The sequence below is a fragment of the Sphingobium sp. S6 genome (assembly GCF_905120495.1).
Taxonomy (GTDB): domain Bacteria; phylum Pseudomonadota; class Alphaproteobacteria; order Sphingomonadales; family Sphingomonadaceae; genus Sphingobium; species Sphingobium agri.
This window is the reverse complement of sequence record NZ_CAJHOG010000007.1, coordinates 1-114,764: the sequence shown is the minus strand read 5'-3', so window position 1 is coordinate 114,764 and position 114,764 is coordinate 1. Positions and strand designations below refer to the sequence as shown.

The following is a 114,764-nucleotide window of genomic DNA, read 5'->3' as shown; positions in this document are numbered from 1 at the left end:
GTGTCGCCGAAGACACGGAGATAGCGCGCGATTTCCGCCGCGTTGCCCGTCGCCTTCTCAGGGTTGTCGGACAGTTTGACGGCGGGCCTTCCATTTGCCTCCACCACCTTGCAGACGAGGGAGATCGGGTCGAGTCCGTCGCCTGGAAATGGCGCGCACTGCCGGAAGTCGTTGGTGAGGTTGGTGCCCCAGCCAAAGCTCATCCGCACCTGACCTTCGAAATGCCGATAGGTCTGTTCGATCGCATCGACATCCATGCCATCGGAGAAGATCAGCAGCTTGGTGCGAGGGTCGCGCCCCTTGTCGCGCCACCAGCGGATGATCTGCTCCCCGCCCTCGATCGGCGGCATGCTGTCGGGGCGGAAGCCGGTCCAGTCGGCGACCCAGTCCGGCGCGTCGCGTAGAAAGGCAGCGGTGCCGAATGCGTCGGGCAGCACGACCAGCAGGTTGCCGCCATAAAGGGCCCGCCAATCCTGAAGGACGCGATAGGGTGCCGCTGCCAATGCTTCATCGCTGTCCGCCAGGGCTCCCAGCACCATCGGCAGTTCGTGCGCGTTGGTTCCGATTGCCTCAAGGTCGGCGTCCATCGCCAGTAGCACATTGGACGAGCCGATGAAGCGATGCCCGAGGCCTTCCTTCAAGGCTTCCACGCACCAGCGCTGCCACAGGAAGCCGTGGCGCCGCCGGGTGCCGAAGTCCGATATGACGAGGTCGGGCAGACGGCTCAGCCTTTCCACCTTTTCCCACAATTTGGCCTTGGCGCGGGCATAGAGCACGTCCAGGGCAAAGCGCCCGCGATCCTTCATCGCCGCGCGGGATCGCAGCTCGTTGATGATGGTGAGCGCGGGAATTTCCCACATGGTCGCATGCGTCCATGGACCGGTGAAGCGCAGCTGATATTCGCCGTCCGCCCTGCTCAGTTCATAGTCGGGCAGGCGGAAGTCGGCGAGCCATGCGATGAAGTCCGGGCTGAACATCTGCGTCTTGCCGTAGAAGCTGTTGCCTGCGAGCCAGATCAGTTCCTTTTTCGCGAAACACAGCGATCGGGCATGGTCGAGCTGTGCGCGGAGTTCGCCTTCGTCGATGCTGTCGGCAAGCCTGACCGAGCGGCTGCGGTTGATGAGCTGGAAGGTGACTTCGACGTCCGGATAAAGACGCCAGATCATCTGGAGCATCAGCAGCTTGTAGAAGTCGGTGTCGAGCAGGCTGCGGACGATGGGATCCAGCCGCCAATTATGATTATAGGTGCGGGTCGCTATGTCCGTGAAAACCATGGGCCATCCTGTCGGGGGTCAACGGCCAAGGCGGTTCCGGGGATCCATTTTCTTGTGCCCATCGGCAATGTGCCGCATCATTGATCCGTGCTTGGAGGAGTGAAGTGGCAGGGATGACAGTTTTGGCCAAGGACATGGCGGAAAAACCCGCTGGCGGTCGTGCGGCCTATCTGGAGCGGCGGCGAGCGGCGACGCGCGACGGGATCGTCCGGGCGGCACGACAGGTGTTTGCCGAAGCGAGCTATGTCGATGCGAAGATCGACGACATATTGGGCGCGGCTGGAGTCAGCCGGGCCACTTTCTATTCGCATTTTGAATCGAAGCTGGAGCTTGCCAGCGCCATCTATGAGGAGACGGTGCCGCAGACGCGAGCCTTGTTCGAACGGCTGCCGCTGCTGGCGGGGCAGGATCTGTCAGCGGTCAGGGAGTGGTTGGCGGACTTTGTCGGTATCCATCTGGAGCATCGCTATGTGACGCCGCTGATCGCACAGTTGCAATTGTTCGAAACGGGCTTTCGAGCCCGAATATTGGCGGATACCGAGGTGCTGATCGATCTGGTGGCGGGATCAGGTGTCGATGCCTTTGCCAAGGCAGGCGCAGACGATCGGCAGCGCATCAGGGTGCGGCTGTTGTTCAATCAGATTGCCCATGTGTGCGCGGAGGTGGCCAGGGGCGAGTTTGGCGTGCAATCCGACATCTGCCTGGATTTGATGGCAGAGGAAATTGGCCGGTTCGTGAAACCGGCTGCCTGACGGGCCGCGAAAGCCGGTGGACTTGAAACCAGACTGAGAGTATGGTTTCAAAAATGACAGGAGTAGGAGAGCGCCCGTGGTGATCCGGGTCGGCATGGTGGGCGCGAGCCCCGATTATGGCTGGGGTTCTGGCGTCCATCGCCGGGTGATCGAACGATTGCCTGGCTACACGCTGCAAGGCGTATGCACGACGCGGGAGGAAAGCGCCCGGGAGGCCGCCGCCAGGTTCGGGGCGCCGCTGTGGTTCACTGATGCCGAAGTGCTGGCGCAACATCCCGACATTGATCTCGTCGCGATTTGCGTGAAGGTGCCGCATCATCATGCGATTGCCAGGGCAGCGCTGAACGCGGGCAAGCATATCTATTGCGAATGGCCGCTGGCGATCAGCGTGGAGCAAGCGGAGGAACTGGCGGCACTGGCGCGGCGGCGGGGCGTCAAGGCGATGATCGGCCTCCATCTGCGCGGATCACCGGTGATGACCCATGCGGCCAACTTGGTCGCGGAAGGCTATGTGGGCAGGCTCTACAGCGTGACGCTGCATGCGCGGATTTTCGGTCCGGTGATGCGGGCGATGGCGATGCGGGCAGGCGGCACGACGCTGCTGTCCATCTATGGCGGACATTTGATCGATGCCATGGACCATCATTTCGGCCCGATCGAGGATGTCGATGTGCGCGGGGCGATCCATTTGCCGCCGGTCGATGAAAATGGTGCGCCGATTGATCGGGATGCCGACGATCATTTGCTGTTCGAGGGCAGGCTGCGGGGTGGCGCGCTGTTCCAGATGAACCTTGCAGGCGTGTCGATGAGCGGCATGGGTTGCGCGTGGCGCATCGAGGGCAGCGAAGGGTCATTGCTGTTGTCGACACGCGACCCAAGCCTTCCCGCGATAGAATCCTTGGTGCTGCATGGCGTACGAGGGGGTGGCGCGATGGAGCCGATCACCATCCCCTCCGCCCTGGAATGCGCGGCGATACCTGCTGAACCAGACCGCTACAGCGCCTATCCGGGCAGCTTCGCGTCGCGCGAGGCGCTGTCGTCCATCGGCAATCTCTATACGCGTCTTGGCGAAGCCATAATGAACGACGCAGCGGTTGACCCCGATTTCAGTCGGGCGGCCACCATCCAGAACCTGCTTGCCCGTCTGGACGGCGCAAGCTCTCCCCGTGCATGTGCACAAGCTGCCGGAGTTACGCCATGAAAGCTGAATTGGAAATCGCCGATACCGCGCAGGCCGACAATGCCGAAGAGGTCACGTCGGGTAGCCCGATCTTTTACCTGAACGGCCGCCGCAAGGTGCGGACGGAAAGCAGTGTGCTGGTCAGCTCTTCGCGATGGCTGAACGATGCGCGGGTGCGCGAGTGGATCTCGACCGAAAATCTGCGGCGCAACGGTCATGACTATCCGCTGCTCTATGGTCTTCCGACGCTGATGCAGGCGGTCGATGAGGTGCGTGATGTCGAAGAGGCCGAAAGGCTGGTGGCGGAGGAACGCCGCCGTAACCCGGCATTCGACCAGTGGCTGAGCGAAGCTTTTGTATCGACCTACAGCAAGGATGATCTGAAGGAATATCCAGAGGGTTCGGTCGGCCGCCAATTGTTCGAATATATGGATGAGTTCGACCTTTCGCCTGAACTCAACTCTCGCATCCTGGACAACCCGGACTGGAAGCCAGCGAATACGCTCGACTATTGGAACCTGCGCATGGGGCAGACCCATGATGCCTATCATATATTGGGCGAAGTCGGATTTGGATCAGTCGCCGAATATTTCATCACGGGCGTGGTCACGGGTAATGTGTTCCGGCATCTGGGCGCGGAGCTGGCGGGCGCTCTGATGACGGTCAACACGCTGATCATGTTCCCTTGGATGACGCGGACCATGCTGCATTATCCGGGCGCATGGCCGGATTTGTGGCGGAACCTGTCCTATGGCTATGAGGTGGGGCAGCAGTCGGACGCGCTGTTCACCGCGAAGTTCGAGGAGATCATGCACCTTTCACCCGCCGAGGCGCGGGCGGTGCTGGGCTGGCGCGGGCACCGGGATGGTGTCGACAGCAAGCGTGCGTCGATGATCTTTGGCGAGGGGCGGGAGATTATTCCCTGAGCCTGTAGCGCGGGTTCTTGAAAGGAAGAATAGGACTTCGACAAGCTCAGTCTGAACGGTGCTTGTATGTTCCGGACAGAACAGAATGGGAGGAGGCGCTTAGCCCCCTCCCGATATCTCACTTCCCGTCGAGATGGGCAAAGTCGAACTGGCTCGTCGGAATGATGTCGATGCGCGAAAAGTCGATGAAGCCTGCGCAGCTGTCCGCCATATCCTTTGTATTGCGGGCGAATTTCTCATCATCGCCGACTGCGTCGAAGAAGGCGGGAGAGTTGGTCATCGCTTCTGGCGTGAAGCATTCCTCGACAAAGGCATCATAGTCGGGCGCATTGGGCGTCAGCGCGCGAACGATGATATTCTGGACATATTCGAAATTCGCCTGCGTATCGATGGCGACGCGGGTGTGATGCCGGTGCCAGTGCGCGACGGCATCGTCCCAGCTCATGTCCGAGCGGAAGGAGATGAAGCTCGCCTGCGACCATCCCCAGGTGCGTGACCCGGCCTGCGGCGCATGATTCCGATTGGGAATGATGGTGGATTCAGCAACGACCCACAGCTCGAAGCGGCTGCTATGTTCGGCCAGGATGTCGTCGATGGGTCCGCGGAAATGGGCATTGGCGGTGGGCAGCCAGAATTGCACCACCGCATCCTGCTGCGGCTGCTGCCATGTTTGCAGGAGCGGCGCGGCTGGTTCCACGGTCGCGTCGCGCAGGTTCAGGCGGATCGCAGTTGCGCCCGCTTCCTTGAGCGCAGCGGGAAGCGCGGCTTTCAACTGTTCGGCATAGTCGGCGCGCGAGACGCCCTCGGGCGCCCAAAGAGCGCAGATCAGCTTTTCCATTCAGATTTCTCCATCAATCTTTCAGGTCAGTCGAAATTGGCCTGTCCACCGTCAAGCGGGATGGTGGCGCCCGTCAGATAGGACAGGTCCGATCCGCACAGGGCGACAATGGCGCGGCCGATATCTTCCTCCAGCCGACCGATGCGGTCGAGCGGAATGGTCCGGAAGAAGGCCTTTGCCTCCTCGGGATTATTTTCGATCCACCATTTGAGGCCCGGCGATTCGGCGTGCGGAGCGATGGTGAGGACGCGGATATTCTGCCGCCCCCATTCCGCCGCGCCCGCGCGGGTAAGAACACGGGTCGCCTGCTTCACAGCGCCATAGCAGCCATAGCCGGTCATGTCCCAGCGGATGCCAGCGGAAGAGGCGAAGTTGAAGATGGTGCCGCCGCCGCGCGCCGCCATATGGGGACGCACCAGCTTCATCAGGCGGAACGAGGCGAGGGGGCCGGATTCAAACCCTGCCAGGAAAGCCTCGTCCGTCACTTCATCAAGCAGGCCAAGCGGCACTTCCTGCGCATTGTTGATCAGGATATCGACGCCGCCAAGATCGCTGACCGCACGATCGACGGCAGCGGCGAGATCGTCCGCTGCCTTTACGTTACAGGCGACGGCGATGGCGCGAACGCCATGGCCTTCGGCAAGGCGTGCGGTTTCCTCAACCTTTTCGAGCGTCCGCCCTGCCAGCAGCAGATTCACGCCTTCAGCCGCAAGGGCTGTGGCGATGCCCTGCCCGATGCCCTGTCCCGCCCCGGTGATCAGGGCAACCTTGCCTTTGAGAGCCGACATCGCTCTATCCTTTCCCTTCATTTTGTTTCTGTGGCCTGCGCGTTGCCGCGCCTTGGATGTCAGACCTGGCGCGGCCGCAAAATCGCGTCGCTGCCGCCGTCGATGAAGATCAACTGACCCAGCAGATAATTATTTTCCATGTTGAGCAGGAAGTCGAGCAGTTCGGCGATCTGTTCCGGCCCGGCATATTCGTTGACGGCGATCGGATTGCTCTGGTTGATGAGCTTTACCATGTCCGGCTGGCTGAGCAGCGGTGTCGTCATCGGCGTTTTCACCACGCCAGGCCCGATGCCATTCAGCAAAATGCCTGCGCCGCCCCATTCGGGCTGCACCGCGGCGCGGCGGACCCATTGCGATAGTGCGTTTTTCGACGTGGAGTAGGCGTTGCCCCCATCATTCGCCATGGCTTCGCGCGCGGCCTCTTCCTTGCCCGCGAGGCAGAGTTCGACCACCTGGGCGTTGGACGGCAATATGGCTGCGGTGGAGCAGATGGCGACGGCGCGCGGACGGGCGGACTTCGCGAGCAGGGGCCGCAGTCCTTCCAGCGTGGCGACCGCGCCGAAATAGTTGATGCCGATGGTCTCCCGTTCCATCCCTTGGGCCGAGATGCCGGCCCCGGCGAGGACCGCGTCGATGCCATCGGGTGCGCGGCGCGTGACCTCATCGATCATGCTGGTCCGACCTTCCGCCGTGCCGAGATCCGCATCAATGTCGGAATTGCGCAGGTCGACACCGATAACCTGGTGACCCGCGCGCTCGAGCCTGTCGCGTGTGGCGGCGCCGATTCCCGATGCTGCGCCAGTCACGACTATGGTTCTGCTCATGAAAACACTCTCCGTCTTTTGCTTTGTTGCGTTGTAGATGGCAGTTTTTTCTGCGCATAGCCAGTGCTTGTTCTCTTGCGTGCATGAGATTATCGTTGCGCATATGACGCAGCAGGTTCTGATCGGCCCCAAGGCTCCGTTGGGCAGCGCGGCTGGGCCGTGGACGGTGCTGGCCGTCGTGACGAGCAGCGCCGCGCGCGTCGAACTGCGCCGCTATGAACTGCCCCGGCCCAACGAGATGTGGGAACTGGACGAAGCGCCGATCCTGTCGATCGTCATGCCCCGCGCCGAAGGCACGCAGGGCGAGATCATGTTCGATCTGGGCGACCGGCGGCGGCACAAGGTCGGCCGGCTGATGCTGCGGCCCGGCGGCATAGCGATGCATTCGCGCGGCGATGGGGGCACGCTCGACATATTGACCTGCCGTTTCGATCCGGTGCGCTTCGCAGCGGTGACTGGCCTGTCCGATTGGGATTCGCGGCGGCTCAGCCGGTGCGCGTCGATCAGCTCACCGGTGCTGATGGCGCTGGCGGAGCGGCTGAAGCAGGAGACGGTGACGCCGGGCTTTGGCGCGGAGATGGCGGTCGAGGCGCTCGTGCAGCTGGCGATGGTGGAGTTGGCGCGGTTGTTCCGGCGGCCGCGGCAGGCTGACGCCGCGCAGGGCGGACTTGCGCCATGGCAGCTTGCCCGGATCGAGGAAGCGTTGCGGTCCAGTGATGGAGAATGGCCGACGACGCAGGCGCTTGCGAGCCTGTGTGGGATCAGCCGGTCGCACCTGTCGCGATCCTTTGCCGCGACGGCGGGCCTGGCGCTGTCCGACCATGCAGTGGCGATCCGGATGGAGCGGGCGCAGGACATGATCCGGGGCGGCGTGCTGCCGATGAACCGCATCGCCGAGGCGCTGGGCTTTGCGACCGCGAGTGCGTTCAGCGCCGCGTTCCGGCGCGCGACCGGACTGACCCCGCGTGCGTTCCGGCAGGAGTTTCACTAGGGGGTGCGCGCCCCTCGACAAGCTCAGGACGAACAGGGTTTAGTTGTTGGCGCGCAGAAAGCTGATCAGCACTTTTGCGAGTGCTGCGCCCTGGTCTTCCTGGACGAAGTGGCCGCCATTGGGGATGCGCGTGTGCGGCTGCCCTTTGGTGCCAGGGATGCGGCGTTGGAAGACCTCTTCCCAAGCAATGGTCGCGGGGTCCTGATCGCTGAAGGCGGTGAGGAAAGGCTTGTCCCAGCTTTCGAGGAAGCGCCAGGCGGCGCGGTTTGCTTCCAGCCCTTCCGCGCCTTCCGCGATCGGGATGCCGCAGGTGATCTGGAGCATGCCCTTCTTGTAGGAAGCGTCGGGGAAGGGCGCGGCGTAGGCGGCGAGCACGTCTGCCGGAACATCCGTTGCACAGGCGCGGCCGACGAGCAGGTCGAGCGGCAGGTCTTCGCTGGTGCGGCAGGTTTCGACCCAGGCGGCGATTTGCTCGCCGGGCCAGTTGGCAACGCCCAGCGGCGGCGGGTCGCAATTTTGCAGCAGCGTATTGGTGGCGAGGACGGCGTTGAAGCGCTCCGGACATTCCGAAAGGACGCGCAGGCCGATGGGGCCGCCCCAATCCTGGCAGACGAGGGTGATGCCGCGCAGATCGAGCGCCTCGACGAAGGCGCGCATCCATTGCACGAAGCGGTCGAAGCCATAGTCTGCGCGAGAGGCGGGCTTGTCGGACTTGCCGAAGCCGATCATGTCGGGCGCGATGACGCGATAGCCCGCCGCCGCCACCGGGCCGATCATGTGGCGGTAGAGATAGCTCCAGGTCGGATTGCCGTGCAGCATCAGGACGATGGGAGCATCGCGGTTCCCTTCGTCCACATAATGCATGCGGAGGGCCCCAAGCTGCTCATCCTCCACCTCCACATAATGGGGGGCGAAGTCATAGCCCGGCAGTGCGTCGAAGCAGGCTTCGGGTGTGCGCAATATGCCGGGCCGGACTTCCATGGTCAGAGGATGTAGCGTTCGCGATAGGTGGCGAATTCGCGCTTGATCGCCTCTTCGTCCAACCCGAAGCGTTCGAGCGAATAGTCGTGCATCGGCCGCTGCTCGCGCTTGTTACCCGCGAGGAATTCGGCGAGCACTTCTTCCAGCTGCGCATCGACGGCGATGCCCATGCGGGAGAGGACGCGTTCAGCCTGCGCCATCGGTTCCTTGCCTACTTCACGATAGTCGATGTCGATGAAGCGGTCTTCGCCGATCCGTTCACGCGCTGCTTCGAACAGGCGCATCCATTCGACAAGGCGCGGGAACCAGAAGGCACCGACTTCTTCGTCAGTAAGAGTGGCGCTGAGTTTGTACAGCGCCGCCTGCATGGAGACGTAGGAGGGCACGGTCTGCAACGGGTCGCGGTGCGTCATGATGAGCAGCGCGTCCGGGAAAGCCTTTGCCGCGACTTCCGCATAGGGGAGGTTGGAGGGGCTCTTCAAAATCCACTTGCGGCCCTTGCGCGAAGGGTCCTGCCACTGAAGATATTTGAGGATGGTCTTGAGGTCCTCATGCCCTTTGGACTGGTCATATGTGTTCAGCCAGCGGCTGAAGCTTGGCACATAATTCATGCCCTCTATCATGGTGCTGACGAACATCTGGCCGAGGACCAGGATTTCCTCGTCCGGCGCGTCGGGTTCGAGGGGATGGATGGAGGCGAGTTCGGGCGAAAGCTGCAGCCAGCCATCGATCATCGCCTGCGCATAGGCACGGCGTTCGACCGGATTGCCGCGTTCTTCGCCGGGGAAGGGAGCGAAATTCTGCGCCTCGTACCAGCGCAGGCCCGTCATGCCGGGCGCGCTGGCAAGCAGGCGCTGGAAGATGGTGCTGCCGGTGCGCGGCAGGCCCAGGATGATGCCAGCGACATCGACCTTTTCGTCGAGGATTTCCGGGTGGCGCTTGATGTCCTCCAACATGCGCAGGCGGCTGACCAGGCCCTTGACAATGACCTCTGTCGTCGAAGCGCGCCCGGCAGGGGTCAGGCGCCCTTCGCGGTTCGATGCTTCGATATAGCGGTCCATCGGCTCGAAGAACCATTCGTCCCCGAAATCGGAGAGCCCCGCCCGCTCGCGCGCCTGTTGCAGCAGCGCCTCCCGTTCAAGGGGCTGGGTCTGGATCTGGTCGGGCTGGGTCGCCATGGTCTTCACTCTTCTTCAAAAGCTTAAAGGTTGGGGTAGGTCAGCCTGCTGTCTGGCCGCCATCGACGGGGAAGGCCACGCCGGTGATGCGCTTGGCCTCCGCCGATGCAAGGAATGCGACGGTGTCGGCAATGTCGTCGGTGGTCGCCATCGCGCCGCTGTCGAGCCAGGAGGCCGAACGCATGACCATCTGCCAGTCGATATTGTCCGGCGGCGTCTGATGCAGCATCGGCGTATCCACTCCGCCCGGGCAGACGGCGTTGACGCGCACGCCTTCCTTCGAAAATTCGAGCGCGAGCGCACGGGTCAAGCCGACCACGCCATGCTTGGATGCGGTGTAGGCCGAATTATAGGGCACGCCGACAAGACCGGCGGCGGAAGCCATGTTGACGATATTGCCGCGCCGCGCGACCAGATGAGGCATGGCCGCACGGCACATCTGATAGACGCCCGTCAGGTTTACCGAGATAACCCGATCCCAACGGGTGCGATCGACATCTTCGAAGCGGCCGAAGTCCAGCACGCCAGCGATGTTGCAGAGGATGTCGAGCCCGCCATGAAGCGTGACAGCGCGATCGATTATGGCTTTGCAGGATACTTCATCCGCGACGTCGAGCGCCAATGCGGTGGCCGCCGGTCCAATGGCCTGCGCGGCGTCCTCGACACCCTGCGCATTGCGATCACCGATGACGACTTTTGCGCCGTCTGCTGCGAGCCGCCTTGCCACCGCCAAGCCGATCCCGGACGCCGCGCCGGTCACAACCGCGATCTTGCCATCCAGACGCATGTACCTCTCCTCATCTTTTAATTTGTTGATCGATGCTTGCGTCAATTTGCTACGCAATTCAAGGCTCATGCACGGAAAAACTTGACAAGCGCGAACCTCGCAGGCCTGATCTGGTTCATAAAATCAGAAGGAGGATGTCTGATGCTTTCGCTCCAGGAAATTTCGGACCGGCTTGAAATTCAGGATCTTCTGTCCCGCTACAGCTATGCCATCGATGAGCGGAACTGGGACGGACTGGACGAAGTCTTCACGCCTGACGCGGTGATCGATTATAGCGAGACGGGCGGGGCAAAGGGCAGCGTCGCGCAGATCAAGGCATGGTTGCCGGTTGCCATGGAGCGGTTCCCCCTCTTCCAGCATATGGTCGCGACGACGAAGCTGGAACTGGACGGCGACACAGCCCGCAGCCGGACCATGCTGTTCAACCCGATGGTCTACAAGGGTGACGATGGCAAGGAGCAGGTGTTCTTCATCGGCCTCTGGTATCGCGACAAGCTGGTGCGGACCGGCGAAGGCTGGCGGATTGCCGAGCGGTACGAGGAAATGGGCTACGCCCATAATGTGCCCGAGATGCCGCCGATCCCGCCCGTCCCAGCTTGACGGTCTCGCGCTTGCTGGCGGGCTCCGCGGCCCGCGCTGCCTCTATCTGCACCGGCCAAAATGTCCTATAGCTGGCGTCAGCTGCACGGCATTCGTGCAGCGTCATGGTGCCAGGCCAAGAGGGGGACGACGCCAGCCGATGATCAGCAGCGAGGCAGAAAAAATCGAAGAGGGGGCGAAGAGGCGGGTCGGCAGGCCCAATGCCCGTGAAGCCGAGCTGAAGCATGAGGCGATGTTGGAGGCGGCGCTGGAGGAGTTTTCCAGCCATGGATTTCATGGTGCGTCCGTGCGATCCATCGCCGAGCGGGCGGGCGTGTCGACGCGCACGGTGTATAACCGTTACACGGACAAGGTCGCGCTGTTCGAAGCCTGTCTGGAGATGTCGGCGATCCGCCATCATGTTCCGACAGATGGGAAAGGCACCCTGCGTGAACAGTTGATGCGATATGCGCTGCACGTCAGCAGCCGCGTCAATGAAGACCGACAGGTACGGTTGGCCCGCATCATTTTCCGTGAATGCATCAGCTTTCCTCAATTGGAGGAAGTGTCCCGTCGGCAATTCGAGCGGTTTCAGCTGGAACCGCTGCAGAATATCCTGACGGCGCATGGTTTTGCCAAGGCGCAGGCTACGACGCTGGCGGAATTTTATGTCGCCCTGCTGCTGCGGCGGTGGCAGAACCGCATCATCTACAATGAGAAGGCGATGACCCCGGCGCAGATCAGGGCCAATGCCGAAGCCGTGACGAACCTGTTCCTGAATGGCGCCAGCGGCATGTCCAACGAGGATCCGAGCACCCGCAAAGCATGACCGGACCTGCCGGGCCGTCAGACTGTAGCGATCGGCGTCACGGGTGAGCCCACGCTGCCGGGCAGGCGGAGCGGCGGCGCAGTGAGCAGGAAAGCATGGCGGCCCCGTTCGCCAAGCCATTGGGCCAGTTCTTCCAGATACCAGAGTTCACCCAGGAAAATGCCCTGGCGGAACAGGCAGAGGTCATGGACAGGCAGGCGGATCGGCGGCGGTTCGGGCGAGAGAATGAGGTCGAGCGCCTCGATCGCGAGATTGTCCGAGCAGATGGCGGTGATGCCGCTGTCGATGATCCATTGGAGCAGGCTTTCGTCACGCCCGTCGAGCGCGCACCCGGCCATTGCAAGCGGCACATCCTCGCCGCGCGCTTCCCGGTCGAGCAGCATGCGATCGACACCAGTGTAGAGCAGCAGGAAATCGCCTGTGCGCACCTCCACGCGCTGGGCATCCATCGCGCGCAGCAGATCGTCGCGCGTGATCGGTCGGTACTCCGTTCCATAGGCGGCCTTCAGGTTGACCAGGACGCCGCGCCCTTGCACCCCGGCTGTCGCCAAGGTCTCTATGCCGAGCGCGCGGGCGCAGGGCGCCTCAGCGGCACCTTCACCACCGCTGACATGATCGCCAGCGCGGAAGCCGTTATAATAGACCAGTTCCGCCACCCCATCTCCGTCCGCGTCGAAGGTGCGGCCCCGATGCGACAACGCGTCCCACTGCGTTGAGTGCTGCGTGTATAGCAGGACCCTGTCGTCGCAGGTGGATTCTTCGCCATTGGGGTCGAGGCGGTTGTACATGTCGCCTTCCTCATCGCAGGCCGCGCTGAGCAGCGGCGGGCGACGGAAAGGCGTGAGGGGAATGGTGGGCACGTTGAGCGGCAGGCTGAGCGTGAAGGCGATGCCTTCCCGAACCTCCGCCATCGCGGCGCGGCGGCGTTCCGGCGTGATCAGGTTCATCCGGCCGATCTGATCATCCTCACCGAAGTCGCCCCAATTCGACCCTTCGGGCCGGTTCACCCAGCGCGGCATCTCCGCTCTCCTCTCATTGTCATCCTTGGGATGCAGGCGCATCGTGGCTGCTCATGCGGCCGGGGTAAAGCTGCATCATGACCCGGCGCAAGCCTTCGCGCCAGTTGACCCGGCAAGGTCCGGTGATCGCGAGACGCCGTGCGTTGTCGACGCCGGAGCCGGGCTGCGCGCCGGGCGCGGGAGCGATCTCGACACGCGCAGGGAGGCCGAGCAGACTTCCGGCATAGGCGGCCATGTCCTGCACGCTCACCATGTCATCCCCTGCCCAATTGACGATGGTCGCGGGGACGCTCGCAGCGTCGAGTAGGGCGGGCAGTTGGGCGAGCAGATCGTCGTCATGGATCGGATTATAGGGGCAGGGATCGGACCGCGTGATCCACGGGCGGCCTTCCGCCATGGCTTGTGCGACCAGTGTCGGCAATCCGCCGCGCGGCCCGTAGGACGCGCCCATCCGGGCGAGGGTGACGGGTATGCCGAACTCGCGCGCGCAATAGCGGGCGACCGCTTCCTGCGCGATCTTCGCGACTGAATAGGCAGTCATGCCGGGCAGCATGGCGTCGCCGAGCGGGTCGGTTTCGCTATAGGCGTGGCGCGGGTCGGGGTGCGGCTTGTAGACGGCGACGGTCGACATGATCAGCGCCGCTTCGACATTGCGGCAGTGGGACAGGAGCAGGCCGGTTCCTTCAGCATTGGTGGTGATCGCCTGATCGCAATCGCTGCCTTCGACCGAAGCGGCGAGATGCAAGAGATGCGTGAAGTCACGGGGGAGGTCGGAAAAGTCAGGCTGCTGGAGATCGACGGCTAGGGTCCTGATTCCCGCATCCTCGACTTCCCGTCGCTGCGCAGGATCGCTGAAGCGGGCGATGCCCCAGACTTCATTGAAAAGCGCGAGGGAACGGGCAAGCGGAAAGGCGATCTGGCCAGCGGGGCCGGTGACCAGGATCTTGCGTCCTTGAAGCGTGGAAGATGATGCCATGATCCGAAGCGTAGGCGAGACGCGGCGCGGACCGTAGCGAGGAGTGCGGTTCTACGCATTTCCGTAACGGAGTGGCGTAAATGTGGCTCTAATTAATGGATGAAATGGTGAATTGGCCGCAGTTAGGATATTGATTTCACATCATGGCATGTTATTAGGCCGCCCGAAGTGAGTGCTTACATAACGTTCCGGTAAACGGAGGTGGCGCTGAACCAAAAAGGGGAGTCCAGATGTGCGGCCTGTATGACATCATGAAGATGACCGGCAGAGACGCGGCAGCAGCACCTATCCCGAATATCGCCAGCGCGCGCGCCTAATCTTACCCTTGCCTGCATAGGCTGATCCGGTCGGATCGGTAACAAAAATCAATTCAGTAAAAAACGTCTGGAGAGGATTGGGGCTGCGGTGGACGCCGCAGACCTCTGCACTACATGCATAGGAGAGTGTGAATGTCGTCTGTTATCCGCGCGCGGCGTCGATTGCCGTTGCTTGCTACCAGCATGATGGCTGGTTTTGCCGTCTCAATATTCGCCCCGGCCGTCCTGGCCCAAACCGAAGCACAGCCGCAGGGCGCGGGCGAGAATATCGGCCTCACCGATATCGTCGTGACCGCCAACCGGCGCGCGGAACGCAACCAGGATGTTCCGATCGCCATCACCGCGCTGTCCGCCGATCGGCTGGAGCAACAGGGCATCGCCAAGGAGCAGGACCTTCAGGCGAGCGTCCCGTCGCTGGTGGTTGGTCCCAACGGTCAGGGGTCGCGTGAATCGCAGTCCTTCACCATTCGCGGCCAAGGCGCCACCTTCCAGGCATCGCCGGGCGTCGTCGTTTACATGAACGAAGTGCCGCTGCCCGCTGGCATCACGCTCAGCCAGCAGGGCGGCCCTGGCAACTTCGTCGATCTTGAGAATCTGCAGGTACTGTCCGGCCCGCAGGGCACGCTGTTCGGTCGCAACACGACCGGTGGCGCCGTGCTGTTGGTGCCCAAGAAGCCGACGAACGAGTTTGGCGGCTGGATCAAGGGCGAGATCGGCAATTATGACCGCCGTTACGTCGAAGGCGCGGTCAATGTTCCCGTTATCGAAGACAAGCTGCTGGTTCGCGTCGTCGGCGCCTTCCATGATCGCGATGGATTTACGCGCGATGTCGTATGGAACAAGGATCGCGACGACGAACATTGGTATTCGGGCCGCATCGGCATCACCTTCAAGCCGACCGAGACCATTGAAAACTACACGATGATTTATGGTGCGAAGTCCAGCAACAATGGCGCGGGCTTCGTCCACAAGGGCTTCAACATCGAAGGGCTCAAGAGCCTTGTGAACCCTGCCGATGGCTCGCCGGCCCCCTTCTGCATCGAAGGGCCAACCATTCCGAACGCGGTCGCATCCTGCGACGTGTATCGCGCTGCATCGGCACAGGCCAATGCATTGGGCCCGCGCAAGACCGCACTCGGGGTCGATATCTTCTCGCGCACCAAGACGTGGGGCGTTTCCAACACGACCGATATCGAGTTGAGCGACGAACTGACGCTGCGCAACATTGTCAGCTTCCAGAAACTGAAGCTGGATTATGCCTATGACAGCGACGGCACGATCCTGCAGCAGCATGATGTTGATCCCAATCGCCTGCCCGCTCCAGGCCAGGTCCTGCTGCCAGGTGACAACACGCCGCTGACATATCTCAATGCGTCGGATCCGGGCTTCCCGCGTGACGATCTGAAGCAGTTCACGGAAGAACTTCAGCTGCAGGGATCCACCCTCGACAAGCATCTGACGTACACGGTCGGCGGTTTCTATTATGACCAGCGGCCGAGCGGCAAGCAGGTTGGCGCAGCGATCGTCTACTGCCCGGCTGCGTTCACCGGATCCAATATCGTGTGTCCGTCAAACTACAGCACTTACGGCACGACCCAGACGTCGAAGGCCCTCTACGCTCAGGCAACATTCGATTTCGGAGCGGTGTCGCCTGCTCTGGAGAGCTTGCGTCTGACCGGCGGCTATCGCCACACCTGGGACAAGATCCGTGGTTTTTCGACGGCATTCGTACCGGAGATCAATGGAACTGACGCGACTTGCGCATCGAGTGGTCTGACCGTGCCTCTTGCGACTGCCATCGCGGATTGCACCTACACCGCGGAACTGAACAGCAAGGCTTCGACCTGGCTGATCGGACTTGATTACAAGGTGATGCGCGACGTGCTGCTGTTCGGCAAGGTGAGCCGTGGGTACAAAGCAGGCGGGTTCAACCAGCAGGCCGTGTTCACCAACACCCGAACCTTCCAGCCGGAAAAGGTCACATCCTATGAAGCTGGCTTCAAGGCCGATTTCCGGATTGCCGATGTGCCATTCCGTCTGAATACCAGCGCCTATCTGCTGGACTACAAGGACATTCAGCGGGCTGGGGCGGACTATAATCCCGCGTCGGCTGCTGGTGGCGCGGTCGTCCGGAATGCCGACGCGCGGATCAAGGGTGTCGAAGTCGAAGCTTCCATGCAGCCGTTCAAGGGCCTGGAGATCGGTGGTAACTTCAGCCACACTGACGCGAAGTACAAGACATATGAGTTCACCACGAGCACCGGTGGCTTCGGCTGTAACGGTGGCGTGGCGCCGGGCGGCACGGTGGACCTGAGCTGTCTGCCCTTCCAATATGTTTCGCCATACATCTGGAGCATTCATGCGAATGCCACGATACCGGTTGGCGATGACATGGGTGATTTGAACTTCTTCGTGAATTATTCGCACAGTTCGCGTCAGTATACTGATCCCGGCAACGTGCCTGCGCAGCAGCCGGGCGCCTATCTGGAAGCGTTCGGCTTGCTCAACATGTCGCTCGATTGGAACGGCGTTGCGGGCAGCGGGTTCGATGTGGGGCTGTTCGTCACCAATGCAACCAACAAGCTTTATCGCATCAGCAACAGCAACGTGTACCAGCAGGGCGGGTTGCTGTATCAAACGAGCCTCTATGGCGAACCCCGCATGTACGGGCTGCGCCTGAAATATCGCTTCGGCGGCGAGTAAAAAGAGAGGGCCGGGGAAACCCGGCCCTTTTTCTTTGTGGACATGCCGGGCGACCAAGGCATCATCGGTATCGATAGAACGGACCGGGAGAGGGCGAATGGTTGCAAACGGATTGCCGGAGCGGCTCACCCGCCCGGAGATGAGCGCGCAGGAGGCCTTTGCCGCGTTCATTGGCGGGTGGCAGCTGGTCCTGTGGACGACCTTTCATCCCGATGGCTCGCGGGATCATCCCTTTGGCACGGATGCCCTCGGCCAGATCATGTACAGTGCCGATGGGCATATGAGCTGTCACCTGATGCAGGCGAACCGGCCCCTGTTCGGCAAGCCCAGCGTGTATCAGGTGAGCGACGAGGCACTCGGGGGATCGATCCGGGGCTATAGCGGCTATTTCGGGCGCTTTTCGATCGATGCGGAAGCCGGGATCATCACCCACCATGTCGATGGGGCGTGGTATCCCGACTGGATCGGATCAGACCAGCCGCGCCATTATGCATTCGAGGGTGATCGGCTGTTCCTGGAAGCCGCGATCGGTGATGATCTGGTGAGGATCGAGTGGCGGCGCGTGGTTACGGTTGCGGCGCGGGAGATGAGTGGCGCGTGATGCGATCACCGCGCATCATCTGTCTTCCCGAGAGGCAGGATCAAATTCCGGCGGATATTTGCCTGGAGCATGATCATGTCGGGGCGACGCAACGGATGCGAATGCTTTGTGTATGACGATCCCGCTCTAGAGTATCTTCGAAGCGGATGGCATCATCTACTGGCTCGGAAAATGCGGAAAATCAAAGGTAAATGGAGCATGATCCGATCCTGTTTGCCCGGATCATGCTCTAGGCCGATAGGGCGGCCATCATGCGTGCAGCCAGCGCCTTGGGCACCCGAAGGGGATTGAGATGTTCAGCGACTGACGAAATGCGGTCACCATGGAAGGTGAACAGGAAAACATAGTCGTTCGTGTAGACCTGACCGGCGTCGAACATTCCTTCAGACCGGGCTTCGGCGGCGGCGCGATCGCCCTCCGCAATGATCGCATCGATGTGGAAGGCAAGGCCATCGGGGAAGATGCTTTTCAGCATAGCAGGTACAGCGCGGTATAGGCGTGCCTCCATCTTTCCTGATGCAGTAGTCCAGCAGGCCAGATCATCCGCGAAAAGATCGGCATCGAAAGCCCCGCTGGTGAGGCCGTCGAAGAAGCGGCGCACAAGCTGCCGTTGCCGGTCAGCCATGCGCGCCATTTCTCCAGCTGGTCAGGATCACGCGTTCGCGCCGGTCATGTCGCGGGCGGCGACATAGGCGAAGGTCATTGCGGGGCCGATGGTGACGCCCGCGCCGGGATAGCTTTCCCCCATGGCTGAGGCGGCATTGTTGCCGACCGCGTAAAGGCCAGGGATGGGCGCGCCTGCATCATCCAGAACCTGGGCCTTTGCATTGGTGAGCAGGCCGCCATTGGTGCCGATGTCGCCGGGATAGATGGGCATGGCGTAGAAGGGGCCTTTGTCGAGCGGACGCAGGCAGGGGTTGGGGCCGTGGCGGAAGTCGCCATACATTTTGTCATAGGCCGCTTCGCCGCGATGGAATTCGGGGTCTTCACCCTTGGCGGCATGGGTATTGAACCGGGCGATGGTGGCGGAGAGCGCCGCCGGATCGATGCCGATCTTGCCCGCCAACTCCTCGATCGAGCGGCCCTGCTTCAGGATGCTGCGCACGCCCTTGTTATGCATGAAAGTTGGCATGAGCGGGTAGAGCGGGCCCATCGGAAATTGGTGGCGATATTTGTGGTCGAAGATCATCCAGCTGGGGCTGGCGTCGTGATGTTCCGCTTCCCGCCGCGCCATTTGCTGGCCGACGATATGGTAAGAGGCGGCTTCGTTCAGATAGCGCTTGCCGCTCTGGTTGACCATCAGGCAGCCGGGCAGCGCCCGTTCGACCGTGCATAGCCGCCCGCGATCTTCGCCGGGCACGTAGAAGACCGGCGCGGCCCAGGCCGATTGCAGGTTCAGCATGTTGGCGCCGACCGCTTCGCCCGCGCGGATCGCGTCGCCGGTATTGCTGGTGACGCCGCCCGAATAGCGGGACGTGGGATAAAGGGGCGAGTTGGCGTCGCGCATCGTCTGGTTCTTGTCGAAACCACCGGCGGCGAGCACCACGCCCTTGCGCACGCCGATGCGGTAGGGCTTGCCATCCTTTTCGACCACTGCGCCAGTGACGCGGCCGTTTTCACGGATGAGTTCGCTAAGCGGCGTGTCGAGCCAGACGGGCACGCCCGCCTTGTCGAGTGCCATGCGCAGGCCGCCGGTCAGCGCATTGCCGAGCGTCAGGCGGCGATCCTTGCGCGAGGTCAGGCGGAAGGGAAGGTCGAGCCAGTAGCGCGACATGTTGACGACGAGGTTCTTCATCCAGCCCTTCGTGCGGTAGAGCAGTTCGCTCGTTTCGCTGAAATGCCAGTTGAGATAGCCGAACAGGCTCGCCGCAGGAGACGCGAAGCGCAGGGTTCGGATTTCCTTGCCGAGCGGCTTGCCGTCGATGGGCATGGGCAGGTGGGTGCGATAGCCCTGCGCCGACCCGCCGGGATTTTCGGCATGATAATCGGGATAGGGGAAGGCCATATACTGGACCGGCGTGTTCGCCATGACCCAGCGCAGCATGGGCGCGGCATTATCGACATAGGCGCGGATATTTTCGTCCGGCACATTGTCCGCCGAAAGGCCGCGCAGATAGGTGAACGCGTCGTCGAGATTATCTTCGAAGCCCGCCGCCTTGGCTACGTCGCTGCCCGGGATCCAGATGCCGCCGCCTGACGTGGCAGACGTGCCGCCCCAAAGATCGGCCTTTTCAACGATCAGTACATCGGCGCGGTTGTGCGCTCCGACAAGGCCCGCGAGGAGGCCGCCCGCGCCCGACCCCACCACCAGAATGTCGACTTCCTTGTCCCAATTACTCATTACAGCCCCATTCCGATCCGGGTTCCCAAGCGGACGGGTGGCGCTGCCGCGAACAGGCCGCTGCGCCAATCCCCTCCCGCAATATTCACGCGAACTGTGACCTTACCGGCTATAATGTCAACTCTTGCGTAGCTGCGGCGCGATTTTAGCATGCAAGGGCGGTGGTTTGGCGGCAGATCAGCAGCGGCCCGTCACCGGGATGCAGGCGCCGGTGACAGCGGCCGCGCCATCCGACAGGAGGAAGGCAATGACGCTGGCGACCTGCGCTGGCGACACCCAGCGGCTGAAGTCGGCGTCGCTCATGTCCGCGCGGTTGGCGGGCGTGTCGATGATCGACGGCTGCACGGCGTTGACGCGGACGCCATTGTCCTTTTCTTCCTCGGCCAGCGCTTCGGTGAGCTTTGCGATGCCCGCCTTGCTGGCGGCATAGGCGCCCATGCCCGCCCCCGCCTTGATCGCGGAGGCCGCGCCGATGCTGACGATCGCGCCGCCGCCTTCACGAAGCGAGGGGAGGGCGGCGCGCACGGCGTTGACGGCGGTGCGCAGGTTGATGTCGAACAGCGTCGCCCAGGTCGCGGCATCGCCATCGGCGACGGTTTCCCAGCGGAAGGTGCCCGCGACGTTGACGAGGGCTGAGAGGGGGCCGTTGGCGTCGATCGCCTGATTGACGGCGGCCGCTGTTGCGTCAGGGTCCGCCAGATCGACGCCGCCCAAATAAGTGCCCTGCGTCCCCGTGCCCGCGCTGTCGGCGCGGTCGATGCCGGTCACCTTGTAGCCTGCCTGGACCAGCGCCTGGGTGACGGCCTGGCCCAATATGCCAGCAGCGCCGGTCACGATCGCGTGAGTTTTCATGCCATCTTCTCCTGTTCGTGGCTCTGTTGCGGCGATCAGAGCGTCGATTCCTTCATTTTCCCCTCGCCCAGCAGTGAGGGGGCCTCATCGGAGCGACCGACGCGGGTCAGGTCGTGGGGATAATGGACGGACGCCCGCCAGAAAAGCAGCCCGCCGAAAATCGTCAGCACCGAAAGCGAGAAGAGGCTGATGCGGAGGGATTCGGCACCGAACCGGTCAGCGAGCAAGTCGCTGACGATGCCGCCCAGGACGGGGCCGAAGGCGCTGCCGATGACGTTGATGATGACGACCAGCATCGCGGTCGCCTGGGCCCGTTGGTGCGGCAGGACGAGGCGGGCGGCTGCGCCGAAGGAAGGGCCCGCCCACATCGCGGCCATCATGCCGGTGAGGATGGAAAGCAGCGCGACGCCGGGGACGCGCAGGCCGCCGATCTGGACGGCGGCGCCGCCGGGCAGCGTGAACATGACGATGAAGAGCGGGAAGGCGAGCAGGAAGGCGATGGCCGGGACGCGCAGCTGCCATTCTTCGCCACGCACGCGCAGGCGGTCCACGATGACGCCGCTGAGCAAGCTGCCCGTGATGCCGCCGATCGCCGCGCCGATGCCAAGCCAGGAGCCTGCTTCGACAATGGTCATGCCATGGGACCGCATGAAGAAGGCGGGCTTCCAAATGGCGGCGGCATAGCCGAAAATGTTGAACGTCCCGACACCCAGGCCCAGCAGGCGCAGGGAAGGGATCGACCAGCAGCGCCGGATGGCTCGCCACAGGCTTTCGGATGGCTCATCGCTGGGCGTCTGCGCGGCCTTGCTGCGGCGCGGGCCGGTGAGCCAGAGCAGGAGCGCCAAGGGAAAGCCGGGGATGGCGAGCGCGAAAAAGGCCCAGCGCCAGCCCCACATCGCGGCGACGGCCGCGCCGCCGGTGAGGCCGAGCACGACGCCGATATAGGTGGAAGCGGAAAGAACGCCCATCGCGCTCGACCGGCGGCGTTCGTCATAGAGGCTGGCGAGGAGCGATTGCGCTGGCGGCAGGCCGCCCGCCTCGCCGATGCCGACCATCAGGCGGGCAATGCTCATTTGCAGCATGTTGCCAGCCGCACCGCATGCCGCCGTCGCGGCGCTCCAGAGCGTGGCCGACAGGGTGAGGACCCCGCGCCGCGACCATCGGTCGGCGAAACGGGCGAGCGGCATGCTGAACAACACATAGCTGGCGACGAAACCGGGCCCGCCGACGAGGCCAAGCAGCGAATCGGACGCGCCGAATTCCGTCTTGATTGCCGGGATGAGGACAGAGAAGACGTGGCGATCCGCGTAGCTGAGCGAATTGATCGCCAGCAGCAGCAGCAAGATATAAAGCGCATAGGCCGGGCGGGCCGGCCTCTCCTCCATGGGCGCCATCATTCTCTCCTCACATTGCGGGCACCCGGTCCGCGCAGCTGAAACTTCATGGCCGGGTGCAATTATCTGGGGAGGCATGGCGCAGGCGCATCAAATTCGCAAGCGCTGAGGTGCGTTGATCCGCAAATGTGGAGCGGCGCCGGACGAGCAGGCCCGGCCGGTCCGGTGCCGGCAAACCTCTCCTTTACCTCACCATTCCATCTCTGGCGGGACGATCAGGTCCTTCACGGCGTCAGGGGCATAGGTCCAGGGTTCGTCGAAGCCGACAGAGACGGAGCTGTAGCCGAGGATCTGGCGCAGGACCTTGGACGAGCCCTTCATCACTTCAGGGTCGATCGTCATCGGGAAGTTGATCATGGGCTTCCACCAGGGCGGGCAATAGCCGACGATCACGCCAGCGCGCTCCAGGTCCGTCGATGTGTTCGCGCCCGTGCCATGCAGCAGCAGGTCGGTGTAGATGAGCACGGACCCGGCAGGCGCTTCGGCAGGCACGGATTCATATTGGACCGCCCAGGATTGCGGTTCCGTGTCGCGATGGCTGCCGGGGACCATGCGGGTCGCGCCATTGGCTTCGACGAAATCATCGAGGCACCAGATGAAGCGGGTCTGCGCGGCACCGGCGGACAAAGGCATCGCGCCGCTGCGGTCGCGGTGAATGCCCTGCTGCGCGCTCCCGGGACGGGTGACGTTGGCGCCATAGCTGTGCACCAGATAGGATTCGTCCAGTGTCTGCGGCCCCAGCAGTTCGCGGGTGAGCTGAAGCGGCATTTCATGTTCCAGAATGTCGCGGAAGAAGCGTTCCCGGTTCATCAGATGGCAGCCCGACATGCGGCGGTTGAGATCGTCATTGTCGGTGTAGAAACGGCGCACGCGCTCTTCGTCGATCGCTTCTTCGCGGGCGATCTCGGCGGCGAGGAAGTCGCGCATCTCGCGCGCCTTGTCCCGGCTGACGACCTCTGCCGCGATCGCATAGCCCGCGCGGTCGAGATCGGCGCGGATCTGATCCATGTCCTTGGTCGGTTGCGGCAGGGGACCGTCAAATTCCAGATGTTTTACGGGGCGGGTGTCCATCGCGCCCATATTGTGCGTGACTTGGCGTTTCGCGTTTCCGGTGGCCATGGCTTATCCTCTCTCTCCTATTCGTCCGTGTTCCGGATCGTCCTTATTTTATAATCCCGATCTCACGCAATCAATTCAAACGGCCGTTGTACTTTCCTGCTTGAGGGCGCGCACCGCCATGGTCCAGTGCCAGGCGGCCCACAGGAAGAAGGCGGTGAGGCAGATCAGCGCATCCCGCAGGCCAAGCGCCGCGTCACCCCCGCGCAGATAGGCGAAAGCGTCGCTGAGCACGCCTGCGGCAAGTGGCCCCATCGATACGCCGATCAGGTTCGCCGCCACGATGTTCACGGCGCTCGCCCGCGCACGCATCGACACCGGCGCGAGGCTTTGGATGAGGGCGATGGAGGGCGCGGTCCAGAAGGAGCCGACAATGTAGCTGGGGATCAGGATGAGGAGAACGCTCTGCCCATCCGCCATGCTGAGCGCGACAATGTCCAGCGGGATGGAGAGGAGCATCCCCGCGATCGGCAGCCAGAGCGCCATGTGGAGGCCTGACTTGGCAAGGCGTGTCCCCTGCCACCCGCCGGCCCAGGTGCCGATCGCCCCGCATATGCCGGTCAACAGGCCAAGGCCGATGCCGACATGTGCCAGGCTCATGCCATGGTTGCGGATGAGGAAGGAAGGCAGCCAGGTCGAAATGCCGGTCTGGGCGAAGGCCATGATCGCCGTACCGGCGGCAATGTGGACGAAGGCCCGGCGCCGCGCCAAGACACGCAGGCTCTGGAAGAAAGTCAGCGACTCTGGCGTTTGTGCTGGTTGATCGGACGGGTCTTCGGTTCCGCCACGGATCGGCTCACGGGCGATGAGGGGAAAGAGGATCGCGATCAGGATGCCGGGGACGCCCGCCAGCAGAAGGGCTGTGCGCCAATCCGTCGCCTGCGCGACGATGCCGCCGATGGATAGGCCCGCCATGATTCCGACCGGCACGCCGATGGCGAAGAGGCCCGCCGCAGCGGGTCGCTCGCGGGGCGGGTAGAGATCGGAGATGAGGGAGTGGGCGGCGGGGGCGAAGCCTGCTTCGGCAAGTCCAACGCCCATGCGCGCGGCGAAGAAGGCGCCGAAACTGCGGGTGAGGCCGCAGAGCGCCGTCATGATGCTCCAGCTGGCGGTGAACAGCGCGATCAGCCGCACGCGATTGACGCCACGATCAATCAGCTGGGCGATGGGAATGCCCATCAGGGTATAGAAGATGCCAAAGGCCCCGCCGGTCAGCAGGCCGAGTTCCCAGTCAGCGAGCTTGAAGTCAGCCTTTATGGGTTCCTGAAGGATGACGACGATCTGGCGGTCAAGATAGTTGAGGCTGTAGATGAAGGCGAGCATCAGCAGCATTGCCGTGCGGCGTCGGCCCTGGAGCGGGGATGATGCGGCGATAGCGTCCGGTCCAACCGCCGGGAGGGCATCTGACATGGTCAGCGGTGCCGGGTTCGTCATCAGCTTGTCTCCCAGGGAGCCGCCACATGCGCAACGGCTCAGGTCATGGGAGCCAAGATCATCGGATCGCGATCAGGATCAACGCGGGTGCGCAACTTTCCGCGCATATGGAAGGCCGCAGGTCAGGCGCGGGGCAGGCCGAGGTGATGCTGCGCGATGATGGTGCGGTGAACCTCGCTGGTGCCGCCATAGATGGTCTGGCCGATCGACTGGCGGTAGGATTCCTCGATCTTCGCCAAGGCGGGCGTTCCATGGGTGAGCGTGCCGGGCGCGGCAAGGGCGGCGAGATCGGCAGCGTCAGCCATGTAGATTTCGGTGGTGAACATTTTGGCCATCGGGCCGATGGCGCGGGTCATCCGGCCTGTCTCTATCGCCCAGGTGACGCGGCGGCACATGAGGTCCGCGATCTCCAGATGGGTGCGCACGCGGGCAAGGCGGGCGCGGACCGCAGGCTTGTCGATCGCGCGCTTGCCCGCCGCGTCGCTGCTGCCTGCCCAATCCAGCGCGGCGCGCATGAGACTGTGGTGATAGATATGATAGCCTTCGCCGCCATGTTCGATTTCCATGGCGGCCGCCATGACCTTGAGCCCGCCATTGACTTCGCCGAGCCGGTAGCGATCGGGCACGCGCACTTCGTCATAGAAGGTGATGTTGGTGCGTTCATCCTGGAGCGTGTCGACCGGCTGGATCGTGATGCCTGGCAGGCTCATGGGGAAGAAGAAGATGGTGATACCTTTATGCTTGGGCGCGTCGGGATCGGTGCGGGCGAGCATCAATATATAGTCGGAGATATGGGCGCCGGTGGTGAACATCTTTTGCCCGGTGATGATCCAGTCATCCCCATCGCGCACGGCACGGGTGCGGGCGGCGTACATGTCCGATCCTGATGCCGGCTCGGTAAAGCCAAGGCAGGCGAGCGCCGATCCGTCGGCGAGGCGCGGCAGCACTTCGGCCTTCAGTTCGGGCGAGCCGAACTTCATCGTCATGCGCGCGCCCATGTTGGTGCAGCCGATCGGGATGCGTGAGATGCCGAATTCCTCGAACACGCGGCCGAGCGCGGTGACTTCCATGGGGCTGCGGTCCTGCCCGCCCCATTCACGGGGCCAATCGGGATAGGCGAGGCCCGCTGCGGCAAGCTTGCGGTGGAGGTCGGGCAGGTGGCCGTCGGTGGAGGTGGCTGCTGCGCTTTGCAGTTCGGGCGTCATGACGGTTGCGAGGAAGGTGCGTACTTCTGTCGCAAACGTCTCTTCGGCGGGGGTGAAGCCCATTTCGACGCCGGGGTCGCCAGCGTCGGGCAGGGCGGTCGTTGTGCCTGCCCATAGGCGATCGCCCGCATCGACCAGCCGGTCCTCCGGATCGCCTTCCGCCAAGGCCACGCGATCGATCGCGAGGAAATAGAGGTGGATGTCATATTCGTCGGACAGGCCATAGCCGCCGAAGGTGCGCAGCGCCCGGCGCACGGCGGCTCGGGCGGTGGTGGCGGTCCACCAGCTGGTCATGGCGGCGAGCGCGCCTGCTTCGGGCTGCTTCTGCGCGACGCCCCAGATGGTGCGCCATAGCAGCAGGCGGCCGCCCTCCATGTCGGTGATGGAGTCGGCGAGGGGGAAAGCCACGCCCTGAAACGCGCCGATCGGCTGGTCGAATTGCTTGCGGTCGGTGGCATAGGCGGCGGCCATTTCGATCGCGCGGGTGCCTGCGCCGACCAGCCAGGCCGAGCGGAGCAGGGTTCGTTCGGTGAGGCCGGCTTCGTATGACTGCCGTGCCGCATTGCCGCTGGCGATGATGCGCGCTTCGCCATTGGGCATGGCGGCGTGGATGGCGTCGGATTGCCAGCTGAGCTGGATGCAGCCGTCCTGCGCGTCGAAGCTGATGGGCGTCGAGGATGCCTGATCGAGCAGCGCGGCGGCGGCTTCGCCCTCAAGCCCGCCCAGAAGCGCGCAGGCGGCGATGCCGTCCGCGATCGGGAGAGGCGCTGCGCCCCGGCCCGCCGCTTCGCAGATCAGCGCGGCTTCCATGAGGCCCATGCCAAGGCCGCTGCGATCTTCGGGCGCGCGCATGGTGATGAAGCCCATCTCGCCCGCCTGGCTCCACAGGCTGGCGTCGACGGCGCCTTTGGACGCGCGGGCGGCCTGCACCACCTCTTCGCGGTCGAAGAAGCGCAGGGCTGCTTCCTGCATCATCGCCTGCTGTTCGCTAAGTTCGAGATTCATGCCGTTTTCACCTTGTTCGCGCCCTTCTGCTTGGCCATCCTGAAGTGCAACATGTCAATTTGGCGGCGGCGCGCTTCCGGCAGTGCGGAAGGGCGCGGGTAACGGATGTCCGCAGCGCCGATCGCGCGCAACCAGCGGTCCAGGAGTAAGTCAGATGGTAGAATATATCCGTTACGCGGTCGAGGAACGGGTGGCGACGATCACGCTGGATCGCGCCGACCGGGCGAACGCGCAGAATGAACCTTTTTTGCAGCAGTTGAACGAAGCGTGGGAAAAGGCGGCGGCGGACGAGTCCGTGCGCGTCATCCTGCTGCGTGCGGAGGGCAAGCATTTTTCCGCCGGGCATGATGTGAGCGCGGAGGCCATTCGCGACGGGTCGTTCAACCGCATCCGCGAGACGATCCCGGAGCGCGGGCTGCTGGGCATCCATGAATGGGAAGCCAAACATTATCTCGGCTATTCCAGGCGCTGGCGGGATATTCCCAAGCCTTCGATCGCGGCGGTTCAGGGCGCCTGCATCGCGGGCGGGCTGCTCCTTGCATGGCCGTGCGATCTGATCATCGCGGCTGACGATGCGCGCTTTTCCGATCCGGTGGTGCTGATGGGCATCGGCGGGGTCGAATATCATGGGCATACGTGGGAGCTGGGGCCGCGCAAGGCGAAGGAGATGCTGTTCACCGCCAAGCCGATCGACGCGCATGAGGCGGAGCGGCGGGGCATGGTGAACCGGGTCGTGCCGCGCGCTGAGCTGGATGCCGAGGCGCTGGCGCTGGCGCGCGAAATTGCGCAGATGCACCCCCATGCGCTTGCCATGGCGAAGCGGGCGGTGAACCAGACGCTCGACATCATGGGGCAGAGCGCGGCGCTGCAAAGCTGTTTCGATATCCACCAGCTGGGCCATGCGTCGGCCTATGGCCAGACCGGCGAGTTCATCGTGGCGGGCATGGACAAGGTGAAGTCGCACTCATGAGCATCCTGGCGCAGGTTGACGGGGGCGTCGCCACGCTGACGCTGAACCGGCCGGATCGGCTGAACGCGGTGACGGAGGCGATGCTGGACGAGATCGCGCTGACCCTGCGTGGCTGGTCGGTTGATCCGGCGGTGCGCTGTGTCGTGCTGGCGGGGGCGGGGCGCGGTTTCTGCGCGGGTTATGATCTGTCGGGCGACGGCAAGGCGGCGCGGGACGAGCCGATGCGGGCCGATGAGGCTGCGGCGAAGATGAGCATTCATGGCGAAATTCCGCTGCTGCTCCATCGCATGCCCAAGCCTACCATCGCCTGCCTGCGTGGGCCGGTGGCGGGGAGCGGGCTGGTCATGGCGGCGGCGTGCGACCTGAGGATTGCATCGCGCACGGTGAAGTTCAAGCTGGCCTTTGCCAGCGCCGGGCGGTGCGGCGATCCGGGGGCAAGCTATCTGCTGACCCGGCTGCTTGGCGCGGCGCGGGCGCGGGAGATGTTCCTGCTCGACGAGCCAATGCTGGGGGACGAAGCGTTGGCGAGCCGGTTGGTCAATCGGCTGGTTGAGGATGAGGCACTTGAGCGTGAATGCGCGGCTTTGGCCGCGAAGCTCGCCAGCGGGCCGACGGCGGCATTCGCGGCGATGAAGCGCAACCTCAACGCGGCGGGAGTGATCGCGCTGGAGGAAAGCATGGCGCAGGAGGCGGCGGCGAATGCGCAGATCAGCCTGTTGTCGCATGATGCAAATGAAGCGGCGCGGGCATTCATGGAGCGGCGCACGCCCCATTTCCTGGGTCATTGAAACGCAAGGAATAGCGCCTTTTTGAGTGGCTGTTCCGGCATTGCGGAAATGGCGCGGGTTCGGCTTACCTCGGCCTGAAGTTTCGATATTGCAAAAAATGAGACGGGCGCACTCGGACGCGTCTGAAAAGAATGGGACGGGATGAATGGCCACGGCGGCAAAGGCGATCGACACTGACAGCATACGGCGCGCCGTTGAGCTGGCGGACCTGAATGCTTTGCGGATCGCGCTGTATCAGAATAGCGGGGATGAGGAGATTGGCGCTCTGCCCGCTGCTGCGCTGATGAGCGACGGGCAGAAGGCGCTGCTGAAGGAGCGCGCGGTCGAGTGGTTGGCGGACAATGCCGGTCCGGTGAATCTGCCAGAGCCGCCCGAGGACGAGCTGCGCCGCTTGATGACGATGCTGTCGGGCGAGATGACGGATGTCGAGTTCGAGGCGCGGCGTGACCTTCCGGCCTTCCGTGCCGTTCCCTGCGCCGTCGAATGGGAAGGCGAGAAGCCTAAAATTCCCGAAGATTTCCGCATCGTCATCATCGGCAGCGGCCCGGCTGGAATCGCGGCCGGGGTACAGTGCGAGTTGCTGGGCCTGCCCTATCTGCTGCTCGATCGTCAGCCGGAGGCGGGGGGCACTTGGACGATCAACCGCTATCCCGATGTGCGGGTCGATACGCCGTCGATCACCTATGAATATAGCTTCGAAAAACTCTATCCCTGGGGCGAGCATTTCAACCGGGGCGAGGATGTGCGCACCTACCTCCAGCATGTCTCGCGCAAATATGGGGTGATGGCGAACAGCCGCTTTGGCCATGATGTGAAGGGTGCGGTGTTTGACGAAGGGCGCAACGTCTGGAAGCTGGACGTCGAAACGCCCGGCGGACGTCAGGAGATCGTCGCCAATGTGGTGATCACCGCTTGCGGCACCTTCGCCAATGCGCAGCTGCCCGACATTGAGGGTGTGCATGATTTCGGCGGGCAGATCATCCATCCGTCCGCCTGGCCGAAGGGGCTGGACCTTAGCGGCAAGCGGGTCGCCATCATCGGCAATGGGTCGACCGGCGTGCAATTGCTGAGCGCGGTGGCGCAAAAGGCGGGGCATGTCAGTGTCGTGCAGCGCACCCCGCAATGGATCAGCCCGCGCGAAAAATATGGCGCGCTGATCGAGCCGGAACTGGCGTGGCTCAACGAGAATATGCCCGGTTATTGGAACTGGTCGCGCTATACCGCGACGATGCCGCTGTTCGACATCGATCGGTTACAGCGCGTCGATCGCGAATGGCAGGCTCAGGGGGGCAAGGTCAGCAAGGCCAATGACGACCTGCGCGCCTTCCTGACCAACTATATCCGGCAGGAAACCGGTGGACGCGAAGACCTGATCGAAAAGCTGATACCCGATTATGCGCCCATGTCGCGCCGCCCGGTGGTGGACAATGGATGGTATCGCGCGCTGACACGCGACAATGTGGAGTTGCTGACCGGATCGGTGGCGCGCTTCACGAAAAGCGGCTTTGTGATGGCGGACGGGACGGAGCGGGACTTTGACATCGTCATCGCCGCGACTGGCTTTGACGTCCTCAAATATCTCTGGCCCGCGCGCTACAAGGGGCTGGAAGGCAAGGACCTGCACGACACCTGGGACGCAGGCGACGGGCCGCGTGCCTATCTGTCGATGATGGTGCCGCAATTCCCCAACCTGTTCATGCTGTACGGCCCCAATTCGCAGCCGCTGACCGGGGGCACCGGCCTGCCGCAATGGTGGCTGATCTGGGCGAGCTATGCCGCGCAATGCGTCATGCGCATGCTGAAGGAAGACAAGCGGCGCGTCGATGTGAAGCCCGAGGCGTTCGAGCGCTATAATCGCGAACTGGATGCCGAGGCGCAGAACTGGCTTCAGATGACGCCCGAAGGCGGTATCGAGAAGAATTATTATGTGAACCGGGAGCATCGCAGGCTTCAGGTCAACGCGCCGTGGCTCAGCCCCGATTACCACCGCATGTGCACGGTGGTGAATTGGGACGATCTGGAATTGAGCTGAAGGAACGGCGATGCCCCGCCCGGCCCTGGCCGCGTCACGCGCCATCGACATATTGAACTTCATGGCGGCAGCGCCCCTGCGCGGCTATTCGCTGACGGAGCTGGTGCGGCAGCTGGACCTCAATCCCGCATCCTGCCACGCGCTGCTGGGCGCGATGACGCGGGACGGTTATCTCGTCCGGGCGCAACGGGGGAAGGATTATCGCCTTGGCCCGGCGCTGATCGCGATCGGTCATGCGGCGCTGCAATGCCATCCGGTGGTGGCGGCGGCGCGGAACCAGATCGCCCTTTTGTCGGCTGAGCTGGACCTGGACAGCCTGCTCACCGCGCGGCTGGATGACCGGCTGATCGCGCTTGCGTCGGAAGGGCCGGGGCGTATGCCCGGCCTGGCGGTGGGGCAGCGGGTGCCGCTGATCCCGCCATTGGGCACGCCCTTCCTCGCCTGGGCGGACGAGCGGGAGGTGGATAGCTGGCTCGCCAAGGCGGCGGGGGCGATCGATGCCGACCGGCTGCGCCAGTCGCTCGCGATGGTGCGGCAGCGCGGCTATGCCGTCACGCAACGCAGCCCGGAGCAGGCGGCGACAGGGCTCGCCGTTCTCGGCATGGCGGAGGAACCGCTGGCCGGAGACTGGCAAAAGCGCGTCGCGGAACGGATCGGGCAGATGGGCGAGGATTACCTGATGATCGAGGCGCAGCCCGATCGGCTGCATCCGGTGATGATGATCTCCGCCCCAGTGTTCGGCGCGGACGGCGCGGTGCTTTGTACCCTGTCGCTTTTCGGTTTCGACCGGCCGCTGCCGTTGAGCCGGATCGCTGCTCTGGGCGAGGCAGTCGCGCGGCATTGCCGGGCGGCGAGCGGGATGCCGTGTGAGCCGGACAAGCAGATGAGTGAAGTTGGGAGAGGCTGAACATGCGGGCGCTGATCTACGAAGGGCCGGGCAAGATCCGTTTTGTCGAGGATGTCGAAGTGCGTGAGCCGGGCGCGGGCGAAGTTCTGGTGCGCATCGTGGCGAGCGGCATTTGCCATTCGGACATTTCGGTCATCAACGGCACCATCGATTGGCCTGCGCCTGCGGTGCTGGGCCATGAAGGGGCGGGCATCGTCGAGAAGCTGGGGCCGGGCGTCACCGAACTGGCGGTGGGCGATCATGTGGCGCTGCATACGCTGGCCAATTGCGGGCGTTGCGGCCCGTGCGAGAGCGGCAGGCCGACCCATTGCCGCCAATCCTATGGCAACCGCGCCCAGCCGTTCAGCCGTAACGGAGAGCCGGTGTCGAGCTTTGCAGCGACATCGACCTTTGTCGAGAAGACGGTGGTGAAGGCCAATCAGGCGGTGAAAATCGACCCGACGGTGCCGCTCGACATCGCCTGCGTCGTGGGATGCGGCGTGCTGACGGGGGTGGGATCGGTCGTCAACCGGGCGCGGGTGAAACCGGGCGAGACGGCGGCGGTGTTCGGCATCGGCGGCATTGGGCTTAATGTGTTGCAGGGCTTGCGGCTTTCCGGGGCGAGCCGGATCATCGCGATCGATTTGCTGCCCACGCGCGAGGCGAAGGCGCGGGAGTTTGGGGCGACGGACTTCATCGATGCTTCGCAGGGCGATGTGCCGCAGCGGATCAAGGACATCGTGTCCGGCGGCAATCCCGACCATGGCAGCGGCGTCGATTGGGCGTTCGAGTGCGTCGGCAATACGCGCGTGCTGAACGATGCCATGGCGAGCCTTGGCTGGGGCGGCAATTGCGTGATCGTCGGGACGACCGCGATGGGCACGATGGCGGAGGTATCGCTGACGCCGCTCTCCTTTGTCGATCGCGGGGTGATGGGTGCCCGCTATGGCGCGTCGCGGCCGCATCAGGATATCCCGTCCTATATCGCGCAATATCGGCGGGGTAAGCTGTTGCTGGATGAGCTGGTGACGCAGCGTTACGATCTTGCCGACTTCGAACGGGCCTTCCATGACCTGGAGGAGGGCAAGCTGGCGCGCGGGGTGTTCGTGCTGTGACCGGGGCCGATGCCTGGAACCTGCCGCCGCTGCGAGCGGGCCATGCCGCCGATGATGCGCTGATCGAGCGGCGGGCGCGGGCGGCTGGTCCTGCCGATGCGGGGGAGCGGGCGGGCGAGGCGGTGATTGGTGGCGTGCGTTGTTTGGTCATTGAGCCGCGTGGGTGTGATGCGCGGGGGGAGATGATCTACCTGCATGGTGGGGGGTATCGGCTGGGGTCGCCGCTTGCCTATGTGGATTATGCGCAAAGGATCGCGGATGAGGCGGGGTGGCGGATCATCCTGCCCTTTTACCCGCTGGCTCCCGAGCACCCCTTTCCGGCGGCGTTGCACGCTGTTGTCGCGGTTTATCGCGGGTTAGAGAACAGGCAGTCGGTCGTGGTCGCGGGCGACTCTGCCGGTGGCGGGTTGGCGGCGGCGCTGTGCGTTATGGCGGCGCGTGCTGGTGAGCGGCCTGCGGCTGCCGTGCTGGTGTCGCCGATGCTGGATTTGACGGCGCGGGGCGAGAGCCTTGATCGTAATGCGGCGCGTGACCCGATGTTTTCCAAGGCGGCCGTGCTGGATAGCGCGCAGTTATATTTGCAGGGGCATGATCCGCGCGATCCGCTGGTTTCGGCGCTGGAGGCTGACCCGGCGGACTTTCCGCCGACATTGGTGCTGACCGGCGGGGCGGAGGTGTTGCTGGATGAGGCGGTTGCCTTTGCCACGCGGCTGGCGCTGGGGGATCGGCGAGTTACGTTGCATGTCGCGCCGGAGATGGGACATGTGTGGCCCTTGCTTGCGCCCGGAACCAAGGAAGCGCGGGATGCGATCGCGGCGATTGCGGGCTTTGTGAAAGCGTTGGAACCGGCTCGATCCGGGGATTCCACGTAGCCGGAAAGCCGGTCCGCTCAATTGACCGGAAGCGGGCCGGTGCAGGACAAGTGTAGCATCAACTTATCATAGCTGACCGAAAGACATTCTGATGACGACGCCCAGCCTTCCCTTCCCCGTCTATGACGCGGACAACCATTTTTACGAGCCCGAGGATGCGCTGTTCCGGCATCTGCCAAAGAAGTGGCACAAGGATTTCCGCTTCGTCGAAGTGGATGGCCGCAAGCGGTTGGCGATCAAAGGGCAGATTTCGGACTATATTCCCAACCCCACCTTCGAGCGGGTCGCGGCGCCGGGGACGCATGTAAAATATTACAAGGCTGAGAACCCTGAAGGCCTGACGATGCGGCAGATGACGGGGAAGCCGATCGCTCCGCCTGAATCCTGGCGCACGGGCAAGGAACGGCTGGCGGTGCTGGACGGGCATAATGTGCACGCGGCGCTCATGTTCCCCACCCTCTTTTCGGTCATCGAAAAGTGGATGAGCTATGACCATGAGTTCCTGCACGATGCCCTGCATGCGCTCAATCAGTGGACGAGCGAGGAGTGGGGCTTTGCGCGCGAGAACCGGCTGTTCGGCGTGCCGGTGGTGTCGCTGGCTGACATGGACCGGGCGCTGGCCGAGACCGATTGGCTGATCAAGCAGGGCGCGCGAACGATCTGCATCCGGCCCTCTCCCGTGCCGGGCTATCGCGGCGGGCGGTCCATGGGGCTGAAGGACTTCGATCCGTTCTGGGCGCGGATCGAGGAGGCGAAGATCTTCGTGTCGGTCCATGCGTCCAATTCCGACTATGATCATCTGATCGAGATGTGGACCGGCGGGGCGGAGTGGCTGCCGTTTGAGTCCGATCCGTTCGTCAATTGCCTGAGGATCATCGAGCGGGCGATTTCCGACACGATCGCGGCGATCATCTGCGGCGGCGTGTTCGATCGCTTCCCGGGAGTGCGGATCGTCAGTGTCGAGAATGGCGCGAAGTGGGTCATTCCGCTGATCGAGCAGTTAAAGCATGTTTATGGGCAGATGCCGCAGAAATTCATGAATGATCCCGTTGACCAATTTCATCGGAATATCTTCGTGACGCCCTTTGTCGAGGATGATTTTGGGCAGTTGAAGGAGCATATGCAAGTCAATCGCATATTGTTCGGCAGCGACTATCCGCATCCCGAGGGGACTGAACACCCACTCGACTTCCTTCATGAGTTGACGAACTATTCCATGGCCGAGAAGGAAATGGTGATGTCGTCGAACCTCAAGGGTCTGTTGGAAGGCGTGCGCAATTAACGACGGCGGCCAGTTAGGACTACCATCAGTGAGCCAGGACGTTATCGAGCAGCTTCGCGCCAATCTGCGGGACCATAGGGATGATCGCGGCATCGAGTTCGAGGGCCGGTGGGTGAGCTGGGGCGAGGTGGCGCGCTATGGCGATGCCGTCGTTGCGCTGCTCGACGCCGCCGGTTGCCCGCCATCGGCGAAGGTCGGCATCATCATCCGCAACCGGCTGGCGCATGCGGCGGCTGTGGTGGGGCTGCTGGCGCACAGGCGGTCAGTGAGCTTCGTCTATCCCTTCCTCCCCGCGACCGCGATTTCGGACAATATCGAGAATCTGGGAGCCGCCGCGATCCTGGCGGACCAGCAGGATTGGCCGAATTTCGCGCAAGCAGCGGGACAGGCGGGCTGCGTTGGGGTAGCCTTTGGCGGGATCGATGACGCCCCAGGACTGGTCGAGGGCCTGGAAAAGTGCAAGCGATCCTCGTTCGACGATGCCCTGCCCGATGGCGGGATAGAGGTGCTGTCGAGCGGGACTACGGGCACGCCCAAGCGCATTCCGATGCCGCTGAAGCTGCTGGAGCGGGCGGTGATGAGCGCACCTGGCGCAGAGTCCGGCAGCGCGCCGCCGGTGCAGATCAATATCTGGCCGCTGGGCGGTGTGGGCGGCGTGTGCCTGCTGACCGGCGCTGCCGTCAACAACACGCCGCTGGTGCTGATGGAGCGCTTCACGGTCGATGGGCTGGTGGATGCGCTGCGCCGCCATAGGCCGGACACGCTGGGCCTTAATCCTACTGCGATCGCGATGATCATGGACGCCAATGTGTCGCCAGAAGACATGGCGAGCGTGAAGAGCGTGTCCGGCGGATCGGCCTATCTGGACCCCGACCTTCAGGAGCGGTTCGAGGCGCGCTATGACCTGCCGATCCTTTGGGGAATGGGGGCGACCGAATTTTGCGGCACTATCGTCCGCTGGACGCCGCAGATGCGGGCGGAGCGCGGGGACAGCAAGCGTGGCAGCACGGGCCTTCCCATGCCGGGAGTGGAGATACGCGCCATCGATCCCGAAAGCGGCGCGGAAGTGCCGCGCGGGGCGGAAGGGCTGCTGGAGGTGCATTGCCCGTCGGTGCGGGCTGACTGGGTGCGGACCACCGACCTGGTGATGATCGACGAGGACGGATATGTCTTTCATCGCGGGCGGCATGACGGTGCGATCGTGCGGGGCGGCTTCAAGATATTGCCCGAGCGTGTGGTCGACGTGCTGCGTCAGCATCCGGCGGTGGTCGATGCTTCGGTTGTGGGAATACCCGACGCGCGATTGGGCGCGGTGCCGGTTGCGGCGGTCGAACTGAGCCAGAGCGCCGGGGCGGTGGATGAACAGACGTTGCTGGCGCACGTGCGGGCCGAATTGCCGCCGACGCATGTGCCGGTGGAGATCCGGATCGTCGATGCGCTGCCCCGCACGCCATCGCTGAAGGTCAGCCTGACCGAGATCAAGAAGATGTTCCTGGCCGACGCCGCATAAGCGGGCGCGCATAACGAAGAGGATGGGTAGGATGACCGTGTCATTGCTGGGCCTTGAAGGAAAGAAGGCGCTGATCGTCGGTGGCGGGCGCGGCATGGGCGAGGCCAGCGCGCTGCTGCTGGCGGAGGCCGGATGCGACATCGCCGTGCTGGACAGCGTGATGGAACGCGCCGAGCAAGTCGCCAGCGAAGTACGCGCGATAGGGCGGGCGGGCATTCCGATCGAGGCCGATATTTTGGACGAGGCATCAGTCAAGAAAGCGGTAGCGGATGCGGAAGGCGCACTGGGCGGGCTCGACATATTGGTGACGATCGTGGGGCAGGCGCTGTTCAAGCCGCTGCTCGACGTGACGTTGGAAGAATGGGATTATGACCAATCCCGGAACCTGCGCTATTTCTTCGTGACGGCGCGAGCGGTGGCCCAATCGATGATTGCGCGCGGGGCGGGCGGATCGCTGATCTGCATCGGGTCGGTGGATGGAGCGGTCGGATCGCCGATGCATGCGCCCTATGGCGCGGCGAAGGCGGGCCTGATGCATCTGGTGAAGTCGATGGCGACGGAATGGGGGCGGCATGGTATTCGCGCAAATGCCGTGGCTCCGGGCAGCATCACGACGCCGCGCCTGCCCGAAACGGCGGAATCGCGCGCTCTGATGGAGTCGAGCGTGCTGCCGATCGGCCGTCCGGGCACAACGCGGGACGTGGCGGGGGCCGTGCTGTTCCTGGCGTCGGGATTGTCGGAATATGTGACCGGTCACAGCCTGTTCGTGGATGGCGGATGGATGGCCGCGAACCATTTCGACCCGAGGGTCATGGCGACCAAGAAGAGCAACGAATAGCGGTTCACTCGGCCAGGAACCGCCTGATCGCAGACAGGCATGTGTCGAAGGCGTCATGCTGGGGCCAGTGGCCGCTGTCGGCCAAGCGCAGTTCCCGCACATCGGGGATTTGGGTGAGCAAATCGGCGGGCAAGCCGGAAGGCCAGCTGCGTTCGCCATAGAGGAGAAGGGTGGGGCAGGCGATGTTGCGCCACAAGGCCCGAACATCCTCCATCGGAATGTCGGGAAATGCCCAGACGGCGAGATAGGGATCATGCTTCCATTGCCATCCAGCCTTGCCAGCCCGCCGCAAGCCATGGCGCGTCATGTGCCGCGCCTGCGCGGGGGTGAGGAAGGCATGGCGTTCCCGCATCCGTTCGACCGCTTCGTCCACCGACGCGAAGATGCGCGGGGTGGTGCGGGAGGCGGCGCGCCGCTCCCCGAGCCAGTTACGAGCGCTTTGGTCGATGCTTTGGCTGGAGCGATGCGCCTCGATCGCGAGAGGCGCGCCGACGGCCTCGATCGCGACGATCCGGCTGATCCTGTCGGGATAGGTTCCGGCAAAGCGCAAGGCGATGTGCGCGCCGAGGGAATGGCCGATCAGGATGGCCGGGCGCTGCGGACCCAGCGCCAGATGCTCGGCCAGCGCGTCGAGATCGGCCAGATAGGCCGCGAAGTCGTAGCGCCCGTCCTGCGCCCAGCCGCTGTTGCCATGGCCGCGAAGATCGGGGGCAATGATGTGATAGTCGGGCAGCAGGGCATCCGCCAGCGCGTCCCAGCTGCGGCCATGATCACGGCTGCCATGCATGAGGATGGCGAGCGGCGCGCCCTCCTGCGCCCATTCGGTGTAGCTGAGCGGCATGCGGCCGTTGAGAAAGCGTCGCCTGACGGGCTTTGTCCTGATGTGGGAGCGGCGTTGTCTGTCATGCATGCTGGCAGTTTAGAGATGAGCGACGATGCGCTGGCGACCGGCAATGGCGGCTTTCCATATTCGCGTAACCGCGCGGGTCGTAGCGGATTCCGGACGCTTGAATCCCTGTTGCGCTCAGAATATGGTAGTGTTCACCAAAATTCCGGTGACCGGCAGAACCGGCGCCCGCAAGGACGATGTAGGAGGCGGGATGAGCGCTAACTCACAGACGGAAGGCAGGTCTGGCGGCCGGGGTAGCGTCAAGTCGTGCCTGCGCACCCTGGAAGTGCTGGAATATTTCATGAAGTCGGGCGAGCCTGCGCGCACGATCGAGATCAGCGAAGCATTGGGCATTCCCAATTCGAGCGCGGACGAGATTTTGCGGACGCTCGCGAGCACGGGTTATCTGAGCTATAGCCAGGCGACGAAGCTTTATGCGCCGTCCTACAAGATCATCGCCAATGCCACAGCGATCGAGCAGAGCTTTTTCGGAAGCGGCCGGATCAATGAGGTGATGGAGGATATGCGGCGCCAGACCGGCGGGTCGGTCTTCGTCACGCAGCAGAATGATTGCTGGTCGGAAAGTGTCGCGGAAATGTCGGGCGGCTGGGCGGCGAAGCCGGACGTCGAGCCTTATTATCCGACCGAGATGATCTGCTTTCAGCGTAACAGTTGGCGGCCGGGCACCAATTTCGCCGCCGCGATGCTGGCGCAGCAATCCAATGTCGACATCATCCAGCTGGCGACCCGGACGCAAAAGCTGGGCCTGGGTCCGAAGGGGCCGACGCTGATGAAGCATCTGGTGGACCGGATTTCAACGACGCGGGCGCGCGGGTTTGCCCTGTGCCGCCGGAGCGCGTCCATTCCTGTGGACTCGATCGCCGTGCCGCTGCGGGTGCCGCATGGCGTCGCCTCCTACGCGATCGGCGTGGTCGGCGATCCGCTGTTCGTGAACGACAATGATGTGCGGCAGATGCTGTCGGGCATGCAGTCGGTCATCTACCGCTATAATGATCGCATCCGCCGCAAGACGACCGTCAGCGTTCAGTAATTGCCCGGCGTGACGAGCGCCTGCGCTATGTCAGCGGCGCTGGCGATGCGTGCCACCATGCGGAGTTGATCCCGCACGATGATGTCGTGGGTGGCGGGATCGGCCGCCGCGATGCAATCTTCCGCGACGATCGCGTGATAGCCAAGGTCGGTCGCTGCCAGGGTGCAGCCTGCGACGGCGACATTGGTGGACACGCCGGTAATGACGACCGTCCCAATGTGCAGGCGGCGCAACATCGCGTCGAGGGCGGTGCCATGGAAGCCGATGAGGCCGGAGCTACGCTCTATGATGAAATCTTCAGTGGCAGGGGCGAGTTGGGGCATGATCTCCGCCGCTGGACTGCCGGTCACGAGCGAGCCGCCCTTGCGCGCCATTGCGGCAAGCATGCTGTTGCGCTGGACGTCCGCAAAGTCGGGGCGATGGGCGATTGTGAGGTGGAAAACCGGGAGGCGGGCGGCGCGGAAGCGGGCGGCAAGATCGGCGATGCGGGCGATGATGCCGCGTTCATCGACTTGGGCGATAAGGCCGGGAAAGCCGCCCATGCCGGGTTCGACGATGCCGCGCTGACATTCGCTGATGATCAGGGCCGGGCGGCCGTGAAGTGAAACGGGCAAAGTCTTGGCTCCTGAACAAATTCCGATGGTCAAGGAGCGCTGCGCGCGCGGCTTCGGCAACAGTGGAGCGGGCCGCTCCACAAATACGGAAAGGCAGGGTTGGCGGTTGGTTGCCGTCCCGCTGCCGGTAGACATGCGGGCATAGAAGAGTGAATTTGCGTAGGAGTTGGTGAATGGCCGCGAAATATGCCGATGTGGCGGGGACTGCCCGTGCCGATTTACGGGCACGCAAGCTGCCGTTGAAGGACAGCCCGGAATTGCGTCAGGCTCTGGCCGAGGGCGAGATCCACACGCTGCTGATGACCTATGTCCATCTGAGCGGCGATGAGGCGATGCTGGACAAGTTCGTGCCCCACATCAAGTCGCCCTACGCCTATCCGCCAGAAGAGATTCCCGGCGACCTGGTCGAGGAGCTGAAGGACAAGCTGCTTCATGTGCTGACCACGCCTGGCGCTGCGATGGACGAGGAGCCGTCCGACGCGCTGATGCACCGGATGATGTCAGCTGGCTTGGCGGAGGAGGTGGCGGACGAGTTCCTGCCGCTGCTGTTCGACCAGATCGGCTTTCGCCCCGAGCAGCCCCGCCGCGAGCGCAAGGATCGGAAGCCTGCGCCTGCCGGGTTCAAGGTGCTAGTGATCGGCGCGGGGATGACGGGCATCGCGGCTGGAGTGAAGCTGGCGGAGGCGGGCTATGACTGGGAAATCATCGAGAAGAATGAGGAGGTCGGCGGCACCTGGTGGGAAAACCGCTATCCGGGCGTGGGCGTCGATACGCCGAGCCATTTCTACTCCTTTTCCTTCGCGCTGAATTCGGAATGGCATAATTATCATCCGCTGGGCACGGACATGTTCGCTTATCTGAAGCGCGTGGCGGATGATTATGACCTGCGGCCGAATATCCGCTTCAACACGCGGGTCGAAAAGCTGGTGTGGGACGAGGGTGCGGCGGTGTGGAACGTCACCGTGCGCAAGAAGGATGGCAGCGCGGAGGTGATCCGCGCCAATGCGGTCATCAACGGGCATGGGCCGGTCAACCGGATGAAGTGGCCCGCCATCCCCGGGCTGGAAAGCTTTGCGGGCACGCGGCTGCATACGGCGGCGTGGGACACGTCGATTGAACTCAAGGGCAAGCGCGTCGGCGTGATCGGCACGGGCGCAAGCGCGGCGCAGCTGATCCCAGCGATCGCTGGCGATGTGAGCGAACTGCACATCTTCCAGCGCAGCCGCCACTGGGTGATGCCGAGCCCGGCCGGGAATGACGAGGTCACGGACGGCGTCAAATATGCGATGCGGCATATTCCCCATTATCTGGAATGGTTTCGTTTCCGCATCTACTGGTATGCGGCGGACGGCCTGTATCCCAATGTGCTGCTGGACCCCGAATGGCCGGAGGATTCGCCATCGGTATCTGCCGTCAATGAGACGATGCGCAAGTTCGCGGTCGGCTATATCGACAAGATGTTCGCCGACCGGCCGGACCTCAAGGAAAAGCTGACGCCCGATTTCCCGGTCTTTTCAAAGCGCATCATTCTGGATCGCGGTCCCTATTTCCCCACTTATCTCCAGCCGCATGTGCATCTGGAGCAGACTGCCATCACAGAGGTCACGCCCAAGGGGCTGGTGCTGAAGGATGGGCGCGAGATCGAGCTGGACGTGCTGATCTGCGCGACCGGGTTCGACGTCGCAAACATGCTGGGCGATCTTGAGATCGTGGGCATTGGTGGCAAGCATCTGCGCAGCGAATGGGGCGCGGAAGATCCGCGCGCCTATTTCGGAATGCTGGTGCCGGGCTTCCCCAATTATTTCCACACGGTGGGCCCCAACAGCGCGCCAAACCATGCGGCGGGGCAGAACCTGATTTCGGAGCGGCAGGTTAATTATGCGATCGAATGCCTAGACTGGGTCAATGCGCAGGAGAAGAAGGCGCTTCAACCGAGCCGGTCCGCCTTCGACGCATGGCAGACCAAGGTCGAGACGCAGATGGTGAAGATGATCTGGAGCCATCCGCGCGCCTACAGCTATTATAACAATAGCAAGAAGCGGAACTTCCTGTCCTGGCCGTGGCGGCTGATCGATTTCTGGAATGAGTGTCAGGGACCGCGCAAGGAAGACTTTGAACTGCTGTGAATGGAATGAGGGGCGGCCTTCGCTGGGCCGCCCCTCTAGCTTTCAAAGCTGGTCGGTGTAGGTGTCCGTGCCAGGGATCGTCGGGATGAAGGGCGATGCGATCGCGATGCGGCCGATGCCGCTTTCCTCGATCGCCTGGGCGAGGGGGACATAGGCGCTGTCCCAGACGGCTTTCGGGTCCTCGATGGAGAAGCTGAGCAAGACCGCGCGGTCATTGACCTCTACCGGCACATCCTTGGGGCTGGTCGGGTCGAGCGGCAAGGGGGAGCCGGTGAGTGCCACGTCACCCGGCAGGTCGCGGGCGCGCAGCAGGGCGGAGAGGTCCGCGCTGGCCTTGCCGGGATCGAGATCGACGATGAAGGCGACGAGCCCGCCAAAAGGGCGATCAAGCGCGAGTTCGATCGGCATGGTGCTGCCGGGCGCATTATATTCCGCGTCGAAATTGTAGAAGCTGGTGTGGATATGGTCGCGTTCCTTGAACATGCGGCCGGCGGCGTGAAGATCATTGACCTGTTTGACCGCCCATGCGTCCCAATCCTTGTGATGCCCGTCGAGGATCCAGTAGAGTGCGAGATAGGAGCCTTTCGACAGGTCCATGCTGCCTGAACCAAAGCGCAAATCCTTTTCCGCACGGGTGGCGACGTAGCGGCCGCCCGAAACGGTGTAGGCGCCAATCATGCAGCCGCTGTAGAAATGATCTCGCTCGTACCAGCGATTATAGGCGACCTCATGGCCGGGGCGAGGCTCGACCATGGTGAAGAGCAGGGAGCCCAAGCGTATCGGCCGGTCGGCGCGCGCTATGTCGGCCCTCTCGTATAAAGTTTCGCAGCTTTGCATGGGCCTCTCCTGAAATTGATGGCGTACTGAAGCGCGCGCCGAGGCCAGGTTAAAGCAGTGCTGCGCCTCTTCCGGGTCGGCGGAAGGTCGCGGGTGGCGCTACCGGCCTGCCAAAGCGCGATAGACGGGGTGGCCGATGTCGCTCAGCACATCGAAATGGCGGGGCGTCCAGCCCAGTTCCCGGCGGGTGCGGGGGCTGCGCGAGCGGCTGCATGTCGCCATGCCGATCAAAGTTTCGAACTTGCCCCAGCGGCGAACGCCTTCGGCAAAATCGATGCTGCGCGCCTCGATGCCGAGGTCGCGCGCGACCGCTTCAGCCAGAGTGCGGTTGTTCAGTTCGCCCGCGACCGCGTGATAGAGGGCTCTGGCTGAACCCCGCTCCAGCGCGAGGCGGTAGACCTCTGCAAGGTCATCGACATGGACGTTGGAGTAGAGGTTGAGGCCTTCCCCGAGATAGCCGACTTCGCCGGTGCGCCCAGCGTCGGCGTAGAACATGCGCAGATGTCCGCAGCCGCCATGTCCCCAGATCATCGGCGGCCTGATCACCATGGCGCGCGCGCTGCCCGTCGATCCGGCGCGGCGGACCATGGTTTCGGTGTCGAGGCGGAGGCCGATATATTTGGATGGCTCGAACGGGTCGTCTTCGGCAAAACTGTCCTCGCTCCAGAGCCCATCGGTGCGTTGCGACAATAGGCCGGTGCCGCTGGTGAAGATGAAGTGATGGCCGCGCCCGTCAGCGGCATTCAGCAAGCTTCTGACGGTGTCATGCTCCTGCTGGAGCAGCAATTGGGCTGCGTAGATGGTGGCGTCATGCTGGCGCATCATGTCGATCACCGCGTCCAGATGCGAAAGGTCGCCCCGCAAGGGGATTATGCCATGATCGGCGAGCGCCCGATCTCCTTCGCCTGTACGGCTGAGGCCGCTGACCTGATGGCCGGATGCCCTGAAATGCCGGGCAATGTGCGATCCGAGATAGCCGGTCGCGCCAAGGACGAGAATGCGCATCGGGTTCCTTCCGCGCGGGAGGAAGCAACAGCGATGCACCCGGCGTCAAGAGCCGGGCCGTGCGTTCCGGAGAGGCGGAGGCGACAGGGGAGCGTCCGCAATCAGGTTCTTGCCGTTACTCCCGGCTCCCGCTCTTTCGGCAGCGTCAGACAAGAAGTGGGACCCCGGATCAAGTCCGGGGCGATGATTATTTAGAACTGATCTACGTTAAAGCGAGCTGACGAGATGGCCGCCGTCGACCACCAGTTCCGCGCCGGTGATGTAGGCGCCAAGGTCCGACGCGAGCAGGAGCAGGGCGCCGTCGAGATCTTCCGGACTTCCGATCCGGCGCTGCGGGATCCTGTTGATCATCGCCTTGCCCGTGTCCGTTTCCCAGACATGTTCGTTCAGCGGCGTGACGATATAGCCGGGGCACAGGGCATTCACGCGGATGCTGTGGCGCGCCCATTCCAGTGCCATGGCCTTGGTCATCTGCACCACGGCGGCCTTGGAAATCGAGTAGGGGCCAAGCTGAGCCCCTTGTCGAAGGCCGAGGATGGAGGCGATGTTGATGATGCTGCCCGGCGTGCCTGCCGCTACCATCGCGCGCGCCGCCCCGCGCGCGACGAGATAAGCGCCGCGCGCGTTGGTATCCATCACGCGGTCGAATTGGGTCACGTCCTGATCGAGCATCGGTCCGGTGGTGGCGATGCCCGCATTGTTAATCAGGATGTCGACGGCGCCAACCGCTTCCCACAAGCGATCGATGGAGGTGGCGTCCTGCACGTCGAGCGTGATGGCTCGCGCGTTGGGGAGCGATGCGGCGAGGCTTTCCAGCTGGTCGCCCCTGCGCGCGGTCAGGACCAGATCAACACCCTCTGCAGCGAGCGTGCGCGCGAAATGCGCGCCGAGTCCGCTGCTTGCGCCGGTGATGAGCGCGGTCCTGCCCTCCAGCCCGAAGGTGCGTGCCGTCATGCAGCCATCTTGTGCCGGGACTCCAGCGGCGCGTCTGGGTGATAGCTGGTGGGGCTGGTGGCATAGGCAGCGGCCAGCGTCGCGATGAAATCGGGGTCGGACATCGGGTCTGTCGGGACCGTTACTGGAATGCCCTTCGCCTTCAGGTCCGCGATCATGATGTCGAAGGCTTGATCGGTGGTGAGGTCATCGGTGTGATCGTAGAAGCGCTTCAGGTCCGCCATGTCGGTGAACACATGCGCGCTGTAGTGGAAGAGCATGCGCATGTCGCTTGCTTCATAACGGGCGACGATGCGATCGCCGTCTATGATGCGCCACCCATCTTCGCCATCCGCTTCGATCATCGATTGAAGCGTCATGCCAACCGCCATGTCGCGCTTTTCGCGCGGGCCGGATGCCTCGCCCCGGTGGAACATATGCTGATTGTCCGTCACCAGGCCACTGTTCCAGATGGGGGCGGTCAGGCGCTGCGGCGCGCGATCCGGGCCGTCGGGCCAATAGGTGAAGCCGCCATCGATGTCGCAGTCATAATACCAGGCGATCACCTGGCCCGCCTTTACTTCCCAATGGTCGAACAGGCAGGATTTCGCCATGACCGCGCCTAGCCATGCGGGCATGTTGGTGGGATCGAGCCCGCGCCAGCTGCGGCCGTCGATATGGCCCGGGTCAAAGCCGTGACAGGGTGCGTTGATGTTGAATTGGAAGAGATAGGGCGCGCCGTATCGCGCTCCGTGCATTTGCCTGACCAGATCGAGCAACCTGCGGCTGTAGAATATGTCATGCGCTTCATCGATATAGGGCAGGCCATTATTGCCGAAGGTGCCGCGAAACGCCGGGGTCAGAAGGTCCGCCAAGGTGATATTTTGATTTCGTTCGCCCTTGGGCGTCGAAACGGCGAGCATTTCTTCCGCTGAACTGAAGTGGATGGCCTGGATCAACTTCCACGGACCCTGGGTGCGCAGGATGTCCATCATCTGCGCATTTTCAGCATCCGTGAAGATGTCGCTGATCGGCCGGGGCGGGACGATCGGGGTCATGGGGCGGCGGCGCTTCGATGGTTCCATGGGTCCTCTCTCTTATCATTAGAACTTCGTACGGCCGCCGCCGTCAGTGCATCTGTCGTCAGGCGGCCAGTGCTTCCTCCGGTTCAGGCGGGAAGATGGATGGCTTTCCAGGATCATAGGTCTGGACCAGCAGGCGGATGAACTGCTGATCGGTGAGCGGATCGCTCGGCACCTCGAAAGTGGCGCCGCGCGCGCGCAGATCGGCGATCAGCATGTCGAACACCTGATCATTGCTGATGTCGTCGGTGTGGTCGAGCGAGCGCTTCAGTTCGGCATAATCCATGAAGATGTCCGCGCCCCAGTGGATGAGGAAGCGGAACTCGTCTTCGGGTATCTTCTGGATGACCTTGCCGTCGGTGGTGATCTGCCAGCCGTTTGGATCTTCGGGGTCGGCGCTGATGAGCGAGTTGATCGCAAGTCCTTCGGGCTGGCGAAGGGCGGCAGGGCCGCTGGCTTCGGCCGTGTGGTACATCATTTCATTTTCAACGACGACGGCGCGGCTCCACATCGGTGCCTTGATCTGCGCGGGCTGGCCCTGCGGACCATCGGGCCAATAGTTGAAGCCGCCGCCGATCTTGCCCTTGTAATACCAGGTGATCACCTGCGCCTTTTTCGCGCGCCAATGTTCGAACAGGCCGGACTTCACCATGATGTTCATCAGCCATACCGGCGACGTCTGCATGGAGATGCCGCGGAAACGGGTGGCATCGACATGGGGCGTCTCGCTGCCGCGGCAGGGGCCCTGAATGTTGAACAGCATATTGTCGGGGCGAGCATAGTCCGCCTTCCAATAGCCGCGAACCAGATCGAGGAATTTATGGTTGAAGAAGCAATCTTCGATCTCTGGATGCTGGACTGTCGATCCTTGCGCGAAATAGCCCCGGAATACCGGCGAGAGGAACATGTCCCATGTGGGCGTGAAGCCCTTTGGAAGGCCGCCGGAGGTGGTAGCCACGACTTCCTCGGGTGATTTGAAATGCTGTGCCAGGATCAAGGACCAGGGGCCGTTTTCCCGGACGACATTCAGCATGCGGCGATGCTGGTCGTCAGTATAGGCGTTTTCGATGATCTGCGGCGGGGCCACGGGGCGGAACTGGGTGGTCATGTCAACTCTCCTGAGTACCTACATCGCCGTCCGCCGCTTGGTTTGCAGCCCGTGAGAGCTGTGGCGGGTCGGTTACTGAGTGAATCCTAACTTATTCTTCCGGGGTGCGCAAGATATGACAACGCATGCTGTACTTCAGGCAGGTTGGTCCGCCGACATCTCGGGCAGCCATTCACGGACTGCGGTTTTCAGCAACTTGCCGTTGGGATTGCGGGGGAGCGGCCCCTCTACGATGTAGACATGGTCGGGCACCTTGTAGTCGGAAAGATTGCGCGCGCAGAAGTCGCGCAGGGCCGTGCCATCCAACTGGCCAGGGGCTACCACGAAAGCCTCGACTCGTTCGCCGAGTACCGGGCAGGGCCTGCCGACGACAACGGCTTCGGTGACGGCTTCATGCGACATGAGCATGTTTTCGACTTCCACCGAATAGATTTTGAAGCCGCCGCGATTGATCATGTCCTTCATCCGGTCGAGCACGCGGATATAGCCGTTCTCGTCCATGGTGCCGATGTCGCCGGACCTCCAATAGCCGCCGGTGAAGCCGCGCTCCGTCGCTTCTGGATTGTTCCAGTAGCGGGCTATGGTCATCGCCCCTGCGATCCAGATTTCTCCCTGCTCCCCGCGCGGGAGTTCACGGCCTTCCTCATCCATGATGAGGATGTCGGCATAAGGCAGCGCCTTGCCGACCTTGTCCGGATGAGCGGGACATTCGCCGAGCGGCATCATGACCGCCGGGGAGGATGTCTCGGTCGATCCGTAGATGTTCACCAGCGTCAGTTGGGGGAGCTGGGCGGCAAGCGTTTCGATGCAGGATTCGGCCATGGGCGCGCCGCCAAACGCGCCGATCCGCCAGTTGGACAAGTCGAAGCCAGCGAAATCCGGCTCCATCAGGCACAGCTTGTACATGGCCGGGACCATGATGGCGTAGCTCATGCGTTCGGCCTGGGCGAGTTCCAGGAAGGGGCGGGCCTTGAACGCCTGCTGCATCACCACCTTGCCCGCGACCCGGATGCTGAGCATCAGGATGAGCGCGATGCCGGTTACGTGAGAGGCGGGTACGGCGAGGATCATCGACTCGCCATCGCGCAAGCCAAGATGCTGCTGGCTGCCGATGCAGTTGGTGACGAGGCCGAGGTGGGTAAGCACCGCGCCCTTGGGGCGGCCGGTGGTGCCGGAGGTGTAGAGGATGCAGAAGGGATCGTCCTCGCCAACGGCGGAGCGGTGCGGGGCGTCGGTCGGCGGCTCGGCTTCAGCGTTGGACCATGAAGCGGCTTCGTCGGAATAGCGCAGCCAGTGGCGCAGCTGAGGATGGTCGGATCGGTCGGGCAGCTGGTCCTCCAGCGCGTCGTCAAAGATGATCGCCGCCGCGCCGCTGTCATTCAGCACATAGGCGGTTTCGGGGGCACGCTGGCGGATATTCATGGGCACGGCGATCAGGCCCAGCCTTGCCGCCGCCAGCAGCAGGGTGGAATAGTCCGCGCGGTTGGAGAGAAGGATGGCGAGCCGGTCGCCCGCTGCCAAGCCCAGGGATGTGAGGCGCGCCGCGCAGATGGCGACGCGGGCGGCGAGGAAGCTATAGCTCGACCGCTCTTCGCCATCGACCAGTGCGATGGCTTCGGGCGACCGGCTGACGGCGTCCAGAAACATGGCGTAAATGTCTGCGGGGCGGTCCTGATGGCAATCGACCAGCCTGCCGTGATGCACTTCCTTGCGGAGTTGCAGATGCTTCATCTCTTTATCGGTCCTCTCCATCCGGCCTGTTATGCTATGCCGGTCGCGAAGCTCTTACAGGGCTTTCTAATTACACCTTGCATTGTGCTTCTTCCCTTGGCAAGCGGCAGCCAACGAAAAGGAGCGGAGAGAGGCCATGGCAGATCATGAGGATGATGCGGCAATTGTCCGCAAGGTCGAGAATTTCGTCCGTGACGTGGTGATCCCCTATGAGACGGATGACCGCCGGGACGATCATGGTCCGCTGGACGCGCTGGTGCAGGAAATGCGGGCCAAGGCGCGCGAGGCAGGCGTCCTGACGCCGCATATCCGCGCCGACGGAACGCACATTAGCCACCGGGCGACGGCGCGCGTGCTGCGCGCTTCGGGGCTTTCGCCGCTCGGGCCGCTCGCTTGCAACACCAATGCGCCTGACGAAGGCAATATGTTCCTGCTGGGCAAAGTCGCCACGGCGGAGCAGAAGCGCCGCTATCTCGATCCGATGGTCGCAGGCAACGGACGCTCCTGCTTCCTGATGACCGAGCCGGCGGCGGAGGGCGGAACCGGATCGGACCCGTCGATGATGCAAACCGTTGCGCGGCTGGAGGGTGGCGAGTGGGTGATCAACGGGCGCAAGGCGTTCGCTACCGGGTTTGCCGGAGCCAGCTTCGCGATCCTGATGGCCAAGACGGAGCGGGATGACGGCGCGGCCGCTGCAACGATGTTCCTCGTCCCGCTGCCGCATCCCGCGCTGGTGCAGGAACGGCTGATCGGTACGATCGACAGCTCGATGCCGGGCGGCCATGCGGTGGTGAAGGTGGGAGATCTGCGCCTGCCGCCCGACGCGGTGCTGGGCGCGCCGCATGAGGGCTTTGCCTATGCGCAGGTCCGGCTCGCCCCGGCGCGGCTCACCCATTGCATGCGCTGGCTGGGCGCTGCCACGCGGGCGAACGAGATTGCGACGGACTATGCGGTCAAGCGGCAGGCGTTCGGCAAGCCGCTGATCGATCATGAGGGCGTCGGCTTCATGCTGGCCGACAACCTGATCGACCTGAAACAGTGCGAGCTGATGATCGATTGGTGCGCGGACGTATTGGACTCAGGCGAAAAGGCGATCACTGAAAGCTCGATGGCGAAGGTCGCCGTATCGGAAACGCTGTTCCGGGTGGCGGACCGTTGCGTTCAGGTGATGGGCGGGACCGGGGTCAGCCATGACACGATCGTGGAGCAGGTATTCCGCGAAATTCGCGCCTTCCGCATCTATGATGGGCCGACTGAGGTGCATAAATGGTCGCTCGCCAAGAAGATCAAGCGAGAGGCGCTGGCAAAGTCATGAATGCCGAGGAGCTGAACGCAGGGCTTTCCGACGTGCGCGAGGCGCATCGTTTTGATGAGGGCGCATTGCAGGCATGGCTGCGCGAGAATGTGCCCGAAGCGCAAGGCCCGCTGACCGTTCGCCAGTTCAAGGGCGGGCAGTCCAATCCGACTTTCCGGCTGGACGTGCCAGGACGATCCTTCGTCATGCGCCGCAAGCCGCCCGGCGTGACGGTGCCCGGTGCCCATGCCGTGGATCGAGAGGCGCGGGTGATAGGCGCGCTTGGCAAGCAGGGTTTCCCGGTGCCCCGCATTTACGGCCTTTGCACGGACGATGCGGTGATCGGCAGCTGGTTTTACGTGATGGAGTGCGTCGAAGGACGCGTCTTCTGGAATTCACGTTTCGAGACCGTCGCGGCGGAAGAGCGGGTTGCGTATTTCGACGCCATGAACGCGACTTTGGCGCAGCTTCACAATTTCGATCCGGTGGCGTTGGGTCTCGATGATTTCGGGAAGAAGGGCAATTATTTCGAGCGGCAGATCGCGCGCTGGTCGCGCCAATATCTGAGCGACGAAGCGGCTGGCCGCGATCCAAACATGGACCGGCTGATCGAATGGTTGCCGACGAATATTCCGGCAGGCGATGAAAGCCGGATCGTCCATGGCGACTATCGTGCCGACAACATGGTGTTCCATCCGACTGAGCCACGCGTGGCGGCAGTGCTGGACTGGGAGCTTTCGACGCTAGGCCATCCACTTGCCGATTTCGTCAATCATCTGATGATGTACCGGCTGCCGCCTACCATTCTATCCGGCCTGCGGGGTGCCGACTTCGCCGCGTTGAAGCTGATGCCGGAAGAGGAGTATATCGCCGCCTATTGCCGCAGGACCGGGCGGGACGGGATCGGCCATATCGGCTTTTACCGCGCCTTCGCCCTTTTCCGGCTTGCGGCCATCTATCACGGCATTAAGGCAAGGGCACTACGCGGAACGGCCGCATCAGCGCATGCAGAAGAACTGGCGGCGCAATATCCCCTGCTCGCCCAATTGGGATGGAGCGAGGCGGAAGCGGCTTGATCAAAAGGGGAATGGTGGAATGAAGACCCGGATTACCGAGCTTACCGGCACGCGCTATCCCATTATTCAGGGTGGCATGCAGTGGGTGGGCCGCGCCGAGCTTGCGTCGGCGGTGTCCAATGCGGGCGGTCTGGGCATCCTGACGGCGCTGACGCAGCCGACGCCCGAGGCGCTGGCCGCCGAGATCGAGCGGTGCCGGACCATGACCGACAAGCCGTTCGGCGTGAACCTGACCATTTTGCCGACCGCTCAGCCTGTTCCCTACGAGGCCTATGCCGAAGTCATCGCGGGATCGGGCGTGGGCGTGGTCGAGACAGCCGGGCGCAGTCCGGCCGATTTCATCGCGCGTTTCAAGCAGGCGGGCGTCAAGATCGTCCACAAATGCACGGCCGTGCGCCATGCGCTGTCGGCGCAGCGCGCAGGGGTCGATGCGGTGTCGATCGACGGGTTCGAAGCGGCGGGCCATCCGGGCGAGGACGATATTCCGGGCATGGTGCTGATCCCCGCTGCGGCGCGGGCGCTGGACATTCCGATCCTGGCGGCAGGCGGCATGGCTACCGGGCGCAGCATGGCGGCGGCGCTGGCTCTGGGCGCTGAAGGCGTGACTATGGGCACCCGGTTCATGCTGACCAAGGAAGCCCCTATCCATGAGGCGATCAAGCAGGCGGTGGTGCAGGGTACGGAGCGCGACACGACGCTGATCTTCCGCCAGCTGCGCAACACGGCGCGTGTGTTCCGCAATGCCGTTGCCGAGGAGGTGAACGTCAAGGAACGGGAACCCGGCGCGACGTTCGAGGACATCCGGCCGCTCGTGGCAGGCGCGCGAGGGCGCGCGGCGCTGGAAAGCGGCGAAGTGGATGGCGGGCTGGTCTGGGCCGGGCTCGGCATCGGCCTGATGGACGATATTCCAACTTGCGCCGAATTGATCGAGCGCATCGTGGGTGAATGCCGCGAGGCGCTGGGTCGCGCCGTGGCGCTGACCGGGGAGGCATGAGCATGCACTACAATACGATCCGCTATGAGGTCGAGGATGATGGCGTCCTGCTGCTGACGCTGAACCGGCCGGACAAGCTCAACGCCTTCACCGTCGAGATGTGCGAGGAGCTGATCGATGCCTATGGCCGGGCGAGCCAGGATGATGCCGTCCGGGTGATCGTGGTGACGGGCGAGGGCCGCGCCTTCTGCGCGGGGATGGACCTGTCGGTCGGCGGCAATGTCTTCGGCCTGGACGAGAGCATGACGCCGACCATGGAGGATCTGCGCGAGCGCGGCGATGATCCGGCGATCCTGAAGGGCGTGCGAGACACCGGCGGTCGCGTGGCGATGGCCATGTATGATTGCCTGAAGCCGATCGTCGGGGCGGTGAATGGCGCGGCGGTCGGCATCGGTTCGACCATGCTGTTGCCGATGGATTTCCGCTTCGCGTCGGAAAAGGCGCGCTTCGGCTTTGTCTTCGGACGGCTGGGCATCACGATGGAGGCGTGCTCCTCCTTCTTCCTGCCGCGCATCGTCGGTTTGGAGCAGGCGCTGGAATGGGCTTACAAGGCCGATATCTTCGATGCCGCCGAAGCGCATGAGAAGGGACTGGTTCGCGCCGTGTTCCCGGCTGAGACGCTGGTCGAGGAGGCGAAGGCCTTTGCCCGCTCGCTGGTCAAGGACCGATCGCCCGTATCGATCGCGCTGATCCGCCAGATGCTGAACCGCAACAGCGCGCAGCCCGATCCGTGGCAGGCCCATCTGACGGAATCGTTGGCGGTATTCTACACCAGCCAGGCGGACGGCCGCGAAGGAGTTCGCGCCTTCAATGAAAAACGGCCAGCGGAGTTTACGGGGAAGGCGTCGCAAATGCCGTCCTTCTTCCCCTGGTATGGCGACAAGTAATTCGAACGGAAAGGATGCAAGATGATCACATTGGAAGACAAGATCGCGATTCAGGAGCTGATCGCGCGCTTCACCCGCTGCTCCGACTATGGTGATTGGGAAGGCCTGGCCACCGTTTACACGCCTGATGTCGAGGTGGAGATGGAAGGCCTGGAGATCCGTTACACTGGTGTGGAGGCCCAGGTCGAACATGCCAAGGAGTCCGACCGGCAGGCCGAGGGCAAGAACCGCCACTTCAATTTCAACATGATCGTGTCAGAGAAGGATGGCGCGGTGTATGCGGAATATGCTTTCATGAACGTCAATGCGGGCAAAGCTCCCATGGACGCGAAGATCGTCGTCAGCGGCCGCCAGCGCGATACTGTCGTGAAGACGGGCGAAGGGTGGAAGATCGCCCACCGCTTCATCCAGTTCGACCAGTCGTTCAGCCTGGACTTCTAAGCCACGGAGAAGCGGTCGTGAACATCAAGGATCTGTGCGTCGTCATCACCGGCGGCGCTTCGGGGCTGGGTAGCGCAACTGCCGAACGGCTGTCGGAACTTGGCGCGCGCGTCGCGATCTTCGATTTGAACGAGGAAGCTGGCGCGCGTCTTGCCGAGCGATTGGGCGGCAGCTTCCATCATGTGGACGTGACCAGCGCCGAGTCCGTAGACGCCGGGCTGGCAGCGGCAGAGGCGAAGCTGGGGACGCCGCGTGTGCTGGTGAACTGCGCTGGCATCGCGCCCGGCTTCCGTGTCGTGGGCAAGGATGGTTCACCCCATCCGCTGGACGCATTCCGCAAGGCCGTTGAGATTAACCTGATCGGTAGTTTCAACGTCATTTCCCGCTTTGCCGCCAAGCTTGCCGCCGCGGGGTTGGACGGGGAGGAAGCGGGCGTGATCGTCAATACGGCGTCCGTCGCCGCCTTTGACGGGCAGATTGGTCAGGCTGCTTACGCTGCATCCAAGGGCGGTGTCGTGGGCATGACGCTGCCGATCGCGCGCGACCTCGCACAGCATCGCATCCGCGTGATGACGATCGCACCGGGCATTTTCCTGACGCCGATGCTGCAAGGGCTTCCGCAGGCGACGCAGGATTCGCTGGGCAAGCAGGTGCCGCATCCGTCGCGGCTGGGCAAACCGGAAGAATTTGCGAAGCTGGTTCAGAATATCATTGAAAATCCGATGCTGAACGGGGAAGTCATCCGTCTGGACGGCGCCATCCGCATGGGACCGCGCTGACCATCCGTACTGGAATGGGGAGGCGGATCGCCTTCTTGGAGAATGTGGGAAGGAAAGCTGCCGTGACCGAGATCAGCCGGGATGTGACCAATTTGCCGGAAACCGAGGCGAAGCTGCGCGACTTTGTCGAGCAGGGCGTCATATCGGGCGGCATCCTTGCCTGGGGAACGGCGGATGGTCCGGTCCGCTATCATGGCGAAGGCGTGCTGGGCTATGCGCGCAAGGATGTGGTGGACGAGCGCTCCATCTTCCGCGTCTATTCCCAATCGAAGCCGGTCACGGGCATCGGCGCGATGATGCTGATCGAAGATGGCGTCATTGGCCTGGACCAGCCGATCGGCGAGATACTGCCGGCCTTCGCAGAGATGCGCGTCATCGAAGGGGAAGACCCGGAAGTGACGCGGCCCGCGGCCCGCCCGATCACCATCCGCCATCTGCTGACCCATACGGCAGGCTTCGGCATGGACGGCATGACGCTTGGCGCTCTCTATGCCAAGCATGGCGTGACGCCTGGCACGCGGGAGTGGGTGCCGGGTCCGGGTGACCTCCCGGTTCCGGCGACCCTTGCCGAATTGGGTGAGCGCATCGCCGCGCTGCCCTTGGCGACCGACCCCGGTACACGGTTCGACTACAGCGTTGCGCTCGACGTTCTGGGGCTGGTGATCGAAGTGGCATCGGGCGTGCCCTTCGAGACATTCCTGAAGACCCGCTTGTTCGATCCGCTCGGCATGGTGGACACGGGCTTTTCAATCACGGCGGATCAAGCCGCCCGCTTTGCCGACCTCCCACAGCAGGAGGAGGACGGGACATGGGCATTGGCCGATGATGCGGCAGACAGCCTCTACGCACGCCCCTATTATCCGTCTGGTGGCGGTGGCCTGGTGTCGACGGCGCATGATTATTCCCGCTTTGCCGCGATGCTGCTCAACGAGGGTGAATTGGATGGCGTGCGCGTGCTGAAGCCGGAAACGGTGCGGCTCTCCCGGTCGAACCTGCTGCCCGAAGCGGTGACACATGTCGACCTTCCGATCGGCTACACGCTGTCGAATGTCGGCATGGGCGCGGGCATGTCCGTGTCCTTGCAGGCAAGCGAGCAGACCAACAGCTTCTTCGACTGGCCCGGCGCGGTGCCCGCCGGGGTGTTCGGCTGGCCCGGCGCGGCTGGGACGGCATGCTGGATGGACCCCGAGCGCAAGTTCTTCCTGCTGTACCTGACGCAATATTGGCCGTCCTGGCTGAACGGCAGCATGCGGCCGGAGATCGTCGCGGCGGCCTACCGGGATTTGGAGAAACAATAAGAAAGAGGAGTGGCTGCCATGCCGGTACTGGATAACGACGCCGATTTCACGCCAAGCCTGGGATCACCGGGCACCGGGGTCGTCATCACGGGCGGCGCGTCCGGTATCGGCCTGGCGGCGGCTCACGCCTTGGCTGCGGTGGGGCGGCCCGTGGCGCTGTGGGACATCAATGCAGAAGGCGCGGCCGGATCGGCGGGCATCATCGAGGGCCGCTACGGCGTCCGTGCGGCGGGGCTTAGCGTTGACCTGCGCAACCCGCAGGCCGTGACACCGGCGGCGATAGCGACCCGCGCGGCGATCGGCGCGATCGGCGGCATCGTCCATTGCGCGGGAACCGCCGAAGCGACGGGCATAGACGGCGTGACGCCGGAAAATTGGGACGCGGGGCTGGCGCTCCACGTCCGGTCGCTCGTCCTGATGACCCAGGCCTTCCGCGAAGATTTGCGGTCCTTGCCCGGCAGTGCGATCGTGGCGCTTTCGTCGATCAATGCGACGCTCGGCAATGGGATGATCCCGATCTACAGCGCGGCGAAGGGCGCGGTGATTTCGCTCGTCCATTCGATGGCCGATGAATTGGCGGCGGATGGGGTGCGCATCAACGCTGTAAGTCCAGGCATGATCGACACGCCGATCATCGCGGAAACGAAGGCCCAACTGCCGGGCCATTTCGAGCGGCGGATCATGCTAGGTCGCTATGGTGCGCCCGAAGAACTGGGGCGCGTGATCCGGTTCCTGATGTCGGACGAGGCGAGCTATATGACTGGCGCGGAAATCGTCGTCGACGGCGGAAACATCAACTCGCAACGGCAATAGAAGGCGGCGGAACCGCCCTCCGGCAAAGGGCGCCGCGTTCGAGACGCAGCGCCCTCTGGCAAGACTTAGAGGCGGTTTACTTCCTTGGCCGTCAGGCTGGTGACCAGGCCCTTTTCCGCCGCGCTGAGCGTGGTAGCGGGGATGACGACGAAGCGGCCGCTGTAGATGATCTGGACGGCGGTCGGCACGCCAGCGCTGTCCTTCAGGATGCGGTCGATATAACCGACCTTGCGGCCGTCAGCGGTCTTCACCAGCGCATTCTGCTTGATGACAGGTGCGTCGGCAGCGATAGCGGCAGCGGAAACGGACAGCGACAGAGCCGCCGCGAAAGCAAAGGAAAACTTCATGATGGAACCCCTTTTAAATGGACGGCCGGGCCGATAGCACGCGATAGAAGAAAAAATAAGACACCCCTTGTTGCAAAAAATGCAATTTGCGTTTCCGGTTCGGAAATTCGGCGGATTTCGGTGGTACAGGCGGTTGGGAAAGCTTCGATATGCACTGTGGAGAGGGTTCAGGCAGGATGATTGAAGAGCTTGTCCAGCGGCCCAAGGGGTATCGTGCATGACCAGCCAGACGCGCGAGTCGGGGCCACGCCTCGCCGGATTTTCAGTGATCAGCATCGCGACGGGCGGGTTCAACATCCCGCTTCAAACCTATTTGCCTGCATTTTACGCGACTGTGATCGGCATGGACCTGGCGACCGTTGGCCTGGTCTTCATGATCAGCCGGTTGTGGAGCGCGGCGGCCGACCCGATGATCGGGTGGGCATCCGATCATACCCGCACGCGGATCGGGCGGCGCAAGCCCTGGATCCTGGGCGGCGGCCTGCTGTTCCTGCTGTCGCTCCTGGCGGTCTTTTCACCACCTGCCGGAGCCACGCCGCTCTATCTAGGCGGTTGGCTGTTGCTGCTGTGTCTGGGTTGGACTGCGACATCCACGCCGCTTTACGCCTGGGGCGGAGAGATGGCGTCGTCGCCAGTCGAGCGGGCGCGTATCCAGGCCTATATACAGACGGGTTCGTCCATCGGCATCTTCCTGGTATTGGTCTTGCCCGCAGTGCTGGACGCTCTTGGGCGCGGCAATCCGGAGGCGCGGGTAGGATCGATGGGGGCGCTGGTGGTGGTCGTCCTTGCCATTGGCATGCTGCTGATCGCTTTACTGTTCCGCGAGCCGCCGCTTGGTCCGCGCACATCGGTGGCAGCGAATTGGCGCGAGGGTATCAGGACGGTGCTGACCGACCATGTGCTCTGGCGGATCGTGGCGTCGGATTTCTTCGTTGCGCTCGGGCAGGGTTTCCGGACTGCTGTGTTCCTCTTTTTCGTGACGCGCTACATGGGCATGGCATCGCCTGCCCTGCTGCTGATGCTGCAATATGCATTCGGCATGTTTGCGGCTCCGCTATGGGCGCGGATCAGCTACAGGTTCGGGCGGCTAAGGACGCTGATCATCGCCGAGGGCGTTCAGGTCGGGATCAACCTGATGGTCCTGTTCCTGACGCCTGACCGCATGTGGCTGTTCATCCTGCTGATCATTGGGCAGGGGCTGACGCAGGGATCGGGCAACCTGATGCTGCGATCGATGATCTATGATGTGGCGGACCGCCATCGCGAGGCGAGCGGCGTCGAGCGGGCAGGGCTGTTTTCGTCCGTGTTCAACGTGACGACCAACGCGGCCTATGCGGTGGCGGTGGGAATAGCCCTGTCGGTCGTCGGGTTCCTGGGCTTCGACCCCCGGTCATCCGGCACAGAGGGGATCATGGGCATGCATATGTTCTTCGCCATCGGCCCTGCCGTGGGGCACCTGCTGTCCATTTTGGTCATCAGTTGGAAGCGGGGGAAGTCGGGCGGCTCATTGGTCGAAAGCCAACTGCCTTCTGCCTGAAGAATGGACTTGCGCGGCGTGGGTTGCGTCAGACGTCGATCACCTTCGCCGGATTCATGATCCCGGCCGGGTCAAGCGCCCGCTTTATCTGGCGCATGACCTCGACGGCGGGGCCATGTTCCGTGACGAGATGCGCCTTCTTGCCAATGCCGATGCCATGTTCGCCAGTGCAACTTCCCTCCATGGCGAGGGCGATTGCGACGATCTGTTCCGACAACGTCTTTGCCCTTTGCGTTTCGTCCGCCGAATTCGGATCGAAGACGAGGACGACATGGAAGTTGCCGTCACCGACATGACCCACGATGGGCGCGGTCAGTCCGCTGTCGTCGATGGCGCGGCGTGTTTCCTCTATACAGTCGCACAAGCGTGAGATGGGGACGCAGACATCCGTGGCGATGGCTTTGCAACCGGGCCGCAGAGCGAGGTTGGCATAGTGCACCTTATGCCGGGCGTCCCACAGGGCGGTACGATCCTCCGTATTTGTCGCCCAGTGGAAATTGCCGCCGCCATTCTCGGTGGCGATCTGGCCGAAGCTTTCAGCCTGTTCCGCAACGCCTGCGGGCGTGCCGTGGAATTCCAGGAACAAGGTGGGACATTCGCGGTGATTCATCCGGCTATAGGCGTTGATCGCGCGGATCTGTAGCGGATCAAGCAGTTCTATCCGGGCGACGGGGAGGCCGATCTGGATCGTCTGGATGACGGCGTTCACCGCGCCCCGCAGAGTTTCAAATTCGCAGACGGCAGCGGAGATGGCTTCAGGCTGACCATATAGGCGCAGGGTTACTTCGGTGATGATGCCCAACGTGCCTTCAGACCCGACGAAAAGCCCGGTAAGATCGTAACCGGCAGCGGATTTCCTGGCCCGCCCGCCGGTCCGGATAACTTGCCCGTCCGCAAGGACGACGGTCAGTCCCAGCACGTTCTGCCGCATGGTGCCGTAGCGAACGGCGTTCGTGCCCGACGCTCGTGTCGAAGCCATGCCGCCAAGGGATGCGTCCGCGCCGGGATCGACGGGGAAGAACAGGCCCGTGTCCCGAAGCTCAGTGTTCAGCTGCTTTCGCGTGACGCCCGCCTGAACCGTGCAGTCGAGGTCGTCCGTACTGACGCGCAGCACCTGATCCATGCGGGAGAGGTCGATGCAGAGACCGCCGCGCGCGGCAAGGAAATTGCCTTCAAGCGACGTGCCGGTGCCGTAAGGCGTCACGGCAATTCCCTGCTCGTTGCAGAAGCCGACGGCGGCGGCGACTTCCTCAGTGTTCAGGGGATAGACCACCGCGTCCGGCGGCATGGCAGGATAAAAGGTTTCTGCCCGGCCATGATGATCGCGTACGGCGGCGCTGTCGCTGAACCGGTCGCCGAAGATCGTACGCAGCGCAGTCCAATCGGTCTGCTGGATCTTTACCGCCGTCGCCATCTGCGTCTCTCCCGTGGTCGATGAGACACGATACAGCGGTTCGGCAAGTTGCTCCACCATCTTCAGGCTGGGGCAGTCTGAGCGCCCCTGACGAGCCTTCCCGGTCGTGCACCCGTCGCGTCGTCGCTGCGGCGGATGACGTCGCCTGACACGATGGTTGCGACGAAGCCGGTCGCTTTCTGGTCCAGCCGACGACCGCCTCCGGGCAGATCGTGTCGCACATGCGGGGCATGGAGGTGCAGCGCTTCAAGATCGATGATGTTGATATCCGCCTTGTAGCCAGGAGCAATCCTGCCCCGGTCGCGCAGGCCCATGGTCTCCGCCGGGCGTGAGGTGAGCGCGCGGACGGCCTGAGGGATGCTGAGCTTTGGCCCGGCTCGGTCACGGGTCCAGTAGGTCAGCAGGAAGGTGGGGTAGCTTGCGTCGCAGATCGCGGCATAATGAGCGCCGCCATCGCCAAGTCCCATAACGGTGTCAGGGTGGGTGATCAGGTCATGCACTGTGTCGAGGCGGCCGTTATAGAAATTGCCGAGTGTGTTGTAGAGCATTCCCCGGCCATCGCCGCCGTTCATCATGAAATCGTAGGCGACTTCTTCCGGGGTGATGCCGAGGCGGCGGGCCTGCGCGCCGACGCTGCTTTCCGCCGGGGGTTCATAGTTGGGCGGGTCGGAGAGCGGGAAGATCCAGTCCCAGTTGCGGGTCATCATCGCCAATGGATGGCCCTCATGCGGCTTCTCGGTGATGAGCGTGGCGCGGAACTCGGCATCGCGCAGATGCGTGAGCTGCTGGTCGAGCGGCAGGGCGGCGATCGCTTCATAGCTTGGGCAGAGCGAGAAGGGGTGGCTGGATAGTTCAAAGCCGCAGATCATGCCGACCGGCCGGGGAAGTATTTGCGGGCTGATCTTCAGGCCCTGCGCATTGGCTTCCTCACTGATGCGCAGCGCGTTCTGCCAGACCGGCTCGCCCGTGTTCGACGTGCCCAGGGTGAAGGTCGCGGGCCTGTTCGCCGTCCTGGCGACGGTTAGAAGATGGGACAGTTCGTCAGTCCAGCTGGAGAAGGGGGCGTCGAGCACCATCTGCAAGACGCCGGTATCTGCGTCGCGCATGGCGCCCGCTATGGCCTTCAGTTCCTCCACATCGGCCTGATAGCTCGGGATATTCTCTCCCGCCTTGGTGCGGTGGATGAGGAGGCGAGAGGTGGCAAAGCCGATCGCGCCCGCATCCAGCGCCTCGCGGGTGAGGGCCTGCATCTTTTCGAGGTCGGCAGGCGTCGCGGGTTCGCGTTGCGCGCCGCGCTCGCCCATCACGAACACGCGCAAGGGGCTATGGGGCAGAAGGGCAGCGACGTCGATGTCGCGGGGGCGAGCTTCAAGTGCGTTCAGATAGTCGGGGAAGCTTTCCCAATCCCAGCTGAGCCCTTCTGCCATGACGACGCCGGGAATGTCCTCCACACCTTCCATCAGGCGGATCAAACGGTCGTGATCGGCAGGGCGGCATGGCGCGAAGCCGACGCCGCAATTGCCGATCACGACCGTGGTCACGCCATGGGAGGAGGAGGGGGAGAGTTCCTCCGACCAGATGGCCTGACCATCATAATGGGTGTGGATATCGACGAAGCCGGGAGTGACGGTGAGACCCGCCGCATCGATCACTTCGCGGGCATCGCCGGTAAAGGTGCCGACGCTGACGATCCGCCCGTCTGCGATCGCGACGTCGCCGACGAACGGCTCACCGCCGCTGCCGTCGACGATCGTTCCGCCCCGGATCAGCAGGTCGCATGCGCTCATTCGGCGGCCCTCGCGATGGGTTCAAGGCTGGTTTTGCCGTCCGACGCCCAGAAGGCGCCCTCTTGCGAGGTGTCGACATCTTCGACGCCGCGCACGCCCAGCGCCTCGCGCGCTTCCGCCAGCGGCAGGTGGAACACGGCTTCGAGCTTCTTCATGAAGAGGGCGTCGCTCTGCTGCCCCACCTTCATGCCCCGCTGGATCGCGTTGACGGCGGTCGGCCACACTTCAGGATAGTGAAGCATCGTGCGCACGGTGTAGCGGAGCGACCCGAATATCTGGATCATGTTCACCTCCGCCGCAAGATGCGGGTTGCGCATATGTTTGGGCACGTTGGTGAGGCGATACCAGTAGGGCACCAGCTCACCCATGAAGTTGAAGCCGCCGCCGCACAGGATATGTTCGAAGTCGTGCGTCTGGCCAGAACGCAGATTATAATATTGAAGCTGCGTTTCCGGTTCTTTCCAGGGCGTGATCTGGATCTCATAATCTCCGGCCGTCATCTGTTTGTAGAAGGTGCCGCCGAGAGAGCCGGGTTCATATTGTTTGAAATCTTCGATCGTATATGTGGAGATAAAGCCTTCACTGAACCATGCGTCCAGTTCGGGATTTACCTTCCTCTCCTGCGTGAACATCTCCTCGATCGCGTCGAAATCGCGCAGTGAATCGAGGATCGGCAGGAATTCATACATTTCGGCTGGAGGCGGCACGTCCGGTCCGTTGCGACGCAACAGGATCATCGCCAACCATTCGCGCAGGCGGGGATTATTGAGATATTTGGACGAAGAGATGAGTATGCTGCTGTCTGTTTCCACAGGCATCAGGCCGCGCGCGAGATAGGGAATGTCGACCATGTTGCTCGTTCCTTCAATCCAATACCAACTGCTTGTTGCCTGAACCCCAGGCGCTGATCCGTTCATCGCCCACCTTGAATTGCGGCAGGAGGTCGAAGAAGCTCTTGTCCGCGACGACGATGCGCTGGAGGCGGCGAGGCGTCATGCCCGTCAGGTCGCCGCGGGCATGCTGGAGAGCGATGTTGTCCCAGATGACGAGGTCGCCATTGTTCCAATGGTGGCGGTAGATACGATCGTCGCGATAGAGTTCGGCGAACAGGGCTGAGAGCGTGGCGTCGCTGTCCGGCTGGTCCATGCCGACGATACGAGCGGTCTGCATGTCGCTGATGTAGAGGATCGGCTCGCCACTCCGGGGATGCGGGATGATGACCGGGCGAACCTGGTGCGGCATGTCGGTTGAACTGTCGTAGCCGACCGACCGGTGTGTCTGAATCGGCGCGATCATTGTGACCGCTTCCCGGGCCGCGATGGCGGCTTTCAACTGCGATGGCAGGGCGGCGGCCGCAACCGCGCCGTTGGCGAAGTCGGTCCAGCTTTGTCCGTCATTAACGGCAACGGCGTGCAGCGAGATGATCTTGAAGGGCTCTTCCGTGAAAGCCAGATCGCTGTGCCAAGTGAGCGGGCCCGAGCCCAGCGCGCCATCGCTGGAGATTTCGCGATATTCGCCATGTGATCCCAGGACCCGGCCGAAATTTTCGAGCAGCCTGACCTGATCCGCTTCGTCAAGCTGCTGGTTGCGGAACAGGATCAGTTTGTGGCGATCGAACAGTTCGGTCAGCCGTTGTTCGAAACCGTCGGGCAGCGGCCACTGCAATCCGATGCCGATTTCAACACCGAACGGCTCCAGTGGCCGTTCCGTCCATGGCAGTGCCATTTCATGCCTCTCCGTCTTTTTCTCCGACGAACGGTATCGAACCGTTCGGTTGCCGTCAACAACAATGGGTGTATCCTGGCGGCGGGCTGTTATAGCAGCCCGACAATGCGCAAGGATGCTGGATGAAATTGGTGGCAGAAGGGAGGGGCGAGGTGGCATCGCCGCGCGTCCGCCACTTGCTGTTGTCGGCGCGCGCACAATTTGTGGAGCGGGGCTTCGATGCCGTCAGCATCGACTCGATCGCTCGCACCGCCGGGGTGAGCAAGGAAACCATCTACCGCTATTTCGCCGACAAGGAAGCATTGTTCCGCGCGGCTCTGGAGGCGCAGGGGGCGGAGTTCGACGCGCGCGCGGCGGCGGTGCATGAAAGTGCAGCGACGGGCGGGTCTGAACTGGCAGGACTTGCTAGGGTTATTCTCGATTCGGCGCTGGACCAGGGCATGTTCAGCGCGCTCTGGGTCGCCGCTGGCGTGGCGCACAAGATGCCGGACTTGGCAGCATCATTGCAGAGCGGGCAGGGGATGCGCCTGGAGCCTGTGCGGCAGGCTTTGGAGGATCATGCGCGGGAGAAGGGCATCGACCGCCCGGTCCCACTGGAACTGGCATTGGACTTCGGATCGCTCGCGGTTGAGGGGCCGGTCGTGCTCATGGGCTTTCCTGCCCCCTCACCGGAAGGCCGTGAGCGGGCCGCGCGTCATGCCGTTGCGCTATTTGTGCAAGGGGCCGGGGGTAGCGGAGCGGCCGGATTGCCGCCGCCCGAGCCTTTGGCGGATATGAGGTTTTCGCCGTTCGAGGAGCCGCTTCCCCATATCCGGACCTTGCTGGACGTGGCAGGGCGCCATTTTCTGCAGGAAGGCTTTGAGGGCGCGAACCTCAACCTCATCGGGGAGGAGGCGCGGGTGGGGCGTGGTACGCTCTACCGGCATTTCGGGAGTAAGGCCGGGCTTTTTGCAGGAGCCATGCGGATATTGGCCTCCGACTGCGCTTGTGGGGCAAAGCCGCCCGTGCTTCCCTTGGGTCGGGCTGATCCCGTTGCACTCCGTCGATATGTGGAGGCGGCGCTCGAAAGCCTGACCTCCACCACATCCATCCGCCTGCATCGTGCCGTTATCAGCCAGTCGCGGCGCGATGCGGCCTTGGCGAGGGAGGTGTATCTCGTCCTGCGCAAGCCTTGGGTGGATGGTCTGATCCCTTGGCTGGAAAGCCTTGGCATCAAGGAGAGTGCTGAGTGGCACGCGCGACAACTTCTGGTGCTCGCCATGAGGGGTAACCGCCTGCTTGCGGGAGGTCATCCGGTCGCGGAGTCCGATAGGCGATATTATGCCGAGCGCGCAGCAACCATATTCCTGCACGGATATTTGGCGACGTTGTGATTCTGTCGGCATCCCGTTGGCCCAGCGATGCCAGGGGACCGCCAAGCCTGCAATGCGCAGCCAAATCCATGAACCCCGCCGCATAGGAATATGCCTGATCCCCGATGGAGGTTTTGGCGGCAAATAGTGCTTTGACAAAGCTACGCAGCCCCGTCATCATCCTTTCGTCCAAGCGCGTCGGAGAATGTGCAAAGGAAATGATCTCCGCCTGTCTGGCGAGACATACAGAGGAGGCTGGATATTCGCGAAAAAGAGCTGAGCGGGACAGATTTGAATTCGTTCCATTGCTTGCGCGGCGGCCAGCATCGACAGTTCTCATTAAGAAAATAATATCGGCTAAGGGGCCGGAGTCTCGGGAGAGAGAGGCATGATTATCACGAATACACACCGTCTGTTCGGCTGCGGCCGCTAATGGTGTCCGCTTATTCTGGCGGGCATGCCATATCGCGTGAATAGGTGACGGATGGACTGCTTTTTGCCAGCGAAGAGGGGTGAACTGGCCTAGCTCTCCGATGTCCAGCAGGAGACTCATGAATGAATGGGATGACGGGCGCTGTTGCCGCGGGCACTGCCGCGGGCGGCCATGGTGGACGAGCGCGGATGATGGTGTTCCGCGCCTTCCTCGCGCAGAATGTTGCGGTGGGCAGCGCCTTTGGCGGTTTCGGGATCTCCGTTCTGCCGTTGCAGGAACTCCATGGGGCAAGTCGGGGCGCGACGACGCTTGCCTTGGCTTTGGCTGTTCTGGTGATGGGCCTTGTCAGCCCGCTTGTGGCGACATTGATCGGGCGGATCGGGCTGCGCTGGACGATGACGATCGGTACGCTGATGTCGGGTATCGGCTATGCCTTGCTGGCGATCGCGCCAAGCATGCCTGTCGTGCTGCTGCTTTATGCCCTGCCCATCGGGGTGGGCCTCGCCATGTTCGGCCCATTTCCATCGAGCGTTCTCGCCAGCAACTGGTTCAGGCATAATCCTGGGCCAGCACTTGGCGTCGCTAACATGCCGCTGTTCGTAGCGCTGCTGCCGATGGTGGGTATCTTCATCCTGCGCGACCATGGCTTGTCCGCCTTTTACCTGATCCTGGCGGCGCTGCACGTCCTGCTATTGCCGGTGATGCTGGGCGTGGCGGACGGGCCGCAGGACGGCGGGGAGCAGCCGGGACACCCGCATGCCGGGGAGTCGAGTGCAATGCTGCCCAATCGCACCGTGCTGCGAAGCCCTGCCTTCTGGGTCATGTGCCTTGGCGCTGGTTACCTGAATGCCGTCGGCATCACCGGGGTGTCGCACCTTGTCGCTTTTGTCGCAGAACGCGGGGTGGCGGCTGATGAGGCGGCGGGGCTGCTGTCGATCATGGGTGGAGCGGCGGTGATCGGTTCGCTTGCGATCGGCTTCCTGTGTGGCCGGTTGGGGGCACCCTTGGCACTGGCTCTCATTGCGGGGGGTCTGGCGATCAGCTGGGCATCTCTGCTTTCGACCATCTCCTTTCCGATCATGGCATTGGCATCGCTCATGCTGGGGGCAGGGGGCGCCGGAGTGTTCCCGGCGATCAACATGCTCTCGGGCCGCCTGTTCGGTCAGCAGTCGCTCCCTCGTGTTGTCGGTCTTTTCGGCCTCGTGACCTTGCCGCTGACCTTCTTCCTGCCGCCGCTTGCAGGCGTCCTGCGTGACGCGGTCGGGGGGTATACGCCAGTCGCCTCGATCATCATCGGCGGCTGCGCGCTCGTGGTCATCATTTTCGTGGCGATGGCGCGGGCAACCGCATCTCGCTCCGCAAACCGACTTGCAGAGTAGGAGTCACTCAGCCCGCGTTTGAAGGTGCGACGCTGGCAGCAGGTTTCACAAAGGATGCATCCCCAGGTTCATTAGGCTTCATCTGCTTGAGGAATTTCAGGATGCGCCCTTCGTCCACGCCCAAGCCCCGCGCGCAGAAGAGGATCGCGTCGCGCAAGGCGCGGTCTTCGTCATAGGGGATCGCGACCTTGTCATGGCAGCGGGCCATCATCATCATCGTGCTGACATGTTCCACATAGGCCCCGGCATTGGTGACTGAAAGCGTCTCTCCGGCGATGCCTCCATCAGCCCTCGCCGCTTCGATCGCCCGTTCCAGATTGGGCAGCGTCATGCGCAATGCGCGGCGATAGACGAGGCGGGCATAGCCTCCGTCACCGGCAAGGCTGCCCACGACCATGCGCAAGCCTTCCGCGTTGACGGCATGCATGCCCGCCATCGCATAGCTGAACGTGCGGCGCAGTATTTCGAGCAGGCCCTCGCTACTTGCCTCTGCCTCGCCAAATGAGCGCATGACGATATTCTGGTCGGTGATGACCTCGCGCAGTACGGCGCGGTAAAGATGCGTCTTCGTCGGGAAATGGCGGAACAGCAATGCTTCCGACACTCCAGCAGCGCGCGCAATCTGCTGCGTCCGTGCGCCTTCAAGCCCGTGGCGCGCGAAAACCGCCCTGGCCGCAGCGATGATGGAGGCCCGGCGACCGGCGCTGGAGAGACGGGTGGCTGGCATTGGTGGAAATATACTCCGGGAACAGGCAGCGTCGCGGCAGGCGACGATGGTAAAGTCTAAGGCTTTACGGAAGGGATACAAGTTGCTGCCGCCATCTGCTCCTTTTGAGGGCGAGGCGCTTTCGCCGCCGTCACGGGTCGCTGAGCGGCTTACCTTGTTCGATCGTCGCTATGAAGCGGCTGAGCAAAGCCTTTTGCCGTTCGATCATGGCTGGTGAGAGCGGGTCGATACCTGCCAAGCTCCGCGACACGGGTGCGGCCCAGAAATAACCGAACATCAGGTTGAAGATCGCCACGGTCTGAAGGATCAAATCCTCTGCCGCAGGCTCCAGCTCCGCCGCCTGCGTGATACGTCGTCCATAATCGATCAGCCGCTCGACCCATGCCATGCCGATCTCGTCGCGGTCCGATGGGGAGGAAAGGATAGAGCGTATGAGCAGCATGGAGACATTAGGATGCTGCGTCAGCACATCGACCAGCCGATCGGTCAAGGTGCGGAATGAGGCCTCCTGTGGGGACCTGGTGATGGTCGCTTCCATCTCGTCGGCCAATGGCTGCAATGCGCGTTGCAGGACCTGGCGATACAGGGCGTCCTTGCTTTCGAAATATTTGTAGAGCCCGGGCTGCTGGATGTTCGCAGCCGCAGCGATGTCCCGCAACGCAGTCGCGTCATAGCCTTTCTGCGCGAAGAGCAATTCGGCGGTATCTAGCAACCTGTCGGCCGTGCGTTGGCCCTTGCTGGTCCGTTGGACGATCGGTTCGCTGATGGCGCTTTGCGCGATGCTGGTCATGGATTTCACCCTAACCGGCTGCTGTTGCTTTGGCCATATGGCGCGCGTTGAGGGAGGGCGGGCGAGAGCCCCACATTGGCGCGGCAAGATGCGCATTGTCCTTGACACCTGTGCACAGGGGCGCATGAGCGCGTGCAAGTGCAGCACTGGCACCCCAATCGTGCAGAGGACCAGATGATGGAAGATATCTATATCGTAGGCGGCGCCCGGACGGCGATCGGCGACTTTGGAGGCTCACTCAAGGCCTTCATGCCGTCGCAGCTTGGCAGCATCGTCGTGAAGGAGGCGCTGTCCCGTGCTGCCGTTCCGGCGTCTGACGTCGAGCATGTGGTCATCGGCCAGGTCATGCCGACCAGCGCTCGCGATGGCATGCTGTCGCGCACCATAGCGTTGCAGGCTGGCGTTCCGCTGGAGGTGCCCGCCCTGACGCTGAACAGGCTCTGTGGGTCGGGCGTACAGGCGATCGTGTCGGCGGCGCAGATGATGAAGCTCGGCGAAGCGGCGATCACCGTGGCTGGCGGCGCTGAGTCCATGTCGAACGTGCCCTATCATGATCACGGCGCACGATGGGGCCGCAAGATGGGGGACAACCCTGTTGAGGATGCGCTGGTTTGCGGGCTTCAGGATGCAAGCGGCGGCTATCATATGGGCGTAACCGCAGAGAATTGCGCCGAACGCCACGGCATCACGCGTGAGCAGCAGGATGCGCTGGCCGTGGAAGGGCATCAGCGCGCCGTCCGGGCGATTGCGGAAGGCCGATTCAAGGAGCAGATCGTTCCTGTCGAGATCAAGACGCGCAAGGGCGTCACCATCTTCGATACGGACGAGCATCCGCGCGCGGACACCAGCATCGAAACGCTGACAGCGATGCGCCCTGCGTTCAAGAAGGACGGCACGGTCACGGCAGGCAATGCGTCCGGCATCAATGACGGCGCTGCCGCCGTCGTGCTGGCCACTGGCAGTGAAGTGGAACGGCGGGGATTGAAGCCGCTGGCGAAAATCCTTGGCTGGGGACATGCGGGCGTAGAGCCGGAATATATGGGCGAGGGGCCGATCAAGGCGGCGCCCGTGGCGCTGAAGCGCGCCGGACTGACGCTTGATCAGATGGACGTGATCGAGGCCAATGAAGCCTTTGCGGCGCAAGCTCTTTCCGTTGCCAATGCGCTGGCGTTCGATCGCGACAAGCTGAACCCGAACGGGTCTGGTATCGCGCTGGGCCACCCTGTCGGTGCGACGGGCACGATCCTGACGATCAAGGCTGCTTACGAACTGAAGCGGACCGGCGGGCGCTACGCGCTCATAACGATGTGCATCGGTGGCGGCCAGGGCATTGCCTTGGTGATCGAGAATGTCGGCTGATCATTGAGGAGGAGCCGAATGCCCTGGATGCGGCGTTCGGCTCCTTCGCTCATGCTGGCGGCGGACGTCAATGATCCGACATCTATGTTAAACCTCACCTTCTTTTGAGAACTCAATCACTTGTCGTGCGTTTAGACGGGGCGGCGGTCGATGAACCGCTGGCATGGAGTAGATCATGTCCGTTCTCGTCGAGTTTCCTGGCGGCGTCTGCCGCGAAGTTCCAAGCCAATTGCGCGCGATCGGACCCCAGCAAAATCGTGCGGACGAATTTGAGCAAGTCCCGCTGAACTGCGATCCGCACTGGAAATATGAACGGGAAGATGGCCGCTGGATCGCTGTGCACCGCCAAGGTCAGTTGTTGAGCATGCGTCCCGCCGCTCCGGCATGGTGGCATTTTATCGAGCTGATGATGGAGCCTGAGCGTCGTGCCCATGGCGCGAATGTCGCAGAGGCCAGCGAAACGGTGAGGCTTCAGTCCGCTGCCTGACCCATCCGAATGAAAAGTTGAGGGAGGCGCGCTGCAGCCAGCCTGCGGAACTCCTTGAGCGATCAGGAGTTCCGGTCGGTCGGAAGCGGCCGCCGCTAAGCCATGAAACTGGCGCTGTGGCCTAATGGGTGTGAAGCGTGTGACGATTTTGGGCGGGCAAGCGGGCGGCAACTATAATGATTTTCTGGGCGGGGGCGGTGAAATGGGCGATCGCATCGCCCAGTTCGACTGGTCCGTCACCAGCATCGGCACGATCGATATATGGCCAACCGCCATGAAAAGCATGCTGGCCTTCGTGCTGCGATCGCCGGTGCCAATCGTCACGCTTTGGGGCGACAAGGGCGTGATGATCTATAATGACGCCTATCGCACGTTCGCGGGCGGCCGTCATCCCGCTCTGCTGGGCACCAATGTCCTGGAAGGCTGGCACGAGGTTGCCGACTTCAATGCCAATGTGATGCAGAAGGTATATCGCGAGGGAGGGACGTTGTCCTACCAGGATCAGGAATTGACCCTGATCCGCGACGGCACGCCCAAGCAATTATGGACAGACCTGGAATATTCCCCTGTTCTTGATGAGGACGGCACAGCGATCGGCGTGGTGGCGATCGTCATCGAGACTACCGAGAAGGTGCTGGCGAACCGCCGCCTTCAGGATGATCGCAACAGGCTCTGGGCGATATCGCGCGACCTGCTGCTTGTCTGCACGTTCGACGGACGGATCACTGCGGTCAACCCGTCCGCCACGCGCATGCTGGGCTGGGCGGAGGACGAGATGATCGGCCATCAGCTCGCCGAGTTCATCCACCCTGCCGACCTGGATCGCACTAGTCAGGAGATTGAGAAACTAGGCGAAGGCATCACGACGCTGGCGTTTGAAAATCGCTATCGCATGCGCGATGGGGGATACCGGCTACTCGCCTGGACGGCTGTGCCTGACGCGGGCCGTATCCACGCCGTCGGCCGCGACATCACCGAAGAACGGCACATGGCGCGAGACCGGGATCGCATCTGGAACCTGTCGCCGGTACTAAAGGTCGTGACCGACACGCAGGGCCATATCACCGACGTCAATCCGTCATGGACGCAGAAGCTGGGCTGGTCGCGCGAAGAGACGCTGGGCAGGCGCAGCACTGACTTTATGGTGGAGGATGAAAACAGCTGGCAGCAGCGAGTAGATTCCTTGCGCGAAGGCATGCCGCTGCTGGATTATCGCACCACCTTGCGAACAAAGGATGGCGACCAGCGGATCATTCAGTGGACGACGGTGCCGGAAAACGACACCTTCTATGGATTCGGGCGCGACATCACAGCAGAGGTCGAGGCCGCTGCCGCGCTGGCCGAGGCCGAAGCAGCGCTCCGCCAGTCGCAGAAGATGGAGGCGGTCGGGCAGCTGACAGGTGGCATCGCCCATGACTTCAACAATCTTTTGCAGGGGATCACGGGCAGCCTTGAGATCGTGCAGCGGCGAGTTGCCCAAGGGCGCGTCGATGAGCTGGACCGTTTCATCAGTGGCGCGTCCACTGCAGCCAACAGGGCGGCTGCGCTGACGCATCGCCTGCTGGCATTTTCCCGCCGCCAGCCGCTCGATCCCAAGCCCGTGCGTGTCAATGCGCTGGTCGCATCCATGGAGGATCTGCTCCGGCGCACGAGTGGCGAAAGGATCGAATTGGAGTTCGTGCTGGCAGGTGGGCTGTGGGTCACCAAATGCGACCCGAACCAGTTGGAAAGCGCCATCCTGAACCTCGCGATCAATGCCCGTGACGCGATGCCGGATGGGGGCAAGCTGACCATCGAAACCTGCAATGCGCATCTCGACCGCGCCTATGTCGCTCGCCAGCGGGGCGTTCGGCCCGGGCAATATGTCTGCCTCTGTGTCAGCGACACAGGCATCGGCATGAGTGCTGATACCATCAGCAAGGCATTCGAGCCATTTTTCACCACCAAGCCGATCGGGCAGGGCACCGGGCTTGGATTATCGATGATCTATGGGTTCGCGCAGCAGTCCGAAGGCTATGCGAAAATCTATAGCGAAGTGGGTCAGGGCACGACGTTCAAGCTGTACCTCCCCCGTCATCATGGCAGCGCAGAGGATGAGGAGGCGCTTCCCGAACCCGGCCCGATGCATCATGCGGAGGAGGGTGAGGTCGTGCTGGTCGTCGAGGATGAGTCGGTCGTGCGCGGGCTGATCCTGGAAGAATTGCATGAACTCGGCTACGCCGCGCTGGAGGCTGTCGATGGCACAAGCGGCCTGGAAATGCTGCGGTCAAAGCGGCGGATCGACCTGTTGATCACCGACATCGGATTGCCGGGGCTGAACGGCCGCCAACTGGCGGATGCGGCGCGGGAATTGCGGCCGTCGCTCAAGGTCCTGTTCATGACCGGCTATGCGGAAAATGCTGCCCTTGCATCGGGTTTTCTGGAGCCCGGTATGGAGATGATCACGAAGCCCTTCGCCATGGAAGCGCTGGCCACCCGGATAAGGTCGATGCTTACCGACGCATCCTGAGCCAAGCCGGACGGGATCATCACTCAATACCACGGTGGATCATGGCATGATCCCATCGCCGACTTGTTTGAAGGTGAACTTGCGGCGGCCGTCCCGCTCGCGATAGCCTGTGTCCAGCACGATCGCCCGTAGACAGGCGACACAGATGCAATGGCTTCGGCTCGAGGGAAAACAAGCCTCAAGAGGAGAGAGAGATGACGGACATTCTGATCCGTGGCGGCACTGTGATCGACGGAACAGGCGCGCCCGGCTATCCTGCCGACGTACGCGTGGCAGGCGGCAGGATCACCGAGATTGGCGCGGGCCTGACCGCCGCCGCCGGTGAGGAGGTCGTTGACGCTGACGGCTGCTATGTGACGCCGGGTTTCATCGAGAGCCATACCCATTATGACGCGACGATGTGGTGGCAGCCGGACCTTGATCCGCTGCCCGGCAATGGCGCGACTACGGTCATTCTGGGCAATTGCGGATTTAGCGCCGCGCCGCTTTCGAAGGAAAAGGCCGCGCAGTTGGAGATGATCAAGATCTTCTCCTTCTTCGAGGATATCCCGCTGAAGCCGTTCCTTCAGAACGTCCCCTGGGATTGGGAGAAGTGGTCGGAATATAAGGCGTCCATGGCGCGCAACATCAGCCTGCCCGCCAATTATTCCGCCTTCGTCGGTCATATCGCCCTGCGCCTTGCGGCCATGGGCGTCGAGGCATGGGACCGCGCGGCGACTCCACAGGAAATCGCCCGCATGGCCGAACTGCTGGAGGACGCGCTGGCCGCTGGCGCTCTTGGCCTGTCGGACAATCTGCACGACCATGACGGCGACGACCGCGCCATTCCCACATTGCTTGCCGATGATGCGGAGTTCGAAGCGCTGTTTTCGGTAATGGAACGTCACCCCGGCACCACCTATCAGGTCATCATTGACACCTTCATGCGCAAGACCGGGCCAGAGAGCCTGGAACGGCTTGGGCGATTGACCAAAGGCCGGGCGATCCGGATGCAGGTGGCAGGGGCTGTCCCGACGCTGGAATTCCAGAAGGATATTCTGCCTCGGTTGCAGGACACGCTTGCTAAGCTGAAGGAAGAAGGGATCGATGTGTGGCCCGGCTATGCGCATGTTTCGCCGACCAGCACGCTCAGCCTCGTCAAGTCGCTGATCTTTGCCCAGTCCAATGATTATATCTGGCATGAGGTCGTCCTCGCCGAGACGCATGAGGAAAAGGCGCGGTTGCTGGCTGATCCCGATTGGCGGGCGCGGGCGCGGGAGAGCTGGGACACCAAGGCCTGGCCGCATTCGCCGATGAACAATCCGCAGGACCTTTATCTGCTGGACAGCGAAAATGGCGCGGGACCGGTAGGTGGGACGCTGAAGGAGTTTGCGGAAGCACGCGGGCTGCACCGTTCTGACGCGATGGCGCAGTGGATCCTTGAAAATGGCACCAAATCCACGGTGCACATGGCTCCATTCCCGAAGGATGAGGAGCTGACGATCCAGCTGATGCTGGACCCGCAGACGGTCGGCAATATCTCCGACGCTGGCGCGCATCTTCAAATGCTGTGCGGCGGCGGCGAGAATATCCTGCTCTTCACCAAATATGTCCGCGAAGGGCTGCTCACCTTGGAGCAGGCGATCCATGTGAAGACGGGCAAGCTCGCCAATTTCTTCGGCCTGCATGACACGGGCGAGATCAAGGTCGGCCGCCGCGCTGACATTGCCGTGTTCAATCTGGGCGAGGTTGAATATCGCAACATGGAGAAGCGGTTCGACGTGCCCGATGGTGACGGAGGCACGACGTGGCGCTTCACCCGCCCGGCCGCGCCGATGCGGCTCACGCTGGTGAATGGCGTCAAGACCTTTGACGGCAGCAGCTACACCGGCGCTCGTCCGGGTGAATATCTGCAACCGACGGCGGCGGCGAATGACGCGCTGGCTTCGTTGGAAGCGGCCGAGTAAAAGAAGGGGATGCGGGAGGCTGACGTCTTCCGCATCCTGCCTTGCGAGAAGGGGATGGGGGTTGGCTAAATTCGGTGCTATCGACCAGATCGGCATTTTGGTGGAAAATCTGGATGCCAGCATCGATAGCTGGATCAGTCACTCAGGCGTGGGTCCCTGGACGGTATTCCGCAATGTCGCCCTGGACGGTGAATATTGCGGCCAGCCGACGCGGGTGACGATGCATGTCGGATTATCCTATCAGGACGGTGTGCAGATCGAACTGATCGAGGCGACGAATGATGCCCCGTCGCCCTATCGTTCCGATGATGGCGAGCGATTGCTAGGGCTTCATCATGTCGCCCGCATAGTTGATGATCTGGACGCCGCAGTCGAAACGGCGGTGGAAGGCGGCATGGAATTGCTGTTCACCGCCCATAATCCCGCGACGCGCGTCGCCTATCTGCGCGCTCCGGGTCAGCCCGGGCAGTTGTTCGAATTTATCTGCGGCGCGGACATGCGCGGCATGTGCGATGCGGGGATAGCCGCTGCTCGTAACTGGGACGGAGCCGATCCCGTCTCTGTGATTGACTTCGCCGCCGTCTGACGGCGACTTTCCCATGATTTGACAGCATAAGAGCTATGCGCTGCCCCTGATTTACAGGGACAGCGCCGCTTGGATTTATTCCGCCGCCATGGAGGTCATGCCTTGGTGGTTTGGTCTCGGGTCTTCGCTGATCGCGGTGGTCCATGCCCACTCACCTGACTTGGGCGGGTTGGTGATGCCGAACTCCTCGCGAATGTCCTGCACCTGCCAATCGAGATAGTCGCGATAGGGGATGAGGAAGAGCGGATGCTTCCAGTTCCGGCCCTGCGCCGCGCCGATGTCCTCCGCTTCAAGTTCCACCTTGACCGCCTCTGGATAGAAGAGGCCGCTCTTCATCATCGTCTTGGCACGCAGATAAGAGCTGACCCGGTTGAAGAAGGACGCGAGTTCGGGCACGAAATATTGATAGAGCGCCCGCATATTGGCTGCGATAAGGGCAACCTCGCCGGCATGATTGGTCTCAAAGCCGGTGATCATATGTTCAATGTCATGGGTATGAGTCCGCTCCTTCATGTAGAAGTCGAAGTCGGTCTTGATCTCCATGCCCTGGAAGAAATGGTCCATATTATAGCCGCTGTTAACGACAAAGTCGTAGATCACGGCTCGGAGGGTTCCGGGTTCCGCGCCTGCAAGCTCCTCGGTCTTGAACAGTGATACCTTCTTTCCGTCCAGCCATGATTTGAACTCGGGTAGCCGTGCTTTTTCTTCCTCGAACAGCTGGAAGATGCGGGGCCAGTCCTCCAGTTCCATCAATATTTTCACGACATCCGGGATATAGGCGGTATTAGGTAGTTCCGCGCCGTTCCGCCGCAGCATTTCCTGTGCGATCAAAGCCCGCAATTGCGGATGGTTGAGATAGGGCGAGGAACTTATCAGGACCGAGCTTTCGGTCGTGAAACCCGGCCCAGAGCCATTATAATATGCAAAATCCGCGCTGCTGACGCGCGCTGAAATGTCGTTTTCCATCATCTCTCTCCTCTACATTCTGTCTTCAGAAACTTACCCCAAGCTCGACACCATAGGTCCGCCCACGCTCGTAGCTGGTTATGAGTTGCAGGACGGGCGATCCGAATGGATTATATTGCTGGTTGAACAGATTCTGGCCGAACAAAGAGAGCGACGCCTTCGCTCCGCCCAAGGGCATGTCCACCCAGCCGATCCTTCCATCCACCAGCCAATATGCCTTGGTGTAGGCGTAGCGATTCAGGTCGGCGCTATTGCCTGCAAGGTCGAAGAAAGGTGTCGAGACCAGTGGCGCGCGGCTGCGATAACGCCCGTCCACCCGAGCCGAGATATGGCCGCCCATGTTCATGTCCGGGCTGTCATACTGGACGGAGGCGCGGCCCTGCCATTTGGAGGCGAAAGTGGTGCGTGCAATATCGGCAACTTCGACCCCGTTCAGGATGAAGCTCTTATAATCAAGGTCAGTATAGCTCAGATTGCCGCTGAGCGTTACCCCCCGTACCGGAACCAGGTCCGCCTCAAGCTCGAAGCCCTTGATGCTCGCCTTGCCCGCATTGTCGAAGAACTGGCGGCCGTTGATGAAGTTCTGGGTCTGAAGGTCCTTATAGTCGCTGTAGAACAGGGCGATGTTGGTCCGCAGCCTGTTGCCCCAGCTTTGCGTCTTCAGGCCAAGCTCATAGGCGGTCAGCGTTTCCGGCTTATAGGGGATGCCGCTCAAGATGCCGCCAGTCACGTAGCCGGTGGAGACCTTGCCATAGGCGGTTACATTATTGTTCGGCCTCCATGTCAGGATGGCCGCCCAGGTCGCCTTCTTGTAATCGACCTTATAGTCACCGACGCCCAGCTGCCCGCCTTGGCCGCCTGATACCGCGAAGATCCGGTTTTCGCGCTTGTCGATGGTGTAACGCAGGCCGCCGGTCAGATCGAGCGTGTCGGTCAGATGGTAGGTGAGCTGGCCATAGGCTGCGTAGCTGTCATTGATGGCGCGGGTGCGGGTCAGGCCGCTGCCGAATATGCTGTCGAGCGATGGGTTGAAGTCCGCCGCATCAATGACTCCGTCGCCATTGATGTCGAAAGGCAGCTGTCCGACGGGAAGCCCGGGTATCACTCCCACGGTCGATGTATTTAGGACGACGCCGTTCGCAACGGGCTGGAAAATACCCAATATGTCGGTCGCGGGCGTGTTTTCATGGAAGTAAAAGAGGCCCGCAGTCAGGTCGAATGCTTCAGATGTGACCTGGACCTGAAATTCCTGGGTGAATTGTTTCTGACTGGTTGATCGGGATGTTAGCAGGGAAAAGAAGGAGTCGTTGGGTCCCGGCGCATTAGCGGGATCAAGTACGCCCGCAACATTGCCAGCCAGCAGTGCCTGCAGTTGTGCGGTCGTGAAGCGCAGGCCGCCTGTGGCGCCAAGGTCGTAGATGTTCGGGTCCTGTCGGAACTTGCGATAGGCAGTGATGCTCTTGATCGTGATCTCATCGCTCACGGGATAGGTGAAAGTGAGGCTATGCCCTTGCGTCACCACATGTTCCGCGCTTGTGGCGTTGGCAACTGAGGTCAGCCGGTCGGTCGAGATATTGGTGATCCCGCCGAACAGCGGTTGGAAAGCGATGATCGGCGCCAGCAATTGGCCTGATGCATCCGGGATGACGCCGAAGCTTTGTATCGCGCGGCCGGTGGAACGGGCGTCGGTATAATCGAAGCGATAGTCGGCAGTGAGGTCGCCCAAATCCAGTCTTGCCGCGACGCCTATACCATCGACATTGCGTTCGCCCAGCCGGTCGGCAATGCGTTGCACGCCGAAGGACGGATCGCGCTGGCGCAGGTCTATCGTGCGGCCCCCCAGCCGGTTGCGATAATCGCCCTCAATCTCGTCGTGCAGATAGGACAGCTTGACCGACAAAGGGCCAAAGGCGGGCAGATCGACGGAGACTTTCGTGCGAAACGCATCGTAATTGCCATAGGAAATGGTCCCGCGAACGCCGAACTCACCCGATGGAGCTGCCGTCACAAGGCTGATCGCGCCGCTGGTGGCGTTGCGACCGAACAGGGTTCCCTGTGGGCCGCGCAGCACTTCGACGCGTTGAATGTCGGAAAGATCGAAAATCGATCCAACCGTACGCCCGATATAGACGCCGTCCAGATAGATGCCTACCTTTGGATCCACGGCATTGTTGGAGGTGCCGGACGCCACGCCACGTATGATGATGGTGGGATTGGATTGCAGGCCCTGCGTGTTGATCTGAAGGCTGGGCGCCAGTCCAGCAAGGTTGCGGACATTGGTGACGCGCAGCTGGTCGAGTTGCTCCGCGCCGATGGCGGTCACGGCCACGGGCACCTTTTGCAGGCTCTCCTCGCGCCTTTGCGCCGTCACTATGATGTCGGCCAGCTGCCCTTGAAGACTGGCCTGCCCGGCCGGGTCGGCAGTCTGCGCCAGGGCCGCTGTCGTGGCGAACGATGATATGCCCGCTAACGAAACGGCAATGAATGAACGCATGGCAATCCCCTTCCTTTCGTCGGGCGATGCCATCCCTCGATACGGCCGCACTCCCTGTTAAGAGCCCGGACCTTCGACCGCGACCAAATGCGCCTATGCGCATCCGGCAACGGACGTTTGGCGGTGTGCCGCCATTATCTTCTTCCTGATGCAGCCTGGTCGCCGGCACATGGTCGCGAGCCCTTTCTGCATCCTCTCCTGATAGCGTCAGCCAACGATCAGCTCTTCGGCCGCGCTATCTTGTTTGCATGCAGCGTGTCTTGAAATGATCCCTTCGTCAAGCACCATCAGCGATCAACGTGGTATGAGCGGAGTGACTGGCGACGCCACCGCCAGGATGGCGTGCCATTCGCCCGGCAGAGCGGACGTGCGGCGGTCCACCTGCGCGATTTCACGCAGTTCTGCCCTAAACCGTTCGATCCGTTCAGCAACGCGCGCGATGCCGACGGGCGAAAGTTTAACGGTTTCGACCCCGAAGATCGTGTCGGGATCGCCATAATCCAGATTGAAGAACAGATGCTTCATATGCTGCTCAAAATGTCGCCGCATTGGTTCGCGTTGCCATACGTGCGCGGGATCTAGCCGTGCGCGGAGCCGTCCTCCAGGCAGCCGGTCGATGAGGGCCAGCCTTTCCAGCCTTTCGACATGCTGTGCGATATGTTCGGGCGGAATGCCGAACCCCTCCTCTGCCTCGGAAACCGGCCATCCCGTGACAATGATGAAGAAGACAGTCGATAATTCCGGGCTGGCGGTCAGCGCCTTTTCCTGGGCGAGCGTGAGCTTGTCGGATGACCGGTCGCGGACAGCCGCCTCTTCGGCGATTTCGGTAAGGGTGGTATCGGCGAGAGCGCACAGTTGCGACAAGGTGCGCAGGCCAAGGCCCCGGCCGTGCAGCCATCTCTTCACCGTGGCGGTGCCCACACCCAGCTTTTGCGAAACATCTGCCTGGGTGAGTCCCGCTGCTCTCAATCGGCGGCGCAGCGCCGCGAGCAGGAGTTCATGTTCCATGCCGAAGGGGTCGCTGGAGGGATGAGGGGGGCTCATCAGATGATCCTCTTCGCTGCTCGGAGGATGATGTCTTCCAGCCATGGCGCTAGATTGCGGACTGCGATGTTTGATCGCGGACGTTTCCGTGATCGATATCCATCCCTCGACTCTTCGGCTGCACGATTACCGTGCAGCCGAAGCTTGTTACCTTTCCAGATCATGGTCTCTCCAGCTTTTGTCTTTCGTAGAAGGGTAAGGGGCAGGATGCAGCTTACAAGACGGAAGTGAGCGCATCGTTCGCTCTGGAACATTTTCCTGTCGCAATCGGCCATGCTTGAGCATAGCTTTGACGAAGATGCTTGAGGCCGTCCGCCATGTTGGTCAGGCGGTGATCAATTCTGGCAGGAGAGGTGGACTTATGACCCAGTTTTTCGACGATCTTCAGGCGCGGCTGGATAAGGAAGATGTGTCGGACTGGGTCCTCGTCAGTCAGGAGATGATCGACCAGTTCGCGGGAGCGACGAAGGATCACCAATATATCCATGTCGATCCGGAGCGCGCGAAGCAGTCTCCTTTCGGCGGGACGATTGCTCACGGGTTCCTGACGCTTTCCCTTCTGCCCTATCTGTGTGCGGATGCGCGCGGCGACATCGTCCCGGATGGCGCGACCGAAATCAACTATGGCAGCAACAAGCTCCGTTTCCTGTCGCCGGTCCGGTCGGGCAAACATGTGCGTGGCAGGTTCAAGTCGCTGGAGGTCGTCGAAAAGCGGCCAGGCCAAATACAACTTACCACAGAAGCCACCGTGGAGATCGAGGGCGAGGACAAGCCTGCGCTGATCTGCGAATGGATTACCCAGTTCAAGCTTTGAACCAAAGCCCCGCCAATCCGTTTGTGCCTGACCAGACACAAACCGGAAACAAAAATGACAGCGACCAAGGGAGAGAAACCCCGCATCAAGCCCTTCAAGGGGCCTGCGGGAGGTTGGGGTTCGGTGCGGTCGCTGGCCGAGATTCTGCCTCGCGAACATTTCCCGGCGGAGGGGATGCGGGAACTGGCGCGGCAGAACAAGCCCGATGGTTTCATGTGCGTCAGTTGCGCCTGGTCGAAACCGGCGAGCCCGCATCCTGCCGAATTTTGCGAAGAGGGCGCAAAGGCGACCGCGTGGGAACTGACGAAGCTTCGCACGACGCCTGAATTTTTCCTGGAGCATGACGTTACCAGCCTGCGCGGTTGGCGGGACTATGATCTGGAACAGCATGGACGGCTGACGCACCCGCTGCGCTATGATGCAGCTGCGGACAAATATGTGGCCTGTTCATGGGAAGAGGCTTTCGACGCCATCGCTGCGAAGTTGCGGCTGATGGATCCCAAGTCGGTGGTGTTTTATTCCTCCGGGCGCACGAGCCTGGAGGCCTCGTACATGTATGGGCTGATGGCACGCATGTACGGCAACCAGAACCTGCCTGACAGTTCGAACATGTGTCATGAATCGACCTCGGTCGGTTTGAAGGCGGCGATTGGGGAAGCGGTTGGCACGACCCAGCAGAAGGATTTCGATGATTGTGACGCAATCTTGTTCTTCGGCCAGAATGTCGGGTCCAATTCACCTCGCATGCTCCACGACCTGCGCTGCGCGCGGAAGCGGGGTGTCGAGATCATCACATTCAATCCCCTGCGCGAACGTGGTCTTGAGCGGTTCACCGATCCACAAAATCCGATCGAGATGGCGACGCTCAAAGAGACAGGCATATCGACCCAATATCATCAGGTGAAAGCGGGCGGCGATATCGCTGCGATGATGGGTCTGGCCAAGTTCCTGATCGAGTGGGACGATGCCGCCAAGGCGGTCGGCGATCCTTCCGTACTGGATCACGAATTTATCGAGCAGCATACGAAGGACTTCCACCTGTTCGCGGACAAGGTGCGCGCGACCGGTTGGGATGCGATTGAACAAGAGTCCGGCCTGAGCCGTTGGAATCTGGAGCAGGCGGCGCGGGTTTATGCGCGGTCCAAGGCAGTGCTGGGCATCTACGGCATGGGCCTCACCCAGCATGTGAAGGGCGTCGAAAATGTCCGGATGCTCGTCAACCTGCTCCTGCTGCGGGGTAATATCGGCAAGCCGGGTGCTGGGCCGACGCCGGTGCGTGGTCACAGCAATGTCCAAGGGCAGCGCACCGTTGGCATTACGGAGAAGACGGAACTCGCGCCGGTCGAGAAGTTGAAGGAGCTTTATGGCTTTGATCCGCCAACCGAAAAGGGATTGGACACCGTCGAAACATGCACGGGCATAGTCGATGGGTCGGTTCGGGCCTTTGTCGGCCTTGGCGGCAATTTCCTCCGCGCAATACCCGATACGGAGAAGATGGAAGCGGCCTGGCCCGATCTGGATCTTACTGTCCACATCGCGACGAAGCTCAACCGCAGCCATCTTTTCCCCGGACATGAGGCGTGGTTGCTCCCCTGTCTGGGCAGGATCGAGCAGGATGTTCAGCAGAATGGCCCGCAAGCCGTGTCGATGGAGGATTCGACCAGCTGTATCCATGGCTCGCTGGGCAAGGCCGAGCCCGCCAGTCCGCACCTGTTGTCCGAACCGGCTATCGTCGGCGCGATCGCCAAGCGCCTGCTGCCGCATAACCCGCATGTGGATTGGGACAGCTGGGTCGCGGACTACGCCCGGATCAGGGACGCGATCGAGGCGACCTATCCTGAAAAATTCAAGGACTTCAACAAGCGGTTGTTCGAGCCGGGCGGCTTTTGGAAAGGCAATAAGGCGGCCGAGCGGATCTGGCAGACGCCTAGCGGCAAGGCGGAGTTCCTGCCGCCTTCTGGCCTGTCCGCCACCGGCTTTGAGGACAAGGCCGGGCAATATCGGTTGATGACCCTCCGTTCCAACGACCAGTTCAACACGACCATCTATGGCTATCATGACCGGTTTCGCGGGGTGAAGGGCACACGCGATGTTGTGTTTATGAATGCTGAGGACATGATGGCGGAAGGCGTGAAGGAAGGGGATGTGATTGCCCTTGAAGCGCCGTCACCAGATGGGCGCGTGCGTCGGCGGCCGGGCCTGATCGCCACGGTCTACAATATTCCGCGCGGGTGCCTTGGCGCCTATTATCCCGAGTGCAATGTGCTGATCCCGATCGAGCACCATGCCGAAGAAAGCCATGTCCCCGCGGCCAAATCGGTGCCGGTGGTTATCAGAAGGGAGGGATGAGCCTGCCTTGCATGCGATTATGTTCTGGTTGGATCATCGGGATGATCTTTCTGGCCGGTTGCAGCGCCGAGCAGCGCACGCTGGTAGCCGCGCAGCCGACCTCCCCACCCACCGGACCTGATGATCCACGGATCGCAGCGATCAGGGGCAATCTCTACCAGATTTCGCAGGGGGGGCGCTATTTCACCTGGTATGGCTGCACCTCCTGCCATGGGGAGCCCAAGACGAGCTGGCCGCCGCGGCTGCCGTTCGTCACCTATTATGCGCGCATCGGGCATAACGGATATGACCGGAAGATAGCTGCGGAACAAAGATGGCAGATCAGCGCCTATCTGAATTCGCTGACCGTCACCGACGCGGCCAAGCGGCATCGGCAGGCCGTGGATCAGAAGGGCGAGCCGACCGCCGGACAGTGGCAGGGGCCGTTATGAGGGCCTTTGCTCTCATTACCCTGTTGCTCGCGGGATGCGCCGGGCAGCAATCCGCGATGCATGTCGCAGGCGATCAGGCGGCAACGTTGATGTCCCTGTTCCGATTGATGATGTGGGTATGCGGCATTGCCTATCTGCTGGTCATTCTGTTCCTCGGCTGGGGGCTGATCCGCAGACGATCGGCGGCGGATACGAGCGAGCAGCCTTATCACAAGCTGATGGCGGGATGGGTCGGGTTCATACTGCTCGGCCTCATCCTGCTGGTAGTTGCGAGCTTCCTTGCCGACCGGTCGCTGGGGCAGAGGCCGCACGTGCCGTTGCAGGTGCGCGTCACCGGGCATCAATGGTGGTGGCGCATCGAATATCAGGCGGGAAATGGGCGGCGGATAGAGACCGCGAATGAACTCCACCTGCCCGCTGGCGTGCCCGTGCTGCTGGAACTGCGCGCGGCGGATGTGATCCATAGTTTTTGGGTGCCCAACCTTGCGGGCAAGATGGACATGATCCCGGGCAAGATAAACAGAATGACCGTGACCGGCCGCACGAACGGCTGGTTCAGGGGGCAATGTGCCGAATTTTGCGGGACGCAGCATGCCAATATGGCGCTGGCCGTGAAGGTCGAGCAGGTCGGTGAGTTCGAGCGCTGGCTCGCTGAACAGGCGCGGCCTGTGTCGGCCGAGGAAGGCGTGGCTGCTGGGCGTAAGATCTTCGAAAGCGCCAGTTGTGCGGTTTGCCATCAAGTGCGCGGCACCGAGGCGCGAGGGCGGGTCGGGCCTGATCTCACGCATGTGGCATCCCGCCGGACCATTGCAGCTGGGACCGCGCCGATGACCCATGGCAGCCTGCGCGGCTGGATCATTCAGCCGCAGGCGATCAAGCCGGGGACGTCGATGCCCCCGAGCGACCTGTCGCCGCAGGACGCCGAAGCCGTCGCCAGCTATCTGGAGACGCTGCGATGAGCCAGCACCATGAGCAGCTTCAGGCGACATGGTCGGACCCGCCCGGCATCTGGGGCTTCCTGACCACCGTCAATCCGCGCCGGATCGCCGCCCGATATGTTCTGACGGCGATGGCGTTGCTGATCCTGTCAGGACTTCTGGCGCTCGACATGCGGGTGCAGCTCAGCCAGCCGCAGATGCACCGGATGACGGCGCAGCTTTATAATGAATCCTTTGCGCTGCACGGGTCCACCATGTTGTTTCTGGTGTCCGTGCCGGTCATGGAAGCCATGGCCATGTGGCTGGTGCCTTTGATGCTGGGGCAGCGGACAATGGCATTCCCGCGGCTCAATGCCTTCAGCTACTGGCTCTACCTGGGCGGGGTGATGATGCTGTGGGTGCCGCACACGCTGGGCGTGACGCCGGACCTGGGGTGGTTCGAATATCCGCCACTCTCGGGCCCATCCTATTCGCCCGGCCACCGCGCCGACATCTGGGCGCAGATGATCACCTTTACGGAGGTGGCGGCGCTGGCAGTGTCGGTCAATGTTGCGGTCACGATCCTGAAGATGCGGCCGCCCGGCATGACGCTGGCGAAGATGCCCGCCTTTCTCTGGGCCATGCTGGTGTCGGCGGTGATGACGATTATCGCCTTGCCGGCGGTGATGCTGGTGACGTCGATGCTCATCGCGGACCGGCTGGTATCCACCCATTTCTTCAGTCCGGCTGGCGGCGGCGACGTGCTGTTGTTCCAGCACCTCTTCTGGTTCTTTGGCCATCCTGAAGTCTATATCATCTTCCTGCCGGGAGTAGGCTTCGTGTCGGCGATCGTCGAAACCTTCTCCCGCCGCCGCCTGTTCGGGCATGTGCCGGTTGTGCTGTCTATGCTGGCCATCGCGATCCTGGCCTTCGGACTGTGGGTGCATCACATGTTCGCCGTCGGCCTGCCGAAGGTCGGTAACGCGCTGTACACGGCAGCGAGCATGGCGATCGCCTTGCCTGCCGGTATCCAGATATTCTGCTTCATCGCTACGATCGCACTTGGCAAGCCAAGTTACCGCACGCCATTGCTGTGGATCATCGCGTTCATCCTGACCTTCGTGGTCGGCGGGCTGTCCGGCATCATGACGGCGTCGGCGCCGCTCGACCTGCAGCTCACCGACACCTATTTCGTGGTCGCGCACCTTCACTATGTCCTGATCGGCGGAGCGATGTTCCCGCTATTTGGCGCTTTCACCTATTGGTATCCCAAGGCGACGGGTCGGTTGATGTCCGATGGCTGGGGCATCGTCAGTTGCGCGCTGATCGTTGGCGGCTTCAACATCGCCTTTTTTCCGATGCACATATTGGGCCTGATGGGCATGCCACGCCGCATCTATACCTATGGGCCGGAGATGGGCTGGAGTGATCTCAATCTGGTGGCAACCGGGGGAACCGTCATCGCTTCGGTGGGAGCTTCGATCTTCGTGGCGAACGCGTTGATCAGCTATTGGCGCGGGAAAAGATCAGGCGCGGACCCCTGGGGCGGGTCGACGCTGGAATGGGCAACCCGTTCGCCGCCGCCCAACTATGCCTTCGCCGATGTGCCGGTGGTGAAGAGCGCGGCGCCGATGTGGGACAATCCGCTTGAGCCCTTCCCGGTGATGCGGGGTCTTTCCAGCCGATGCCGGGAAGCGCTGGTCACGTCCCTGGTGGACGCCAATCCCCAATATCGCCAGCCAAGTCCCGGGCCGTCCATCTGGCCGCTGGTTGCCGCGCTGGTGACATCGGCCTTGTTCGTGGGCAGCATCTACACGCCTTGGGCGCTGGTTTGGGGTGCTGTGCCGCTGGCGCTGGTGTTGACGGCCTGGTTCTGGCCCACGCGGCCACGGCGGAAGGAGGCGCAGGCATGACCGATCGGCCAGTCTATGTGCAGGGGGACCTGTCGAGCTTGCCGGAGAGCAAGGATGGACCGGCGGGCCTTGCCTGGTGGGGCAATGCCGGTTTCATGCTGATCGAAGGAACCGCCTTTCTGTTGGCGGGCGGGTCTTATCTCTACCTGATGGTGGCGGGTCCCGATTGGCCGCCGAAGGGGTTCGCGCCTCCGCAGCTGGTCTGGGGCATCGTCTTCACGATCGGGCTGTTGCTCAGTGAAATTCCGAACCGTTGGCTGATCAAGAAGGCCAGGGCGAGGGATGAAAGGGCTGTGCGCATCGGCATCATCATCATGACGCTGGCCGCGTTTCTCCTGTTCATACCACGTGCGTTGGAGTTCACGACGCTGGGGCTGCGCTGGGATGAGCACGCCTATGGATCGGTGCTGTGGATGCTGATGATCCTGCACACGGTTCATCTGATCACCGACTGGGGAGACACGCTGGTGCTCGCGCTCTGGCTGCACACGCATGAGGTGGACGACCGGCAGTTTGCTGATGTGGAGGACAATGCGAATTACTGGCGGTTCGTCGAGCTTAGCTGGCTGCCGCTTTATGCCTTGATCTACTGGGCGCCGAGGCTGGCATGAGCAGGGACGCGCGCTACGCCATCCTTTTCGCCGGGCCTCCGCTCCTCTGGTTCGCGAGCCAGCAGGGGATCAGCTTTTTCCTGCATGCCTGGTGCCGGGCGGGCACATATTGGCCGGGCGCTGGGATTGCGCTGTTCCTGCTGATCGCTGGCGCCGCTTCCTGGGGGCTGGTGAGGCTGGCGCCGGGGAAATGGGGCGCGTTGTTGTGGGTGGGGATATTCTTTTTGGCGTTGATGTTCCAGGCTCTGGCTCTGCTGATCCTGGAGGGGTGCCTGGCATGAGGCGCGTTCCCGGCAGCTTGTGGCTTGTAGCGGTGTTGGCTGGCTTTGGGGCCGTGGGGGCGATTGGCAGCTTCGCCGTGCAACAGCGGCAGGAGATGAGCAGGCAGGAAGAGCATGCGCAGGCACTTACGGGCGGCGTTGTGGAACGGGGCGAGCGGGCGATCGTGGCGAGGCAATGTAGCGCCTGTCATGAGATACCTGGCATAGCGGCATCGCGTGGGGCGGTGGGCCCCTCCCTGGCTGGCTTTGCCGCGCGCAAGACCGTGGCGGGGGTGCTGCGGAATGATCCGGACGCGCTGGTGCGATGGATTCGCTATCCGCAATCGGTGGTGCCGGGCAACGCCATGCCGAACATGGGCATAGGGGAGAAGGAAGCGCGCGACATCGCCGCTTATCTCTATACCCTTTCGCCCAGGGAAACATAGGCTGGCCCGTCATCCTGCTGTTCGGCAAGCATGTGCCAGGCGTAGAAGAGGGCGGCGGCGAGATAGAGCGTGCCGCCGGGAATCCACATGAGGATGCCTGCAAGCTGCTGGTCGTCGAGCGGGCTCAATCCCCATGGCTGGGTTGTCAGCCAGTGCGGGCGGTAGAGGGCGCTTTGGGCGAAGGCGAGCAACGCGCCGAGCAAGCTCATCTGCATCATGGTTGCGAACAGGGCGATGATACGGCCGGGGAGTTCCGAGCGGGCGAGAGCGTGCCAGAAGCCGGTGGCGGTAAGAAGGATGCTGAGTTGCATCAGCCAGAAGGCGGCGGAATTGGACAGCGCCAAATCATATGCTGGCGGAGCGTGCCAGAACCAGAGGACCAGCGCCTGAAGAACCGTCCAGCTGGCGAGCGATCCGCGTTTGGGGAGCATGGCTGCCGCGCGGGCGAGCAGGGGGGCGGCTATCAGGATCAGGACGAGATGATGGACTGACCGGGCGGAAAAGAGAGCCGAGCCGATCGCGCAGAAGGGGGAAATATAGAGGATCGCCCAGATGCCGGTGAAGGCGATCGCGGGTTTTCGGGAAGGGGGAGGAAGGCGCAGGGAGAGGAAGAGGGCGCCGGCGATGGCCAGCAGCAATAGCGGGTCCCAGTTCCACCGGGTCCAGAACTCCGCGGGCAGGGGAGCGGTGCCGCAATAGGGGGTGGGATTTTCCAACCGGGACGATCCTCTGTTTCCGTCACCAAGTCGTGAGGGGGAGGATCGTTCCCATGAAGGAAGTGGTGAATTGAAAGGGTTTTGGAGATTTGGGGCCGAAAATTGACCTGAAGGTCAGGATTCAGGCGGCGCTGTTGGCGGCGTGGATGCCGAAGGCCATGCGGGCGGCGTTGAGGGTATATTCATATTCTTCGCTGCCCGGCACGAGATCATGCCAGTTCTTGTGCGATATTGCAGCGAAACTGTCCTGCCAGATTTTGCAGGCGACCAGTTGTATTTCGGTTTCCTTGGGCGCGCGCTGCGCTTCCAGGCAGTCGCGCAAGATGGCGTGAAAAACGGCGCCCCGCAAAGGTGGGTGGGTCATGGACATCCTCTCCTGGCAACTGATTCTTTGTCCAGATTGCCGTAGGGGAAAGTTGCACAGCGGCGAAAGCCCGTCAACCATAGCCCAAAATTTCCACGCTGAAGTTCATGGCCTTTAACCTATTTAAATAAAGACTTTCCGGCTTTTACTTTACGAACACTTCCGTCCCATAAGTAAGTCGTTGATCGCGAAGGCCGGTCTCTTGCCAATGACCAGCCTTCGCTTCCCATTGTCAGAAGAGGAACTTGATCCCGCCGCGCACCGTTCGCGGTTCGACGACGCGGCTCAGCCGTCCTTCGACCGGCTCCGCATCGGCGGCGGGGATGTAGGATTCGTAATAATAGGCGATGTCCTTGTCCCGGCTGCCCAGGATATTGAGCAGTTCGGCATAGATCTGCACCCGCTTCCCCTTCCAGGCGGCGCGGGCATTGACGACAGTGCTGCCGGGATCGCGCACGCTATTATCCTCGATCAGGGGAGAGGGCCCGAGATGGCGGACGCGGATGCTGGCTTCCCATGGATCGAGGACGATAGCCGCCCCGGCGGACGCTGCATTCCTGAAGGCGTTGGGGATATGATCGCCATTGGTGTAGCGGCTGTGGCTGGCGGTGTAATTGCCGTCGAAGGCAAGCCAGGGGAGTGGCCGCCAGAAGGCGACAAGCTCATAGCCATGGCGGCGGCTGGCTCCGCTGGGTTCGACCGCGTTGGAATCGCCGACGAAGCGCAACTCGCTTCCGACGTTCAGCCACCAATAGGTTGCGGTGAAGGTGAAGCCGGGAAGCTGAAGGCGGCCGCCCAGTTCCTTGCCGGTGCCGCGCACGAGCATGGGAACAGGCGTGTCCACATTGACCGCGCCGCGCGCGTCATTGGAATGGAAGCCCCGGCCCCAATTGGCATAGAGTTCGACCTGCGGCGTGATCGCCCACGCGGCCGACGCCTTGGGCGAGACGAGCGTGTCCGAACCGCTGCCTTCACCCAATGCGGCGGCAACGGCGTCCCGGCTGCGGACATCATAATGATAATAGTCGCCGCGCACCCCGCCGGTGATGCGCAGGCCGGGAAGGGGCGTGACGGTCGCTTCGCCATAAAGCGCGGCCGAGCCTTGGTTGACGCGATAGCGGCCAAGCGAGGAGAGGAAAGCGCGCCCTGCGGTTCGGTTGACGCCGACATTGCCGATCGCGTCATAACGGTTTTCCGTGCCGAGCTTCAGTTGCAGCGCGGGATCGGCATCCCAGCGCTTTTCGCCCGTGAAACCGAGGACCCAGCGGCGGTCGAATTGCTGTATCTGCGCGCTGGTGCCGTCGGGGTCGGTGTAGGTGGGGTTGGAGAACATCGTCCAGTCGTAGAACTGGGCGTACAGATTGGCGCGCCATGTCGGCTGAATGGTGGCGAGATTGCCGATAATGCGGGTGGTTTCACCGCGCGCGGACGGATCGGGCGAACAGAAGATATCGGGGCAGAGCGGCGTGCCGACGATGCGCTCAGGGATTTGCTCGGTCGGGCGCCATGTCGCGCGATAGGCGTGGAGCGTGGCGTCGATCTTTCCGGCCCCTGTGGGGAGCGTATATTTGGCGAAGCCCGCATAATGGCGCAGATGTTCAGGCTCCTGCCATGGCCCGTCATAGGCCTTGGCCTGCGCGACCAGGGTGAGATCGCCCGCGCCCGCCCTTACCGTCCCGCCCGACGCCAGCCTGCGCCAGCCGAAGGATCCGCCCTCCGCCGAGACCCATGGCCGGTCATAGCCGTCGATCGTGGTCATATAGGCCGCGCCTGCAAGCGCGAAGTCGCCGCCATCGGCGCGATAGGGACCTTTGCGAAAATCCTCCCGCGCGATGATTTCGGGGATGAGCCCATTGAGGTCGAGATAGCCCTGGCCGTGGCCATGGCTGCGGAAATTCATCTGAACCGCGTCGATATAGGTGGTGAAGTCCGACCCATGGTCGAGGTTGAAGCCGCGCAGGAAATATTGATTGGCCTTGCCGCTGCCCGAATGCTGGGCCGCGACCATGCCCGGCACGGCTTCGAGCAGTTCGGCGACGCGCAGCAGCGGGCGGACGAGAAGGTCAGCACCACCGACGCTGCCTTCGCTCGCCGCATGGGCGGTGCCGATCTTGTCCTCGCCCCGGCCGAAGACGATGATGGCGCTGGCGTCTTCGCCCGCATCGGCCGCTTCGGCGGCAAAGGCTGGCAGGGGGAGGAGAGTGGCGGTCAGCGCCCAGGCGGCGCGGTGGAAATGATCGGGAAGTTTCACATCATGCACTCCGGGCGTCTGGCGACATCCGGCAAGAGACCTGTCGTCAGGCGACGACCGGCGCACGCCGACGGCCGGACGCCCCCAAGGCGGCCGCCAGCGTCACCGAAGCGGCCTCTTGCCGCTCGTTCGTCGCTCAGACGGAGTTCACCGTGCCGCGGCCATCCCCTGGACCAAGGCAAGAGCGACCAGACGCTGGCAGGTATCCTGGCTCGCGGGTCATCGCTTGATGCACGGCCTTCCCAGGCCTCGCAGGATTTAGCGTCCGGCCCAGTGACTTGCCCCAACCTGCCTGTGAGGTGGGGCGATGTGCATCGCGCTCGCCGCTTACAGTTGCAGGGACAGCCCTGGCTTGGGGAGGCGGATGCCTCCTTCACCATGTTCCCTTTTAAGCCTCTTTCGAGGCACCGGCGCGATCATGCCCGGGGGGTTGCCCCGGGTGAGGGGGCGATAGCGGAGGTGGGGGTGTGGGGCAAGGGGGGTGGTGGGGATTGCTCCCTCTCCCCTTTAGGGGAGAGGGGTGGGGAGAGGGGGCGACGGCTGAGCTTTGTGTTCCCCTCTCCCGCCTTCGCTTCGCTCGGCACCCTCTCCCCTGAAGGGGAGAGGGAATTGGGGGTGCTGGGCCTTCGCGCCAATCAGTTCAGGGTCGTGCAGCGTTCTCGCTGGAGGCGGAGGGCCATGGCCTGGTAGCGGACGGCGCGTTCATTGTGGAGGGCGATGGTTGCCTGGTCGGCGCCGCGCAGGCGGGCTTCCCTGGCTTGCCGCGCTTCCTGGGCGGCGCAGGCGGAAAAATGTGACGCGTCATTGGGGCGCATGGCCCATATCCTCTCTCAAGTTTCTTATGGCTCGAACGATAACATCGGCCTGTTTCCCGCTGCAATTACGCAGGTTAACGCCGGAAAGCTTCTATTTTTTGACAGGAGCCTGGCGAATTTTCGCATAATGGAATTTTGGCTTTTCAGCGGGTTGAGCGGGAGCCCGCCTACCTTTTTCTGTCAACCGCCCCTGTTCCACGGCGCGTCGCGGAAGCTTTCGCGCAAGAATGCGATGAAGGTGTCCACGGCGGCAGGGCGGCCCGCCGCGCGGGGGTGGACGGCGTGGACGGCGAGGTCGGCGGGGCCTTCCCAAGGTTCAAGGACGCGGACGAGGCGTCCGTCCGCGATTAGATCGCCCACGTCCCAGAGCGAGCGCAGGGCGATGCCGACGCCGGTAAGGGCGAGTTCGCGCACGATTTCGCTGCTGTTGGTGCGGACATGGCTTTGGCCGTCGATCAGCTTGCGCGCGCGCCCGTTGACCAATCGCCATGGCAATTGTCCTTCGGCGGCGAGCAGAAGGTGGCGCGAGAGGTCGGCGATCCTTTCCGGCGTGCCGTGGGCGGCGAGATAGGCGGGGCTGGCGCAGAGGATGCGGCGGTTGGCGGCGAGATGATGCCCCTCCAGATGGGCGGGAATGTCGCTGGTGATGCGGATCGCAAGGTCGATCCGTTCAGCGAGCAGGTCTTCATAGGCGTCGGACAGGTTGAGTTGGAGGTCGACGCGCGGATGCTGTTCCAGGAAGCGGCCGACATGGGGGGCGACATGGAGGCGGCCGAAGGAGGTGGGGGCGGAGATGCGCAACGGGCCGGATGCGGCGCGGTGGCGGTTGGTGACGCGTTCTTCCGCCTGGGCAATGGCGTCGAGGATTGCGACGAGGTCGCCGTGAAGGCTGGCGCCCTCTTCCGTCAGGGCGAGGCGGCGCGTGGTGCGGTGGATCAGGCGGACGCCGAGGCGGGCTTCGAGGCGAGAGAGACGTTTCGACATCATCGCGGGCGAGATGTTGAGCATGCGGCCAGCGGCTGAGAGGCTGCCTGCTTCCACCGCGCGGGCGAAGAGAAGATAATCGGGGTCCATCGATGATCTTTTCCTGTGGGGAACAGATGCTTTGAACCTTTATCGTCTAGTGCGAGGATGGCGGCGGGTCTATAGATTTTGGCCATAGTTTTTCGCGATGGAGAGTTGCCCATGGACGGTATGATCGAGAAATCGGGCCTGATGGTGGCCGCCGAACTGGCGCGCTTTATTGATGAGGATGTGCTGCCGGGGACGGGGATCGTGGCGGATGCGTTCTGGCGAGGCGCTGCTGCGATTTTCGCGCGGTTCGCGCCGCGCAATGCGGCTTTGCTGGAGAAACGCGATGCTCTTCAGGCGCAGATCGATGCCTGGCACGGGGAGCATGCGGGACGGCCTTTCGATGCGGAGACCTATCGGGCTTTCCTGACGGAGATCGGCTATCTTGTGGCGGAGCCTGCGCCCTTTTCCATCGGGTCGGGCCGGGTGGATGCGGAGCTCGCGACGCTGGCGGGGCCGCAGCTGGTGGTGCCGATCCTGAATGCGCGCTTCCTGTTGAACGCGGCCAATGCGCGTTGGGGGAGCCTGTATGATGCGCTGTACGGGACGGACGCGATCCCGGGCGTGGCGGCGGGCAAGGGCTATGATCCGGCGCGGGGCGCGCAGGTGATTGCCTGGGCCAAGGCGTTTCTGGACCGGGCGGTGCCTCTGGCGGAGGGGAGCTGGGCGCAGTGGGCTGGCGGGGTGCCGGTGTTGCGGGATTCTGCTCAATTTGCCGGGCGGGCGGGGGATAATATCCTGCTGCGCAATCATGGGCTGCATATCGAACTGGTGATCGATGCGGGGCATCCGATCGGGCGGGATGACCCGGCGCATTTGGCCGATGTCGTGCTGGAGTCGGCTTTGTCGACCATCTGCGACCTGGAGGATTCGGTCGCGGCGGTGGATGCGGGGGACAAGGTTGGGGCCTATGCCAACTGGCTGGGGCTGATGAAGGGCGATCTGGAGGACAGCTTCGAGAAGAATGGCGCGATGATGACGCGGCGGCTGAATGGCGACCGGTCCTATGTTGCGCCGGATGGGAGTGGGTTCACGCTGCCGGGGCGGTCATTGCTGTTCGTGCGCAATGTCGGGCATTTGATGACGACGCCTGCGGTGCGCTTGGCGGATGGGGCGGAGGCTCCGGAAGGGATTTTGGACGGGATCGTCACCAGCCTGATCGCCTTGCACGACATTCGGCGCGGCGGGCGCTTCGTCAACAGCCGGGCGGGCAGCATCTATATCGTGAAGCCCAAGATGCATGGGCCGGAGGAGGCCGCCTTCACCAATGATCTATTCGATGCGATCGAGGATCTGCTGGGGCTGGAGCGGCATCAGCTGAAGGTCGGCGTGATGGATGAAGAGCGGCGGACTTCGGCCAACCTTGCCGCCTGCATCCATGCGGTGCGGGACCGGATCGTGTTCATCAACACCGGCTTTCTGGATCGCACGGGGGACGAGATCCATACGTCGATGCGGGCGGGGCCGATGATCCGCAAGGGCGAGATGAAGGGCGCGGCGTGGATCAAGGCCTATGAGGATCGCAATGTGCAGATCGGGCTGGCTTGCGGGCTGTCCGGCCGGGCGCAGATCGGCAAGGGCATGTGGGCGGCTCCGGATCGGATGGCGGACATGCTGGAGCAGAAGATCGGGCATCCCATGACGGGCGCGAATACGGCCTGGGTGCCTTCGCCGACTGCCGCGACCTTGCACGCTACGCATTATCATGCCGTCGATGTTTTTGCTCGGCAGGAGGAGCGGAAGGCGGAGGCGGTGGCTTCGCTCGATGCGCTGCTGACGATACCGCTGGCGGCGGGGGTGAACTGGTCGGCGCAGGATGTTCGGGACGAGCTGGACAATAATGCGCAGGGGATATTGGGATATGTCGTGCGCTGGGTGGATCAGGGCGTGGGGTGCTCCAAGGTGCCGGATATCCATGACGTGGGACTGATGGAGGATCGGGCGACGTTGCGGATTTCTTCGCAGCATATCGCCAACTGGCTGCTGCATGGGGTGTGTTCGGCGGAAGAGGTGGACGCGGCGCTGCGGCGGATGGCGGCTAAGGTGGATGCGCAGAATGCGGGCGACCCGCTCTACCAGCCGATGAGCGGGCGGGAGGAGGAGAGCATCGCCTTCCAGGCGGCGCGGGCGCTGGTGTTTGAGGGGGTGGCGCAGCCTAATGGTTATACCGAGCCCTTGTTGCATGCGTTTCGGGCGAGGGTGAAGGGGTAGGATGTTCGTTCTACTTCGCCGTCATGCTGAACTTGTTTCAGCATCCATTTCTCCCCACGAGCGGAAGGCGTGTAGAGGCACAATGGATCCTGAAACGAGTTCAGGATGACGGTTTTGGCTAGGGTCGCTTACCCCAACAGGACATAGGCGGCGCCTGCTGCGGCTGAGCAGAGGAGAACGGGGAGGATCCCGGCCTTGAAGCGCAGGACGGCGATCAGGGCTGCCGTTGAAAGCGCCAGGGCTGGAAGGTTGATCGAGGCGAGGACGGGGACGTCGAGCGATCCGGTGGGCGTCGGGACGGCGTGGACCTTGGCGAACAGGGTGTGGATCGCGAACCAGAGGGCGAGGTTCAGGATCACGCCCACTACAGCCGCGGTGATGGCGGTCAGGGCTGAGGACAGCGCGCGGTTGCCGCGCAGGCGTTCGATGAAGGGCGCGCCTGCGAAGATCCAGAGGAAGCAGGGGACGAAGGTCACCCAGGTTGTGAGGATCGCGCCCAGTGTGGCGGCGACGAGCGGCGGCAGCATCCCGGCGTCGCGGAAAGCGGCGAGGAAGCCGACGAACTGCGTCACCATGATCAGCGGGCCGGGCGTTGTTTCCGCCATGCCGAGGCCGTCGAGCATCTCACCGGGGCGGAGCCAGCCGAACGTGCCGACCGCTTCCTGCGCAACATAGGCGAGGACCGCGTAGGCGCCGCCGAAGGTGACGACCGCCATCTGGCTGAAGAAGCTGGCGATGCGGGCGAACACATCGTTTGGGCCGAGTGCGAGGAAAAGGGCGAGGACGGGGGCAAGCCAGAGCACCAGCAGCACCGTCGAGATCTGGAGCGACCAGCGCATGTTCGGGCGGGCATGATCGGGAAGGGCTTCGCCGAGCGCGGTGTCGCGATCGTGGATGACGTTGCCGGACGCGGGACCATGGCCGCCGCCGCCCTTGAACTGGGCGATACCGCTGCGGCTGCCGAGATAGCCGATGAGGCCCGCGGCAAGGACGATCAGCGGGAAAGGTGCGTCGAGGAAGAAGATGGCGACGAAGGCGGCGGCGGCGATGCCGCGCATGACGTTGTTCTTGAGCGCGCGGGAGCCGACGCGGACGACCGCTTGCACCACGACGGCGAGGACGGCGGCTTTCAGGCCGAAGAAGAGCCCTTCGACGAGCGGAACCTTACCGAGAAGGACGTAGATATAGCTCAGGCCCAAGATGGCGAGGAAGCCGGGGAGAACGAAAAGGATACCCGCGATCAGGCCGCCTTTCGTCCTGTGGAGCAGCCAGCCGATGTAGATGGCGAGCTGCTGTGCCTCCGGGCCGGGGAGCAGCATGCAATAGTTGAGGGCGTGGAGGAAACGCTCCTCCCCGATCCACTTTTTTTCCTCGACAAGGATGCGGTGCATCACCGCGATCTGGCCTGCGGGACCGCCGAAGCTCAAGGCCGCGATCTTTGCCCATATGCGGGTGGCTTCGCCGAGCGGGATGCCGTGATCGGGCAAGGGCGTGGCGGCGGCGGAGAGGGTCGAGGCGTTGCTGCTCATCGATAGGTCTTTCGATTGCTGAAAAAGGCGTGGAACTGGTTGAGGGCGTCGCTGGCGAGGGCGATGCGCTGAAGATCATCGTCGGTGGAGGCGCAGACGCCGGACAGCATCGCGCCGAGGCCAGCGGTTTCGGGACGGGTGAACTTGCCGTCGGCTATGTCGAGTTCGTGGATGATCTCGCCGATGGCTTGCAGGGCGGGATCGTCGGTCAGCTTCGCGCGCAGCAGCAGGGTTTCGAAGCTGCACCTGTCGGCTTCATGGGTGAATTCCGCGTCGGCCATGTCGAAGCGCAGCTCGCCGGGCTCCGGATCATGGGAGCGGCTGTCGACGAAACGGAAGCGGGCATGGGGGTCGATAAAGCGGGTGATGAGCCAAGCGCAGGCGATGCGGTCGACATGGACGCCGCTGCGCGTGACCCAAATGCGGTTGGTGAGGATCGCCGGGGCCTCGGCCGGTTCGGCGCGGGTGACGTCCGGATGCTGGTATCGGCGGCGGTCGAGTTCGGTGAGCGCCGCTTCGGCTTCCTGGCGGCCGTGTGCGCCGAAAAAGTCGATGCGGCTGATGTCTTCGAGGCGCTTCTGGAGCTTGGCGATGTCTGCGGCGGTGGCGGGGCCGGTTTCGAGCAGGCGGCGCGCGGATTGGGCGAGGTCGTCATAATCGGCATCGCGGGCGGTGTCGAAAAGGGCGCGGACTTCGGCGTCGGATTGGCCGATGAGAAGGCGGATTTCCGTGAGGATGGCTTCGCCGCCGCCGGTGGTGATTTCATCCAATAGGGTGCGGAAGGCGGCTTCGGACGCGTCCGAATGAGGGAGGACATGGACGGCGTTTTTGAGCGGAACCGCGCCTATGGATTGGAGGCGGCGCCAGATTTTCACGCGCAGATAGGGTGGCTTGGCCGGGAGCTGATGGAGGAGGGCTAGCCAGGAGTTCATGATGCAGGTGTATCATATGAATTGTGTGTGGGAAATAGCTATATCATTCAGAGGTGATGTGCCTTCTCGCTCTGGTTCCCGTCAGGGGACCAGTTGCATTGTTCAGTTCGCGCCTCTGCGTGAAAAATTTTTGCACGCGGAGACGCGGAGGCGCGGAGAGTTGTGGGGGAAGGGGTAGGGCTTTGAACAGGCGTGGCCTTGCAACTGAGCTGGGGTTTGATTGTTTCGCTGCGCGGGCCTGTAAGCCTCCGCGTCTCCGCGTCTCCGCGTGAACCAAAGGGAATGGCTCCTGCGGCGCAGGAGCGCGCTGCGTCAGCGTTTAAGCTGTTCGATCAGCGCTCTGGCCGCGCTTGTCACATCTGACCAGGTTTCGTCGAAGCCTTCATCTTCGCCATAATAGGGGTCGGTGACGCTGGTGCCTTCGCGGCCGGGGACGAGGTCCATGAGGAGGCGGAGGTGGGCGGTGCCGTCGGAAGGGCGGATGCGGCGGAGGTTTTTGAGGTTTTCCGCGTCGAGGGCGAAGATATGGTCGAAGCGGTGGAAATCGTCCGGCGTGACCTGGCGGCCGCGATAGGTGGATATGTCTATGCCGTTGCGCAGGGCGACGGCCTGGGCGCGCTTGTCCGGCGGGCAGTCTACGTGCCAGTCGCCGGTGCCTGCGGAGTCGACCTCGACTTGAAGGCACGCCTTTTCCGCTTCGGCGCGCAGGGCGGCTTCGGCAAGGGGCGAGCGGCAAATATTGCCGAGGCAGACGAAGAGGACAGAGACGCTCATCCTTCGGCTGCCGCTGTCGAGAGGCCGAGATGCGGCACGCCGATCGAGCGGCGACCGCCGAAGTCGGTGCGAGCGACGATGACGCCGATCTTTTCCATATAGTCGATGAGGCGGCGGACCCGGCCCGGCGAACTGGTGCCATAGGCGCGGGCGAGGGCGGTATCGTCGGGGCAGGGCAGGCCCTGCATCGCGGCGCGGGCGATGAGGAGGAAGGGGGCGAGCATGTCTTCGGGCAGGGGCTGGGCGGCCTTCATCGCATCGTCCCAGCGCGGGTCGGCGGCGTCGAACATGCCCGCCTGCGCCATGGCGAAACGCTTGCGGAAGGCGGCGAGGTCGAGCGGCGGTGTGCGCAGACCCTTCATCCGGCAACGGACGCCGAAATCCTGATAGAGGGTGGCGACGCTGGGCTGCGCGTCGCCCAGGTCGGCGACGATCTCTTCCAAAACCGCGATGACCACGGGCTCATTCTGGCCGAAATCCAGTTCGGGGGCGGCAGGTTTGGCAAGGGGCGCGGCGGCGAGGGCGCGCATCAGTTCCTCGGCGGGGAGCGGCGGGGGTTCGGCGCGGGGTGGTGGAGGGGGCAGCGTGTCTTCGTCGCCTGCGCTGGCGAAAAGCAGCTCTTGCATATTTTCGGTCGCGGCTGCGGGGGGCGGCATCAGCTTGTGGGTGCCGCCGCGCGTGCTGGTCTTTACCGTGCCGATCTTCACCGCGACGGGGCGGCGGCAGATGGCGGGGCCGAGCGCGAGGAAGCGTCCGCGCTCCAAATCGCGTATCTGTTCGGCTTGGCGGCGCTCCATGCCGAGCAGGTCGGCGGCGCGCGCCATGTCGATGTCGAGGAAGGTGCGGCCCATCAGGAAGTTGGACGCTTCGGCCGCGACATTCTTGGCCAGCTTGGCAAGGCGTTGGGTGGCGATGACGCCAGCAAGGCCACGCTTGCGGCCACGGCACATGAGGTTGGTCATGGCGGCGAGGGAAAGGCGGCGGGCTTCGTCGGAGACGTCACCGGCGGCGACGGGGGCGAACATCTGCGCTTCATCCACCACGACGAGGGCGGGATACCAATGGTCGCGCGGGGCGTCGAACAGGGTCGAAAGGAAGGTGGCGGCGCATTTCATTTGCGCTTCGAGTTCGAGGCTTTCGAGGCTCAGGACCACCGACGCGCGATGTTCGCGGATGCGCGCGGCCATCTTGACGATTTCGCGTTCATTATAGTCGCCCGCGTCGATGACGACATGGCCATATTCGTCGGCCAGCGTGACGAAGTCGCCTTCGGGATCGATGACGACCTGCTGGACGAGGGCGGCGCTTTCTTCCAGCAGGCGGCGGAGGAGGTGCGATTTGCCGGAACCCGAATTGCCCTGCACGAGCAGGCGGGTCGCGAGCAATTCCTCTACGTCGATCGGAACGGGATTGCCGTTGCCGTCGGTTCCTATGCTGATGGTGGCGGTCACATCTGTCCTTTGGCCCAGGCGGTGGGATTCGCGCAAGGGTGGTGTGGCGAAGGGCGCGCGCGGGCTGCGAGAAGCTCGGCACGAGCGGGGCTTGATATGATGTGCTCCTGCGGAGGCAGGAGCCCAGGTCTGCGCTCCGAACTGGACTCCTGCCTTCGCAGGAGTACGGAGTGGTTGAGGCTTGACCGAACGATTGTTGCGGCGCAGCATCGATTTCATGGCGACTCTTTCCTCTCCTCCTCCGCCGGTTACGCAAAATCCGGACATTCGTTACCTTGGCCGCCTGCTCGGCGACGTGATCCGGGCCTATGGCGGGGATCGGCTTTACCGGCAGACGGAATATATCCGGTCCGCATCGGTTGACCGGGCGCGCGGGCTGCATGGCGCGGATGTGGTGGATACCGGGCTGGAGGCGTTGAGCCTGGACGATACGCTGTCCTTCGTGCGCGGGTTCATGCTGTTTTCGATGCTCGCCAATCTGGCGGAAGATCGGCAGGGGGTGGCGGCTGATCCGGACGCGGATGTGGCTTCGGCAATCGAGCGGCTGGAGGCGCATGGGATCGGGCGGGACGCGGTGCTGGCGCTGCTCAACCATTCGCTGATCGTGCCGGTGCTGACCGCCCACCCAACCGAAGTGCGGCGCAAGAGCATGATCGATCATAAGAACCGCATCGCCGACTTGATGATGTTGAAGGATGCGGGGCGCGACGAGACCGAGGACGGGGAGAATCTGGACGAGGCGATCGCGCGGCAGATCGCGCTGTTGTGGCAGACGCGGCCTTTGCGGCGGCAGAAGCTGTTCGTGCAGGATGAGATCGACAATGTCCTGACCTATTTCCGGGACGTGTTCCTGCCGGTGCTGCCGGCGCTTTATGCGCGGTGGGAGCGAGTGTTGGGGGTGCGGCCGCCCAGTTTCCTGCGGGTGGGGAACTGGATCGGCGGGGACCGGGACGGCAATCCGTTCGTGCAGGCGCCCCAGTTGCGGTCGGCGCTCGGGCGTGGGTGCGAGGCGGCGATCGCTTATTATCTGGAGGCGGTGCACGCCCTGGGGGCAGAATTGTCGCTTTCGACCGAGCTGGCGCATGTGCCAGAGGCGGTGCTGGACTTGGCGGAGGCAAGCGGGGACAACTCGCCCAGCCGCGGGGATGAGCCATATCGGCGCGCGCTGTCGGGGATTTATGCGCGACTGGCGGCGACCTATCGGGAATTGGTAGGCAAAGAGCCGCCCCGTCCTTCGCGGTTGTCGGGAGAGCCCTATGCGCAGCCGGGGGATTTGCGGCGCGATCTGGTGACAGTGGCGCAGGGGCTGGCGAGCGAGGGTGACGGCGCGCTGGCGACGGGCGGGGCGCTGGGGCGGCTGATCCGGGCGGTGGAGACGTTCGGGTTCCACCTCGCGACGCTCGACATGCGGCAGAATAGCGATGTGCATGAGCGCGTCGTCGCCGAAATGCTGAAGGTCGCGGGGGTCGAGGAGGATTATGCCGCGCTGGATGAGGAGGCGCGGGTTGCTCTGCTAAGGGCCGAACTGGCGAGCAACAGGCCGCTCGGGTCGCGCTTTTCGGAATATTCGGAGGAGACTGCGTCCGAACTGGCGATCGTGCAGGCGGCGGCGGAGGCGCATCAGACTTACGGGCCTGCGTGCATAAGCCATTATATCATTTCCAAGGCGGAGAGCGTTTCGGACCTGCTGGAGGTCAACCTGCTGCTGAAGGAGGCGGGCTTGTGGCGCGCGGGGAATGATGGCGGACCGGCGCGGGCGGCGATCATGGCGGTGCCGCTGTTCGAGACGATCGCGGATCTGGAGGCCGCGCCGGGCATCATGGCGGCCTATTTCGGCCTGCCCGAGATTGCGGGGGTGGTGCGCGAGCGGGGTCATCAGGAAGTGATGATCGGCTATTCCGACAGCAACAAGGATGGCGGCTATATCACGTCGACCTGGGGGCTGTATCAGGCGAGCAAGGCGCTGGCGCCGGTGTTCGAGGAAGCGGGCACGGCGATGCAGCTGTTCCACGGCCGGGGCGGCGCGGTGGGGCGTGGCGGGGGTTCCTCCTTCGCGGCGATCCAGGCGCAGCCGCGCGGCACGGTGCAGGGGCGCATCCGCATCACCGAACAGGGTGAGGTGATCGCGGCGAAGTTCGGCACGCGCGACGTGGCGATGACCAATTTGGAGGCGATGACGAGCGCGACTTTGCTTGCCAGCCTGGAGCCGGAGGGGATTTCGGACAAGGATGCAGCGCGCTTTGCCGGGGCGATGGACGAACTGTCCAAGACCGCTTTTGCCGCTTATCGCGACCTTGTCTACGGGACGGAGGGGTTCAAGGAGTTCTTCCGGCAGCTGACGCCGATCCAGGAGATTTCCGGCCTTAAGATCGGGTCGCGGCCCGCCAGCCGGACGAAGAGTACGCGGATCGAGGATTTGCGGGCGATCCCGTGGGTGTTCAGCTGGTCACAGGCGCGGGTGATGCTGCCCGGCTGGTACGGCATGGGACAGGCGTTCGAGGCGTTCGAGGACAAGGCGCTGCTGGCCGATATGGCGCAGAGCTGGTCCTTCCTCAAATCCGCGCTTGCCAATCTGGAGATGGTGCTGGCGAAGTCGGATCTGGGGATTGCGGCCCATTATCTGCCGCTGGTCGAGGATCAGGCGGTGGGCGGCGCGATCTTCGATCGTATCCGGCAGGGGTGGCAGCTGACCCATGACGGGTTGCTGGCGGCGACGGGGCAGTCGCGATTGCTGGAGAAGAACCCGAAGCTGGATGAATCGATCCGGTTGCGGCTGCCCTATATCGAGCCGCTGAACCTGTTGCAGGTGGAGCTGATGAAGCGCCATCGCGGCGGGGAGGATGATCCGCGCATCAAGGAAGGGATCGAACTGTCGATCAACGCCATCGCCACGGCGCTGCGCAACAGCGGCTAGAGGGTGAATCCGGGACGGCTAGCAGTCCAATGCCGCCCCGAACCCCTGGCGCTCCCCGTGAAGGAGGGCGCGAGCCGGAGAGCCGGGCGACAAAAGCAACCTGGCCAATTTCAGAAAAAAAGCTAATCCAGCCAAGAAGATGAAGGCCGGATGAACGTCGATGGCCCATGCGGTGAGCAGAGTCCATGTTTTCATTCACAACCAATTCAACCGGGACGCGTTATCCTGCCTGTATTGGAGAAAAGGAGAGAGGCAATGACGTGGTCCGGACGGAGGTTTCTGGCTGCGATCAGCCTTGCCGGTGCGGTGGCACTGGGCGGCTGCGCCTATGACGATGGCTATTATGGCGGTGTGAGCGTCGGGTCAGGCTATTATGGCGGTGGCTATTATGACGATTATTATGGCCCCGCTTATTATGGTTCAGGCTATTACGGCCCCGGCTATGGCTGGTACGGCGATTATTATTATCCGGGCAGCGGCTACTATGTCTACGACCGGGGTGGACGCCGCCACCGCTGGAACAACGACCAGCGGCGCTATTGGGAAGGCCGGCGCAACGAGCGCGGCGACCATTGGCGCGGCAGTCTGGCCCGGCCGGAAGAAGGCCGCCTCTATCGCGATGGCCGCCGGGTGAGAGATGGCCAGTGGCGTGGACGGGACAGGAACAATGCCACGGCTGCTCCTCCGGTCGTTCAGAGCCAGCCGCGCGCGGGTAGCCCGCGCGGCAGCTGGAGCGGCGACCGGTCGAGCGGTGGATCCGGTTCCACGACGACCCGTTCCGATGGAACGCATTGGCGCGGGACGCTGCGTCGCTGATGCGGGCTGGGTGGGGCGCTGCAACGCTGGTCATTTCCCTCTTGCTCGCCGCCTGTGACGGGCGGGAGGAAAGCGCGATCGACAATCTCGCCAACGGCGCCAACGCGGCGCAGGTGGAGAACAGCTTCCGCGCGGAGGCGCGGGAGGTTCTGGAACCGCTGCGGCCACCCGAGCCAGGGACGCCCGGCGGCTTGCCGCCAGATGCCGCCCCGATCGAGGAAGGGTCGATCGACCCCAAGGGACCGCAGGGCGCTGCCCAGGTTGTGCAGGGCTATTATGCGCTGCTGGAACAGCGGCGTTTCGACGACGCGCAGGACCTTTGGAACGAGAAGGGCGCGATCGGCGCGGAGGATGACGAGGCTTTTGCCCGGCGTTTCCGCAACTTTAGCGAAATCCACGCCAATATCGGTGCGCCCGGTGAGATGGAGGGCGCGGCGGGCTCTTCCTATGTGACCGTGCCGGTGCAAGTTTATGGGCGGCTCGCGGTGAATGGGAAGCCTTGGTACAAGCTGCGGCAGGTGACGCTGCGGCGAGTCAATGACGTGCCGGGATCGAGCGAGGCTGACCGGCGGTGGCACATCGAGTCGATTGGACCTTATGTCGCGCCGGTTGAGGGCGAGGCTGGCGATGTGGGGAATGACGCGTCGGTGGGGCGTTAGCTTGGAGAACTCCCCAAGTGCAACTCGGGCTGAGCCTGTCGAAGCCCTTCCCTATCTTCTTCGGCGGTATGGAGAAGAAGTAAAGCCCTTCGACAAGCTCAGGGCGAACGGAGAGGGGTGGGTGCCAAGTGGCCGAGAGTGATGCTGGAGCCAACCGTTGCGAAGGCGAGCGGAGTTAATTCCGCTCGCCTTGTCGCATTGTCAGGAAACGGTTGCCTTCAGGATCTTGCCCGGGGTGCGGGGCGGTTCGCCCTTGGGGAGGGCGTCGACATGCTCCATGCCGGACGTGACCTCGCCCCAGACGGTGTACTGGCCGTCGAGGAAGGTGGCGTCGTCGAAGCAGATGAAGAACTGGCTGTTGGCACTGTTCGGGTTCGCCGCGCGGGCCATGGAGCAGACGCCGCGGATGTGCGGTTCGCGGCTGAATTCGGCCTTCAGGTCAGGCAGCTTCGACCCGCCCATGCCGGTGCCGGTCGGGTCACCGCCCTGCGCCATGAAGCCGGGGATGACGCGGTGGAAGACGACGCCGTCGTAGAAGCCTTCCTTGGCGAGCTGGGTGATGCGTTCGACATGGCCGGGCGCCAGATCAGGGCGCAGCTTTATGACGACATCGCCGCCGCTGTCGAGGGTGAGGGTGAGCGTTTCGTCGGCCATGGAAATCTCCTCTTTCGGGGGAGTGGGGAAATGTTGGTCCATATAGAGCGTTAGGACTGGGATGGAAGCGCTTCAATCAATGTTTGAGGCATTGCATTTATCCCGATCATGAGCAAAAGCAGCCAAATGTTACAGGAACCGGACAGTAGGGGACGCGATGAGCGAGCGAGCCGATATGGCCGAGCCCCGGCCGGACGAACTGCCTATTGACGACGTAGTCGTTGATGGACGCGCCGCCGAGCAGGCGGAATCCCGTCATGACGAGGATGACCGGCTGAGGCCGGACTTTGTTTCCGCCGTGCTGGACGCGGTGGAGGATGGCGACCGTGATCGGGCGCGCGAACTGGTGTCGCCGCTGCACCCGGCGGATATTGCCGACCTTCTGGAACTGACGCCGTCCGAGCGGCGGGGCGAGGTGGCGGCGGCGCTGGGCGATCTGGTCGGCGCGGAGGTGCTATCCGAGCTTAACGACTATGTCCGCGACGACCTGCTCGATGCGCTGGAGCCGCAGCAGGTCGCGGACTTTGCCGCTGAACTCGATACCGACGACGCCGTTGCGATCATCGAGGATATGGAGGAGGCCGATCAGCAGGCCGTCCTCGACGCGATGGAGCCGGAAGATCGCGCGGCGATCGAGAGCGCGCTCGCCTATCCCGAGGAGTCCGCCGGCCGATTGATGCAGCGCGATCTGGTCGCGGTGCCCGAACATATGACGGTCGGCCAGGTGATCGACTATCTGCGCGACAATCGCGACCTGACCACGGATTTCTGGGAAATCTTCGTAGTGGACGAGGCGCACAAGCCGATCGGCACCTGCCAGTTGAGCTGGATCCTTACTTGCCCGCGCGCCATCGCCATGGCGGATGTCATGAAGCGAGAGCAGACACTGATCCCGGTCGACATGGACCAGGAGGAAGTGGCGCTGCGCTTCCAGAAATATGCGCTGATTTCAGCGGCTGTGGTGGATGCCAGTGGGCGGCTGGTCGGCATGATCACGGTCGATGACATCGTCCACATCATTTCCGAGGAAGCGGGCGAGGATATCCTGCGCTTGTCGGGTGCGGGCGAGGGCGACATCAATCAGCCGATATTGGAAACGGTGCGCACGCGCCTGTCCTGGCTGGTGGTGAATCTGGGCACGGCGGTGCTGGCGGCGTCGGTCGTCGGGCTGTTCCAGGCGACGATATCCAAATATGTCGTGCTGGCCGTGCTGATGCCGATCGTGTCGGGCATGGGCGGCAATGCCGGGACCCAGACCATGGCGGTCGCGGTGCGCGCGCTGGCGACCAACCAGCTGACCAGTTCGAATACGATCCGGCAGATCGCGCGGGAGTTTCGCATCGCGAGCGCCAATGGCACGGCGCTCGGGATCATGGTTGGCCTGGCCGTGGGATTAATCTATGGCAATCATGACCTTGGCCTGGTGATTGCCATGGCGATGCTGATCAACAATCTGGTCGCGGGACTGGCGGGGATATTGGTGCCGGTGACGCTGGACCGGTTCAATGTCGATCCGGCGGTATCGTCGGCGGTGTTCGTGACGACGACGACGGACATCATGGGCTTCTTCTCTTTCCTGGGGCTGGCGACGATCTGGGGTCTGTGACGGGCTTGACCCTGTGCGATGAGAGCCCATTTTCTGATCCATGCCCCTTCACATCACAAAGATTGCCTTTGGCAGCGAGAGCCCGGCGACGTTGCGCGCGTGGCTGGAAAGTCATTCCGGCGAGGCGCGGCTGACGACCCGCTACCTGCCCAAGCGGGTGGCGGAGATGGAGGGCGGGTCGCTTTACTGGATCCATCAGCACAGGCTGGTGGGGCGTAGTCCGTTGATCGGTTTTCAAGAGACCGGGCAGGGGCGCTTCTGGATCAAGCTGGAGCCGCGATTGATCGCGGTGCGCGGTGCGCCCAAGCGCGCGCATCAGGGGTGGCGGTACTTGGAGGAGAAGGATGCGCCGCCTGATCTGGGGTCGGGCGAGGTGGATGATCTGGAGGCGATGCCACCCGCGATGCTGGGGGAGTTGACGCGGTTGGGGTTGGTTTGAGGGAGGGTATTGGAGACCTCGTTCTCGTTCGGACTGTTGGCTATTCTCCAGCTTCCGTTCGGGCTGAGCTTGTCGAAGCCCTTTTCTTCTTTTCAAGTGCTATGCCTGAAGAAAAGCCCTTCGACAGGCTCAGGGCGAACGGAGGTGGGGGTGTTCTAACGAGGTGATGGCCCTCGATCGGGTGGTGGTGAGCGTTACGCCGCCTTTCCTTGCAGCGCTTTTTGCCGCCGCCTTTGCACCGATGAGCCGATGCCCATCGCCTCGCGATATTTGGCGACGGTGCGGCGCGCGATGTCCATACCCTTGCCGCGGAGCAGGTCGACCAGCGTATCGTCGGACAGGATCGCGTCGGCGGTTTCTGCGGCGATCAGGGCCTTGATGTGGCTCTTCACCGCTTCGGCGGAGACGGCGCCATCGCCGCCTGCTGCCGACACGCCGCTGGTGAAGAAATATTTGAGCTCATAAACGCCGCGCGGGCAGGAGAGATATTTGTTGGAAGTGACGCGGCTGACGGTCGATTCATGCATGCCGATGGCTTCGGCGACCATCTTGAGCGTCAGGGGCTTCAGGTGCGCGACGCCCTGGCGGAAGAAATCTTCCTGGCAGCGGACGATTTCGGTGGCGACCTTGATGATCGTTTTCTGCCGCTGGTCGAGCGCCTTGACCAGCCAATTGGCGCTGGCGAGGCAGTCGGCAAGCCATGCCTTTGACGTGCGATCCTGCGGGCCGGAGGCGAGTTCGACATAATAGTTGCGGTTGATGAGCAGGCGGGGCAAGGTCGCGCTGTTGATCTCGATCGACCAGCCACCGCCTGTGGGTTTCACGAACAGGTCGGGCGTCACCGGGGGTGCGCGGTCGTTTGAGTAGCGCAGGCCTGGCTTCGGATCATAGGCGCGCAGCTCGCGGATCATGTCGGCCATATCCTCTTCATCCACGCCGCAGATGCGGCGCAGTTGGGGGAGGGCTCCACGGGCGAGCAGGTCTAGATTGGCGAGCAGCTTCGCCATGCAGGGGTCATAGCGATCCGCCTCCTTGGCCTGAAGCGTCAGGCATTCGGCGAGCGATCGGGCGCCGACGCCGGTGGGGTCGAAGCCGTGGATGACGCCCAGCACCTGTTCCGTCTGAGCAAGAGGGACGCTGAGGCTATGGGCGGTTTCGATGAGGTTGGCCTCCAGATAGCCGGCCTCGTCGATCTGGCCGATGAGCTGGGTCGCGATCAGCAGGTCCATACCGGAGAGCGCATTGCGCGCTTGGTCCATCAGATGTTCCTGAAGGCCGATCTCCGGATTGGCGAAGCTGTCGAAGTCGATCGCTTCGCCGCTGCCTTGGGAAAGATCGTGGCCGCCTGATCCCATGGCGCTGACGGCGCGATCGGACGGGCCATCGTCAATGAAGGTTTCCGCGCCATAATCGACGTCGAGCGGGGCGTCGGTTTCGGCGTGGCCTTGGCCGATCAGCGCGTCGATGGCACCGGTTTCTGGCGCGAGCGCAGGGAGGTCCATCTGCGCGTCTATGCCATCGGCGGGGGGCGCTGGATCGGTCGGGCCGCCTGCCTCCAGCAACGGGTTCTTTTCCAGTTCCGCTGCGACGAAGGCGTCGATTTCGAGATTGGAAAGCGCCAGCAGCTTGATCGCCTGCTGAAGCTGCGGCGTCATCACCAGCGATTGGCTTTGCCGGATGTCGAGGCGCGGCGCGAGCGACATCAGCCGGTGCCTGTTTCGTCACGCCGGAGGAAGGGGCGCCGCGCGGTCATTTCAGAGCGAGAAATTCTCGCCCAGATAGAGGCGGCGCACCTCGGCATTGGCGACCAGTTCGGTCGGGCTGCCGGTGAAGAGCACCTGGCCGCCATAGATGATGCAGGCGCGGTCCACGATTTCCAGCGTCTCGCGCACATTATGGTCAGTGATGAGGACGCCGATGCCGCGCGTCTTCAACTGCTTCACAAGGTCGCGAATGTCGGCGATGGAGAGCGGATCGATGCCTGCAAAGGGTTCGTCCAGCAGGACGATCGAGGGATTGGCGGCAAGCGCGCGGGCGATTTCGCAGCGGCGGCGTTCACCGCCGGAGAGCGCCATGGCGGACGAATTGGCTAGGCGGGTGAGGCCGAATTCGTCGAGCAGCTGGGCAAGGCGAGCTTCGCGCGATGCCTTGTCCGGTTCGGCCAGTTCCAGCACCGCGCTGATATTCTGGGCGACGGTGAGGCCGCGGAAGATCGACGTTTCCTGCGGTAGATAGCCAAGGCCCAGTATCGCGCGGCGGTACATGGGAAGGCCGGTGATGTCCTGGCCGTCCAGGATGATGCGGCCATGATCCGGGCGGACGAGGCCCATCACCGAATAGAAACAGGTGGTCTTGCCCGCGCCGTTGGGGCCGAGCAGGCCGACAACCTCACCCTTTCCTACTGTGAGCGAGACATCGGTCAGGACCGTGCGCTTGTCATAGCTTTTGGCGATGGAAATGACCGACAGGCCGTCGCTCGATTCCTGCGCTGCCCTGCGCCTTTCGGCGTCCTGCCTATCCTGAATTACGACATCGTCCATCACTCATCCTTGCTGCGACATGGTTAACGCCACGTAAAATAGCGGCGCGGCCGAGGCAATTGGCAAGCTTTGTGCATGGGATTGCGTCCGGGGCAAGGGGAAAATCGGCGATCCCCGCTGAAAGGCCGTTCAATGCTTGATTTGGCGCGCCACAAGGGTCAGTGCTGCATCAAGTTCGGGATCGAGTTGGAGCAGGGCAAAACTGTCCGCTGCTGTACAATTTGATGCAATAGGATAGGCGAGGAATGAGGATAACAGAAGCCGGTACGGCGGAGGGATGGGCGCGTGCGCTGATCCCGCAGTCCGTGGAATCCTTGATGGAACAGGCCGAAGCCATGACGCTGGCGTCTTTTGGCGCGACCGTCACCTATTCGCGCAAGGTCTTCATCCCGCTGACGCATCTGTGCCGCGACGTCTGCCATTATTGCACCTTTGCCAAGGCGCCGCGCAATGCCGGGTCGCCCTATCTGTCGATCGAGCAAGTGCTGGACATCGCACGGGCGGGCGAAGCGGCGGGTTGCCGGGAGGCGCTGTTCACGCTGGGAGACCGGCCGGAGGACCGCTATGCGGTCGCGCGATCGGCGCTGGCGGGATTGGGGCATGGATCAACGCTGAGCTATCTGCGCGAGGCAGCGGCGGCGGTGCTGGCTGAAACGAGCCTGCTGCCGCATCTGAACCCCGGCATCATGGACGATGATGATCTGGCGATGCTGCGGCCGGTGGCGGCGTCCATGGGACTGATGCTCGAAAGCACGTCCGAGCGGCTGTGCGCCAGGGGCGGACCGCATCATGGCTCGCCCGACAAGGTCCCGGCGGTGCGGCTGGAGGCGATCGAAGCGGCGGGACGGGCGCGGATGCCCTTCACCACCGGCTTGCTGATCGGCATCGGCGAGACGCGGATGGAGCGGATCGAAGCATTGATTGCGATCCGCGATGCTCATGCGCGGCATGGCCATGTCCAGGAAGTCATCATCCAGAATTTCCGGGCCAAGGCGGACACGCGGATGGCAGGGCGTGCCGAGCCGCCGCTGGAGGAGCATCTTTGGACGATCGCTGCCGCCCGGCTGATATTGGGGCCGGAGATGACGATCCAGGCGCCGCCGAACCTCCAGCCCGACGGCCTCGCCGGTTTGATGCGGGCGGGGGTCAATGATTGGGGCGGGGTTTCGCCGGTTACGCCGGACCATGTGAATCCCGAAGCCCCCTGGCCGCATCTGATGGCGCTTGGCGCTGCAACGGCGGCGGCCGGGCGCGTGCTGACCGAAAGGCTGGCGGTGGGTCCGCGCTATGCCAAGGAGCCGGAGCGATGGCTGGAGCCTGCAATCGCGCTGAAGGTGCGGCGGGAAGTGGATGCCAGGGGCTTGCCGATCATCGAGCGGTGGCGCGCGGGAACGGGTGAGCCGCCGCCATCGCTGCCTGCCGCCGGGGAGACGATGCAGACTGGACGAATCGAGGCCATATTGGACAGGGCGGCGTTGGGGCGCGGCCTTGAAGAAGGAGAAATTGTCGCCCTGTTCGAGGCGGCTGGTTCCGATGTTCGTCGGGTTATGGATGCCGCCGATCGATTGCGGCGCCGAACGGTGGGCGATGCCGTGACCTATGTCGTCAATCGCAACATCAATTACACCAACATCTGCAGCTACCGGTGCGGATTTTGCGCCTTTTCCAAGGGGACGGCGAAGGCCTTGCGCGGGCCTGCCTACCGGCTCGACCTGGAGGAAGTGGCGCGACGGGCAGCGGAGGCGCAGGCGCGGGGTGCAACCGAAGTGTGCCTGCAAGGCGGCATCCATCCCGACTATGACGGCCATACCTATCTGTCGATCGTCAAGGCGGTGCGGGAGGCTGCGCCGGGCATCCATATCCATGCCTTTTCGCCGTTGGAAATCGCCCATGGCGCTTCGACGCTCGGAATGGAACTGGAGCCCTATCTGACGATGCTGAAGGAAGCAGGGCTGTCCACCCTGCCTGGCACGGCGGCCGAAGTGCTGCATGAGGAGGTGCGCGCGATCATCTGCCCGGACAAGGTTTCGACCGATGAATGGGTGGCGGTGATGCGGGCGGCGCATCGGGTCGGCCTGAAAAGCACGGCAACCATCATGTTCGGGCATGTGGACGACTATCGCCATTGGGCGAGGCATTTGCGCGTGGTGCGGGACCTTCAGGAGGAGACTGGCGGCTTTACCGAATTCGTGCCGTTGCCGTTCGTCCATATGGAAGCGCCGATTTGGCGGAAGGGCAAGGCGCGGTCCGGGCCGAGCTTTCGGGAGGCGATGCTGATGCAGGCGGTGGCGCGAATTGCCCTGCACGGCGCGATTTCGAACATCCAGGCGAGCTGGGTGAAGCTTGGCGAAGAGGGCGTTATTGCGGCGCTGGGCGCGGGCGTGAATGATCTGGGCGGCGTGCTGATGGACGAATCCATCACACGCGCGGCAGGCGGCGCCAACGGCCAATTGTTCGATGTTGATCGCATGCATCGTACAGCAGAGGCGGCCGGGCGCTTTGCCAGGCAGCGCACTACGCTTTACGGGCAGGTGAGGCAGGAGGCGGCGGCCTGATCTGCTTTGCCAAGCCGTGCCGGTGACGATAAGGCGTGGGGATGATTGAGGGAATGGAAGCCAGGCGGCCAATGCGTTTGCGGTCATTGTTGTTCGTGCCGGGTGATCGGCCCGAACGGATGCGCAAGGCGCTGAACAGCGGCGCCGATGCCTTGATCCTGGACCTTGAGGATTCAGTGGCGCTCGCTGGCAAGGCGGCGGCTCGCATGGAAATCGCGGCCTTTCTGAAGGAAGCGGCGGGTGGCGAAACCCTGTTGTTCGTGCGCGTGAACCCGCTCGACGGTGGTCTTACAGACGCCGATCTGGATGCAGTCGCGGAAGCGGGGCCGGCGGGGATCATGCTGCCCAAGGCGGAAGGTGCCGCGTCGATCAGGGATTTGGACGAGCGGCTGCGGCAGCGCGGTGATGATCGCGCGCTGATCCTGCCGATCGCGACGGAAACGCCCAAGGCGTTGTTCCGGCTGAGTGAATATGCCGATGTGCCGGAGCGGTTGGCTGGCCTTACCTGGGGCGCGGAGGATCTGCCCGCGGCGGTCGGCGCGCTGACGGCCCGGCATGCCGATGGCAGCTACACGTCGCCCTATGAAATTGCGCGCGCGCTTACCCTTTTCGCCGCAAGCGCGGCAGGGGTGCTCCCTATCGAGACGGTATATCCGGCCATTCGCGATCTGGAGGGGCTCGCCGCTTATGCGCAGCGCGGCGCGCGTGACGGCTTTCTGGGCATGATGGCCGTGCATCCCGATCAGGTCTCCGTGATCAACACGGCCTTCACCCCCTCGGAAGAGGAAGTCGCCCGTGCCCAGGCAGTGGTCGATGCATTTGCCGCCAATCCTGGCGCGGGCGTGCTGACGCTGGACGGCAAGATGATCGACCGGCCGCACCTGATAAAAGCGCAGGCGCTTCTCGCCCGCTGTTGAACCACCGCCAGTCAACTTGACGGCCTATCTCCCATATGGGAGAGGCGGGGCATGGGTTCTCTCTGGGCCGATCAGAACGAGCTGTTCCTGCCGCTGGTGGACGGGATTCATGAAAGCCCGCCCTTTGGCGCTTTCATCCGTAATCTCGTCAGCCGCACCTATGCGCGGCGGGCCTTCCTGATCATTTCACTGGCCAATGCCATGCCCGAACAGGAGCCCACGGTGATCCACATCGCCGCGCCGCGTGCTTCGCAGGAACCGCCGCTCGATTTCCGGCGGCTGGATGCGCTGCGGCTGCATCCTTATGGATCGCTGCGTCCAGGGCGCGTCTATGCGCTGGATGAGATGCTCAACTATGATGATGCAGGCGAACTGGCGCGGCAGCGCGAGGCGCTTAATGAGATGAATATCCGCTACGGCCGCTGGTTGCGTGTCGCGGCGGGCGGCGTGGCGGACGCCCATTTCCTGCTGGTACGGGAACGGGAGGATTTCTCTGCCTCCGCCGTCGCCGTGCTGTCCAGCATCGCCCCGCATTTCGCCGCAGCCTTGCGGACTTTGGTGGCCCTGATCGAGGCGCGATTGCAGGTGGCGATGGCGCAGGGCGCACTCGCGCGGCTGGGCGTGGCACAGTTGGCGTTCGACTGGGGTGGCCGAGTGATGGCTGCCGATCCAGCGGCGGAGGCGATGTTGAGCTTCACCATGAAGCCCGGCCCAAGTCCGGAGCGGCGGCTGCAATTACTGCCCGACACGACTCATGCGCTCAACCGGGCTTGCGCGGAAATGGCGTCGGCGCCGCCGGGCGCGACCCGGGTGATCCGCATCGATGAGAGCCGGGACCTGGACCTGCTGCTGCGAAAATCCGATCTGGCGTTGAGCGAACCTTGCGCCTTGCCAGCGGTGATCGGCATCGTGCGGACCCCAAGGCGCGAAGCGGCGCAGGCGGCGGTCGGCACCCTGGCGGCACTGCACGGACTGTCGAGCAGCGAAGCGGCGCTGGCCCATGCGTTGAGCCTGGGAGAGAGTATCGTCAGCGCGGGTGAGCAGCTGCGCCTGACCAGCGAAACGGCGCGCAACTATTCCAAGCGTATCTATGAAAAGACAGGTGCGAAGGGGCAGGCTGACCTGGTCCGGCTGATCCTGACGGGGCTTGCTCCCTTCGCCTGATCAGGCGCAGGGTGCGGCGAATTTCCATGGCCGTGAAACAGCAGAAATATCTCCCTTTCCCTGCAAGTTTCGCGGCCTCTTGTCTGGCGCTTTGACGGAAAAGTGGATAAGGGGCCGCCCAACGCTACGCATATCAATTGGAGGGGCAGGCGACCATGAGCAGTAACAAGGCAGCCCTTGAAGGCATTCGCGTCATCGACATGACCCGCGTTCTCGCAGGGCCCATCGGCGCGCAGATACTGGGCGATCTGGGCGCGGACGTGATCAAGGTGGAACGCCCGGGCGTTGGCGATGATGGACGCGTCTACGGCCTTGCCGAGGTGAAGGGCAAGGACGGGATGAATGTCCGCCAGGCGGGCTTTTTCGCGGCGGCGAACCGCAACAAGCGGTCGATCACGCTCAACCATAGCAAGGCTGAAGGCCAGGAAATCCTGCGCAAGCTGGTGCAGGGCGCCGATGTGCTGATCGAAAATTACAAGGTCGGCGATCTCAAGCGTTTCGGACTGGATTATGAGAGCCTGAAGGCGATCAACCCGCGCCTCATCTATTGTTCGGTGACCGGTTTCGGGCAGACGGGGCCGATGGCGGCGCGGCCTGGCTATGACGGCCTGTTCCAGGCTACCGGCGGGATGATGGCGGTCACCGGTATTCCGGAAGGGCAGCCTGGGGCTGGGCCGCTCAAGGCCGGTCCTAGCCTGGTGGATTTCATCACGGGCCATAATGTGGCTATTTCCATTCTTGCCGCGCTTCAGCATCGTAACCAGACTGGTGAAGGGCAGCATATCGATATCGCCCTTCTGGATAGTTCGGTGGCGATGATCAGCCATATCATGCAGGATTATCTGCTGAGCGGCGTTACGCCGCCTCGGCTCGGCAATGGCGGCAATGGCGGCGGGCCTGCGGACCTTATCCATACCAAGGACGGCATGCTGTACCTGACGGCGGGGGGTGACGAACATTGGCGTCGCCTGACGGTGCTGATGGGGCAGCCTGAACTCTACCAGGACCCGCGCTTCGACGAGAATTACAAGCGGGGCAAGTTGAACCGGCTCGAATTGATGGACATCATCAATGAGTGGAGCCGTGGTTTCACTTCGGAAGAGCTTCAGGCGAAGTTCGATGAGGTGAGCATTCCCGCCGCGCGCTACAATGAACTGCCAGAAGTGTGGGAAGATCCGCAGGTGCAGCATCGCGGCTTGCGGGTGACGACGCCGCATCCATGGTCCGAGACTGGGACCATCGACCTGATCGCCAGCCCGCTGGCCAATATGTCGGAATCTCCGGCGACGATCCGCCGTGCGCCGCCCCTGCTTGGCGAACATAGCGCCGAGGTGCTGGGCGAGCTGGGTTATGACGCGGCGCGCATCGACGAATTGCGAGAGATGAAGATTATCTGATCTCCATGATCCCGGCGGTTTCCGGCCGCCGGGCGCGTTTATCGTGACACTATACAGGCTATTATTGGGCCTGATTGGGCGCGAGCTGAGTTTTGGGGGTAAAGCTGGTCAGCTTTACCCCCATTTATCGTCACCCTCTGGGTTCTCGTGGCATAGCTAGTCCGCGTTCGGCGATGATGTTGCGCTGGATTTGGTCTGTGCCTGCGTAGATGGTGTCGGATCGTG

Annotated in this window: 99 protein-coding genes and 1 riboswitch (1 of these 100 running past the window's edge); of the genes, 53 read left to right on the top strand and 46 right to left on the bottom strand. The window is 63.0% G+C overall.

Annotated elements, in window-relative coordinates; translation table 11 throughout:
- Positions 1–1,274 carry the 5' portion of a nicotinate phosphoribosyltransferase gene (gene pncB / locus SPHS8_RS16315; RefSeq protein ID WP_201516477.1) on the bottom strand. The gene continues 31 nt to the left of window position 1, outside the view, so only the first 1,274 of its 1,305 coding nucleotides appear in the window; the start codon lies at positions 1,272–1,274; the stop codon falls past the left edge of the window.
- Between the two features lie 113 nt (positions 1,275–1,387).
- Between pncB and SPHS8_RS16310 the strand changes: the two genes are divergently transcribed.
- The 3 genes from SPHS8_RS16310 to SPHS8_RS16300 all read left to right on the top strand — a co-directional run bounded on the left by SPHS8_RS16310 (position 1,388) and on the right by SPHS8_RS16300 (position 4,132).
- On the top strand, positions 1,388–2,026 hold the full coding sequence (locus SPHS8_RS16310) for a TetR/AcrR family transcriptional regulator (protein ID WP_201516476.1): 639 nt from the start codon (positions 1,388–1,390) through the stop codon (positions 2,024–2,026).
- Between the two features lie 76 nt (positions 2,027–2,102).
- Complete coding sequence (locus tag SPHS8_RS16305; RefSeq protein ID WP_201516475.1) at positions 2,103–3,227, top strand: Gfo/Idh/MocA family protein; 1,125 nt, start codon at positions 2,103–2,105, stop codon at positions 3,225–3,227.
- Entirely contained in the window at positions 3,224–4,132 is a 909-nt protein-coding gene (locus SPHS8_RS16300) for a hypothetical protein (RefSeq protein ID WP_201516474.1), read from the top strand. Before SPHS8_RS16305 ends, SPHS8_RS16300 begins: the two co-directional genes overlap by 4 nt.
- A gap of 118 nt (positions 4,133–4,250) precedes the next feature.
- On the opposite strand, the gene hsh3 is transcribed toward SPHS8_RS16300, so the two are convergent.
- The 3 genes from hsh3 to SPHS8_RS16285 are packed head-to-tail and all read right to left on the bottom strand — an operon-like array spanning position 4,251 to position 6,582.
- On the bottom strand, positions 4,251–4,970 hold the full coding sequence (gene hsh3 / locus SPHS8_RS16295) for a 7-beta-hydroxysteroid dehydratase Hsh3 (RefSeq protein WP_201516473.1): 720 nt from the start codon (positions 4,968–4,970) through the stop codon (positions 4,251–4,253).
- Between the two features lie 26 nt (positions 4,971–4,996).
- Positions 4,997–5,758, bottom strand: a complete 762-nt coding sequence (locus SPHS8_RS16290; RefSeq protein WP_201516472.1) for an SDR family NAD(P)-dependent oxidoreductase — start codon at positions 5,756–5,758, stop codon at positions 4,997–4,999.
- Between the two features lie 59 nt (positions 5,759–5,817).
- The gene (locus SPHS8_RS16285) at positions 5,818–6,582 is read right to left on the bottom strand and encodes an SDR family oxidoreductase (RefSeq protein ID WP_201516471.1); all 765 of its coding nucleotides are present in this window, start codon (positions 6,580–6,582) and stop codon (positions 5,818–5,820) included.
- A 103-nt stretch (positions 6,583–6,685) separates the two neighbouring features.
- Here SPHS8_RS16285 and SPHS8_RS16280 point away from each other — a divergent pair, with 103 nt between their 5' ends.
- Positions 6,686–7,573, top strand: a complete 888-nt coding sequence (locus SPHS8_RS16280; protein WP_201531074.1) for a helix-turn-helix domain-containing protein — start codon at positions 6,686–6,688, stop codon at positions 7,571–7,573.
- A gap of 39 nt (positions 7,574–7,612) precedes the next feature.
- Here the strand turns inward: SPHS8_RS16280 and SPHS8_RS16275 are convergent, their stop codons facing one another.
- Genes SPHS8_RS16275 through SPHS8_RS16265 form a run of 3 tightly spaced genes read right to left on the bottom strand, consistent with a single transcriptional unit; the run spans position 7,613 to position 10,519 of the window.
- Positions 7,613–8,554: a haloalkane dehalogenase gene (locus SPHS8_RS16275; protein ID WP_201516469.1), complete on the bottom strand. Its 942-nt coding sequence runs from the start codon at positions 8,552–8,554 to the stop codon at positions 7,613–7,615.
- 2 nt (positions 8,555–8,556) lie between these two features.
- Positions 8,557–9,732, bottom strand: a complete 1,176-nt coding sequence (locus SPHS8_RS16270) for a sulfotransferase family protein (protein WP_201516468.1) — start codon at positions 9,730–9,732, stop codon at positions 8,557–8,559.
- 40 nt (positions 9,733–9,772) lie between these two features.
- Positions 9,773–10,519, bottom strand: coding sequence for an SDR family NAD(P)-dependent oxidoreductase (locus SPHS8_RS16265; RefSeq protein WP_201516467.1), 747 nt, complete (start codon positions 10,517–10,519; stop codon positions 9,773–9,775).
- Positions 10,520–10,660: 141 nt separating this feature from the next.
- Here SPHS8_RS16265 and SPHS8_RS16260 point away from each other — a divergent pair, with 141 nt between their 5' ends.
- Positions 10,661–11,119, top strand: a complete 459-nt coding sequence (locus SPHS8_RS16260) for a nuclear transport factor 2 family protein (protein ID WP_097093222.1) — start codon at positions 10,661–10,663, stop codon at positions 11,117–11,119.
- A 139-nt stretch (positions 11,120–11,258) separates the two neighbouring features.
- Positions 11,259–11,927 carry a TetR/AcrR family transcriptional regulator gene (locus SPHS8_RS16255; protein WP_201516466.1) on the top strand — a complete coding sequence of 223 codons (669 nt, stop codon included), beginning with the start codon at positions 11,259–11,261 and terminating at the stop codon, positions 11,925–11,927.
- Positions 11,928–11,944: 17 nt separating this feature from the next.
- On the opposite strand, the gene SPHS8_RS16250 is transcribed toward SPHS8_RS16255, so the two are convergent.
- Together SPHS8_RS16250 and SPHS8_RS16245 are read right to left on the bottom strand one after the other, a co-directional pair.
- Positions 11,945–12,988 carry a cyclase family protein gene (locus tag SPHS8_RS16250; protein ID WP_201516465.1) on the bottom strand — a complete coding sequence of 348 codons (1,044 nt, stop codon included), beginning with the start codon at positions 12,986–12,988 and terminating at the stop codon, positions 11,945–11,947.
- Positions 12,966–13,922 carry an NAD-dependent epimerase/dehydratase family protein gene (locus tag SPHS8_RS16245; protein WP_201516464.1) on the bottom strand — a complete coding sequence of 319 codons (957 nt, stop codon included), beginning with the start codon at positions 13,920–13,922 and terminating at the stop codon, positions 12,966–12,968. Before SPHS8_RS16245 ends, SPHS8_RS16250 begins: the two co-directional genes overlap by 23 nt.
- Before the next feature lie 449 nt (positions 13,923–14,371).
- Between SPHS8_RS16245 and SPHS8_RS16240 the strand changes: the two genes are divergently transcribed.
- Together SPHS8_RS16240 and SPHS8_RS16235 are read left to right on the top strand one after the other, a co-directional pair.
- Positions 14,372–16,942, top strand: a complete 2,571-nt coding sequence (locus tag SPHS8_RS16240; RefSeq protein WP_201516463.1) for a TonB-dependent receptor — start codon at positions 14,372–14,374, stop codon at positions 16,940–16,942.
- Between the two features lie 97 nt (positions 16,943–17,039).
- On the top strand, positions 17,040–17,543 hold the full coding sequence (locus SPHS8_RS16235) for a lipocalin-like domain-containing protein (protein WP_201516462.1): 504 nt from the start codon (positions 17,040–17,042) through the stop codon (positions 17,541–17,543).
- Between the two features lie 229 nt (positions 17,544–17,772).
- Here SPHS8_RS16235 and SPHS8_RS16230 read toward each other — a convergent pair whose 3' ends face one another.
- From SPHS8_RS16230 to SPHS8_RS16200, 7 genes are all read right to left on the bottom strand, one after another.
- Positions 17,773–18,168: a nuclear transport factor 2 family protein gene (locus SPHS8_RS16230; RefSeq protein WP_201516461.1), complete on the bottom strand. Its 396-nt coding sequence runs from the start codon at positions 18,166–18,168 to the stop codon at positions 17,773–17,775.
- Positions 18,169–18,195: 27 nt separating this feature from the next.
- Entirely contained in the window at positions 18,196–19,884 is a 1,689-nt protein-coding gene (locus SPHS8_RS16225) for an FAD-binding protein (protein ID WP_201516460.1), read from the bottom strand.
- 177 nt (positions 19,885–20,061) lie between these two features.
- A complete protein-coding gene (locus SPHS8_RS16220; protein WP_201516459.1) occupies positions 20,062–20,736 on the bottom strand; it encodes an SDR family NAD(P)-dependent oxidoreductase in 675 nt (224 codons plus the stop codon).
- A 35-nt stretch (positions 20,737–20,771) separates the two neighbouring features.
- Positions 20,772–22,133 (bottom strand): spinster family MFS transporter, encoded by a 1,362-nt coding sequence (locus tag SPHS8_RS16215; protein ID WP_201531076.1) that lies wholly within the window; start codon positions 22,131–22,133, stop codon positions 20,772–20,774.
- 186 nt (positions 22,134–22,319) lie between these two features.
- Positions 22,320–23,249 carry a phytanoyl-CoA dioxygenase family protein gene (locus SPHS8_RS16210; RefSeq protein ID WP_201516457.1) on the bottom strand — a complete coding sequence of 310 codons (930 nt, stop codon included), beginning with the start codon at positions 23,247–23,249 and terminating at the stop codon, positions 22,320–22,322.
- A gap of 75 nt (positions 23,250–23,324) precedes the next feature.
- Positions 23,325–24,680 carry a spinster family MFS transporter gene (locus SPHS8_RS16205; RefSeq protein ID WP_201516456.1) on the bottom strand — a complete coding sequence of 452 codons (1,356 nt, stop codon included), beginning with the start codon at positions 24,678–24,680 and terminating at the stop codon, positions 23,325–23,327.
- A 122-nt stretch (positions 24,681–24,802) separates the two neighbouring features.
- Entirely contained in the window at positions 24,803–26,890 is a 2,088-nt protein-coding gene (locus SPHS8_RS16200) for an acyl-CoA dehydrogenase (RefSeq protein ID WP_201516455.1), read from the bottom strand.
- A 154-nt stretch (positions 26,891–27,044) separates the two neighbouring features.
- On the opposite strand from SPHS8_RS16200, the gene SPHS8_RS16195 reads away from it, so the two are divergent.
- The 9 genes from SPHS8_RS16195 to SPHS8_RS16155 all read left to right on the top strand — a co-directional run bounded on the left by SPHS8_RS16195 (position 27,045) and on the right by SPHS8_RS16155 (position 37,183).
- Entirely contained in the window at positions 27,045–27,860 is an 816-nt protein-coding gene (locus SPHS8_RS16195) for an enoyl-CoA hydratase (protein WP_201516454.1), read from the top strand.
- Complete coding sequence (locus SPHS8_RS16190) at positions 27,857–28,648, top strand: enoyl-CoA hydratase-related protein (protein WP_201516453.1); 792 nt, start codon at positions 27,857–27,859, stop codon at positions 28,646–28,648. Before SPHS8_RS16195 ends, SPHS8_RS16190 begins: the two co-directional genes overlap by 4 nt.
- A gap of 145 nt (positions 28,649–28,793) precedes the next feature.
- Positions 28,794–30,680 carry a flavin-containing monooxygenase gene (locus tag SPHS8_RS16185; protein WP_201516452.1) on the top strand — a complete coding sequence of 629 codons (1,887 nt, stop codon included), beginning with the start codon at positions 28,794–28,796 and terminating at the stop codon, positions 30,678–30,680.
- A gap of 10 nt (positions 30,681–30,690) precedes the next feature.
- A complete protein-coding gene (locus SPHS8_RS16180; protein WP_201516451.1) occupies positions 30,691–31,587 on the top strand; it encodes an IclR family transcriptional regulator in 897 nt (298 codons plus the stop codon).
- Positions 31,588–31,589: 2 nt separating this feature from the next.
- Positions 31,590–32,681: an alcohol dehydrogenase catalytic domain-containing protein gene (locus SPHS8_RS16175; protein ID WP_201516450.1), complete on the top strand. Its 1,092-nt coding sequence runs from the start codon at positions 31,590–31,592 to the stop codon at positions 32,679–32,681.
- On the top strand, positions 32,678–33,553 hold the full coding sequence (locus SPHS8_RS16170; protein ID WP_201516449.1) for an alpha/beta hydrolase: 876 nt from the start codon (positions 32,678–32,680) through the stop codon (positions 33,551–33,553). Before SPHS8_RS16175 ends, SPHS8_RS16170 begins: the two co-directional genes overlap by 4 nt.
- A 91-nt stretch (positions 33,554–33,644) precedes the next feature.
- A complete protein-coding gene (locus SPHS8_RS16165; RefSeq protein WP_097093241.1) occupies positions 33,645–34,835 on the top strand; it encodes an amidohydrolase family protein in 1,191 nt (396 codons plus the stop codon).
- 28 nt (positions 34,836–34,863) lie between these two features.
- Positions 34,864–36,345: a class I adenylate-forming enzyme family protein gene (locus SPHS8_RS16160; protein ID WP_201516448.1), complete on the top strand. Its 1,482-nt coding sequence runs from the start codon at positions 34,864–34,866 to the stop codon at positions 36,343–36,345.
- 31 nt (positions 36,346–36,376) lie between these two features.
- Positions 36,377–37,183, top strand: a complete 807-nt coding sequence (locus tag SPHS8_RS16155) for an SDR family NAD(P)-dependent oxidoreductase (protein ID WP_201516447.1) — start codon at positions 36,377–36,379, stop codon at positions 37,181–37,183.
- A 4-nt stretch (positions 37,184–37,187) separates the two neighbouring features.
- Here the strand turns inward: SPHS8_RS16155 and SPHS8_RS16150 are convergent, their stop codons facing one another.
- Complete coding sequence (locus tag SPHS8_RS16150) at positions 37,188–38,093, bottom strand: alpha/beta fold hydrolase (protein WP_201516446.1); 906 nt, start codon at positions 38,091–38,093, stop codon at positions 37,188–37,190.
- 190 nt (positions 38,094–38,283) lie between these two features.
- Here SPHS8_RS16150 and SPHS8_RS16145 point away from each other — a divergent pair, with 190 nt between their 5' ends.
- Positions 38,284–39,123 carry a helix-turn-helix domain-containing protein gene (locus tag SPHS8_RS16145; RefSeq protein WP_201516445.1) on the top strand — a complete coding sequence of 280 codons (840 nt, stop codon included), beginning with the start codon at positions 38,284–38,286 and terminating at the stop codon, positions 39,121–39,123.
- Here SPHS8_RS16145 and SPHS8_RS16140 read toward each other — a convergent pair.
- The gene (locus SPHS8_RS16140; protein WP_201516444.1) at positions 39,117–39,737 is read right to left on the bottom strand and encodes a cysteine hydrolase family protein; all 621 of its coding nucleotides are present in this window, start codon (positions 39,735–39,737) and stop codon (positions 39,117–39,119) included. The genes SPHS8_RS16145 and SPHS8_RS16140 overlap by 7 nt on opposite strands.
- A gap of 173 nt (positions 39,738–39,910) precedes the next feature.
- On the opposite strand from SPHS8_RS16140, the gene SPHS8_RS16135 reads away from it, so the two are divergent.
- The gene (locus tag SPHS8_RS16135) at positions 39,911–41,863 is read left to right on the top strand and encodes a flavin-containing monooxygenase (protein ID WP_201516443.1); all 1,953 of its coding nucleotides are present in this window, start codon (positions 39,911–39,913) and stop codon (positions 41,861–41,863) included.
- A 42-nt stretch (positions 41,864–41,905) separates the two neighbouring features.
- Here SPHS8_RS16135 and SPHS8_RS16130 read toward each other — a convergent pair whose 3' ends face one another.
- The 6 genes from SPHS8_RS16130 to SPHS8_RS16105 form a co-directional block, all read right to left on the bottom strand.
- Positions 41,906–42,700, bottom strand: coding sequence for a hypothetical protein (locus SPHS8_RS16130; RefSeq protein WP_201516442.1), 795 nt, complete (start codon positions 42,698–42,700; stop codon positions 41,906–41,908).
- A gap of 99 nt (positions 42,701–42,799) precedes the next feature.
- Positions 42,800–43,705 carry an NAD-dependent epimerase/dehydratase family protein gene (locus SPHS8_RS16125; RefSeq protein WP_201516441.1) on the bottom strand — a complete coding sequence of 302 codons (906 nt, stop codon included), beginning with the start codon at positions 43,703–43,705 and terminating at the stop codon, positions 42,800–42,802.
- Between the two features lie 207 nt (positions 43,706–43,912).
- Entirely contained in the window at positions 43,913–44,659 is a 747-nt protein-coding gene (locus SPHS8_RS16120; protein WP_201516440.1) for a glucose 1-dehydrogenase, read from the bottom strand.
- Positions 44,656–45,696, bottom strand: a complete 1,041-nt coding sequence (locus SPHS8_RS16115; protein WP_236575220.1) for a hypothetical protein — start codon at positions 45,694–45,696, stop codon at positions 44,656–44,658. The genes SPHS8_RS16120 and SPHS8_RS16115 overlap by 4 nt, the downstream gene beginning before the upstream one ends.
- Before the next feature lie 85 nt (positions 45,697–45,781).
- Positions 45,782–46,828, bottom strand: coding sequence for a hypothetical protein (locus tag SPHS8_RS16110; protein ID WP_201516438.1), 1,047 nt, complete (start codon positions 46,826–46,828; stop codon positions 45,782–45,784).
- Positions 46,829–46,963: 135 nt separating this feature from the next.
- Positions 46,964–48,559, bottom strand: a complete 1,596-nt coding sequence (locus SPHS8_RS16105; protein ID WP_236575219.1) for a class I adenylate-forming enzyme family protein — start codon at positions 48,557–48,559, stop codon at positions 46,964–46,966.
- A gap of 136 nt (positions 48,560–48,695) precedes the next feature.
- Between SPHS8_RS16105 and SPHS8_RS16100 the strand changes: the two genes are divergently transcribed.
- The 8 genes from SPHS8_RS16100 (at position 48,696) to SPHS8_RS16065 (ending at position 56,141) form a co-directional block, all read left to right on the top strand.
- Positions 48,696–49,874, top strand: coding sequence for an acyl-CoA dehydrogenase family protein (locus SPHS8_RS16100; RefSeq protein ID WP_201516436.1), 1,179 nt, complete (start codon positions 48,696–48,698; stop codon positions 49,872–49,874).
- Positions 49,871–50,929 carry a phosphotransferase gene (locus SPHS8_RS16095; RefSeq protein ID WP_201516435.1) on the top strand — a complete coding sequence of 353 codons (1,059 nt, stop codon included), beginning with the start codon at positions 49,871–49,873 and terminating at the stop codon, positions 50,927–50,929. Before SPHS8_RS16100 ends, SPHS8_RS16095 begins: the two co-directional genes overlap by 4 nt.
- Before the next feature lie 19 nt (positions 50,930–50,948).
- The gene (locus SPHS8_RS16090) at positions 50,949–51,923 is read left to right on the top strand and encodes an NAD(P)H-dependent flavin oxidoreductase (RefSeq protein ID WP_201516434.1); all 975 of its coding nucleotides are present in this window, start codon (positions 50,949–50,951) and stop codon (positions 51,921–51,923) included.
- 2 nt (positions 51,924–51,925) lie between these two features.
- On the top strand, positions 51,926–52,810 hold the full coding sequence (locus tag SPHS8_RS16085) for a crotonase/enoyl-CoA hydratase family protein (RefSeq protein WP_097093339.1): 885 nt from the start codon (positions 51,926–51,928) through the stop codon (positions 52,808–52,810).
- A 21-nt stretch (positions 52,811–52,831) separates the two neighbouring features.
- A complete protein-coding gene (locus SPHS8_RS16080) occupies positions 52,832–53,251 on the top strand; it encodes a nuclear transport factor 2 family protein (RefSeq protein WP_097093254.1) in 420 nt (139 codons plus the stop codon).
- Between the two features lie 17 nt (positions 53,252–53,268).
- Complete coding sequence (locus SPHS8_RS16075) at positions 53,269–54,030, top strand: 3-hydroxyacyl-CoA dehydrogenase (protein WP_201516433.1); 762 nt, start codon at positions 53,269–53,271, stop codon at positions 54,028–54,030.
- 62 nt (positions 54,031–54,092) lie between these two features.
- Positions 54,093–55,328 carry a serine hydrolase domain-containing protein gene (locus SPHS8_RS16070; protein WP_201516432.1) on the top strand — a complete coding sequence of 412 codons (1,236 nt, stop codon included), beginning with the start codon at positions 54,093–54,095 and terminating at the stop codon, positions 55,326–55,328.
- An 18-nt stretch (positions 55,329–55,346) separates the two neighbouring features.
- Positions 55,347–56,141, top strand: a complete 795-nt coding sequence (locus SPHS8_RS16065) for an SDR family NAD(P)-dependent oxidoreductase (RefSeq protein ID WP_201516431.1) — start codon at positions 55,347–55,349, stop codon at positions 56,139–56,141.
- Between the two features lie 65 nt (positions 56,142–56,206).
- On the opposite strand, the gene SPHS8_RS16060 is transcribed toward SPHS8_RS16065, so the two are convergent.
- Positions 56,207–56,488: a hypothetical protein gene (locus SPHS8_RS16060; RefSeq protein ID WP_097093258.1), complete on the bottom strand. Its 282-nt coding sequence runs from the start codon at positions 56,486–56,488 to the stop codon at positions 56,207–56,209.
- A 217-nt stretch (positions 56,489–56,705) separates the two neighbouring features.
- On the opposite strand from SPHS8_RS16060, the gene SPHS8_RS16055 reads away from it, so the two are divergent.
- Positions 56,706–58,025 carry an MFS transporter gene (locus SPHS8_RS16055; protein WP_201516430.1) on the top strand — a complete coding sequence of 440 codons (1,320 nt, stop codon included), beginning with the start codon at positions 56,706–56,708 and terminating at the stop codon, positions 58,023–58,025.
- 28 nt (positions 58,026–58,053) lie between these two features.
- Here the strand turns inward: SPHS8_RS16055 and SPHS8_RS16050 are convergent, their stop codons facing one another.
- From SPHS8_RS16050 to SPHS8_RS16035, 4 genes are read right to left on the bottom strand one after another with little or no spacing between them, the layout of a single operon-like run.
- Positions 58,054–59,499 (bottom strand): FAD-binding oxidoreductase, encoded by a 1,446-nt coding sequence (locus tag SPHS8_RS16050; RefSeq protein ID WP_236575218.1) that lies wholly within the window; start codon positions 59,497–59,499, stop codon positions 58,054–58,056.
- Between the two features lie 2 nt (positions 59,500–59,501).
- Positions 59,502–61,226, bottom strand: a complete 1,725-nt coding sequence (locus tag SPHS8_RS16045; protein WP_201516429.1) for an N-acyl-D-amino-acid deacylase family protein — start codon at positions 61,224–61,226, stop codon at positions 59,502–59,504.
- Entirely contained in the window at positions 61,223–62,077 is an 855-nt protein-coding gene (locus SPHS8_RS16040) for a Coq4 family protein (protein WP_201516428.1), read from the bottom strand. The genes SPHS8_RS16045 and SPHS8_RS16040 overlap by 4 nt, the downstream gene beginning before the upstream one ends.
- A gap of 13 nt (positions 62,078–62,090) precedes the next feature.
- Entirely contained in the window at positions 62,091–62,951 is an 861-nt protein-coding gene (locus SPHS8_RS16035) for a TauD/TfdA dioxygenase family protein (protein ID WP_201516427.1), read from the bottom strand.
- A 122-nt stretch (positions 62,952–63,073) separates the two neighbouring features.
- Between SPHS8_RS16035 and SPHS8_RS16030 the strand changes: the two genes are divergently transcribed.
- The gene (locus SPHS8_RS16030; RefSeq protein ID WP_201516426.1) at positions 63,074–64,324 is read left to right on the top strand and encodes a TetR/AcrR family transcriptional regulator; all 1,251 of its coding nucleotides are present in this window, start codon (positions 63,074–63,076) and stop codon (positions 64,322–64,324) included.
- A gap of 534 nt (positions 64,325–64,858) precedes the next feature.
- A complete protein-coding gene (locus tag SPHS8_RS16025; protein ID WP_201516425.1) occupies positions 64,859–66,115 on the top strand; it encodes an MFS transporter in 1,257 nt (418 codons plus the stop codon).
- 7 nt (positions 66,116–66,122) lie between these two features.
- Here the strand turns inward: SPHS8_RS16025 and SPHS8_RS16020 are convergent, their stop codons facing one another.
- Positions 66,123–66,842 (bottom strand): TetR/AcrR family transcriptional regulator, encoded by a 720-nt coding sequence (locus tag SPHS8_RS16020; RefSeq protein ID WP_201516424.1) that lies wholly within the window; start codon positions 66,840–66,842, stop codon positions 66,123–66,125.
- Between the two features lie 130 nt (positions 66,843–66,972).
- A complete protein-coding gene (locus tag SPHS8_RS16015; RefSeq protein ID WP_201516423.1) occupies positions 66,973–67,632 on the bottom strand; it encodes a TetR/AcrR family transcriptional regulator in 660 nt (219 codons plus the stop codon).
- Positions 67,633–67,809: 177 nt separating this feature from the next.
- Here SPHS8_RS16015 and bktB point away from each other — a divergent pair, with 177 nt between their 5' ends.
- The 5 genes from bktB (at position 67,810) to SPHS8_RS15990 (ending at position 74,519) form a co-directional block, all read left to right on the top strand.
- Positions 67,810–68,991: a beta-ketothiolase BktB gene (gene bktB, locus SPHS8_RS16010; protein WP_201516495.1), complete on the top strand. Its 1,182-nt coding sequence runs from the start codon at positions 67,810–67,812 to the stop codon at positions 68,989–68,991.
- Between the two features lie 175 nt (positions 68,992–69,166).
- Positions 69,167–69,478: a hypothetical protein gene (locus tag SPHS8_RS16005; protein ID WP_201516422.1), complete on the top strand. Its 312-nt coding sequence runs from the start codon at positions 69,167–69,169 to the stop codon at positions 69,476–69,478.
- A 124-nt stretch (positions 69,479–69,602) separates the two neighbouring features.
- Complete coding sequence (locus SPHS8_RS16000) at positions 69,603–71,987, top strand: PAS domain S-box protein (RefSeq protein WP_201516421.1); 2,385 nt, start codon at positions 69,603–69,605, stop codon at positions 71,985–71,987.
- Positions 71,988–72,181: 194 nt separating this feature from the next.
- Entirely contained in the window at positions 72,182–73,933 is a 1,752-nt protein-coding gene (locus SPHS8_RS15995; protein WP_201516420.1) for an N-acyl-D-amino-acid deacylase family protein, read from the top strand.
- A 61-nt stretch (positions 73,934–73,994) separates the two neighbouring features.
- Positions 73,995–74,519: a VOC family protein gene (locus tag SPHS8_RS15990; RefSeq protein WP_236575217.1), complete on the top strand. Its 525-nt coding sequence runs from the start codon at positions 73,995–73,997 to the stop codon at positions 74,517–74,519.
- A 75-nt stretch (positions 74,520–74,594) separates the two neighbouring features.
- On the opposite strand, the gene SPHS8_RS15985 is transcribed toward SPHS8_RS15990, so the two are convergent.
- From SPHS8_RS15985 to SPHS8_RS15975, 3 genes are all read right to left on the bottom strand, one after another.
- The gene (locus SPHS8_RS15985; protein ID WP_236575216.1) at positions 74,595–75,488 is read right to left on the bottom strand and encodes a Coq4 family protein; all 894 of its coding nucleotides are present in this window, start codon (positions 75,486–75,488) and stop codon (positions 74,595–74,597) included.
- 22 nt (positions 75,489–75,510) lie between these two features.
- Complete coding sequence (locus SPHS8_RS15980; RefSeq protein ID WP_201516418.1) at positions 75,511–77,979, bottom strand: TonB-dependent receptor; 2,469 nt, start codon at positions 77,977–77,979, stop codon at positions 75,511–75,513.
- Between the two features lie 294 nt (positions 77,980–78,273).
- Positions 78,274–79,023, bottom strand: a complete 750-nt coding sequence (locus SPHS8_RS15975) for a helix-turn-helix domain-containing protein (RefSeq protein ID WP_097093269.1) — start codon at positions 79,021–79,023, stop codon at positions 78,274–78,276.
- A gap of 361 nt (positions 79,024–79,384) precedes the next feature.
- On the opposite strand from SPHS8_RS15975, the gene SPHS8_RS15970 reads away from it, so the two are divergent.
- From SPHS8_RS15970 to SPHS8_RS15935, 8 genes are read left to right on the top strand one after another with little or no spacing between them, the layout of a single operon-like run.
- Positions 79,385–79,837 carry a MaoC family dehydratase gene (locus tag SPHS8_RS15970; RefSeq protein WP_201516417.1) on the top strand — a complete coding sequence of 151 codons (453 nt, stop codon included), beginning with the start codon at positions 79,385–79,387 and terminating at the stop codon, positions 79,835–79,837.
- Positions 79,838–79,891: 54 nt separating this feature from the next.
- Positions 79,892–82,186: an FdhF/YdeP family oxidoreductase gene (locus tag SPHS8_RS15965; protein WP_201516416.1), complete on the top strand. Its 2,295-nt coding sequence runs from the start codon at positions 79,892–79,894 to the stop codon at positions 82,184–82,186.
- Positions 82,187–82,227: 41 nt separating this feature from the next.
- Complete coding sequence (locus tag SPHS8_RS15960) at positions 82,228–82,617, top strand: hypothetical protein (protein WP_201516415.1); 390 nt, start codon at positions 82,228–82,230, stop codon at positions 82,615–82,617.
- Complete coding sequence (gene coxB / locus SPHS8_RS15955; protein WP_201516414.1) at positions 82,614–83,576, top strand: cytochrome c oxidase subunit II; 963 nt, start codon at positions 82,614–82,616, stop codon at positions 83,574–83,576. Before SPHS8_RS15960 ends, coxB begins: the two co-directional genes overlap by 4 nt.
- Positions 83,573–85,447 (top strand): cbb3-type cytochrome c oxidase subunit I, encoded by a 1,875-nt coding sequence (locus SPHS8_RS15950; RefSeq protein ID WP_201516413.1) that lies wholly within the window; start codon positions 83,573–83,575, stop codon positions 85,445–85,447. The genes coxB and SPHS8_RS15950 overlap by 4 nt, the downstream gene beginning before the upstream one ends.
- Complete coding sequence (locus SPHS8_RS15945; protein WP_201516412.1) at positions 85,444–86,058, top strand: cytochrome c oxidase subunit 3; 615 nt, start codon at positions 85,444–85,446, stop codon at positions 86,056–86,058. The genes SPHS8_RS15950 and SPHS8_RS15945 overlap by 4 nt, the downstream gene beginning before the upstream one ends.
- Positions 86,055–86,339, top strand: a complete 285-nt coding sequence (locus tag SPHS8_RS15940) for a hypothetical protein (protein WP_201516411.1) — start codon at positions 86,055–86,057, stop codon at positions 86,337–86,339. Before SPHS8_RS15945 ends, SPHS8_RS15940 begins: the two co-directional genes overlap by 4 nt.
- Positions 86,336–86,764 (top strand): c-type cytochrome, encoded by a 429-nt coding sequence (locus SPHS8_RS15935; RefSeq protein WP_201516410.1) that lies wholly within the window; start codon positions 86,336–86,338, stop codon positions 86,762–86,764. Before SPHS8_RS15940 ends, SPHS8_RS15935 begins: the two co-directional genes overlap by 4 nt.
- Here the strand turns inward: SPHS8_RS15935 and SPHS8_RS15930 are convergent.
- From SPHS8_RS15930 to SPHS8_RS15910, 5 genes are all read right to left on the bottom strand, one after another.
- A complete protein-coding gene (locus SPHS8_RS15930; RefSeq protein ID WP_201516409.1) occupies positions 86,737–87,480 on the bottom strand; it encodes a cytochrome c oxidase assembly protein in 744 nt (247 codons plus the stop codon). The two genes, SPHS8_RS15935 and SPHS8_RS15930, sit on opposite strands and share 28 nt — an antisense overlap.
- Positions 87,481–87,601: 121 nt before the next feature.
- Entirely contained in the window at positions 87,602–87,844 is a 243-nt protein-coding gene (locus SPHS8_RS15925; protein ID WP_141397879.1) for a hypothetical protein, read from the bottom strand.
- 232 nt (positions 87,845–88,076) lie between these two features.
- A complete protein-coding gene (locus SPHS8_RS15920) occupies positions 88,077–90,035 on the bottom strand; it encodes a TonB-dependent receptor (RefSeq protein WP_236575223.1) in 1,959 nt (652 codons plus the stop codon).
- Between the two features lie 240 nt (positions 90,036–90,275).
- Positions 90,276–90,522, bottom strand: a riboswitch (cobalamin riboswitch).
- Between the two features lie 208 nt (positions 90,523–90,730).
- Positions 90,731–90,910 (bottom strand): hypothetical protein, encoded by a 180-nt coding sequence (locus SPHS8_RS15915; RefSeq protein ID WP_201516408.1) that lies wholly within the window; start codon positions 90,908–90,910, stop codon positions 90,731–90,733.
- Between the two features lie 180 nt (positions 90,911–91,090).
- Positions 91,091–91,984 (bottom strand): LysR family transcriptional regulator, encoded by an 894-nt coding sequence (locus SPHS8_RS15910; protein ID WP_201516407.1) that lies wholly within the window; start codon positions 91,982–91,984, stop codon positions 91,091–91,093.
- A 111-nt stretch (positions 91,985–92,095) separates the two neighbouring features.
- Between SPHS8_RS15910 and SPHS8_RS15905 the strand changes: the two genes are divergently transcribed.
- A complete protein-coding gene (locus tag SPHS8_RS15905; protein ID WP_201516406.1) occupies positions 92,096–94,192 on the top strand; it encodes a malate synthase G in 2,097 nt (698 codons plus the stop codon).
- 128 nt (positions 94,193–94,320) lie between these two features.
- On the opposite strand, the gene chrA is transcribed toward SPHS8_RS15905, so the two are convergent.
- The 4 genes from chrA to SPHS8_RS15885 all read right to left on the bottom strand — a co-directional run bounded on the left by chrA (position 94,321) and on the right by SPHS8_RS15885 (position 98,878).
- Positions 94,321–95,721 carry a chromate efflux transporter gene (gene chrA / locus SPHS8_RS15900; protein WP_201516405.1) on the bottom strand — a complete coding sequence of 467 codons (1,401 nt, stop codon included), beginning with the start codon at positions 95,719–95,721 and terminating at the stop codon, positions 94,321–94,323.
- The gene (locus tag SPHS8_RS15895) at positions 95,718–96,653 is read right to left on the bottom strand and encodes a chromate resistance protein ChrB domain-containing protein (protein WP_201516404.1); all 936 of its coding nucleotides are present in this window, start codon (positions 96,651–96,653) and stop codon (positions 95,718–95,720) included. The genes chrA and SPHS8_RS15895 overlap by 4 nt, the downstream gene beginning before the upstream one ends.
- A gap of 312 nt (positions 96,654–96,965) precedes the next feature.
- A complete protein-coding gene (locus SPHS8_RS15890; protein WP_201516403.1) occupies positions 96,966–97,427 on the bottom strand; it encodes a low molecular weight protein-tyrosine-phosphatase in 462 nt (153 codons plus the stop codon).
- Positions 97,424–98,878 carry an ATP-binding protein gene (locus tag SPHS8_RS15885; RefSeq protein ID WP_201516402.1) on the bottom strand — a complete coding sequence of 485 codons (1,455 nt, stop codon included), beginning with the start codon at positions 98,876–98,878 and terminating at the stop codon, positions 97,424–97,426. The genes SPHS8_RS15890 and SPHS8_RS15885 overlap by 4 nt, the downstream gene beginning before the upstream one ends.
- A 217-nt stretch (positions 98,879–99,095) precedes the next feature.
- Between SPHS8_RS15885 and ppc the strand changes: the two genes are divergently transcribed.
- The 3 genes from ppc to SPHS8_RS15870 all read left to right on the top strand — a co-directional run bounded on the left by ppc (position 99,096) and on the right by SPHS8_RS15870 (position 103,267).
- Complete coding sequence (gene ppc, locus SPHS8_RS15880) at positions 99,096–101,792, top strand: phosphoenolpyruvate carboxylase (RefSeq protein ID WP_201516493.1); 2,697 nt, start codon at positions 99,096–99,098, stop codon at positions 101,790–101,792.
- A gap of 255 nt (positions 101,793–102,047) precedes the next feature.
- Positions 102,048–102,608, top strand: coding sequence for a hypothetical protein (locus SPHS8_RS20490; RefSeq protein WP_236575215.1), 561 nt, complete (start codon positions 102,048–102,050; stop codon positions 102,606–102,608).
- On the top strand, positions 102,608–103,267 hold the full coding sequence (locus tag SPHS8_RS15870) for a hypothetical protein (RefSeq protein WP_201516492.1): 660 nt from the start codon (positions 102,608–102,610) through the stop codon (positions 103,265–103,267). Before SPHS8_RS20490 ends, SPHS8_RS15870 begins: the two co-directional genes overlap by 1 nt.
- Before the next feature lie 201 nt (positions 103,268–103,468).
- Here SPHS8_RS15870 and SPHS8_RS15865 read toward each other — a convergent pair whose 3' ends face one another.
- Positions 103,469–103,921 (bottom strand): peptidylprolyl isomerase, encoded by a 453-nt coding sequence (locus SPHS8_RS15865; RefSeq protein ID WP_201516401.1) that lies wholly within the window; start codon positions 103,919–103,921, stop codon positions 103,469–103,471.
- Between the two features lie 157 nt (positions 103,922–104,078).
- Here SPHS8_RS15865 and mgtE point away from each other — a divergent pair, with 157 nt between their 5' ends.
- Both mgtE and SPHS8_RS15855 read left to right on the top strand, forming a co-directional pair.
- Positions 104,079–105,527 (top strand): magnesium transporter, encoded by a 1,449-nt coding sequence (gene mgtE, locus SPHS8_RS15860; RefSeq protein WP_201516400.1) that lies wholly within the window; start codon positions 104,079–104,081, stop codon positions 105,525–105,527.
- A gap of 40 nt (positions 105,528–105,567) precedes the next feature.
- The gene (locus tag SPHS8_RS15855; RefSeq protein WP_201516399.1) at positions 105,568–105,966 is read left to right on the top strand and encodes a DUF1489 family protein; all 399 of its coding nucleotides are present in this window, start codon (positions 105,568–105,570) and stop codon (positions 105,964–105,966) included.
- Between the two features lie 194 nt (positions 105,967–106,160).
- Here SPHS8_RS15855 and rpoN read toward each other — a convergent pair whose 3' ends face one another.
- Together rpoN and lptB are read right to left on the bottom strand one after the other, a co-directional pair.
- Positions 106,161–107,669: an RNA polymerase factor sigma-54 gene (gene rpoN / locus SPHS8_RS15850; RefSeq protein ID WP_201516398.1), complete on the bottom strand. Its 1,509-nt coding sequence runs from the start codon at positions 107,667–107,669 to the stop codon at positions 106,161–106,163.
- A 51-nt stretch (positions 107,670–107,720) separates the two neighbouring features.
- Positions 107,721–108,506 carry an LPS export ABC transporter ATP-binding protein gene (lptB, locus tag SPHS8_RS15845; RefSeq protein ID WP_201516397.1) on the bottom strand — a complete coding sequence of 262 codons (786 nt, stop codon included), beginning with the start codon at positions 108,504–108,506 and terminating at the stop codon, positions 107,721–107,723.
- Between the two features lie 245 nt (positions 108,507–108,751).
- On the opposite strand from lptB, the gene cofH reads away from it, so the two are divergent.
- From cofH to SPHS8_RS15825, 4 genes are all read left to right on the top strand, one after another.
- The gene (gene cofH / locus SPHS8_RS15840) at positions 108,752–111,061 is read left to right on the top strand and encodes a 5-amino-6-(D-ribitylamino)uracil--L-tyrosine 4-hydroxyphenyl transferase CofH (RefSeq protein ID WP_201516396.1); all 2,310 of its coding nucleotides are present in this window, start codon (positions 108,752–108,754) and stop codon (positions 111,059–111,061) included.
- 71 nt (positions 111,062–111,132) lie between these two features.
- Positions 111,133–111,978, top strand: coding sequence for an HpcH/HpaI aldolase/citrate lyase family protein (locus tag SPHS8_RS15835; protein ID WP_201516395.1), 846 nt, complete (start codon positions 111,133–111,135; stop codon positions 111,976–111,978).
- A gap of 51 nt (positions 111,979–112,029) precedes the next feature.
- The gene (locus SPHS8_RS15830) at positions 112,030–113,142 is read left to right on the top strand and encodes a helix-turn-helix transcriptional regulator (protein WP_201516394.1); all 1,113 of its coding nucleotides are present in this window, start codon (positions 112,030–112,032) and stop codon (positions 113,140–113,142) included.
- 155 nt (positions 113,143–113,297) lie between these two features.
- Positions 113,298–114,539, top strand: coding sequence for a CaiB/BaiF CoA transferase family protein (locus tag SPHS8_RS15825; RefSeq protein WP_201516393.1), 1,242 nt, complete (start codon positions 113,298–113,300; stop codon positions 114,537–114,539).
- Positions 114,540–114,764: the final 225 nt, after the last annotated feature.

Coding starts and splice junctions, on each gene's coding strand:
- SPHS8_RS16120 (WP_201516440.1), bottom strand. CDS start 44,659: ATGACGGCACGCACCTTCGGGCTGGAGGGCAGGACCGCGCTCATCACC.
- SPHS8_RS15980 (WP_201516418.1), bottom strand. CDS start 77,979: ATGCGTTCATTCATTGCCGTTTCGTTAGCGGGCATATCATCGTTCGCC.
- SPHS8_RS16255 (WP_201516466.1), top strand. CDS start 11,259: ATGATCAGCAGCGAGGCAGAAAAAATCGAAGAGGGGGCGAAGAGGCGG.
- SPHS8_RS16245 (WP_201516464.1), bottom strand. CDS start 13,922: ATGGCATCATCTTCCACGCTTCAAGGACGCAAGATCCTGGTCACCGGC.
- SPHS8_RS16110 (WP_201516438.1), bottom strand. CDS start 46,828: ATGACCACCCAGTTCCGCCCCGTGGCCCCGCCGCAGATCATCGAAAAC.
- SPHS8_RS15975 (WP_097093269.1), bottom strand. CDS start 79,023: ATGAGCCCCCCTCATCCCTCCAGCGACCCCTTCGGCATGGAACATGAA.
- SPHS8_RS15890 (WP_201516403.1), bottom strand. CDS start 97,427: ATGAGCGTCTCTGTCCTCTTCGTCTGCCTCGGCAATATTTGCCGCTCG.
- SPHS8_RS15985 (WP_236575216.1), bottom strand. CDS start 75,488: ATGATGGAAAACGACATTTCAGCGCGCGTCAGCAGCGCGGATTTTGCA.
- SPHS8_RS15825 (WP_201516393.1), top strand. CDS start 113,298: ATGAGCAGTAACAAGGCAGCCCTTGAAGGCATTCGCGTCATCGACATG.
- SPHS8_RS16280 (WP_201531074.1), top strand. CDS start 6,686: ATGACGCAGCAGGTTCTGATCGGCCCCAAGGCTCCGTTGGGCAGCGCG.
- SPHS8_RS15855 (WP_201516399.1), top strand. CDS start 105,568: ATGCCCCTTCACATCACAAAGATTGCCTTTGGCAGCGAGAGCCCGGCG.
- SPHS8_RS15950 (WP_201516413.1), top strand. CDS start 83,573: ATGAGCCAGCACCATGAGCAGCTTCAGGCGACATGGTCGGACCCGCCC.
- SPHS8_RS16150 (WP_201516446.1), bottom strand. CDS start 38,093: ATGCATGACAGACAACGCCGCTCCCACATCAGGACAAAGCCCGTCAGG.
- SPHS8_RS16205 (WP_201516456.1), bottom strand. CDS start 24,680: ATGACGAACCCGGCACCGCTGACCATGTCAGATGCCCTCCCGGCGGTT.
- SPHS8_RS15915 (WP_201516408.1), bottom strand. CDS start 90,910: ATGCGCCCCAATGACGCGTCACATTTTTCCGCCTGCGCCGCCCAGGAA.
- coxB (WP_201516414.1), top strand. CDS start 82,614: ATGAGGGCCTTTGCTCTCATTACCCTGTTGCTCGCGGGATGCGCCGGG.
- SPHS8_RS16290 (WP_201516472.1), bottom strand. CDS start 5,758: ATGTCGGCTCTCAAAGGCAAGGTTGCCCTGATCACCGGGGCGGGACAG.
- SPHS8_RS15865 (WP_201516401.1), bottom strand. CDS start 103,921: ATGGCCGACGAAACGCTCACCCTCACCCTCGACAGCGGCGGCGATGTC.
- SPHS8_RS16000 (WP_201516421.1), top strand. CDS start 69,603: ATGGGTGTGAAGCGTGTGACGATTTTGGGCGGGCAAGCGGGCGGCAAC.
- mgtE (WP_201516400.1), top strand. CDS start 104,079: ATGAGCGAGCGAGCCGATATGGCCGAGCCCCGGCCGGACGAACTGCCT.
- SPHS8_RS15970 (WP_201516417.1), top strand. CDS start 79,385: ATGACCCAGTTTTTCGACGATCTTCAGGCGCGGCTGGATAAGGAAGAT.
- SPHS8_RS15945 (WP_201516412.1), top strand. CDS start 85,444: ATGACCGATCGGCCAGTCTATGTGCAGGGGGACCTGTCGAGCTTGCCG.
- SPHS8_RS16250 (WP_201516465.1), bottom strand. CDS start 12,988: ATGCGCCTGCATCCCAAGGATGACAATGAGAGGAGAGCGGAGATGCCG.
- ppc (WP_201516493.1), top strand. CDS start 99,096: ATGGCGACTCTTTCCTCTCCTCCTCCGCCGGTTACGCAAAATCCGGAC.
- SPHS8_RS15835 (WP_201516395.1), top strand. CDS start 111,133: ATGCGTTTGCGGTCATTGTTGTTCGTGCCGGGTGATCGGCCCGAACGG.
- SPHS8_RS16235 (WP_201516462.1), top strand. CDS start 17,040: ATGGTTGCAAACGGATTGCCGGAGCGGCTCACCCGCCCGGAGATGAGC.
- SPHS8_RS16270 (WP_201516468.1), bottom strand. CDS start 9,732: ATGGCGACCCAGCCCGACCAGATCCAGACCCAGCCCCTTGAACGGGAG.
- SPHS8_RS15870 (WP_201516492.1), top strand. CDS start 102,608: ATGCGGGCTGGGTGGGGCGCTGCAACGCTGGTCATTTCCCTCTTGCTC.
- SPHS8_RS16200 (WP_201516455.1), bottom strand. CDS start 26,890: ATGAATCTCGAACTTAGCGAACAGCAGGCGATGATGCAGGAAGCAGCC.
- SPHS8_RS16165 (WP_097093241.1), top strand. CDS start 33,645: ATGACGACGCCCAGCCTTCCCTTCCCCGTCTATGACGCGGACAACCAT.
- SPHS8_RS15905 (WP_201516406.1), top strand. CDS start 92,096: ATGGACGGTATGATCGAGAAATCGGGCCTGATGGTGGCCGCCGAACTG.
- SPHS8_RS20490 (WP_236575215.1), top strand. CDS start 102,048: ATGACGTGGTCCGGACGGAGGTTTCTGGCTGCGATCAGCCTTGCCGGT.
- SPHS8_RS16055 (WP_201516430.1), top strand. CDS start 56,706: ATGACCAGCCAGACGCGCGAGTCGGGGCCACGCCTCGCCGGATTTTCA.
- SPHS8_RS15965 (WP_201516416.1), top strand. CDS start 79,892: ATGACAGCGACCAAGGGAGAGAAACCCCGCATCAAGCCCTTCAAGGGG.
- SPHS8_RS15935 (WP_201516410.1), top strand. CDS start 86,336: ATGAGGCGCGTTCCCGGCAGCTTGTGGCTTGTAGCGGTGTTGGCTGGC.
- SPHS8_RS16185 (WP_201516452.1), top strand. CDS start 28,794: ATGGCCACGGCGGCAAAGGCGATCGACACTGACAGCATACGGCGCGCC.
- SPHS8_RS16005 (WP_201516422.1), top strand. CDS start 69,167: ATGTCCGTTCTCGTCGAGTTTCCTGGCGGCGTCTGCCGCGAAGTTCCA.
- SPHS8_RS15895 (WP_201516404.1), bottom strand. CDS start 96,653: ATGAACTCCTGGCTAGCCCTCCTCCATCAGCTCCCGGCCAAGCCACCC.
- SPHS8_RS16015 (WP_201516423.1), bottom strand. CDS start 67,632: ATGACCAGCATCGCGCAAAGCGCCATCAGCGAACCGATCGTCCAACGG.
- SPHS8_RS16050 (WP_236575218.1), bottom strand. CDS start 59,499: ATGGTGGAGCAACTTGCCGAACCGCTGTATCGTGTCTCATCGACCACG.
- SPHS8_RS16310 (WP_201516476.1), top strand. CDS start 1,388: ATGACAGTTTTGGCCAAGGACATGGCGGAAAAACCCGCTGGCGGTCGT.
- cofH (WP_201516396.1), top strand. CDS start 108,752: ATGAGGATAACAGAAGCCGGTACGGCGGAGGGATGGGCGCGTGCGCTG.
- chrA (WP_201516405.1), bottom strand. CDS start 95,721: ATGAGCAGCAACGCCTCGACCCTCTCCGCCGCCGCCACGCCCTTGCCC.
- SPHS8_RS15960 (WP_201516415.1), top strand. CDS start 82,228: ATGATCTTTCTGGCCGGTTGCAGCGCCGAGCAGCGCACGCTGGTAGCC.
- rpoN (WP_201516398.1), bottom strand. CDS start 107,669: ATGTCGCTCGCGCCGCGCCTCGACATCCGGCAAAGCCAATCGCTGGTG.
- SPHS8_RS16300 (WP_201516474.1), top strand. CDS start 3,224: ATGAAAGCTGAATTGGAAATCGCCGATACCGCGCAGGCCGACAATGCC.
- SPHS8_RS15940 (WP_201516411.1), top strand. CDS start 86,055: ATGAGCAGGGACGCGCGCTACGCCATCCTTTTCGCCGGGCCTCCGCTC.
- SPHS8_RS16145 (WP_201516445.1), top strand. CDS start 38,284: ATGAGCGCTAACTCACAGACGGAAGGCAGGTCTGGCGGCCGGGGTAGC.
- lptB (WP_201516397.1), bottom strand. CDS start 108,506: ATGGACGATGTCGTAATTCAGGATAGGCAGGACGCCGAAAGGCGCAGG.
- SPHS8_RS16095 (WP_201516435.1), top strand. CDS start 49,871: ATGAATGCCGAGGAGCTGAACGCAGGGCTTTCCGACGTGCGCGAGGCG.
- SPHS8_RS16115 (WP_236575220.1), bottom strand. CDS start 45,696: ATGACCCCGATCGTCCCGCCCCGGCCGATCAGCGACATCTTCACGGAT.
- SPHS8_RS16020 (WP_201516424.1), bottom strand. CDS start 66,842: ATGCCAGCCACCCGTCTCTCCAGCGCCGGTCGCCGGGCCTCCATCATC.
- SPHS8_RS16190 (WP_201516453.1), top strand. CDS start 27,857: ATGAGCATCCTGGCGCAGGTTGACGGGGGCGTCGCCACGCTGACGCTG.
- SPHS8_RS16240 (WP_201516463.1), top strand. CDS start 14,372: ATGTCGTCTGTTATCCGCGCGCGGCGTCGATTGCCGTTGCTTGCTACC.
- SPHS8_RS16125 (WP_201516441.1), bottom strand. CDS start 43,705: ATGCGCATTCTCGTCCTTGGCGCGACCGGCTATCTCGGATCGCACATT.
- SPHS8_RS16285 (WP_201516471.1), bottom strand. CDS start 6,582: ATGAGCAGAACCATAGTCGTGACTGGCGCAGCATCGGGAATCGGCGCC.
- SPHS8_RS16025 (WP_201516425.1), top strand. CDS start 64,859: ATGAATGGGATGACGGGCGCTGTTGCCGCGGGCACTGCCGCGGGCGGC.
- SPHS8_RS16275 (WP_201516469.1), bottom strand. CDS start 8,554: ATGGAAGTCCGGCCCGGCATATTGCGCACACCCGAAGCCTGCTTCGAC.
- SPHS8_RS16155 (WP_201516447.1), top strand. CDS start 36,377: ATGACCGTGTCATTGCTGGGCCTTGAAGGAAAGAAGGCGCTGATCGTC.
- SPHS8_RS16100 (WP_201516436.1), top strand. CDS start 48,696: ATGGCAGATCATGAGGATGATGCGGCAATTGTCCGCAAGGTCGAGAAT.
- SPHS8_RS16080 (WP_097093254.1), top strand. CDS start 52,832: ATGATCACATTGGAAGACAAGATCGCGATTCAGGAGCTGATCGCGCGC.
- SPHS8_RS16230 (WP_201516461.1), bottom strand. CDS start 18,168: ATGGCTGACCGGCAACGGCAGCTTGTGCGCCGCTTCTTCGACGGCCTC.
- SPHS8_RS16180 (WP_201516451.1), top strand. CDS start 30,691: ATGCCCCGCCCGGCCCTGGCCGCGTCACGCGCCATCGACATATTGAAC.
- hsh3 (WP_201516473.1), bottom strand. CDS start 4,970: ATGGAAAAGCTGATCTGCGCTCTTTGGGCGCCCGAGGGCGTCTCGCGC.
- SPHS8_RS16090 (WP_201516434.1), top strand. CDS start 50,949: ATGAAGACCCGGATTACCGAGCTTACCGGCACGCGCTATCCCATTATT.
- SPHS8_RS16065 (WP_201516431.1), top strand. CDS start 55,347: ATGCCGGTACTGGATAACGACGCCGATTTCACGCCAAGCCTGGGATCA.
- SPHS8_RS15830 (WP_201516394.1), top strand. CDS start 112,030: ATGGGTTCTCTCTGGGCCGATCAGAACGAGCTGTTCCTGCCGCTGGTG.
- SPHS8_RS16195 (WP_201516454.1), top strand. CDS start 27,045: ATGGTAGAATATATCCGTTACGCGGTCGAGGAACGGGTGGCGACGATC.
- SPHS8_RS16265 (WP_201516467.1), bottom strand. CDS start 10,519: ATGCGTCTGGATGGCAAGATCGCGGTTGTGACCGGCGCGGCGTCCGGG.
- SPHS8_RS16060 (WP_097093258.1), bottom strand. CDS start 56,488: ATGAAGTTTTCCTTTGCTTTCGCGGCGGCTCTGTCGCTGTCCGTTTCC.
- SPHS8_RS16045 (WP_201516429.1), bottom strand. CDS start 61,226: ATGAGCGCATGCGACCTGCTGATCCGGGGCGGAACGATCGTCGACGGC.
- SPHS8_RS16225 (WP_201516460.1), bottom strand. CDS start 19,884: ATGAGTAATTGGGACAAGGAAGTCGACATTCTGGTGGTGGGGTCGGGC.
- SPHS8_RS16035 (WP_201516427.1), bottom strand. CDS start 62,951: ATGGCACTGCCATGGACGGAACGGCCACTGGAGCCGTTCGGTGTTGAA.
- SPHS8_RS15910 (WP_201516407.1), bottom strand. CDS start 91,984: ATGGACCCCGATTATCTTCTCTTCGCCCGCGCGGTGGAAGCAGGCAGC.
- SPHS8_RS15925 (WP_141397879.1), bottom strand. CDS start 87,844: ATGACCCACCCACCTTTGCGGGGCGCCGTTTTTCACGCCATCTTGCGC.
- SPHS8_RS16175 (WP_201516450.1), top strand. CDS start 31,590: ATGCGGGCGCTGATCTACGAAGGGCCGGGCAAGATCCGTTTTGTCGAG.
- SPHS8_RS16130 (WP_201516442.1), bottom strand. CDS start 42,700: ATGCAAAGCTGCGAAACTTTATACGAGAGGGCCGACATAGCGCGCGCC.
- SPHS8_RS16260 (WP_097093222.1), top strand. CDS start 10,661: ATGCTTTCGCTCCAGGAAATTTCGGACCGGCTTGAAATTCAGGATCTT.
- SPHS8_RS16215 (WP_201531076.1), bottom strand. CDS start 22,133: ATGATGGCGCCCATGGAGGAGAGGCCGGCCCGCCCGGCCTATGCGCTT.
- SPHS8_RS15995 (WP_201516420.1), top strand. CDS start 72,182: ATGACGGACATTCTGATCCGTGGCGGCACTGTGATCGACGGAACAGGC.
- SPHS8_RS16105 (WP_236575219.1), bottom strand. CDS start 48,559: ATGAAGCATCTGCAACTCCGCAAGGAAGTGCATCACGGCAGGCTGGTC.
- SPHS8_RS16040 (WP_201516428.1), bottom strand. CDS start 62,077: ATGGTCGACATTCCCTATCTCGCGCGCGGCCTGATGCCTGTGGAAACA.
- SPHS8_RS16030 (WP_201516426.1), top strand. CDS start 63,074: ATGAAATTGGTGGCAGAAGGGAGGGGCGAGGTGGCATCGCCGCGCGTC.
- SPHS8_RS16210 (WP_201516457.1), bottom strand. CDS start 23,249: ATGGCCACCGGAAACGCGAAACGCCAAGTCACGCACAATATGGGCGCG.
- bktB (WP_201516495.1), top strand. CDS start 67,810: ATGGAAGATATCTATATCGTAGGCGGCGCCCGGACGGCGATCGGCGAC.
- SPHS8_RS16220 (WP_201516459.1), bottom strand. CDS start 20,736: ATGAAAACTCACGCGATCGTGACCGGCGCTGCTGGCATATTGGGCCAG.
- SPHS8_RS16135 (WP_201516443.1), top strand. CDS start 39,911: ATGGCCGCGAAATATGCCGATGTGGCGGGGACTGCCCGTGCCGATTTA.
- SPHS8_RS16085 (WP_097093339.1), top strand. CDS start 51,926: ATGCACTACAATACGATCCGCTATGAGGTCGAGGATGATGGCGTCCTG.